This window comes from Sorangium sp. So ce385 (assembly GCF_051474135.1).
Lineage (GTDB): Bacteria > Myxococcota_A > Polyangia > Polyangiales > Polyangiaceae > Sorangium > Sorangium cellulosum_D.
On record NZ_CP150337.1, the window covers coordinates 9517109 to 9632451 of the forward strand.

General features: G+C 72.7%; 88 protein-coding genes (1 of these 88 cut by a window edge). 49 read left to right on the forward strand and 39 right to left on the reverse strand.

What is annotated here, in order from left to right:
* Window positions 1-608: 608 nt before the first annotated feature.
* Entirely contained in the window at window positions 609-1586 is a 978-nt protein-coding gene (locus WME83_RS34640; protein WP_437313976.1) for an ATPase, read from the forward strand.
* 79 nt (window positions 1587-1665) lie between these two features.
* Here the strand turns inward: WME83_RS34640 and WME83_RS34645 are convergent, their stop codons facing one another.
* Complete coding sequence (locus WME83_RS34645; RefSeq protein WP_437313977.1) at window positions 1666-2382, reverse strand: FmdE family protein; 717 nt, start codon at window positions 2380-2382, stop codon at window positions 1666-1668.
* 435 nt (window positions 2383-2817) lie between these two features.
* Between WME83_RS34645 and WME83_RS34650 the strand changes: the two genes are divergently transcribed.
* From WME83_RS34650 to WME83_RS34690, 9 genes are all read left to right on the forward strand, one after another.
* Window positions 2818-4413: a serine/threonine-protein kinase gene (locus tag WME83_RS34650; RefSeq protein WP_437313978.1), complete on the forward strand. Its 1596-nt coding sequence runs from the start codon at window positions 2818-2820 to the stop codon at window positions 4411-4413.
* Between the two features lie 10 nt (window positions 4414-4423).
* Window positions 4424-5422 carry a tetratricopeptide repeat protein gene (locus WME83_RS34655; protein ID WP_437313979.1) on the forward strand — a complete coding sequence of 333 codons (999 nt, stop codon included), beginning with the start codon at window positions 4424-4426 and terminating at the stop codon, window positions 5420-5422.
* A gap of 143 nt (window positions 5423-5565) precedes the next feature.
* Entirely contained in the window at window positions 5566-7176 is a 1611-nt protein-coding gene (locus WME83_RS34660) for a hypothetical protein (protein ID WP_437313980.1), read from the forward strand.
* A gap of 140 nt (window positions 7177-7316) precedes the next feature.
* Window positions 7317-8051, forward strand: a complete 735-nt coding sequence (locus tag WME83_RS34665; protein ID WP_437313981.1) for a hypothetical protein — start codon at window positions 7317-7319, stop codon at window positions 8049-8051.
* 56 nt (window positions 8052-8107) lie between these two features.
* Window positions 8108-9781, forward strand: coding sequence for a hypothetical protein (locus WME83_RS34670; protein ID WP_437313982.1), 1674 nt, complete (start codon window positions 8108-8110; stop codon window positions 9779-9781).
* Between the two features lie 301 nt (window positions 9782-10082).
* The gene (locus WME83_RS34675; protein WP_437313983.1) at window positions 10083-11636 is read left to right on the forward strand and encodes a hypothetical protein; all 1554 of its coding nucleotides are present in this window, start codon (window positions 10083-10085) and stop codon (window positions 11634-11636) included.
* A gap of 116 nt (window positions 11637-11752) precedes the next feature.
* On the forward strand, window positions 11753-13138 hold the full coding sequence (locus WME83_RS34680) for a S41 family peptidase (RefSeq protein ID WP_437313984.1): 1386 nt from the start codon (window positions 11753-11755) through the stop codon (window positions 13136-13138).
* 120 nt (window positions 13139-13258) lie between these two features.
* Window positions 13259-14065 (forward strand): hypothetical protein, encoded by an 807-nt coding sequence (locus tag WME83_RS34685; RefSeq protein ID WP_437313985.1) that lies wholly within the window; start codon window positions 13259-13261, stop codon window positions 14063-14065.
* A gap of 46 nt (window positions 14066-14111) precedes the next feature.
* Window positions 14112-14867 carry a hypothetical protein gene (locus WME83_RS34690; RefSeq protein ID WP_437313986.1) on the forward strand — a complete coding sequence of 252 codons (756 nt, stop codon included), beginning with the start codon at window positions 14112-14114 and terminating at the stop codon, window positions 14865-14867.
* A gap of 52 nt (window positions 14868-14919) precedes the next feature.
* On the opposite strand, the gene WME83_RS34695 is transcribed toward WME83_RS34690, so the two are convergent.
* Window positions 14920-16557, reverse strand: coding sequence for a glucose-6-phosphate isomerase (locus WME83_RS34695; protein WP_437313987.1), 1638 nt, complete (start codon window positions 16555-16557; stop codon window positions 14920-14922).
* A gap of 145 nt (window positions 16558-16702) precedes the next feature.
* Between WME83_RS34695 and WME83_RS34700 the strand changes: the two genes are divergently transcribed.
* From WME83_RS34700 to speD, 7 genes are all read left to right on the forward strand, one after another.
* On the forward strand, window positions 16703-19630 hold the full coding sequence (locus WME83_RS34700; RefSeq protein ID WP_437313988.1) for a 2-oxoglutarate dehydrogenase E1 component: 2928 nt from the start codon (window positions 16703-16705) through the stop codon (window positions 19628-19630).
* A 13-nt stretch (window positions 19631-19643) separates the two neighbouring features.
* Window positions 19644-20108 carry a PaaI family thioesterase gene (locus tag WME83_RS34705; RefSeq protein ID WP_437313989.1) on the forward strand — a complete coding sequence of 155 codons (465 nt, stop codon included), beginning with the start codon at window positions 19644-19646 and terminating at the stop codon, window positions 20106-20108.
* A 245-nt stretch (window positions 20109-20353) separates the two neighbouring features.
* Window positions 20354-21070 (forward strand): hypothetical protein, encoded by a 717-nt coding sequence (locus WME83_RS34710; protein ID WP_437313990.1) that lies wholly within the window; start codon window positions 20354-20356, stop codon window positions 21068-21070.
* 572 nt (window positions 21071-21642) lie between these two features.
* A complete protein-coding gene (locus WME83_RS34715) occupies window positions 21643-22017 on the forward strand; it encodes a response regulator (RefSeq protein WP_437313991.1) in 375 nt (124 codons plus the stop codon).
* The gene (locus WME83_RS34720; protein ID WP_437313992.1) at window positions 22014-23069 is read left to right on the forward strand and encodes a response regulator transcription factor; all 1056 of its coding nucleotides are present in this window, start codon (window positions 22014-22016) and stop codon (window positions 23067-23069) included. Before WME83_RS34715 ends, WME83_RS34720 begins: the two co-directional genes overlap by 4 nt.
* 112 nt (window positions 23070-23181) lie before the next feature.
* Entirely contained in the window at window positions 23182-26832 is a 3651-nt protein-coding gene (locus WME83_RS34725) for a hybrid sensor histidine kinase/response regulator (protein WP_437313993.1), read from the forward strand.
* Between the two features lie 137 nt (window positions 26833-26969).
* Window positions 26970-27329, forward strand: coding sequence for an S-adenosylmethionine decarboxylase (speD, locus tag WME83_RS34730; protein ID WP_437313994.1), 360 nt, complete (start codon window positions 26970-26972; stop codon window positions 27327-27329).
* A gap of 54 nt (window positions 27330-27383) precedes the next feature.
* On the opposite strand, the gene WME83_RS34735 is transcribed toward speD, so the two are convergent.
* Entirely contained in the window at window positions 27384-28808 is a 1425-nt protein-coding gene (locus tag WME83_RS34735; protein ID WP_437313995.1) for a peptide MFS transporter, read from the reverse strand.
* Window positions 28809-29264: 456 nt separating this feature from the next.
* Here WME83_RS34735 and WME83_RS34740 point away from each other — a divergent pair, with 456 nt between their 5' ends.
* Entirely contained in the window at window positions 29265-30398 is a 1134-nt protein-coding gene (locus tag WME83_RS34740) for a hypothetical protein (RefSeq protein WP_437313996.1), read from the forward strand.
* A 362-nt stretch (window positions 30399-30760) separates the two neighbouring features.
* Window positions 30761-32176 (forward strand): proteinase inhibitor, encoded by a 1416-nt coding sequence (locus WME83_RS34745; RefSeq protein ID WP_437313997.1) that lies wholly within the window; start codon window positions 30761-30763, stop codon window positions 32174-32176.
* A 66-nt stretch (window positions 32177-32242) separates the two neighbouring features.
* Here the strand turns inward: WME83_RS34745 and WME83_RS34750 are convergent, their stop codons facing one another.
* Window positions 32243-34051: a hypothetical protein gene (locus WME83_RS34750; protein ID WP_437313998.1), complete on the reverse strand. Its 1809-nt coding sequence runs from the start codon at window positions 34049-34051 to the stop codon at window positions 32243-32245.
* Window positions 34052-34470: 419 nt separating this feature from the next.
* On the opposite strand from WME83_RS34750, the gene WME83_RS34755 reads away from it, so the two are divergent.
* The 6 genes from WME83_RS34755 to tpx all read left to right on the forward strand — a co-directional run bounded on the left by WME83_RS34755 (window position 34471) and on the right by tpx (window position 41424).
* Window positions 34471-35019: a hypothetical protein gene (locus WME83_RS34755; protein WP_437313999.1), complete on the forward strand. Its 549-nt coding sequence runs from the start codon at window positions 34471-34473 to the stop codon at window positions 35017-35019.
* Window positions 35020-35178: 159 nt separating this feature from the next.
* Window positions 35179-36498 carry an endo-1,4-beta-glucanase gene (locus tag WME83_RS34760; protein ID WP_437314000.1) on the forward strand — a complete coding sequence of 440 codons (1320 nt, stop codon included), beginning with the start codon at window positions 35179-35181 and terminating at the stop codon, window positions 36496-36498.
* Window positions 36499-36835: 337 nt separating this feature from the next.
* The gene (locus tag WME83_RS34765; RefSeq protein WP_437314001.1) at window positions 36836-38404 is read left to right on the forward strand and encodes a hypothetical protein; all 1569 of its coding nucleotides are present in this window, start codon (window positions 36836-36838) and stop codon (window positions 38402-38404) included.
* 284 nt (window positions 38405-38688) lie between these two features.
* Window positions 38689-39978: an SGNH/GDSL hydrolase family protein gene (locus WME83_RS34770; RefSeq protein ID WP_437314002.1), complete on the forward strand. Its 1290-nt coding sequence runs from the start codon at window positions 38689-38691 to the stop codon at window positions 39976-39978.
* A 404-nt stretch (window positions 39979-40382) separates the two neighbouring features.
* Window positions 40383-40757, forward strand: coding sequence for a hypothetical protein (locus WME83_RS34775; protein WP_437314003.1), 375 nt, complete (start codon window positions 40383-40385; stop codon window positions 40755-40757).
* Window positions 40758-40929: 172 nt separating this feature from the next.
* The gene (gene tpx / locus WME83_RS34780; protein ID WP_437314004.1) at window positions 40930-41424 is read left to right on the forward strand and encodes a thiol peroxidase; all 495 of its coding nucleotides are present in this window, start codon (window positions 40930-40932) and stop codon (window positions 41422-41424) included.
* A 65-nt stretch (window positions 41425-41489) separates the two neighbouring features.
* Here tpx and WME83_RS34785 read toward each other — a convergent pair whose 3' ends face one another.
* Window positions 41490-42959: a cytochrome P450 gene (locus WME83_RS34785; RefSeq protein WP_437314005.1), complete on the reverse strand. Its 1470-nt coding sequence runs from the start codon at window positions 42957-42959 to the stop codon at window positions 41490-41492.
* A gap of 217 nt (window positions 42960-43176) precedes the next feature.
* On the opposite strand from WME83_RS34785, the gene WME83_RS34790 reads away from it, so the two are divergent.
* From WME83_RS34790 to WME83_RS34810, 5 genes are all read left to right on the forward strand, one after another.
* Window positions 43177-44079 carry a 1-acyl-sn-glycerol-3-phosphate acyltransferase gene (locus WME83_RS34790; protein ID WP_437314006.1) on the forward strand — a complete coding sequence of 301 codons (903 nt, stop codon included), beginning with the start codon at window positions 43177-43179 and terminating at the stop codon, window positions 44077-44079.
* Between the two features lie 481 nt (window positions 44080-44560).
* Entirely contained in the window at window positions 44561-45781 is a 1221-nt protein-coding gene (locus tag WME83_RS34795) for a sugar ABC transporter substrate-binding protein (RefSeq protein ID WP_437314007.1), read from the forward strand.
* Window positions 45782-45803: 22 nt separating this feature from the next.
* A complete protein-coding gene (locus WME83_RS34800) occupies window positions 45804-47372 on the forward strand; it encodes a sugar ABC transporter ATP-binding protein (RefSeq protein WP_437314008.1) in 1569 nt (522 codons plus the stop codon).
* Window positions 47369-48424, forward strand: a complete 1056-nt coding sequence (locus WME83_RS34805; protein WP_437314009.1) for an ABC transporter permease — start codon at window positions 47369-47371, stop codon at window positions 48422-48424. Before WME83_RS34800 ends, WME83_RS34805 begins: the two co-directional genes overlap by 4 nt.
* A 5-nt stretch (window positions 48425-48429) precedes the next feature.
* Window positions 48430-49404: an ABC transporter permease gene (locus WME83_RS34810; protein ID WP_437314010.1), complete on the forward strand. Its 975-nt coding sequence runs from the start codon at window positions 48430-48432 to the stop codon at window positions 49402-49404.
* A gap of 134 nt (window positions 49405-49538) precedes the next feature.
* Here WME83_RS34810 and WME83_RS34815 read toward each other — a convergent pair whose 3' ends face one another.
* Both WME83_RS34815 and WME83_RS34820 read right to left on the reverse strand, forming a co-directional pair.
* On the reverse strand, window positions 49539-50918 hold the full coding sequence (locus WME83_RS34815) for a DUF1552 domain-containing protein (protein ID WP_437314011.1): 1380 nt from the start codon (window positions 50916-50918) through the stop codon (window positions 49539-49541).
* A 53-nt stretch (window positions 50919-50971) separates the two neighbouring features.
* Window positions 50972-52624: a DUF1592 domain-containing protein gene (locus WME83_RS34820; protein ID WP_437322082.1), complete on the reverse strand. Its 1653-nt coding sequence runs from the start codon at window positions 52622-52624 to the stop codon at window positions 50972-50974.
* A gap of 899 nt (window positions 52625-53523) precedes the next feature.
* On the opposite strand from WME83_RS34820, the gene WME83_RS34825 reads away from it, so the two are divergent.
* Complete coding sequence (locus WME83_RS34825; protein WP_437314012.1) at window positions 53524-54051, forward strand: hypothetical protein; 528 nt, start codon at window positions 53524-53526, stop codon at window positions 54049-54051.
* 4 nt (window positions 54052-54055) lie between these two features.
* Here WME83_RS34825 and WME83_RS34830 read toward each other — a convergent pair whose 3' ends face one another.
* From WME83_RS34830 to WME83_RS34885, 12 genes are all read right to left on the reverse strand, one after another.
* Window positions 54056-55102, reverse strand: coding sequence for a glycosyltransferase family 4 protein (locus WME83_RS34830; RefSeq protein WP_437314013.1), 1047 nt, complete (start codon window positions 55100-55102; stop codon window positions 54056-54058).
* A gap of 65 nt (window positions 55103-55167) precedes the next feature.
* On the reverse strand, window positions 55168-55431 hold the full coding sequence (locus tag WME83_RS34835) for a DUF6755 family protein (RefSeq protein WP_437314014.1): 264 nt from the start codon (window positions 55429-55431) through the stop codon (window positions 55168-55170).
* A gap of 8 nt (window positions 55432-55439) precedes the next feature.
* Window positions 55440-55955 carry a ubiquinol-cytochrome c reductase iron-sulfur subunit gene (locus WME83_RS34840; RefSeq protein WP_437314015.1) on the reverse strand — a complete coding sequence of 172 codons (516 nt, stop codon included), beginning with the start codon at window positions 55953-55955 and terminating at the stop codon, window positions 55440-55442.
* Window positions 55955-56623 (reverse strand): 4Fe-4S dicluster domain-containing protein, encoded by a 669-nt coding sequence (locus WME83_RS34845; RefSeq protein WP_437314016.1) that lies wholly within the window; start codon window positions 56621-56623, stop codon window positions 55955-55957. Before WME83_RS34845 ends, WME83_RS34840 begins: the two co-directional genes overlap by 1 nt.
* On the reverse strand, window positions 56620-58845 hold the full coding sequence (locus WME83_RS34850; RefSeq protein WP_437314017.1) for a molybdopterin oxidoreductase family protein: 2226 nt from the start codon (window positions 58843-58845) through the stop codon (window positions 56620-56622). The genes WME83_RS34845 and WME83_RS34850 overlap by 4 nt, the downstream gene beginning before the upstream one ends.
* A gap of 24 nt (window positions 58846-58869) precedes the next feature.
* Window positions 58870-59979 carry an MFS transporter gene (locus tag WME83_RS34855; RefSeq protein WP_437314018.1) on the reverse strand — a complete coding sequence of 370 codons (1110 nt, stop codon included), beginning with the start codon at window positions 59977-59979 and terminating at the stop codon, window positions 58870-58872.
* Window positions 59976-60731: an HPP family protein gene (locus WME83_RS34860; RefSeq protein WP_437314019.1), complete on the reverse strand. Its 756-nt coding sequence runs from the start codon at window positions 60729-60731 to the stop codon at window positions 59976-59978. Before WME83_RS34860 ends, WME83_RS34855 begins: the two co-directional genes overlap by 4 nt.
* Window positions 60728-61150 carry a Rieske (2Fe-2S) protein gene (locus WME83_RS34865; RefSeq protein WP_437314020.1) on the reverse strand — a complete coding sequence of 141 codons (423 nt, stop codon included), beginning with the start codon at window positions 61148-61150 and terminating at the stop codon, window positions 60728-60730. The genes WME83_RS34860 and WME83_RS34865 overlap by 4 nt, the downstream gene beginning before the upstream one ends.
* Window positions 61151-61254: 104 nt before the next feature.
* The gene (gene nirB / locus WME83_RS34870) at window positions 61255-63792 is read right to left on the reverse strand and encodes a nitrite reductase large subunit NirB (RefSeq protein ID WP_437314021.1); all 2538 of its coding nucleotides are present in this window, start codon (window positions 63790-63792) and stop codon (window positions 61255-61257) included.
* Between the two features lie 646 nt (window positions 63793-64438).
* Complete coding sequence (locus WME83_RS34875; protein ID WP_437314022.1) at window positions 64439-64837, reverse strand: 6-pyruvoyl trahydropterin synthase family protein; 399 nt, start codon at window positions 64835-64837, stop codon at window positions 64439-64441.
* 14 nt (window positions 64838-64851) lie between these two features.
* A complete protein-coding gene (locus tag WME83_RS34880) occupies window positions 64852-65937 on the reverse strand; it encodes a zinc-dependent alcohol dehydrogenase (protein ID WP_437314023.1) in 1086 nt (361 codons plus the stop codon).
* Window positions 65921-66673, reverse strand: a complete 753-nt coding sequence (locus WME83_RS34885) for a RibD family protein (RefSeq protein ID WP_437314024.1) — start codon at window positions 66671-66673, stop codon at window positions 65921-65923. Before WME83_RS34885 ends, WME83_RS34880 begins: the two co-directional genes overlap by 17 nt.
* A 206-nt stretch (window positions 66674-66879) precedes the next feature.
* On the opposite strand from WME83_RS34885, the gene WME83_RS34890 reads away from it, so the two are divergent.
* The 4 genes from WME83_RS34890 to WME83_RS34905 all read left to right on the forward strand — a co-directional run bounded on the left by WME83_RS34890 (window position 66880) and on the right by WME83_RS34905 (window position 72542).
* Complete coding sequence (locus WME83_RS34890) at window positions 66880-67569, forward strand: hypothetical protein (protein ID WP_437314025.1); 690 nt, start codon at window positions 66880-66882, stop codon at window positions 67567-67569.
* Window positions 67570-67633: 64 nt separating this feature from the next.
* Window positions 67634-69160, forward strand: coding sequence for a signal peptidase I (lepB, locus tag WME83_RS34895; RefSeq protein WP_437314026.1), 1527 nt, complete (start codon window positions 67634-67636; stop codon window positions 69158-69160).
* Between the two features lie 232 nt (window positions 69161-69392).
* Entirely contained in the window at window positions 69393-70907 is a 1515-nt protein-coding gene (locus tag WME83_RS34900; RefSeq protein WP_437314027.1) for a flavin-containing monooxygenase, read from the forward strand.
* Between the two features lie 174 nt (window positions 70908-71081).
* Entirely contained in the window at window positions 71082-72542 is a 1461-nt protein-coding gene (locus WME83_RS34905; RefSeq protein ID WP_437314028.1) for a peptidoglycan-binding domain-containing protein, read from the forward strand.
* A gap of 184 nt (window positions 72543-72726) precedes the next feature.
* On the opposite strand, the gene WME83_RS34910 is transcribed toward WME83_RS34905, so the two are convergent.
* From WME83_RS34910 to WME83_RS34920, 3 genes are all read right to left on the reverse strand, one after another.
* Window positions 72727-76293, reverse strand: a complete 3567-nt coding sequence (locus WME83_RS34910) for a LamG-like jellyroll fold domain-containing protein (RefSeq protein ID WP_437314029.1) — start codon at window positions 76291-76293, stop codon at window positions 72727-72729.
* A 464-nt stretch (window positions 76294-76757) separates the two neighbouring features.
* Window positions 76758-77492 (reverse strand): hypothetical protein, encoded by a 735-nt coding sequence (locus tag WME83_RS34915; protein WP_437314030.1) that lies wholly within the window; start codon window positions 77490-77492, stop codon window positions 76758-76760.
* 166 nt (window positions 77493-77658) lie between these two features.
* The gene (locus WME83_RS34920) at window positions 77659-79548 is read right to left on the reverse strand and encodes a DUF4215 domain-containing protein (RefSeq protein ID WP_437314031.1); all 1890 of its coding nucleotides are present in this window, start codon (window positions 79546-79548) and stop codon (window positions 77659-77661) included.
* Between the two features lie 315 nt (window positions 79549-79863).
* Between WME83_RS34920 and WME83_RS34925 the strand changes: the two genes are divergently transcribed.
* A complete protein-coding gene (locus WME83_RS34925; RefSeq protein ID WP_437314032.1) occupies window positions 79864-81366 on the forward strand; it encodes a phosphatidylglycerol lysyltransferase domain-containing protein in 1503 nt (500 codons plus the stop codon).
* On the opposite strand, the gene WME83_RS34930 is transcribed toward WME83_RS34925, so the two are convergent.
* From WME83_RS34930 to WME83_RS34940, 3 genes are all read right to left on the reverse strand, one after another.
* Window positions 81284-82195 (reverse strand): glutathione S-transferase family protein, encoded by a 912-nt coding sequence (locus tag WME83_RS34930; protein ID WP_437314033.1) that lies wholly within the window; start codon window positions 82193-82195, stop codon window positions 81284-81286. The two genes, WME83_RS34925 and WME83_RS34930, sit on opposite strands and share 83 nt — an antisense overlap.
* Window positions 82196-82358: 163 nt before the next feature.
* Window positions 82359-82676, reverse strand: coding sequence for a DUF1330 domain-containing protein (locus WME83_RS34935; protein ID WP_437314034.1), 318 nt, complete (start codon window positions 82674-82676; stop codon window positions 82359-82361).
* The gene (locus WME83_RS34940) at window positions 82666-83397 is read right to left on the reverse strand and encodes an SDR family NAD(P)-dependent oxidoreductase (RefSeq protein WP_437314035.1); all 732 of its coding nucleotides are present in this window, start codon (window positions 83395-83397) and stop codon (window positions 82666-82668) included. Before WME83_RS34940 ends, WME83_RS34935 begins: the two co-directional genes overlap by 11 nt.
* Window positions 83398-83508: 111 nt before the next feature.
* Here WME83_RS34940 and WME83_RS34945 point away from each other — a divergent pair, with 111 nt between their 5' ends.
* From WME83_RS34945 to WME83_RS34965, 5 genes are all read left to right on the forward strand, one after another.
* Window positions 83509-84444, forward strand: coding sequence for a LysR family transcriptional regulator (locus WME83_RS34945; protein ID WP_437314036.1), 936 nt, complete (start codon window positions 83509-83511; stop codon window positions 84442-84444).
* A 98-nt stretch (window positions 84445-84542) separates the two neighbouring features.
* Window positions 84543-86087, forward strand: coding sequence for an alpha/beta hydrolase (locus tag WME83_RS34950; RefSeq protein ID WP_437314037.1), 1545 nt, complete (start codon window positions 84543-84545; stop codon window positions 86085-86087).
* A gap of 126 nt (window positions 86088-86213) precedes the next feature.
* Complete coding sequence (locus WME83_RS34955; RefSeq protein WP_437314038.1) at window positions 86214-86675, forward strand: PaaI family thioesterase; 462 nt, start codon at window positions 86214-86216, stop codon at window positions 86673-86675.
* A 37-nt stretch (window positions 86676-86712) separates the two neighbouring features.
* Window positions 86713-87777 (forward strand): 1-aminocyclopropane-1-carboxylate deaminase/D-cysteine desulfhydrase, encoded by a 1065-nt coding sequence (locus WME83_RS34960; protein WP_437314039.1) that lies wholly within the window; start codon window positions 86713-86715, stop codon window positions 87775-87777.
* Between the two features lie 224 nt (window positions 87778-88001).
* Window positions 88002-88820 carry a fibro-slime domain-containing protein gene (locus tag WME83_RS34965; RefSeq protein WP_437314040.1) on the forward strand — a complete coding sequence of 273 codons (819 nt, stop codon included), beginning with the start codon at window positions 88002-88004 and terminating at the stop codon, window positions 88818-88820.
* Between the two features lie 114 nt (window positions 88821-88934).
* Here WME83_RS34965 and WME83_RS34970 read toward each other — a convergent pair whose 3' ends face one another.
* The 3 genes from WME83_RS34970 to WME83_RS34980 all read right to left on the reverse strand — a co-directional run bounded on the left by WME83_RS34970 (window position 88935) and on the right by WME83_RS34980 (window position 94416).
* Window positions 88935-91217, reverse strand: a complete 2283-nt coding sequence (locus tag WME83_RS34970; protein ID WP_437314041.1) for a M20/M25/M40 family metallo-hydrolase — start codon at window positions 91215-91217, stop codon at window positions 88935-88937.
* 82 nt (window positions 91218-91299) lie between these two features.
* Window positions 91300-92004, reverse strand: a complete 705-nt coding sequence (locus WME83_RS34975) for a helix-turn-helix transcriptional regulator (protein WP_437314042.1) — start codon at window positions 92002-92004, stop codon at window positions 91300-91302.
* A gap of 126 nt (window positions 92005-92130) precedes the next feature.
* Entirely contained in the window at window positions 92131-94416 is a 2286-nt protein-coding gene (locus WME83_RS34980; protein WP_437314043.1) for a hypothetical protein, read from the reverse strand.
* 344 nt (window positions 94417-94760) lie between these two features.
* On the opposite strand from WME83_RS34980, the gene WME83_RS34985 reads away from it, so the two are divergent.
* Window positions 94761-95048, forward strand: a complete 288-nt coding sequence (locus tag WME83_RS34985; RefSeq protein ID WP_437314044.1) for a hypothetical protein — start codon at window positions 94761-94763, stop codon at window positions 95046-95048.
* Between the two features lie 37 nt (window positions 95049-95085).
* Here the strand turns inward: WME83_RS34985 and WME83_RS34990 are convergent, their stop codons facing one another.
* Both WME83_RS34990 and yedA read right to left on the reverse strand, forming a co-directional pair.
* A complete protein-coding gene (locus tag WME83_RS34990) occupies window positions 95086-96150 on the reverse strand; it encodes an SMP-30/gluconolactonase/LRE family protein (RefSeq protein ID WP_437314045.1) in 1065 nt (354 codons plus the stop codon).
* Window positions 96151-96339: 189 nt separating this feature from the next.
* Window positions 96340-97548: a drug/metabolite exporter YedA gene (gene yedA / locus WME83_RS34995; protein ID WP_437314046.1), complete on the reverse strand. Its 1209-nt coding sequence runs from the start codon at window positions 97546-97548 to the stop codon at window positions 96340-96342.
* Window positions 97549-97702: 154 nt separating this feature from the next.
* Here yedA and WME83_RS35000 point away from each other — a divergent pair, with 154 nt between their 5' ends.
* The 5 genes from WME83_RS35000 to WME83_RS35020 all read left to right on the forward strand — a co-directional run bounded on the left by WME83_RS35000 (window position 97703) and on the right by WME83_RS35020 (window position 104501).
* Window positions 97703-99157 (forward strand): PLP-dependent aminotransferase family protein, encoded by a 1455-nt coding sequence (locus WME83_RS35000; RefSeq protein ID WP_437314047.1) that lies wholly within the window; start codon window positions 97703-97705, stop codon window positions 99155-99157.
* 322 nt (window positions 99158-99479) lie between these two features.
* Window positions 99480-101114, forward strand: a complete 1635-nt coding sequence (locus WME83_RS35005) for a hypothetical protein (protein ID WP_437314048.1) — start codon at window positions 99480-99482, stop codon at window positions 101112-101114.
* A 91-nt stretch (window positions 101115-101205) separates the two neighbouring features.
* Window positions 101206-101652, forward strand: a complete 447-nt coding sequence (locus WME83_RS35010; protein ID WP_437314049.1) for an Rrf2 family transcriptional regulator — start codon at window positions 101206-101208, stop codon at window positions 101650-101652.
* 164 nt (window positions 101653-101816) lie between these two features.
* Complete coding sequence (gene trxA / locus WME83_RS35015; protein WP_437314050.1) at window positions 101817-102140, forward strand: thioredoxin; 324 nt, start codon at window positions 101817-101819, stop codon at window positions 102138-102140.
* Between the two features lie 390 nt (window positions 102141-102530).
* Window positions 102531-104501, forward strand: coding sequence for a serine/threonine protein kinase (locus WME83_RS35020; protein WP_437314051.1), 1971 nt, complete (start codon window positions 102531-102533; stop codon window positions 104499-104501).
* A gap of 8 nt (window positions 104502-104509) precedes the next feature.
* Here WME83_RS35020 and WME83_RS35025 read toward each other — a convergent pair whose 3' ends face one another.
* The 9 genes from WME83_RS35025 to WME83_RS35065 form a co-directional block, all read right to left on the reverse strand.
* Window positions 104510-105988, reverse strand: a complete 1479-nt coding sequence (locus tag WME83_RS35025) for a hypothetical protein (protein ID WP_437314052.1) — start codon at window positions 105986-105988, stop codon at window positions 104510-104512.
* Between the two features lie 13 nt (window positions 105989-106001).
* A complete protein-coding gene (gene sat, locus WME83_RS35030; protein ID WP_437314053.1) occupies window positions 106002-107747 on the reverse strand; it encodes a sulfate adenylyltransferase in 1746 nt (581 codons plus the stop codon).
* A gap of 124 nt (window positions 107748-107871) precedes the next feature.
* Window positions 107872-108432 (reverse strand): Mov34/MPN/PAD-1 family protein, encoded by a 561-nt coding sequence (locus WME83_RS35035; protein WP_437314054.1) that lies wholly within the window; start codon window positions 108430-108432, stop codon window positions 107872-107874.
* Window positions 108426-109376 carry a PLP-dependent cysteine synthase family protein gene (locus tag WME83_RS35040; protein WP_437314055.1) on the reverse strand — a complete coding sequence of 317 codons (951 nt, stop codon included), beginning with the start codon at window positions 109374-109376 and terminating at the stop codon, window positions 108426-108428. The genes WME83_RS35035 and WME83_RS35040 overlap by 7 nt, the downstream gene beginning before the upstream one ends.
* Window positions 109373-109717: a hypothetical protein gene (locus WME83_RS35045; protein ID WP_437314056.1), complete on the reverse strand. Its 345-nt coding sequence runs from the start codon at window positions 109715-109717 to the stop codon at window positions 109373-109375. The genes WME83_RS35040 and WME83_RS35045 overlap by 4 nt, the downstream gene beginning before the upstream one ends.
* Window position 109718: 1 nt before the next feature.
* A complete protein-coding gene (locus WME83_RS35050; protein WP_012238383.1) occupies window positions 109719-109997 on the reverse strand; it encodes a MoaD/ThiS family protein in 279 nt (92 codons plus the stop codon).
* Window positions 109990-110823 carry a HesA/MoeB/ThiF family protein gene (locus tag WME83_RS35055; RefSeq protein ID WP_437314057.1) on the reverse strand — a complete coding sequence of 278 codons (834 nt, stop codon included), beginning with the start codon at window positions 110821-110823 and terminating at the stop codon, window positions 109990-109992. Before WME83_RS35055 ends, WME83_RS35050 begins: the two co-directional genes overlap by 8 nt.
* Window positions 110820-111875 (reverse strand): cysteine synthase A, encoded by a 1056-nt coding sequence (gene cysK / locus WME83_RS35060; protein WP_437314058.1) that lies wholly within the window; start codon window positions 111873-111875, stop codon window positions 110820-110822. Before cysK ends, WME83_RS35055 begins: the two co-directional genes overlap by 4 nt.
* Window positions 111876-111886: 11 nt before the next feature.
* Window positions 111887-112342 carry an RrF2 family transcriptional regulator gene (locus tag WME83_RS35065; protein ID WP_437314059.1) on the reverse strand — a complete coding sequence of 152 codons (456 nt, stop codon included), beginning with the start codon at window positions 112340-112342 and terminating at the stop codon, window positions 111887-111889.
* 320 nt (window positions 112343-112662) lie between these two features.
* Between WME83_RS35065 and WME83_RS35070 the strand changes: the two genes are divergently transcribed.
* Both WME83_RS35070 and WME83_RS35075 read left to right on the forward strand, forming a co-directional pair.
* Window positions 112663-114354: an acyl-CoA dehydrogenase family protein gene (locus WME83_RS35070; RefSeq protein ID WP_437314060.1), complete on the forward strand. Its 1692-nt coding sequence runs from the start codon at window positions 112663-112665 to the stop codon at window positions 114352-114354.
* Between the two features lie 490 nt (window positions 114355-114844).
* Window positions 114845-115343: the 5' portion of a helix-turn-helix domain-containing protein gene (locus WME83_RS35075; protein ID WP_437314061.1), read on the forward strand. 308 nt of this gene lie beyond the right edge of the window; only the first 499 of its 807 coding nucleotides appear in the window; the start codon lies at window positions 114845-114847; the stop codon falls past the right edge of the window.

Below are 115343 nucleotides of genomic sequence, written 5' to 3' on the forward strand. Positions count from 1 at the left end.
GCGCCCTCCTGCGCAGCCCCGTCGGCCCTTCTGCGCAACCCGTCGGCCCTCCTGTACAAGCCCCGGCGCCCTCCTGCGCGGCCCCGTCGACCCTCCTGTGCAGCCCCGCCGGCCCTCCTGCGCGGCCCCGGCGCCCTCCTGCGCACCCCCGTCTGTGTCCTACGTCACACTCGCCCCCGTCCTGCGCGTCCCCCGTGCCCCTCCTGCGCACCCCCGTTGGTGTCCTTCGTTACCATCGCCCGGCTCCTGCGCAGCCCCCGGTGGTCTCCTGCGCAGCCCCCGGTGGTCTCCTGCGCAGCCCCGGCGTCGTCTCGCGCGCCCTTTGTCGTTGCTGCGCAACCCTTTCTCCCTCCTCTCTCCTCGCTCCTCCCTCCTGCGCCCGCACCCCCTTCGCCAGCTCCGTGCCCGCTGCCCGCGGCGCCAGCCACGCCGCATCCTTCCGATGCCGCGGCACACCGCCTCTCCCAACCCTCGCCCCAGCGCCTCTCTCGCGACGCGACCGACTCGTGCTCTCCTCTGGCCGATACCTTGTTCGCCGATACCCTCGCCGATCTTCCAGCCCCTCATTCCGAGGGGCGCTGGCCCCGACAAGGAGGCGTATTTTTACCATGGCAAAGGCATCCACCACCACGTCGCCCAGGACCAACGAGGCCTCGAAGAAGCCCGCTCCGCGCGAGACACAGGGCGCGCCTCGCGCCTCGACGAGAGCAGCAGCGTACACGCTGAGCGCCGCCCGCGAGGCCGAGCTCCTCCGAGAGGCCGAGTCGCTCGGCGACGACACCGTGGTGTTTCCAGGCAAGCTCGCCCGGCGCGTCGTCTGGTCGAGCCGCATCCAGCTCGCCGCCGAGCGCGACGCGGCGGATCTCGTCCGCACCCCCTTCGCCGAGGACGAGCCCCCGCTCACGCGCGAGCAGATCGGCGCGCTGCGCGACAAGATCGAGCTCCTGCGCGCCACGCAATCGCGCTGGCAAGCCGCGCAGCAGCGTCAGGAGCAGGCCGCAGCGACGTTCGCGAAGCCGGCCGTCGAGGCCGCCCTGCACCGGCAAACGCTCCTCCGCTTCTTCGATCTCCGCTTCAAGAAGAGCCCCGAGGGTCAAAAGCGGCTCATGGCGATCCGCGCGGGCAGCGGCGACGCGGACCTGGTCCAGGACGTCTCCGACCTCCTCTTGCTCTGCTCCGAGCACGCGGAGGCCCTTCACAAGGCGCCTCGCGGCGAGGCCGACGCGGCGGCCCGCCTCCGCGAGCTCTCGCCGCTGCTCGCGCGCATGCTCGCCGACAAGACGCTCTCCCCCGAGGCGCAGCGCTCGCGCAAGCTCCGCGACGCCGCCTACACGCTCGTCGTGCACGCCGAGCGGAGGCTGCGCGCCGCCGCGGAGTACTGGTACGCCGGCACCGACAAGATGAAGGACTATGCGCCCTTCCCCGTCTCCCGCGGCGCCGCGTCCACCGGAGATGAAGAGGAAGACGAGGCCTTCGCGGAGGACGGCGCGCCGGAAAGCGACGCGTCGGCGGAGGGAGCAGCGGACGGCGGCGCGTCGGATGGGGGCGCAACGGAAGACGGCGAGTCGGCCGAGGACGAGCGGTAATCGCCCCAGGCCGCGGTGAGCGCGTCCAGACGGGGTGGTCGGCTCGTCCTTGGCTCCCCCACCCCCCCGGGCCGCCTCGTCAGCGCGGCGCGCCGGCGGGAGGCGGCGGCACCTCCTCGAACACCTCGGCGTCCGGCAAGGACAAGACCTCTTTGCCGGCCGCCTCCAGCCCCTCTCTCGGCACATCGCGGAAGCGCGCGCGGAAGGCCGCGGACGGGCGGAGGGTCACGGCCTGTCCGGTCGACCTGCGCCGGTACGTGGTCTCCACGCCGGCCTCGGTCGCCTCGACAAGGCTGAGGTTGAGCTTCCCGAGGCTGGCCCCCGTGGCCGCGGCGGCGCCGTCCGCGATGCAAGAGAACTGCACGTTCCGCGGGCTGTGGTGGATCACCTCGAGGTCGAAGCTCCGCGCCGGCAGCCCGAGCTTCGCGAGGGCATACCGCCCCATGCGGTAGCCGGCGACGGCCCACGGCCCCGCGCCGCCGTGGATCGCGGCGACCGCGCGGAGCTCGTCCTCCGGCGCCGCCGGGGCCGAGCCCGCCGCGGGGCGGTGGCCGTGGTCGTGCTGCGCGGGCAGGTGGCCGCGGTGATGGGCCGCATGCCCTGGACCGCGGTCGTGGTGATGGGCCGCGTGCCCTGGACCGCGATCAGGGCCGGCAGGCGCCTGCGCAGGGCCTGCGGGCTCGTGCGCAATGGCGGTCGGGGCCTCGGCGCCCCCGCCGGCGCTCGCGCCGCCGCACCGAATCGAGGAAACGGCGGCGAGGAGGATCAACGCCGCGTGGCTCACCGTCTTGCGCATGCTCGCTCGACCCTCCGGGAAGCAGGCGAAGTGTCCCCGTTCGCGCGCGACGTCAAGGCCGTCGGCCCCCGCGGCGCACGCGCGCCCGCTCCCCCGCGCCGCACGCGCGCCCGCTCCCCCGCGCCGCACGCGCGCCCGCTCCCCCGCGCCGCACGCGCGCCCGCTCCCCCGCGCCGCACGCGCGCCCGCTCCATCCGCGCCTTCCAGTCCGCCCGCGCCGACGCGGGGATGGAAAGGTGCGCGCGCGTTGGACGGTTTCGCGCCCCGCCGCCCGAGACCGGGGTAACATGCGGCCGTCATGCGTCGCGCGCCCGTCAGCCACCCCTGCCGCTCGAGCCGCGCTGGCCTCGCCGGCTCCGCTGGCCTCGCCGGCTCCGCCGGCCTCGCCGGCGAGGCGACGCCCCCCGAGGCCAGGACAAGAGGTGGTCTCCGCCGATGACCCGAGTCGACCCTGAGGGCTTCCGGCCGGAGGCGCTCGTAGGCCAGGTCCTGCGCGGCAAGTGGCGCCTGGAGCGCCTCCTCGGCTTCGGCGGCATGGCCATGGTCTACGCCGGCACGCACCGCAACGGGATGCGCGGCGCGGTGAAGATCCTCCGCCGCGAGCTGTCCGAGGACCAGGAAGCGCGCTCGCGCTTCCTGCGCGAGGGCTACGTCGCGAACCGCGTGGACCACCCGGGCATCGTCCGGGTGCTCGACGACGACGTCACCGAGGACGGCTCGGTGTTCCTGGTCATGGAGCTGCTCGAGGGCGAGACCGTCGAGGCGCGCCGCGCCCGCGAGCCGAGCGGCGTGCTCGGCGTGAACGAGGTGCTCGGCATCGCCGACGAGCTGCTCGACGTGCTCGCCGTCGCGCACGAGCGCGGGATCGTCCACCGCGACCTCAAGCCCGACAACCTGTTCCTCACGCGCCAGGGGCAGCTCAAGGTGCTCGACTTCGGCATCGCGCGGCTGCGCGAGCTCTCGTCCCCCGCGAACGCGACCACGCGCGCCGGCAGCCTGATGGGGACGCCGCAGTTCATGCCGCCCGAGCAGGCGCGAGGGCAATGGGACAAGGTCGACCCGCGCACCGACCTCTGGGCCGTCGCGAGCACGATGTTCCAGCTCCTCTCGGGGCGGTACGTGCACGAGGCCGAGACCCTCCCGCTGCTGCTGCTCGCGGCCATGACCCAGCCGGCGCCGCCCGTCGGCAGCGTCCTGCCGACCCTCCCCCCGCCGATCGCCGCCGTCATGGACGTGGCCCTCGCGTTCGATCCCGACCGGCGCTGGCCGAACGCCCGCGCGATGCAGCGCGCCCTGCGCCAGGCGCGCGGCGGCGCGGCGTTCGACCCCGCGCCGGGCTCGCACCCGGATCCCTCGCGCATGTCCGCGCACCCGGATCCGGGGCGCGCGTACATGTTCTCGGATCCGGGGCGCCAGGGGGCGCACGCGCGCGCCCCGGGGAGCGGGCCGCGCGGCACGGAGCTCGCCGCGGCGGGCTCGCCCAGCACGGGCAGCGGCGGCGCGGTCAGCGCCGGCTCGGCCGGCGGGGGCGCGGGCACGGTCTCGCCGGTCGTGGAGCGCTCGGCCGGCACGGAGCGCCCGGCGCCGCGCGCGGCGGCCCTGGGCGCGCTCCTGGCCGGCGCCGGCGCGCTGGCCGTGGGCGCCCTGGTCGGGCTCGTGTGGTGGCAGCGCGGGAGCGCCGGGGACGCGGAGCACGCGTCGAACGGCTCCGCGGTGGCCGCAGAGCCGCGCCCCGGGGCGAGCGCCGGGGCGGCGCAGGAGCCGCACGGCGGCGCGGGCGCGCCCGGGGCCGGCGCAGAGCCCGCGGCGTCCGGCGACGCGGTCCCGGCGATCGCGCCCTCGGCGCCCGTGCCCGCGCCGCCGCCGGAGCCCACGCCGAGCGCGTCCGCGACGCCGCCCGCGCCCACGCCGGCCGCCGCGCGGCCCGCCGCGGGGAAGGCGCGACCGCCCACGACCGCTCCGGCGAAGACGCCGCCCGCGCCGGCCCCGGCGCCCACGCCGGCGGAGGACCCGTTCAACCGGAGACGCTGAGGTCGCACGGATGGGTAGATTGAGCTCGCGTAAACGCTCGCGGAAACGATTCCCGGCCGAGGCGCTCGCCCTGGGCGGGGCCGCGCTCCTCGCCTGCCCCGGCGCCTCGGCGCAGGTGCGCGATCCCGCGGCGGCGGAGGCGCTGTTCGACGCCGGCAGGGCCGCGCTCCAGGCGAAGGACTACGACGCGGCGTGCCCCAAGTTCCGGGAGAGCTACGAGCTCGATCCGGCGCCCGGCGCGCTGCTCAACCTCGCCGATTGCGAGGAGAAGCGCGGCAAGGTCGCGACCGCCTGGTCGATCTTCCGGCAGCTCGCGCGCGATCTGCCGGCGAACGACGACCGGCGCCCCATCGCGCAGGCGCGCGCCGCGGCGCTGGAGGGCCGCGTGCCGAGGCTCACCATCCGGCTCGCGCCCGGCGCGCCGCGGGACACGGCCGTGCAGCGCTCGGGGATCCCGGTCGGCGCGGGCTCGCTGGGCGCGCCGCTGCCGGTGGATCCGGGCGAGGTCCAGGTGACGGCGACGGCGCCGGGCCGGAAGCAGAAGACGTTCACGGTGCAGCTCGCCGAGGGCGCGCAGGCCGAGCTGCTCGTCGCGCCGGAGGAGCCCGCGGCCGGCGGCGGGAGCGCCGGGCCCGCGCTCCCGCCGAAGGACGGCCCGCCGGCGGCGGGGGGCTCGATGCAGCGGACGGCCGGGTGGATCAGCGCCGGCGCCGGCGTGGTCGGGCTCGGCGTCGGCGCCGCGTTCGGCCTGCGCGCGCTCGGGAAGAAGGGCGACGCCGAGCCCTATTGCAACGAGGCCAACGTCTGCGCGGAGCGGGGGATCGAGCTGCAAGAGCAGGGCGCGACCGCCGGGACGATCTCGACGGTCGCGTTCCTGGTCGGGGCGGCGGCGCTGGGCGCCGGGGCGGTGCTCATCTTCACTGCGCCGTCGTCGGCGCAGGCGCCGTCGGCCCCGAGGGCGACGGTCGGCGTGGTGCCGGGAGGCGCCGTGGCCAGGGTGATCTTCTGACGGCAGCCGCGGCCGGCGGTGCGCTGGTAATCTCTCGATCCCTGGAGCCACGCCCGGCATGCAGCCGGCCGTGGCGAGGGTGATCTTTCGCCGGCCGCCGGAGGCGCCGCGCCACGGGAGACGGAGAGATGACGCGCGATCTCATGAACACTCGACCCATGTTCCGCGCCGCGCTGCTCGCGGCCGCGGCCGGAGCGGGCTGCAACGCGATCATCGGGCTCGAGGTCGGCGAGCTGGACTCGTCGTCCGGCAGCGCGGGCGCGACGTCGGCGGACGTGTCCGCGGTCGGCACGGGCGGCGCCGGCGGTGATGGCGCCGGCGGCGACGGCACCGGCGGGGACGGCGCCGGCGGGGACGGCACCGGCGGCGCCGGCGGGGAGGCGGCGTACTGCAGCCCGACCCGCGAGGGGGCGGTCCGCGGCGCGTCGGGCGCGTGGGGACAGCTGTCGGGCCTGTCGGTCGCCGGCATCGCGGCGCGGGACGGCGCGGTGACGGCGGTCATCAAGGAGTCGCGGGAGCTCGCCAGCACGCCCAACAAGGTCGGGTTCTCGGTCGCGCGGTGGAGCACGTCCGGGACCCTCGACAGCACGTACGGGATGAGGACCGGCGAGCTGTCCGGCAACATCTGGCCCGAGCACCTGGCCGTCCTGTCGGACGCCGCCTACGTGACCGGCTGGTCGGATGCGCCGTTCATCTCGCTCACGCCGGACGGCGAGTGCTTGATCGGTGTGCCCGACGAGAACGGGCACAGGCCGAGCTTCCTGGCAGCGCTCGATCCGCTGGGCAAATGCAAGTGGATCTGGAGCGTCGATGCCGAGTTCAACACCGCTCCGCTCGCCCTCGCGGCGACGCCCAAGCGGGTCGTGTTCGCGGTCTCGCTCTCGGGACAGGCGACGGCGAGCACCGGCGATTGCGCCCTCGGGGCCGGCGACGAGCGCGGCTCCACGGCGCTCGTGGGGCTCGACCCCGACGGCGCGTGCCTCTGGCATCGCACGTTCGAGACCGCCGCGACCGTGCGCATCGAAGAGCTCGTCGCGGTCCCGGAGACCGGGGAGGTGCTCGTCTTCGGCGAATACGATGCGCCGGATGCGGCGATCAAGATCCAGACGAAGGAGCTCCCCCGCACGCCGGATCGCGACCTGTTCGTGGCGCGCGTCCGGATGGAGGACGGCGAGCTGACGGACCTCCTCCCGCTCAGGGCCCCTGGGAGCCAGTCGGCGGCGCGGCACGGGGCCGCGCTGCTCCCGGGCGGAGACCTCGTGATCTCCGGGACGTACTCCGGGCCGTCCTTCAACTTCCAGGATGGCTGCCCGCTCCTGCCGGACGCGGGGAGCTCGGAGAACACCTTCGTCGCGCGCGTCTCGCGAGAGGGCGTGGTCTGGAGCCGTGGATTCGGCGACGCGGTGAAAGATCAGATGGTCGTCCACCTGGAGGTGGACGAGAGCGGCGCGATCTACGTGACGGGGACGCTCGAGGGCGAGATCCCGCTGGAGAGCGGCGAGAAGATCGCCGCCGGGACGGAGGAGCTGTCCAGCTATCTGATCGTGCTCAATCCGAGCGGCAACGTCCTCTGGGGCACCGCGATCGCGGGGAAAGGCACCGCGGCCGTCTGGTCGGTCGCGCCGGGCGAGAGGCCCGGCGATCCGCTCCACATCGGCGGCGAGCTGACGGACACGTTCCCTCTCATGGACTTCGGCCGTCCCATCCGGGCGCCGGGAGAAGGGTTCATCGTTCAGCTGCAGGGCATGCGGTGACCGCCGCGCTCGGCATCCGCAGAACAGCCCACGACATTTCCACACGGCGCCGCTGAGCCTGCCACGCAAGCGGCGCGGCGCGGCGCGTGATCCGGCCGCCGCAGGTTGACGCCGGTGGGAACGGGGGCTTCCATTCGAGGATGCGCTCGCTTCACCGATGTTTCCGCCTGGCTCTGCCCGCCGCGGCCGCCGCCCTGGGCGCCGTCGCGGGGTGCTACCCCGACGTCACCTTCACCGGGGGCCCCGGCGGCGCAGGCGCTGGCGGGGACTTCGCAGGCACCACCGCATCGTCCGCGAGCACCGCCGCCTCGTCCGCGGACGTGGCCGGCTCCGGCGGCGGCGCGGCGACCTCCGGCGCCGGCGGGGACGGCGGCGGCACGGCGGCCTCCGGCGGCGGCGGCGGCGCGGGCGGCGATGGCTCCGGCGGGGGCGCGGCGACCTCCGGCGCGAGCTCCACCTCGGCCACCTCCGGCTCCGGCGGGGGCGCGGCGACCTCCAGCGCGAGCTCCACCTCGGCCACCTCCGGCTCCGGCGGCGGCACCGTCGACTGCGACGCGGACGACGACGGCTATCGCTCGAAGGCGTGCGAGGGCGGCAACGATTGCAACGACGACAACCCCCTGGTCCACCCCGGCCAGCCCAGCACGTTCTACGACACGCCGATCACCCCGGGGGGCGGCTTCGATTACGACTGCAGCGGCGCCGAGGAGAAGGAGTTCCGCTCGATCAACTGCAGCGGCCTCCTGACGTGCGCCGTGGCATCCAGCGTGTTTCTGGCGGACATCCCGTGCGGGCACGAAGGCCCGTTCGGGTCGTGCAGCCTCACCTGCCAGTCCACCATCGTCTTCCCCAATTACGTCAGAGCCTGCCATTGAGCCCGCCCTGGCGCGATAGCCCCCTCGAGGATGCCGCCCCGCGAAGAGCCGATCCGATGAAGCGCGACCCCCGTACGATCCGAGCCGCCGTGTCCTGCGCCGGCCTGTTCGCCGTCGTGGCGGGCGGCTGCAACGCGATCATCGGGCTCGAGGTCGGCGAGCTCGACCGGTCGCACTCCGGCGCTGGCGCGGCCCCGGGCGCGACCTCCTCCGCGGCGAGCTCGGGCGCGGGCGGCTCGGGCGCGGGGGGAGCGGGCGCGGGCGGCGCAGGCGACGGCGGCATGGGCGCGGGCGGCTCCGGAGCGGCGGACGCGGGCGGCGGGGGCTCGGGCGCGGGAGGAGAGGGCGGCGGGGGCAGCGGCGGCGGGGTTCCGATGTGCAGCGAGGCCCCGGGCGCCATCCTCCAGCCGTCGGCGGCGTGGGGCGAGACGATCGGCTTCGACGTGGGCGACCTCGCCGCCTCGGGCAACGCGCTGACGGCCGTCGTCACGGATGTCCTCGAGGATTCGCGCTATCAATTCACGGTCGGGAAGTGGAGCGCCGCCGGGGCGCGCGACGGCCGGTACGGGCTCTCGGTGAATGACATCTGGGGCTTGCACCTGGCCGCCGGCAAAGACTTCACCTATGTCGCCGGGGAGTCCGAGGGGGCCGCCAACCTGCCCACGGGGTCGCTCAGCGCCTGCCGCATCGGCCCCGGCCTGCTCGACACCACCTTCACGACGAGCTTCGTGGCGGCGCTCGGCCCAGAGGGCAAATGCGCGTGGGTGTGGAGCGTCGACGCCGAGCACGGCACCACCGCGCGCGGCCTCGCGGCGACCCCCGAGGCGCTCGTCGCCGCCGTCGACGTGACGGACGCCGGCAGGAGCTTCGGGCCGTGCGCGCTCCGGGAAATCCCGCAGGAGTCGGCGCTGCTCGCCGCGCTCCACCCGCAGGACGGCGCGTGCCGCTGGCAGCACCGCCTCGGGCCGCGAGCGGCCGTGACGGTCAAGGCGATCGCCGCCAACTCGAGGTCAGGGTCGAGGTTCGTGACCGTCGTCGGCGACTACGACTCGCTCAGCGGAGAGGTCTCGTTCGGCGGGGAGCTCCCCTTCGCCTCGGAGCGCCGCGACGTCTTCATCGCGCGCTACGTGACCACCGACGGCGCCCTGCAGGACGTGAAGACGCTGAACGTCGAGGGAGATCAGCAGGTGGCGCAGCACGGGGCCGCGCTGCTCCCGGGCGGCGACGTCGTGATCGCCGGGACGTACCGCGGGCGCGTCCGCTTCGAAGAGCGCTGCCCGCCGCTGCCCGACGCGGGGGAGACCGAGAACCTCTTCATCGCGCGGGTCTCCGACGACGGCGTCGTGTGGAGCCGCGGGTTCGGCGACGCGGCGGAGAGCCAGATCGCGGCCGGCGTGGCGGTGGACGAGGCGGGCTCGATCTACGTCACGGGCGAGTTCTCGGGCGCGCTCCCGCTGGGGGGCGCCGGGGCGCTCACCACCTCCCGGAAGCGGGCGGGATTCCTGCTGAGGCTGGACGCCCGCGGCAACCTCGTCTCGGCGGCCCAGCTCGAGGGAGACGGCACCGTCGCCCTGCGGGTCGTCGCCGCGAACGGCGGCTCCGGCGATCCCCTCTACGTCGCGGGCGCCGTGACCGGCACCCTCGAGCTCCCCGGGCTCGACGAGCCGCTCGGCAGCGACAGCGATCCGGAGTCTCACGGGTTCATCGCGCGGCTCTCGGGCGTGCGCTGAGCTGCGATCGCGCCGGGCGCGGCCGGAGGCGGCGGAGCTGCGCTCCCGTCCCGCGCGGCGCGTGCGGCGACGAGGCGTAAGGGGATCCCTGCGGTCGGCTTCAAGGGCGGATCCGTTTGTCGCCACGCAACCAGCGTGTTTCCAGGAGACGTCGTGAGCAGCGGAGAAGACCCGTCCGGACCGCATGCTCTCTGCGGTTCCGGGCTCAGGCACGCTGGGTCTCGAGAGGATCGGCGGTTGAGGCTCCGCTCGCCTCCTGTCGTGGCGGCCGCGACTGCGCCGTGCAATAGAGGTCGACGCAATGAAGCGCTCTCTCGCGAAGCTCCGAGCTGGGCTCTGTGCTGCGCTGTTCGCCTCCGGCGCCAGCGGCTGCAACGCCCTCATCGGCCTCGAGGTCGGCGAGGCCGATCCAGCAGAGATCGATGACGCCGCGTCCTCCGCGTCGGCGGGCGGCTCCTCGGCGGTCAGCGCGGGCGCGGGCGGGGGCGGCGGCGCCGGCAGCGGCGGGGGGGAGCTCGCCTGCAACGACGCGAGGGAGGGAGCCATCGCGGCGCCGTCGGGGCTCTGGGGCGACACGATCGGCGTGGACGTGGCGGACATCGCGGCACAGGACGACGCGGTGACGGCCGTGGTCAACGAGGCAGACGCGTTCACCGTGGCGCGGTGGAGCCCCGCCGGGGTGCGCCAAGGCGAGGTGAGCCTGTCGGCGCCCGGCGTCCGGGGCACACACCTGGCCGTCGGGACGGCCGCCACGTTCGTCGCCGGGGAGTCGACGCAGAGCGTGGAGCTCGCCGATGCGCGGTGCCGCGTCGGCCCGCGCGGGGGCGCGGCGGCCGCCCGGTCCAGCTTCGTGGCAGCGCTCGACGCGGCGGGCCGGTGCGCCTGGGCGTGGAGCCTCGACGCCGATGGCGGCACCGCCGCGCGCGGCCTCGCGGCGACGTCGGACGCGGTCGTCTTCGCCGTCGAGTCGGTGGACAAGGCCAAGAGCTCCGGCCCGTGCGACCTCAAGCGCACGGTCGCCGGGGAGGCCGTGCTGCTCGCCGCCTTCGATCCGGCGCGGGGCGCGTGCAAGTGGAACCGCGCCCTCGGGGCGCGGGCGGGCGTGACCGTGAGGGCGCTCGTCGCCGGCGCCACGGCCGGGCCGGGGTCGGTGGCGGTCGTGGGCGAGTACGACACGGCGCGCGGCGCCGTCGCGTTCGGCGAGGAGACGCCCCGCGCCCCGGACGGCCGCGGGCTCTTCGTCGCGCGCTACGCGTCGAGCGACGGCGCGCCGCAGCGGGTCACGACGCTGCGCCTCGAGGGAGATCAGCGCATCGCGCCGCACGGCGCCGCGCAGCTCCCGGACGGCGACGTGGTGATCGCCGGCAGCTACACCGGCGCGCTCGATTTCGAGGATACCTGCCCGGGGATGCCCGAGGCCGGCGGCGCGGACAGCGTCTTCGTCGCGCGCGTCTCGGAGGGCGGGGCGGTGTGGAGCCGCGGGTTCGGCGACGCGGCGGCCGTCCAGGCGGCGGCCGCCGTGGCGGTCGACGCCGCCGGCTCGATCTACGTCGCGGGGCTGTTCGCCGGCGAGATCGACCTCGGGGCCGCCGGGGTGCTCGCGGCCTCGCCGGGGACGCAGGCAGGGTTTCTGATCCAGCTCGACGGCGCGGGCGACGTGATCTCGGCGTCGACGCTCGACGGGGCCGGCTCCGCCGACGTGCGCGCCGTCGCGGCGGGCGGGGCGCCCGGCGGTCCCCTCTACGTCGGGGGAAACGTGGCCGGGATCCTCGGCCTCGGGCTCGACGAGCCCCTCGGCAGCCAGGCCGACGCGCGGCCGCGCGGGTTCGTCGCGCGGCTCGCCGGCGCGCGGTGACGGGCGCCGCGCCGCCGCGCCGGGCCCTGGATCTCGCTGCGATGCCGTGATCTCCTTCACGAGCCCGAGCGGCTCCGGTTGCGCCGGCGACGCGCGCCGTCGCACCCTCGCGCGCCGTGCCCCCCAAGAGCTCGCTCCGCCGGCCTCGCCGCGCCGCGACCGCGGCGCGCTCCTGCGCCGCGCTCGCGTGCGCCGCGCTCGCGTGCGCCGCGCTCGCGTGCGCCCCGGCGCCCGCGGTCGCCCCCTCGCAGGCGCCGGCGCCGCTCCGGAGCCTGCGCATCGCGGACGGCGACCTCGACGGCGAGCCGCGGACCGTGTCCTCGGCCGAGGCGATCCTCGACCTCGACGACGCGCGCTACGCCTTCGAGCACGCCTACGCGGGCCTCGACGGGCGCTCGCCCGCGCCCTCGCCGCTCGCGCTCGCTCGGGCCGAAGCCGCGCTCCGCGGCCGCGCGGCGTGGCGCCCCGGCGAGCTCGCGCGGCTCCTGCGCGATGTGTTCGCGGCGCCGGACGGCCACCTCGCGTTCGGCCACGGCGGCCGCGCGCCGCTCCGGCTCACCGCCGCGCCGGCGCCCGCGCCCGCCGCCCCGGCGCCCGCGCCCGCCGCCCCGGCGACCTGCGCCGACCGCGGCGCCGGCGCCCGTATCGAGGCCCCGCCGCGGCGGCTCGATGCGCCGCGACGCCCCGGCCCGCCCGTCGCGCTCACGCGGAGCCGCGACGGCGTCCCGGTGCTCGCCATCCGAACCTTCAGCACCGCCGCCGCCCCGGCGCTCGCGGCGCTCCCCGCGCTCGCCGCCGAGCTGCGGCGAGCGCCCGCCTTCGTCGTGGACCTGCGCGGCAACGCCGGCGGCAACTACCTCTTCGCCGAGCGCTTCGCGCTCGCGCTCACCGACGCGCCGCTCTGCGCGCTCGACGAGCGCGAGGTCCTCTCCGTCGCCGCGGCCGAGGGGCGCGCCAACAGCGCCCGCCGCCGGCTCGCCCGCGGCGACGTCCCGCCCGAGGCGCGGCCGCGCTTCGTCGAGCACCTCGCCGCGCTCGAGCGCCTCGCCGGGGCGCTGCGGGGTCGCGCCGCGGACGGCCGCGGCGCGGCGCCGCGCGTCGATCTCACGACCCGCGGCGCGCGGATCCGCGGGCGGGCGGCGGGGCCGCTCGAGGGGCGCGCCGTCTTCCTCGTCGACCGCGGCTGCGCGTCGGCGTGCGAGATGCTGCTCGCGCTGGTGCGGCAGATCCCGGGCGTCCTCGTGGTCGGGCAGAACACCCGCGGCGGCATGAGCGTCGGCGAGATCGCGCTCTTCCGGCTCCCGCGCTCGGGCGTCACCCTCTCGCTCGGCACCCGCGCGTACCGCGACCCGCTCGGCGACTTCGTCGAGCTGCGCGGGTTCGAGCCCGACGTCCGGCTCGACGGCGTCGAGCTCGTCGAAGGCGCGGCCGCGCTCGCGCTGCGCGGGGCGCCGTCCGGCGCGCCTCGCCGCGGCGCGCGGACATCGTGCGCGCCTCGTTGAGTTCGCGAGCCGTCCGCGTATGCTGGCCTCGCTGCGCCGAAGCCACCCGCAGTTCCTCGGAGTCGCCGCGCGAGCGCGACGGGAGCCAGCATGCCGATCGGGCCAACGGAAGGGAGTATCGTGCCGCGTCGCCGCCTCGCCGCGCCGCGCGCCCGCGGCGCGCAGGCCGCCGCGGTGCTCGCCGCGCTGCTCGGGCTCGCCGCGCCCGCGACCGCGCAGGTGCCTGGCGCGCCGCAGAGGCCGGCGCTCGGCGGCACGACGGCGGCTCCCGCCGCGCCGAGCGCTCCTCCCGCGACCGCGAGCGCTCCGCCCGCGCCCGCCAGCGCTCCTCCCGCGACCGCGAGCGCTCCTCCCGCGCCCGCCAGCGCTCCTCCAGTGAGCGCTCCTCCCGCGCCCGTCAGCGCTCCTCCCGCGCCTCCGGACGGCGCGCCGATGCCCGTCCCGCCGGGCTATTACCTGCTGCCGCCGCCGCCGCTCCCGCCGTGGGCGAACCCGCGGACCATCCAGTACGAGGAGGGCGACCCGATCCCGCGCGGCTACGCGCTCAAGACCCGATCGGATCGCGCGCTCGCCGGCGCGGGGCTCCTGACGTTCGGCATCCCGTACGCGCTCTCGATCACGGTCGCGGGCGTCGCGACCCTCGCGGAGGAGGATTTCGACGAGTTCGGGCCGCTGTTCATCCCGTTCGTCGGCCCGATGATCAGCACGGTGACCATGGACGCCGAGGGCGCGGGCGTCTTCTGGCTCACGGTGGACGCCGTGGCCCAGGTGAGCGGGCTGCTCCTGTATGTCGCCGGCTTGGCGAACGAGGAGGTCTACCTGGAGCGGCAGTTCAAGGTGAGCCCGCGCGATCCCGAGCACGCTGCGTCCCCGTGGCCTGCGATCTCGATCGGCGCGTCGTCCGCGGAGCTTCGATGGCGATTCTGATCCGGCGAGCCTGCGCCAGCGGCTCTCACCCCGAAGGGAGACCCACGTGAGCGCGATCCGCGCTGTCCTCTCGATGCCCGCGCTGCTCGGCGTGCTCGCGCTCGCGACCCCGGCCGCAGCGGAGAGCGACGCTCCGTCAGCGCAGAGCGCGCCGCCGCCCGGCTACGCACCGCCGCCGGGCTACGCACCGCCGCCGGGCTACCCGCCGCCGCCCGGCTACGCGCCGCCGCCCGGCTACGCGCCGCCGCCCGGCTACGCGCCGCCGCCCGGCTACGCGCCGCCGCCGGGCTACCCGCCGCTCGGCTACCCGCCTCCGGCGGACTACGCGTCGTATGCGTCGAGCTTCATCTTCGGCATGCCGCGGACGCTGCCCTTCAAGGAAGGCGAGCCCGCGCCGCAGGGCTACCGCCTCGAGACGCAGAAGAGCCGCCGGCTGCTGGTCGCGGGGTCCATCGTCCTCGGCACCGCGTGGGCGCTCGCCGCGCTCACGGCCGGGAGCATCCTCAGCGAGGGAGAGAGCGAGGCCGGCAGCTACGCGCCGCTGTTCGTGCCCGTGGGCGGCCCGTTCATCACGCTCGCCACGGGCGAGGACATCGACTTCTCCGACGACGGCGGCCGGGTCGCCGGCTCCCTCGTGCTCCTCAACGGTCTCACGCAGGTGACGGGCTTCGCGCTGCTCGTCGCGGGCCTCGCCTCCAACCAGAAGGTCTGGGTGCGCCACGACATCCCGCGCGACACGTCGCTCCACGCCCCCGAGCTCCTCGTCGGCCCGACCGGCGGGACCCTGCGCGTCCGCTTCTGAGCAGCGCGCGCCGGGAGCCCATCCCGGCTCCCGGCGCCCCTGCGCCCTCCGCTCACCGCGCCAGCCGGTACGTCGCGTCGAACGGCGAGCCCCCCTGCGGCAGCTCCCGGACCACGCCGCGCTCCGGGTTCGCCGCGAGGTGGCGCAGGATCCAGAAGACCGTCTCGACGTCGCCGGTGCCCGCCGCGCCCGCGATCTCCTCGAGCTTCAGCGCGCGCCCCGCGCCCGCGGCCAGCGCCGCGAGCACCTTGGCCTGCAGATCCAGCACCTCCTGCGCGGCCTTCTTGCCGGCCTCGACGCCCGGCTGGTGGTACGCGTTGATGCCCACGAGCGACGCGTACAGCCCGACCGCGCGCTCGTAGAGCGCGATCAGCATGCCGACGGCGCGCGCGTCGACCGTCTCGATCGTGATCGTGATCGACTCGCGCCCGCTCTCGCTCAGCGCCTTGCGCGTCCCCTGCAGGAAGCCGGAGAGGTAGTCGCCCGTCGTGACGCCGGGGTCGACCTCGATCGCGCCGCGCGACGGCGCGCGATCGCGCAGCACCTCGATGAACGTGACGAAGAAGTTGTCGAGCCCGTCGCGGAGCTGCTGCACGTACGCGTGCTGATCGGTCGAGCCCTTGTTGCCGTAGACGGCGATCCCCTGGCACACCTCCTTGCCCTGGCGATCGAGCCGCTTGCCGAGCGACTCCATCACGAGCTGCTGGAGGTAGCGGGAGAAGAGCTCGAGCCGGTCCTTGTACGGGAGCAGCACCATGTCCTTCCGGCCCACGCCGCCCGTCGCCGAATACCAGGCGAGCGCGAGCAGCGCCGCCGGGTTCCGGAGCACCTCCTTCGCGCGCGTGACCTCGTCCATCTCGCGCGCCCCCTGCAGCATCTCCAGGATCGACAGCCCCTGCAGCGCCGCCGGCAAGAGGCCGACCGCCGAGAGCTCGCTCGTCCGCCCGCCGACCCAGTCCCACATCGGGAAGCGGGCGAGGAAGCCGTGCTTCGCCGCGTACTTGTCGAGCTCGCTCCCCTCCCCCGTCACCGCGACCGCGTGCGCCCCGAGCGAGAGGCCGAGCCGCCGGTACGCCGCCTCGAGCTCGAGCATTCCGTTGCGCGTCTCCTTCGTCCCGCCCGATTTCGAGATGATCACCGCGAGCGTCGCACCGAGGTCGTCCCCGATGGCGTCCAGCGTGCGATCGATCCCGTCCGGATCCGTGTTGTCGAAGAAATACGGCTGCATCCGGTCGGCCGGCGTCCCCAGCGCCGACGCGACGAACTGCGGCCCGAGCGCCGAGCCGCCGATCCCGACGACCAGCACCTTGCGGAAGCGGGCCGCCCGCTCCGGCCGCACCCGCGCCGCGTGCACGTCCGCGGCGAAGCTCAGGATCCGCGCGTTCGTCGCCTCGATCGCGGCGCGCAGCGCGGCCTCGGGCGCGAGCTCCGGCGCGCGCAGCCAGTAATGGCCGACCCGGCGGTCCTCGTCGGGGTTGGCGATGCTCCCGCCCTCGAGCGCCGCCATCTCGGCGAGCGCCGCCTGGATGCGCGGATCCATCGTGGCGAAAAAGTCTTTCTCGAAGCGGATCCGGCTCACGTCCAGCCAGAGCCCGAGGCTCCCGTCGTGGAAGAGGTGGTCCCGGAAACGGTCGATGGGGAGGACGGCGGGCGCCGGTCCTCGACCCGGGGTAGCGCGGTCTTGATCCATGGCCCCCCTTCTACCGCTTCTCCCTACCGTTTCTCCAGGCGCTCGGACCCCTTGCCCGGACGATGTTCCGCCCTATGCACCGGAGCCATCGGAAAACGACTCTAGCGTGCCGCCCCGACACGCGTTATTTGCACGCCGAACCACGATGCAGCTTGATTTCGGAATCAATGCAGGGCTCGTCGAGGAGCTCTATGCGCAGTACCTCGAGAACCCGGAGTCGGTAGACCCCGGCTGGCGCTCGTTCTTCGAGAGCAAGAACGGCGGCGCTGCGCCGATCAGGTTGCCCGCTCCGGCCGCGCTGCCGTCCGTCCAGCCGCAGGCGTCGCGGCCCTCGGCGGCGCCGGGGAACGGGCACGGCAAGACGAACGGCGAGGCCGCGAAGACGCTGGAGGCCGCGTTCGCGCAGACGCTGAGCGAGCACCCGACCTCGCTCGAGACGTCGCGCGATCTGAAGGTGCTCGCGGAGGCGGCGCTCAAGGCCCGCGTCTACGCCCTCGTGAACGCCTACCGCGTGCGCGGCCACCTCTTCGCGCACGTCGACCCGCTCGGCCTGCCGCCCGCGACGCCGCCCGAGCTCGACCTCACGAACTTCGGGCTGCGCGTCGAGGACCTCGACCTCGCCTTCCCGACGACCGACCTCGCCGGCGTGCCGCCCGTCCTCACGCTGCGCGAGATCATCCGCCGGCTCGAGGAGACGTACTGCCGCTCGATCGGCGTCGAGTTCACGTTCATCGAGGAGCCCGAGGCGCGCCAGTGGCTCCAGCAGCAGATGGAGTCGACGCGCAACCGCCTGACGCTCGACCGCCAGAAGCAGCTCCGGATCCTGACGAAGCTCTCCGACGCCGAGATCTTCGAGCAGTTCATCCACAAGTCCTACGAGGCGGGGACGAAGCGCTTCTCGCTGGAGGGCGCCGAGAGCCTCATCCCGCTGCTCGACCTCATCATCGAGCGCGCGGGGTCGCACGAGGTCGACGAGATCGTGGTCGGCATGGCGCACCGCGGCCGGCTCAACGTCCTCGCGAACATCATGGACAAGAGCCTGCGCGAGATCTTCGCGGCCTTCGAGGACAAGGACGCGGAGCGCCACCTCGGCAGCGGCGACGTCAAGTACCACCTCGGCTACTCGACCGACCGCACGCTCGAGAACGGGCGCAACGTCCACCTCACGCTCACGTTCAACCCGAGCCACCTCGAGTTCGTGAACCCCGTCGTGCAGGGCCGCGTCCGCGCGAAGCAGGACCGGCGGCTCGCCGACGGCGCGGCCGACGCGCGCCGCCGCGTGATGCCGCTGCTCATCCACGGCGACGCGGCGTTCATCGGGCAGGGCGTCGTCGCCGAGACGCTCAACATGATGAACCTGAAGGGCTACTCGACCGGCGGCACGGTCCACGTCATCGTGAACAACCAGGTCGGCTTCACGACCGACCCGATGGAGGGCCGCTCGACCCGCTACGCGTCCGACATCACGCGGATGCTCAAGGTCCCGGTGTTCCACGTGAACGGCGAGGACCCGGAGGCGGTCGCCCACGTCGCGCAGCTCGCGATCGACTACCGCTCGCGCTTCGGCTCGGACGTGGTCATCGACATGTACTGCTACCGCAAGTACGGCCACAACGAGGGCGACGAGCCGCGCTACACGCAGCCGCGGATGTACGCCGCGATCGACAAGAAGCCGACCGTGCGGCAGGTCTACGTCCGGCGCCTCATGGAGCTCGGCCAGGTCACCGCGGAGAAGGCCGAGGAGATCGTGGTGCGGCGCCGCGAGGCGCTCGCCGCCGCGCTCGACGAGGTGAAGCAGAAGGGCTTCGCGCCGGTGCTCTACTCGATGGGCGGCGTGTGGACGCACTACCGCGGCGGCGCCGATCACGCGACGCCGGACGTGCCGACGAGCGTGCCGGCCGAGCGGCTCATCGCGCTGTCCGAGCGGCTCCTCGAGCTGCCCGAGGGCTTCAAGGCGCACCCGAAGGTGCTGCCGACGCTCAAGCAGCGGCACGAGAAGCTCGTCGCCGGCGAGCCGTTCGACTGGGGCACGGGCGAGATGCTCGCCTACGCGTCGCTGCTCGCCGAGGGGACGCCGGTGCGGCTCTCCGGGCAGGACGTGCAGCGCGGCACCTTCAGCCACCGGCACGCGGTGCTGCGCGACGTCGAGACGAGCGCGCGCTTCGCGCCGCTGTCGAGCGTGGCCAAGGCGCCGGCGCGGTTCGAGGCGTACAACAGCCCGCTCAGCGAGGCGGGCGTGCTCGGCTTCGACTTCGGCTACAGCCTCGACTACCCGGACGGGCTCGTCATCTGGGAGGCGCAGTTCGGCGACTTCCTCAACGGCGCGCAGGTCATCGTCGACCAGTTCATCACGTCGAGCGAGGACAAGTGGCACCGCCTGAGCGGCATCGTGCTCTTCCTGCCGCACGGCTACGAGGGCCAGGGGCCGGAGCACTCGAGCGCGCGCATCGAGCGCTGCCTGCAGAACAGCGCCGAGGACAACATCCAGGTGTGCAACCTGACGACGCCGGCGCAGCTGTTCCACGTGCTGCGGCGGCAGGTGCACCGCCCGTGGCGCAAGCCGCTCATCATCGCCACGCCGAAGAGCCTGCTGCGCGTCCCGGCGACGTCGAAGGGCCCGCACCGGCCCGTGTCGACGATCCAGGACCTCGCCGAGGGCCAGTTCCAGCGCGTGCTGCCCGACACGAGCGGCGTCGATCCGGCCGACGTGAAGCGGATCCTGCTCTGCTCGGGCAAGGTGTACTACGACCTCGCGCTGGCGCGGGAGACGCGCGGGCTCAAGGACGTGGCGATCCTGCGGCTGGAGCAGCTCTTCCCGCTGAACGACGAGATCGTGAAGGCGCTCGCGCCCTACAAGGACGGCACGCCGCTCGTGTGGGTGCAGGAGGAGCCGCGCAACTACGGATCCTGGTACTACGTCCTCGCGGTGCTCCGGAACAAGCTCGGCGACCGGCTGCCGCTCTCGTGCGTGAGCCGCGCGCCGAGCGCGAGCCCGGCGACCGGGTCGCGGGCGAGCCACCTCCTCGAGCAGAAGATGCTGATGGACGAGGCGTTCGTGGGGGGCAGCCGGTGATGGGGGGCAGCCGGTGAGCGGAGCGGCGAGCCTGCAGGACCTGTACGCGCCAGAGAGCCGGTGCTTCGGGTGCGGGCCCGCCAACGACAAGGGGCTCCGGCTGAAGAGCCGCGTCGAGGGCGACGCGGTGGTCTGTGACTTCACGCCGGAGCCGCACCACGAGGCGTTCCCCGGGATGGTCAACGGCGGCATCCTCGGGGCGTTGCTCGACTGCCACTCGAACTGGACCGCGGCCCACCACCTCATGCAGGCGCGGGGGGCCGACGCGCCGCCGTGCACGGTGACGGCGGACTTCCACGTGAAGCTGAAGAAGCCGACGCCGCTCGGCCCGGTGCGCCTGCGGGCGCAGGTCGCGGAGGCCGAGGGCGACCGCGTGGTGGTCGAGGCGACCCTGGAGGCGGGGGGCCGGGTCACGGCGACGTGCCGCGGGACGTTCGTGGCCGTCAAGGAAGGGCACCCGGCCTTCCACCGCTGGTAGGCCGGCGGCCCCGCGGCGCGGCGCCGTGAGCGGCCGGCGGCCTCGCGCGCCGCCCTCCGCCCGTCCGCGACCGAGAAGGCGGTGCTCGCCGCCCCCGTGGCACACGCGATGCTCCGCGCCCCGCGAGTGGCGTCCCCGGGCGGCACGCGCGGCGCGGGGCCGCGCAGCGCGGATCGTGGCGCGCGGATCGTGGCGCGCGGATCGGCTCCGCCGCCTCGCGGCGCCGCGAACGAGGAGGATCCGCAATGAAGGCAAACACGGGGTTCGCGGTCGCCGCGGCCGCGCTCGGCGCGCTGTGCGCGCGCGTCGCCTCGGCGCAGGACTACGAGGGCGAGGTCCCGCCGAGCTACCTGAGCTCGCCCCTCAGGGCGCCGGGCAACGCGCTCGAGCTCGGGGTCGGCGCCGGGTACACGCAGGGGTTCGGCGACATCGGGAGCGAGCGGCGCATCCGCGACGTGTCGGGCCCCGGCGCCGGCGTGGCCGTGAAGCTCGGTTACCGCGCGACGCCGAAGCTCGGCCTCGGCCTGACGTCGAGCTACGAGCAGTACATGGCCGTGGGCCCGGATCGGCGCGACACCGACGTCCGCGGCCTGACGGCGGGCGCCGAGGCGAGGTTCCACCTGGCGCCGTTCCAGCGCGTCGATCCGGTGATCGCGCTCGGCAGCGGCTACCGCGCCCTCTGGACGGCGGCGCCCGGCCAGGAGCGCGACACGCTCACCCACGGCGTCGAGATCGCGCGCCTCACCGCGACGCTCGATGTCCGCATGTCGGACAGCGTGGCGCTCGGCCCGTCGATCGGCGGCGGGCTCAACGTCTTCTTCCTGGAGCGCGCGGGCGGCGCGAGCGCCGCCCACGAGGTCCGGGGCACCCGCCTGAACAGCTTCGTGTTCGCGGGGCTCGAGGGGCGTTTCGACCTCGGCGGCCAGCGCGTGCGGCAGATCGTCGAGATCGCGCGGCGCTGAGCGGCCGAGGCGCGGCGCGCTCCGGCAGCGTACGTCCCGAATCCACTCATCCATCTGCGACAGGCCATCTCGTGGCCTCGCCGCGCTTTTCATCACCGCTCGACACGTGCTGGACACAACACAGCTCCCCTTCCAGGAGGGGCTCGGGCCGCGGACATTCGCTCTCCGAGCAGCACGCCTTTGGCGGTGGCAAACACCGATTTCTATGGATCCCCAAAAACCGATACCGTAACGTACGAGACATCGAATCGACGAAGGCGGCGCGGACGGGGGGGGGGGACACGACCGCTCAGGAGCTCTTCTAGAGCACCGGTCGGCTTGAAACGCCCGAGAACGAAGAGGTTGGAACCACAGAGGCACAGAGGGCACAGAGTTTTGTTGTGTTTCCTCTGTGTCCTCTGTGCCTCTGTGGTTCACTTTCTCGGGGTCTCAACCCGTTTGGTGTCCTAGGCAGACCAGCTGCCTGCCGGCGCGACGCTCGCGGGCAGCGCGGGGCGCCGGCTCGGTCGCGCGCCCGCGCTCGTCGTCGGGCGGGGCGCCGCGGGGATCTTGCTTTCAAGGGGAGCGAACTCATGACCACCATTCTCCTCGTCGAAGACAACGAGATGAACCGTGACATGTTATCGCGACGCCTGCTCCGCCGTGGATACGCCGTGGTGACCGCCGTGGACGGCGAGTCGGGGGTGGAGCTGGCGCGGACCGCGCGGCCGCAGCTGATCCTCATGGACGTCGGCCTGCCCAACATCGACGGCCTCGAGGCGACGCGCCGCCTCAAGGGGGACACGCGCACCAGGGACATCCCCATCATCGTCCTCACCGCCCACGCGATGAGCAGCGATCGAGAGCAGGCCATCGAGGCGGGAGGCGACGACTACGACATCAAGCCCGTCGAGATCGAGCGCCTCGACGCCAAGATCCAGACGCTGCTCGCCCGGGAGTCGCCGTGAAGCGCCCGGCCGATCCCCCCGCCGGGCGCGGCGCCGCGAGCGACAGGCCCGGGAGGCAGGAGCTCTGGAGATCGCTCGTCGCGCACCTCCGCCACGAGCTCCGCACCTCGCTCACCGCGATCGTCGGCTACGGCGATCACCTCCTCGAGTGCCTGCCCCTCGACGCGCCGACGAGCACGTTCGACGCGCTCAACGGGCTCCGGGGCATCGGGGCCTCCGTGCTCGCCCAGGTGAACGAGCGCATCTCCGAGGAGGCGCTCGGCGGCCGCGACTCGCAGGCGCTGCTCCGCAGCCTGCGCGAGCTCAACGACGCCACCGAGCCGCACACGAGCAAGATCGAGCCGCTCTGCGCCGAGCTGCTCTCCCGGTTCGAGCGCGAGGAGCGGTTCGCGCTGATTCCCATCCTCTGCCGGATCCAGGCGGCGGGGGTGATGCTGCGCAACCTCATCGCGGGCTACTCGCAGAGCGGCCTCCCGAAGGCCCCGTGGCTCGGGCTGCCGCCCGTCCAGGACGAGGCCACCCCTCCCGCGCTCATCGCCCCGGCCAGGGCCGGGAGCCTCGGCGGGCGCCTGCTCGTCGTCGACGACAACTCCGTGAACCGCGACATGCTGACCGCGTGCCTCGAGCGGCGGGGGTACGAGGTGGACCAGGCGCCCGGCGGGCGCACGGCGCTGCAGCTCATCCGCGAGAACGACTACGACCTGATCTTGCTCGATCTCGTCATGCCGGACCTGAGCGGCCTCGACGTCCTGGAGAAGCTGCGGGACGAGGGGCGCCTCGGCATAGCCCCGGTGGTCCTGCTCTCCGCGTCCGACAAGCTCGGCGACGTGGCGCGCGGCATCGAGTGCGGCGCCGAGGACTACGTGACCAAGCCGTTCAACATGGTCCTGCTCCAGGCGCGCATCCGCGCCTGCCTCGAGCTCAAGCGGCTCAGGCAATGCGAGGAGGCCTATGTCACCCTGCTCCGGGAGCACCAGGCGCGCGCCGAGGAGGCGCAGCGCGCATCGGCCGGGCGCGCGCGGGGCGACGCGGGCGAGCAGGGCGCGGGCTGAGCGAGGGGCCGCGCCGGCCGGGGCGCGCGCGGGGCGCTCCACAGGGCGAAGTACCGTGAACACGAGGGCGCCTGTCCGGGGCGTGCCGCGGACAGGCGCGGAGCGGCGAGCCATGCAGGTCATCCACACCATCGTCAGGGAGCGGCGCGCGTACAACAGCTGGGTCGCCAACGAGACCATGGAGGACTACTCCCTCCGCTACGCGCCGAGGTCGTTCAGGAAATGGTCCCCGGCGCTCCTCGCCAACACGGCGCTCGGCGGGATCTCGTTCCTCGCGCTGGAGGCCATCGGCGGCTCGCTGATCGTCAGTTACGGGTTCACGAACTCGGTCTGGGCGATCCTCGTCTCCAGCGTCATCATCTTCCTCACGGGACTGCCGATCTCGTACTACTCGGCGACGTACAACCTCGACATGGACCTCCTGACGCGGGGCGCGGGGTTCGGCTACATCGGCTCGACGATCACGTCGGTCATCTACGCGTCGTTCACGTTCATCTTCTTCGCCCTCGAGGCCGCCATCATGGCGCAGGCCCTCGAGCTCTACTTCGGCCTGCCGCTCGTGCCCGGGTACCTCCTGTGCTCGGCGGTGATCATCCCGCTCGTGCTCTTCGGCGTGACCCTGATCAACAAGTTCCAGCTCTGGACCCAGCCGCTGTGGCTCGTGCTCATGGCGCTGCCGTTCGTCTTCGTGCTCCAGAAGGACCCGGAGGCGCTGTCCGGCTGGACCAGCTTCGCCGGCAGGTCGGAGGGCGGCGACCGGTTCGACCCGGTCCTCTTCGGGCTCGCGGCCAGCGTGAGCTTCTCCCTCATCGTGCAGATCGGCGAGCAGGTGGATTACCTGCGGTTCATGCCGGACAGGACGCGATCGAACCGCCGCCTCTGGTGGACCGCGCTGATCCTGGCGGGCCCCGGGTGGATCCTGCTCGGCGGCGCCAAGCAGCTGGCCGGCGGCTTCCTCGCGTCGCTCGCGGTGCGGCAGGGATCGAGCGTGGACGCGGCGCTCCGGCCGGTGGTGATGTACCTGGCCGGCTACGAGCACGTCTTCTCGAACCGCGGCGTCGTCCTCCTCGCGGCGATGGCGTTCGTCGTCGTCTCGCAGCTCAAGATCAACGTGACCAACGCCTACGCCGGGTCGCTCGCGTGGTCCAACTTCTTCTCGCGGCTCACGCACCGCCACCCCGGCCGCGTCGTGTGGCTCGTGTTCAACGTCGCGATCGCGCTCCTCCTCATGATGTTCGGGGTCTTCCATACCCTCGAGAAGGTGCTCGCGATCTACTCCAGCGTCGCCATCGCGTGGGTCGGCGCGATCGTGGCCGACCTCGTCGTCAACAAGCCCCTCGGGCTGAGCCCGCGGTATATCGAGTTCAAGCGGGCGCACCTCTACGACGTGAACCCGGTGGGGGTCGGCGCGATGGGCGCGGGCGCCGCGGCGTCCATCCTCTGCTTCGCCGGGCTGTTCGGCCCCTCCGCCGCGGCGTACTCCTCGTTCATCGCCCTCGGCCTCGCGTTCGCGCTGTCCCCCGCGATCGCCTGGCTCACCCGGGGCAAGTACTACATCGCCCGCGAGAACACCCACTTCCCGAGCGACAAGGCCCCTGGGGTCGCGCAGTGCTGCGTCTGCGAGCACGGCTACGAGCCGCAGGACATGGCGTACTGCCCCGTGTACGAGGGGGCGATCTGCTCGCTCTGCTGCACGCTGGACGCGCGCTGCCACGACGTCTGCAAGACGCCCCGGGCCGGGGTGTCCGCGCGCCGGGCGACGGCGCTCCGCGCCTTCGTGGCGGAGCGGCTGTCGGCGCGGCTCTCGTCGCGGCTCCTGCGCTTCGCGCTCGTGTTCGCCGCCATGGCCGGCGTCGTCGGGGCGCTCTTCGGGCTCTTCTACTGGAGCGCCGCCCTGACCGCCGAGGCGCGGCCCGAGGTCCTCGCCGCGTTCATCAAGCTCTACGCCGCGGTCGTGGTCCTCATCGGCGTCGGCGCGTGGTGGCTCGTCCTCTCGTGGGAGAGCCGGGAGCTCGTCGAGGAGGAGCTGGATCGGCAGAACGAGCAGCTGCAGCAGGAGATCGCCCTGCACAAGGAGACCGAGCAGGCGCTGTCCCAGGCGATGGAGCGGGCCGAGGTCGTGAACCGGCAGCTCTCGGAGGCCAAGACGCACGCCGAGGCCATGGCGCGGGCGGCCGAGCGCGCGAACCTGGCGAAGAGCCAGTTCGTCGCCAACATGAGCCACGAGCTGCGCACGCCGCTCAACGCGATCCTGGGCTACAGCGAGATGCTCCAGGAGGACGCGATCGAGCTCGGCAACCAGGCGTTCGTGGCGGACCTGAAGAAGATCCACCAGGCCGGCGCCCACCTCCTCGGCCTCATCAACGACGTCCTCGACCTGTCGAAGATCGAGGCGAGCAGGATGGAGCTCCACCCCGAGTCGTTCGACGTCCAGGTCCTGCTCGACGAGGTGACCTCGACCGTGCGCCCGCTGGTCGCGCAGCGCCGGAACACGCTCTCGATCCACCGCCCCGACGGCGCGATCACCCTGCACGCCGACCCGCGGAGGACGCGGCAGATCCTCTACAACCTGCTCAGCAACGCGGCGAAGTTCACCGCCGACGGCGCCGTGCGGGTGCGGGTCTCGGTCGAGCGCGGTCCCGGCCGGCCGGCGCTGCACCTCGAGGTCGAGGACGAGGGCATCGGGATGACGGAGGAGCAGCTGAAGCGGCTGTTCCAGCCGTTCGTCCAGGCCGACGCGTCGACGTCGCGCAGGTACGGCGGCACCGGGCTGGGCCTCATGATCACGAAGCGGCTCGTCGAGCTCATGGGGGGCGCCATCGAGGTGAAGAGCGAGGTCGGCAAGGGCTCCACGTTCCGGGTGCGGCTGCCGCTCGCGGCGTCGACCGACGACGCCGCGGCGCGGGGCGGCGCGGCGGACGGCCACGGTCGCGCGGGCGCCGAGGCGTGGGCGCCGGGCCACGCGGACGCCCAGCGGCTCGTCCTCGTGGTGGACGACGACGCCACGGTGCGCGACCTGCTCAAGCGGCACATCGAGGCGCTCGGGCACCACGTGGCGCTGGCGCCGGGCGGGCGGGAGGGGCTGCGCCTCGCCGGCACGCTGTTCCCCGACGTGATCACGCTCGATCTCCTGATGCCCGAGATGGACGGCTGGCGGGTGCTCTCGGCGCTCAAGTCGACCCCGGCGCTCGCGTCGATCCCGGTGATCGTCATCTCGATCGTCGAGGAGCGGGGCATCGGCTATTCGCTCGGCGCCGCGGACTACATCACGAAGCCGGTGGAGCGCGAGGCGCTGGAGCGCGCGCTCGCGCGCTGCGCGCTCCGGAGCGGGCGCAGCCCGCGCGTCCTCGTGGTCGAGGACGACGCGCCGAGCCGGGAGGTGCTCGAGGGGATGCTGCGCAGGTCGGGCTGCGACGCGGTGTCGGCGGCGAACGGCCGGGTCGCGCTCGATCTCCTGGCGACCGACGCGGCGGCGCCCGACGCGGCCATCGTCGATCTGATGATGCCCGAGATGGACGGGTTCGAGCTGATCGAGCGGCTGCGCCTCCACGAGCACTGGCGCCGGATGCCGCTCATCGTGCTCACGGCCAAGGAGCTCACGGACGAGGATCGCGCGCGGCTCCAGATGGGCACCGAGCGGGTGTTCCAGAAGGGCGAGCTCGGCCTCCAGGAGCTCCTGGAGGAGGTCCGCGTCTGCGTCGAGGCCGCGGCGCAGGCCGGCGCCCCCCGGGCGCCCGCCCCCATCGGCGCGCCCGCGGCGTGAGCTCGCCGGCGCGCCCGCGGCGTGAGCTCGCCGGCGCGCCCCCTCGGCCCGGCCCGCGCCGATTCCGGTCCCGCGCCGCCCGGCCTCGGCTATCCTCCGCAACCAGCGCGGCGCCGCCGCTGCGCGCCTCGCCCACGATGCGGTTGTACGTCGCCCTCGCCCACTTCGAAGGCTGCCCCTTCGATTTCCTGAACAGCAAGGCCGCGCTCCGCGGGGCGCTGGAGGCGGCGGTGGCCGCCGGGCCGTTCACCCTGCTCGAGATGGTGGTCGTCCCGTTCTCGCCGCAGGGCATCACCGCGTGCGCGGTCGTCAGCGAGTCGCACGTGGCGCTGCACTCCTGGCCCGAGTCGGGGCGGCTCTTCGTCGACGTGGCCTCGTGCAGCACGCTGGAGAGCGTCCGCCGCGCCGTCGCGGCCATCGGGGGCGCGCTGCCCGCGGGGCGGCTCGCGGTGCTCGACGAGCGGATCGTCGACCCCGGCGGCGCCCAGGCGCCCTGACGCGGCGGCGCGCCCCCTCCCCGGGGGCGCCGCCGCGCCTCGCGGCGGTCCGTGTCAGTGGCTGCCGATGACCCGGCGGAGCGGCTTGTTGAACGCGAACATCGCGGCGCCGGCGCCGACGCCGAGGACGGTGAGGAGGAGGAAGAACATCTCCTTCGGCCAGCGCGTGTAGAAGATGCCGATGTAGCCGCTCAGCGTGTTGCCGAAGAAGCTCGAGACGAACCACATGCCCATCATCATCGACACGATCCGCACCGGCGAGACCTTGGTCACGAGCGACAGGCCGATGGGCGACAGGTAGAGCTCGCCGATGGTGAGGAGCAGCGTGCAGAAGAGCGGCCAGAACAGGCTGCCCTTGCCGTCGCCGACCGCCTGCGCGCCGAGGATCATCACGATGAACGACAGCCCGAGGAGGGTGCAGCCGATCGCCATCTTCGACACGCTCGTCGGCTCGGTGCCGCGCTTCGCCTGCCAGCGCCAGAAGATGTCGAGGAGCGGGGCGAACAGGATGATGCAGAGCGGGTTCCACGACTGGAACCACGTCGAGGGGATCTGGAAGCCGAGGACGACGGGCCACGTGGTCTTCTCGTCGGCCCAGGTCTGCATCGTGTTGCCCTGCTGCTCGTAGACCGCCCAGAAGACGATATTGAGGGCGCAGAGCGCCACGAGCGCGCCGACGCGCTTCCACTCGTCGCTGGAGAGCGGCTGCTTCTCCTCGCCGGTCCCTTCAGCCGCCTTGGTGAGGTTGTCCTTGGCGAGGTACTTCTGCCCCATCAGGTAGACGACGAGCCCAAGGCACATCCCGACGCCCGCGGCGGCGAAGCCGTAGTGCCAGCCGTAGACGGCGGCCAGCGTGCCGCACACGAAGTTGCAGATGAAGGCGCCGAGGTTGATGCCCATGTAGAAGATGGTGAAGGCGCCGTCGCGGCGCGGATCCCCCTTCGGGTACAGGCTGCCGACCTGGGTCGAGATGTTGGGCTTGAAGGCGCCGTTGCCGAGGATGAGCAGGAGCAGCGCGAGGAAGAACGAGTTCTCGAAGGCCATGACGAAGTGTCCGATGGCCATCAGGGCGCCGCCGATCACCACCGTCTTGCGCTGGCCCCACACCCGGTCGGCGAGGATGCCGCCGAAGAACGGGGTGAGGTAGACGAGGCCCGTGTACAGCCCGTAGAGCACGGACGCCTGCTCGGCGGGCGCGCTCGGGAGCAGGCCCCGGATGAACTCCCACGCGAACACCGTGGCCGGATCGCCAGGGACGAGCTCGCACGGCGGCGCGTGCTGGCGGCACCCCTGGTACGCCTCGCGCGCCGTGACGAACAGGTAGTTCGCCATATACAGCTTGAGGAGGCCGCGCATGCCGTAATACGAAAAGCGCTCCCACATCTCCGCGAAGAAGAGGATCACGAGCCCCGGCGGGTGCTTGAAGCGCCTCTCGAAAGCGGTGACGGGGAGGGCGGGCTCGGTTGCTTGCTCGCTCAATGCTGTCTCTCCACGAGCTGGGACCACGCTGCGTGGTCGTCGGGCGATGCAGGGGATGGTGGGGCCTGATGCCCCTCGGCATGCGGATGCTAGACGATCCGCGACGCCCACGTCACGCCCTTGTTGCGCACAGCGTCGACCCGGGTGAACCGGGTATCCACGTGGGCGGCCCCGCGGCGCGGCGGCGCCTCCCAGGCGTTCCAGGCCGTCGGGGCGCGCCGGATGGCCCTGCGCCTGAGGAGCGGCCGTGGCGCCGGTGCCGCCGAGCGGCGGCGGTCGAGGCCGCTGGCGGCGCCGGCCGGCGCTGGGGTCAGCCGCGCCGCGAGCGCCGCGCGGCCGCGGGCTCCGCCCTGGCCGCGCGAGGCCGCGCTCGTCGACGACGGGAGCTCCGATCGCGCGGTGGAGATCGGCAGTCGAGGCTTCCGGTGAGGCGCCGCCGGTCGCAGGTGACGCGTGATGCGAACTTCAATGCTCCGCTCCGTCCCGAGAGATAGGGCTCGTTGGTCGAGCCTCCTCTGGATTCCTCTCCTCCCTGCCTGCGCCGGACTCGAGCCCTCGCCGCCCGCGGCGTGCGCGCCCGGCGAGGAGCTCTTCCGGGGCCGGTGCGTCCACCCCGCCGCCCGCTACGAGCCTGAAGAGCGCATCGACCGGGACAACGTCGTCGCGTTCGGCGCGCCGCTCACCCGGCTCCGGCTGCCGGAGCCGCCGCGCAGCGGCTTCCGGATCATCGCGCCGCCGCGGACCCTCTCGCCCGGCGAGGAGGCGCTCTTCTGCCTCTCATGGCCCTTCCCTGCCCTCGTGAACGAGACCGTCCACGCGGCGCGCCTCTACACGACGGCCGGGCTGCACCACAGCAACGTCATCGCCAAGCCGGTGAATCCCTTGTACGGGCCGAACCCGTACCCGGACTGCCATCCTGGCGCCGACGATGCTTTTGGCGCGCTGCCGGCGGTCATCCCGGACGTCCTCTTCGCGAGCTCCACCCAGGTCGTCGGCGACGAGACGCTCGTCTTCCCCGAGGGGATGGGCTTCACCCTGGACACGACCCGCGAGATCGCGACGAGCGTCCACCTGCTCAACACGTCGGCCGAGCCCGCGGTCGTCGAGCTCGCCTACGACTTCTTCACCATGCCCGTATCGGAGCGCACGGAAGAGCTCGTGCCGTTCGTCATGAACGTGAACGACTTCCTCGTCCCGCCGCGCGCCACCCGGACCGTCGGCGCCACGTGCACGACGTTCGGCGGGAACATCGTGTCTCTCATGCCCCACACGCACCGTTACGCCGAGGCCTTCGACGTGGATGTCGTCCGCGAGGGCGGCGGCGAGGCGAGCGTCTACGAGGGCGGGGCGTTCGACCTGGAGGGCGACATCGAGGTGTACCGGCCGGCGATCGCGCTCGAAGAGGGCGACTCGCTCCGGTACGCGTGCAGGTTCCGGAACACGTCGGACCACGATCTCACCTTCGGCTTCGGCGACAACGAGATGTGCACGCTGTTCGGGTACATGTACCCGCCGGAGAAGCAGCTCGCGGCGGTGTCGCTGCGCGACGGGGAGCCGTGCCTCTCGTTCGGCATCGGCGCGCTCCGGTGAAGGGCCGGCGCCGTCCGGCCGCTGCTCCTCGCCGCCAGACGCGCCCTTCCGCCCCGCAGCATCGCGCCTCATCGGGGCGAGCTGCGCAGGCGACGCCCGCCTCCCGTCGCTGAAGCGCCTCGGACCGCCCCTGCGTGGCTCCTGGACAGGGCGGCGCCGCCCCCCCGGCACGCGTCCGGCATGCCTCGGAGTATAGCGTCGACGGACAAGAATTGTTTTCCAGAACACACAAGCATCACAAAACAATGTACCAAGATTGCACAATCATGAACAAACGATACACATCACCACGCTCGCTGGCCAATTCGGTGAGCTAAACCACATTCACCTTCGCTCGAAGGTCCACGTTCAGGAGATTCACCGTGAAGCGAGAGCTCCTCCGTTCACCGCACGCGATGCTTGTCGCAGCGCTCCTCGTCTCGGCCTTCGGAGGGCTGGGCGCCTGCCAGAACAGCGAAGACGACGCCGCCTCGGGGGCTCCAGAGGCCTCCGGGTCGACCGGGCGTTGCGTCTACACGAGCGCCTTCAGCCAGGCCGAGGAGTGCCGCGAGTACACCGGCGGCGGCTGGACCGCGGAGGCCGCCGAGGCCGACTGCAAGGCGCTCCAGGGCTCCACCTTCACCGGCGGCGAGCGCTGCGCCTACCCAGAGACGCTCGGCCGATGCGTGCTCGGCGGCGGCACCGACGACGCGTACGCCATCGTCTTCCCCGGCGGCGACGCGAGCCAGTGCGCCGCCACCCAGCGCGGCTGCGAGATGTTCGGCGGCGGCCAGTTCGAGCCCGACGCCTGCGAGGCCGCGACCGAGGACCCCGGCATCGGCACGGGCGGCGCCGTCTTCCAGTGGCCCGAGCTGGTCTGCGTCGAGCCGAAGGCCGGCGAGCCGGCCGGGCAGAGCGACGGCAAGGTCTGCACGTTCGGCGCGATCTCGGGCTGCACCGAGCCGGGCCGCCGGTTCACCGATTACGCGTCGTGCGAGCCGGTCTTCACGCAGCGCCCGTACTGGCCCGCGCCCCCCTCCGAGTACAAGACCCCGAGCGACGATCCGCGCCTGTCCGATCCGGAATGGCTCGCCGAGCTCGCCTGGGTCACGGAGCAGACCGAGGCGTGCGGGTGCGTGTGCTGTCACTCGGAGAACACCGCGCCCGCGGGGCCGTCGAACTGGTACATCGAGGCCGGCCCGATCTGGACCGACAGCTTCAATCCGTCGGGCCTCGCGCTGGCCGCCGGCTGGGTGTCCTCGGCGGCGCTCGGCGCGTATCCGCCGGACCAGAACAACGGCTTCTCCCGCGACACCGCCGGACTGCCCACCACCGACCCGGCGCGCATGATCGCGTTCTTCGAGGGCGAGCTCGAGCGCCGCGGGTTCACGAGGGAGGACTTCGCGGACATGGCCCCGTTCGGGGGGCCCCTCCACGAACAGAGCCTCTACGAGCCGAGCGACTGCGCGGCGGGCGAAGGCGTGGACGCCGCGGGCAAGATCACCTGGGCCGACGGCGGCGCCCGCTACGTCTACGTCCTGTCGGCGGACGCCGAGAACCCGGGCGCTCCGCCCAACCTCGACCTGCCCGAGGGGACGATCTGGCGGCTCGACGTGCCCTCGAGCGCCGAGCCCATGAAGAGCGGTATCGCCTACGGCGAGGTCCCAGCGAGCGCGAAGCAGGGCTATCCCGCCGACGGGACCCCCGAGGCGCTCGTCCCGGGCACGAAATACTATCTGTACGTGCTGGCAGACGTCGGCATCCCGATCACGCGGTGCCTGTTCGAGATCTCGCCCTGAGCGGGAGCGCCGGAGCGCGGCGCCCCTCCCTCGCCGCGCATCGAGGCCGTTGACGCTGACTCGGCGTCAGCCCGCGGATTCGCCGCCGGCGCCGCCGCTCCCCGCAGCGCCGCCGCCCAGGCCTCCGCTTCCCGCGTCTCCACCGCCCGCGCCGAGCCCGCCCTCGCCTGAACCGCCTGCACCGCCCGCGCCGAGCCCGCCCTCGCCTGCGCCGCCCTCGCCTGCGCCGCCCGCGCCGAGCCCGCCCTCACCTCTACCGCCCTCACCTCCACCGCCCTCGCCGAATCCGCCTTCGCCCCCGCCGCCCACGCCTCCACCACCCGCGCCGACGCCCCAGCCGCAGTCCTGGGGATAGCCGCAATAGCCGCCGCAATCGACCTGGGGAGGAACGCAGAGCTGCGGCTGCTCGCGGTTCCGCTCCAGCTCCTCCGGCAGGAACTTGAGGTGGTCGGTGATCCAGGCGTCCAGCGCCTCGTAGCGCTCCTCGTCGCCCGGACGGAGCATCCCCTCGTCCGACAGCTGCTCGTAGATGCCCTTCAGCACCGCGTTGGGATCGAGCGCCGCGAAATCCTCGATCACGTCCTCGCACATCGCGATCGTGTCGGCCCAGCAGGCCTTATCGCTCTGGCACCCGCGCGCCAGCGAGTTCGAGCCGGCCAGGGCGACCTGCGCATACCAGCTCTGCCCCAGGCTGATGTCGACCGAGTACGGCAGGTACTGGAACAGGCCATCGGCCCGCTCGACGAGCACGACGTTGTTGCTGTTGTGGATCGCGTCGTCCCCGGTGGCGAGCACCCACGACAGGCACTGGAACCGGTGGAACGCCGGCCAGTCGATCCATTCCTCGAGCGCGGCCTTGTAGCCCTCGCCCGGCGGCGTTTCGGCGATCGCCTGCTCGAGCTCCTTCGCGCGGGTGTTGTCGCACGTCTTCAGCTGGCAGCTCTCCGGGTCGTCGAAGACGCTGCCGCCGGGGATCACCACGTCGATCGGCTTCGGGATCCAGCCGCCCCCCGGGATGTTGCCGGCGAAGTCCCCGACGAACTCCCACATGTTGGCGCAGCCGCCGCCGAACTTGTCCCCGATGCGCTCGCAGAACGCCTTCTTGTAGCGCTCGACCACGATGTAAGGAATCGACACCGCCGGCCCCCAGACATTGCTCGACACCCAGGCGTAGTTGGTCAGGGGGGCCGGGTAATCGAGGCGCGCATAGAGCTCGAGCGTGAGGCGCTCGCGGAAGATGGTGCCGACCTGGCCGTTGTTGAAGCGCACGTGCTCGAAGCCGCCGAGCCGCTGCTTCTCGATGAACTCGTCCGCGTCGACGTTGAGGTTGGGGATGGTCCGCTTCGTCCACGGCCGCATCGTCGACTGGCCGGCGACCCCCACCTGGACCTTGCCGTAATCGGCCGTCTTGCCCTCGGCGCCGGCCGTCGTCACCCACAGGTGATCCACGAACGTCGCGTCTTCCCCGGTCGGTGAGTAGATATCCCCGACCCCCGGCCTCAGGATGGGGCCCGGGCCGCCCTCGAGCCCGTCGTTCATGATCTCGAGCTGCTCTTCCGAGACAGCGAACCAGTAGCGATTGCCGATGGCGCCAAAGACGTCGAGCGCAAGGTCGGCCACCTCGGTGTCCGCGACGGGCGCCCCCGGGAACTCCTCTGCGGGCGCGCCGCCGTCGCCGCCATCGCCGCCGTCGCCGCCGCCGCCGCCGGCCCCGCCCTCCCCGTTCGTGTAATAGTAGTTGTTGATGGTGTCCGGCGGATCGGCGCAGCCCGCGAGGAGGATGGCAGACGGGATGACCGAGAGGGCGAACAGCGAAATCGCTCGCGTGCGGAACGACCGTGACCGAGCCGAAAGAGACGATAGCTGAGAGGGCATGAGCGCAACCTTTCCGCTACATGGTTACTGCAAAAATCATACCGTCCGTGGCAAAATTGTGACAGCGACGGTGGCGATGCTCCGGGGGCATGCCGGCCCCGCAGATCCGGTGAGATCTTCGAGGAGCTCATCCCTCTCGCCCGCGTGCCGCGCGGCGCGCGGCCTTCGCCCCCTCATGACACGGGGATCAGATCTTGGCACACTCCGCCGGAGTCGCGGCCGTCTGTGCCAGCTCGCGATCCGACAGCGCCAATCCCTCAAACTGCTTCCGGCGCGCGGCGCACAGCCCTCCTCGATGGCCTGTTCCGAGGATGGCCCGCTCCACGACCCGCGAGACCTCCTGTCCTGATCGAGCGCGCCCGCCCCGCCGTTCGGGCGACCGCTACCGCCGGCCGCGCCTCCGCGCTACCTTCGCCGCCGTGGACGCACCTCGACCGTCCGGCACCCGCCGCGCGCTGCTCATCGGCCTCCCCCTCGCCGCGCTCGCCGTGGCGGGCTTCCTCGTGCTCGGCCGCGACGAGCGCCCCGCCACGAAGGCGCGGCCGTCGAGCGCGGAGCCCGGCGAGGGCGCGAGGCCGCAGCGACGCGACGAGTCATCCGCCGTCCCCCCGGCGCCGCCGCCGGCCGCTGCCCCCGCGAGCGCCGCAGCACGGCAGGCCGACGCGGCGCCGGCGGCGCTGGACGCGGACCCCGAGGCCCGCGTCCTCGAGCGCATGCGCGCCGCGCTGACGAGCGACCCGGAGGAGGTGCTCCGGCTCGACGACGCGGCGTCGCGCGATCTCGGCGACAGCCCGGGCGCCGCCGAGCGCGGCCTGCTCCGCGTGAGGGCGCTCGTGCGCCTCGACCGGGCCGGCGAGGCCCGCAGCCTCGCGGAGGACCTCGTCGAGCGTTATCCGGACGACCCCTCCGCCAGGAGCGCCGCCGCCTATATGGGGGTTCACCCCAGGCCGCGCGGCCCCTCGCGGTAAGGCGAAATACCGCAATTGCCGCAGCGGAGAGGCGATGATCTCGCCAGGGCCGCTGCGACAAGCATCTTGTAGCCACGGCAGAACGTTGCGCGGTGAGTCACTGAACCGATTAAGATTTCGGGCTGGCTCCAACGTGCGTTTTTGGCGATAATCGCCCCCATGCGCAATTGGCTTCTTCTTGTTGGGGTTCTCCAGCTCACCGCGGGGGGCCTCGGGTGCGGCGACGGGACGGGCGACGGCGGCGAGGGCGGCGCCGGCGGGGAATCGGCGGACAACGGCCCGACCGGCAGCGGCTCCTCGGGCACCGCCGGGCCCACGGGCACGGGCGGCGGAGGGTCCGCGGGCACGGGCGCCGGCGCGCCCACGGGCGGGCCCGCGAGCACGGGCACCGGCGAGCCCGTGGGCAGCAGCACGAGCAGCGGCGGAGAGCCCAGCACCTGCACGGCGGCGGACGAATGTCCGTTCGAGGCGGGGGTGGAGATCGCCTGCCGCCTCCGCTTCATGTACGGCGTGAACTACGCGTGGCGCGACTTCGGCGCCGACTTCGGCGGTCAGTCCCGGTGGAGCCAGGCGGGCGTCTCGGGCAAGAAGAACCAGGTGCTCTCCGACCTCCAGGACATGCGCGCCAACGGCGTCGACGTGGTCCGCTGGTGGATCTACCCCCGCTTCTACGGGGACCAGATCAACTTCGATGGGCAGGGCAACCCGACCGGGCTCGGCGGCACCTCGGCGCAGGACATCCTGGCGGCGCTCGAGCTCGCGGACCAGGCGCAGGTCAACGTGATGTTCACCCTGTTCTCCTTCGACGGCTTCTACAAGACGTCGCACGACCCGCCGAACGGCCTCACGGTCTGGAGCATGGGGCCGATCGTCGCGGACGCGGGCCGGCGGGCCAAGCTCATCGAGAACGTCGTCCGGCCGATCGCCAAGACGGTCGCGTCGAGCCCGCACCGCGGCCGCATGCTGGCCTGGGACGTCATCAACGAGCCCGAGTGGGCGATGACCGGGCCGAGCCTCTACGGCGGCGACCCGGCGTTCGAGGGGGACTCGAGCAAGTTCGATCTCGTCACGCACCAGCAGATGGAGGCGCTCGCCAAGGAGTCGGCCGCGGTGCTGCGGGAGGAGACCGGCGCGCCCGTGAGCGTCGGCAGCGCCGCGATCAAGTGGGGTCAGGCGTGGACCCACGCGGACGTCGACTTCTACCAGGTCCACATGTACGGCTGGGTCAACGACTACTTCCCGTACGACAAGCCCCTGTCCGAGTACAACCTCACGGACAAGCCGGTCGTCATGGGCGAGTTCCCCATCAACATGGCCGAGATGGACGTGGGCTACGACAAGTTCGTGGGCGACCTCTACAACATGGGGTATGCGGGCGCGATGTCCTGGTCGGTCACCGATACGAACTTCCCCTGGTCGTCCAACAAGACCCGCGTGAAGGCGTTCGCCGCTCAGCACCCCTGCGAGACGCGGTACTGAGCGCCGGGCGAGCGCCGCTGTCCGCGGCGCGGCGCTCCCGGCCATCCAGCCCGAACCTGATTGTCACGCCGGCGCGGCGAGCCCGTCCTGGACGAGCTCGGCCGCGCTCGCGTGACAGCTTGCCCCAGCGTGTGGCGCGTTGGCGCATCGCCGCGCGCGCGATGCGCGAGGCGCAGCGCGCGATCGGGCCGCCGGGGCCGTCGCTCGGCGCGCCGGCGCTCGTCCTCCGTCGCCTCCGGGCACGTCGGTTGCTGGGCAAGTAGGCCCGCTGCTCACGGAGGTGTTCGCCTGTGTGAGCCACGAGCGTTGTTAACCAGCACCCAACAAGGAGAGCGACATGGCACGAGATCGCTACGACAACCGAGGCTTCCGTGACCAGGGGGCGCGCGAGGACTGGCGTCACCGGGAAGAGCAGGGGCGCTTTCCAGGGAGCTACGATCAGCGCGGCTTCCGCGGCCACGAGGAGGAGCGGGACGCGTTCGAACGAGGCTCGTACAGCCGCGGCAACTACGCGAACCAGAGCGCCGGCAGCCGGCAGGGCGAGCTGGGCCAGGAGCCGCAGTACGGGCAGCCGCAGTACGGCCAGCAGGGGCGCGAAGGCAGGGGCCCGTGGCAGGCGGGCGGCCAGCGCGGGCAGGAGCACCGCGGCGGGTACGGCGGATACGGCGGTCGCGGGCAGGAGCAAGGCGGCTTCGGCGGGCGCGGCTCCCGGGAGCACGAGGAGGGCCGCGCGTACGGACAGGACAGCCCCTCCTGGGAGCGGAGCGGCGGGCGCGGCGATCACTTCGGCGGTCGGGGCGCGGAGGACGAGCGCAGAGGGTTCGGCTCGGCGCAGCGAGGGCGCGACGAGAACCGCGGCTATCACGGCCGCGACGTGAACCGCGGGACCACCGGACACGACGAGGGCCAGGGCCGCGGCTCTTACGGGCGCGACGTTCATGGCCGCGACGATTACGGGCGCGAGGAGAACCAGCACCGCGGCTACGGGCGCGAGGAGGAGTACGAGGGCCACGGCTACCAGGGCCAGAGCCAAGGCCGCGGCTACCAGGACCAGAGTCAGGGCCGCGGCTATCAGGGTCGCGACGATTATCAGGGCCGCGGCCATCAGGGTCGCGATGATTACCAGGGCCGCGGCTATCAGGGCCGCGATGATTACCAGGGCCGCGGCCATCAGGGCCGCGACGACTACCAGGGCCGCGGTTATCAGGGCCGCGATGATTATCAGGGCCGCGGCTATCAGGGTCGCGACGATTACCAGGGCCGCGGCTATCAGGGTCGCGACGATTACCAGGGCCGCGGCTATCAGGGTCGCGATGACGACCAGGGCCGCGGTCATCAAGGTCGCGATGACGACCAGGGCCGCGGCACCTACCAGGGCCGCGGTCATCAAGGTCGCGACGACGACCAGGGCCGCGAGAGCTACGGCCGCGGCTACGGGCGACAGGACGAGCACCAGGGCCGCGGCTACGGGCGCGGCGAGGGCCAGCACCACGGGTATCGAGGCGGCGACGAGCGCCAGAACCCCGGCCATTACGGCTGGGGCGACGAGCGCGGCGGGTTCAGCGGCCAGCGCGGTCGCGACGAGCACCAGCGCGCCGGCGGCCGGGGCTGGGAGGCAGAGCGCGGCGGTCGCCGCGACCGCGACGAGGACCGCGGCTACCAGGGCCGCAGCGACGAGCGCGAGGGCCACGGTCGCGGCCAGGACCGCGGCGGTCAGGGCGACATCTACAACCGCCCGGAGCGCCGGCCCGGGTTCGGCCGCTTCATGGGCGACGAGCTCCCGCAGGGGTACTCGACCCGGGTCCACGAGCGCGACGACGCGCGCGCCTCGCAGGGCCGAGACCGCTCCTCCGGCGAGGAGAGCGGCCGCTCCGAGCATCAGAACCACAACCGGACCTGGAACTGAGCGCCTCCGCGGCGATCCGTCGCGCTAGACGCATCGCCCTCCCCTGACCCCCGCGCGGCCGCAGCGGCGCGCAAACCACCCAGCGCTCCCGCCCCGCCTCCCCGCCCTCCTGTTCGAGTCCCCTCTTCCGGCGGCAGCGCCGCCCCTGGCTCACCCGACATCATCGGAGCGCCCGCGCGCCAACCGATCTCCGCCTCTCCACGGCCGCATCGCGGAGTCTGCGCCGGTTTCCAGGGACAGATTGGTGTTGTGTGCGCCACGGACCTGCAGCATCCTCCGCCGCCATGAAGACAGCAGCTTATTCAACGTTCCCGAAGCTCGTCTCCGCCGTCTGCATCGCCTGGTCGGCGCTCGCCGGGTGCGGGGACGACGATCCGAACGGGGCGACGGGCAGCGGCGCCGGCTCATCGACCTCGACGACCAGCGCCTCGGGCGCGGGCGGCGACGGCGGCGCGGGCGAGGGCGGCGCCGGCGAGGGCGGCGCCGGCGAGGGCGCGGCGACGGCGTCGAGCACGAGCGGCACCGGCGGGGCCAACCCCTCCGGGGACACCGTCCGCTTCATCGGGCGCTTCGACACCACGAAGCCCGAAGGCCCCCGCTTCTCCTGGGCCGGCAGCGCGATCGCCACGCGGTTCTCGGGGACGTCGATCAGCGTCCGCTTCAACGACGCGTCGACCGCGACGCAGTCCAACTTCTTCCAGGTGGTGATCGACGGCGAGTCGAAGGGCGTCCTCAAGGTCAACGCCGACGAGGAGCTCTACACGGTCGCCGAAGGGCTGCCCGACGGCGAGCACGATCTCCTGCTCCACCGCCGGACCGAGCCGCTGGTCGGCGTGACGCAGTTCCTCGAGTTCGTCCCGGAGCAAGGCGGGGAGCTCCTGCCGGTCGCGCCCGCGCCCGAGCGCCGGATCGAGGTGATCGGCGACTCGATCTCCGCCGGTTACGGGATCGACGGGGCGGATGAGACGTGCCCGTTCACGAGCGACACGGAGAACAACTACCTCGCCTACAGCTCCATGATCGGCCGGCTGCTCGAGGCCGACACAACGATCGTCGCCTGGTCCGGCAGGGGCGTGGTCCGCAACTACGACGATGAGGTGGCGCCCACCATGCCGGAGATCTACGGCCGGACGATCGCCGACGAGGAGCAGCCCGCATGGGACTTCTCGTCCTGGGTGCCGCAGGTCGTCGTGATCAACCTCGGCACGAACGACTTCAGCATCAACGTCCCGGGCGACGCCCAGTTCCGTGCGCCGTTCACGAACGCCTATGAGGGCCTGGTCGATACGGTCCGGGAGAACTACCCGGAGGCGTACATCTTCTGCACCATCGGGCCCATGCTCAGCGACGCGTACCCGGAGGGCGCCGAGGCGCTCAGCAGGGCGCGCGACTACATCGGACAGGTGGTGGAGGACCGGACCGCCGGCGGCGACGATCGGGTGCGCTTCCTCGAGTTCCCGCCGCACGACAAGGCGACGGACGGGCTCGGCTGCGACTGGCACCCGAGCGCGAAGAAGAACCGGGACATGGCCGAGCAGCTCGCCGACGCGATCAGCGAAGAGCTCGGCTGGTAAACGCACGGCGCGGGGCGCAGCGACATCGCTGCTCCGCTGCGCCTCGACACGCGCCTCGTCGCGCGGTGCGCTCGACGAGGCGCCGGCCATGAGATTGGCCTCTTCTCCAGCAGCCCACACGAGCCGGACACGCCGGGCAGCGCCGTGCACCGGCGGCGCAGCGCCGGGGCATCGTGTCACCGGCGCCTCTCCTCGGCTGTGGCACGCCGCTACACCCGCCGCACGTTCGGGCTTTCGCCCGCGCCGCGGCGCACGAGCGCCGATCCGATCAGCGCGCCAAAACGCGCGCAGCGCGGAGTTTCAGCCTTGGTACACGCGGTGCATCTCTCGATGTCAGGACACCGGACGGGCGGCGCCGCTGAAAACGCGTGGGAGCGTGCCGCCGAGCGAGGAGATCACCCATCATGCAGACCAAGCAAGACGGCTCCCAGCGGGCCACCAGCAGAAGCCACGGAAAGGATTTCGTGGAGGCAGCGCGCAAGAGCGCGACTCGCATGGACGACCGCGACGCGTTCATCCCCGATCCGGGCGACGGCCCGCCGCGGGTGATGGACGAGTTCGCCGAGCAGATCGCCGAGCAGTACCTCGCCTCCGCGACGTCGGGCAAGGGCGACATGACCGAGGATTACGAGGACGCGGTGGATCCCGAGGAGATCGGGGGGCCCTTCATCATCACCACGGCCGAGCAGGAGATCGGGTACAGCAGGGATTCGATGAACCCCGAGGACGCCGAGGTCGAGCCGTTCCCCCTGGTCAACCGCTCGCCCCTCGGCGGCTGACCCGGGCGCGAGCGACGGCTCGCGCCGGGGAGCCCGCGAGGCAGCGCACCGCCCACGCGGCAGGCCGGCCGGCGCCTCGGACGCCGGCCGCCTGGCTGGATCTGCTTGGCATCCGCCCTCCGCGCGCCTACGACGGGCGCCGACGCACCGCTGCACAGAGGAGGATGCGACCATGGCTCAGACCAAGTTCAAGGGAAGCCCCGTCCACACCGCCGGCGAGCTGCCGTCCGTCGGCGCGACCGCACCCGATTTCACGCTCGTGAAGAGCGATCTGTCGGAAGGCAAGCTCTCGTCGTATTCGGGCAAGAAGATCCTCAACATCTTTCCGAGCGTCGACACCGGCGTCTGCGCGAAGTCCGTTCGGACGTTCCACGAGCGCGCCGCGCAGCTCCCGGGCGTGACGGTGCTCAACATCTCGGCCGATCTGCCGTTCGCGCACGGCCGCTTCTGCGGGGCCGAGGGCATCAAGAACGCGGAGAGCCTCTCGACCTTCCGGGGCGATTTCGGCGACAAATACGGGGTCAAGCTGGTGGACGGGCCGCTCGCCGGCCTGCTCGCGCGCGCGGTCCTCGTGCTCGACGAGCAGAACAAGGTCGTCCACGCCGAGCTCGTCCCGGAGATCGCGCAGGAGCCCGACTACGACGCGGCCCTCGCGCAGGTGCGGTGAGCCGGAGCGCCGGCGCCTTCGCCGTCACGCGCCCGCGCGCCCCGTGAGCTCACGCGCTCGCGCGCTCACGCATTCGCGCGCCGCGTGAACCGGATGCGCAGCCCCTCCGGCTGCATCGCGAACGCCATCCGTTCCCGCACCGGCGCCGCGGGATCCGCGAGCTCCACCGTGAAGCTCCGCAGCACCATGCCGACCGTCACGGCGCACTCCAGCAGCGCCATCGAGCGCCCCGGGCAGATGCGCGGCCCGCCGCCGAACGCGAGCGCCATCCGCGGCTCGTGCGGCAGCGTCGCGGGCGCGCCCCCGACCCAGCGCTCGGGGCGAAACGACTCCGGATCGCCGAAATACTCGGGCTTCCGCCCCGCGGCGCGCGTGAGCGCCACGACGCCGGCGCCGGCCGGCACCGCCACGTCGCCCACGGCGGTGTCGTGGTTCGCCTCCAGGTAGAGCAGCGGCGCCGCGGACCGCAGGCGCAGCGTCTCGTGCGCGACCGCGCCCGCGTACTCCAGGCGCTTGCTCTGCTCGAGCGTCGGGATCGGGGCGCCGCCGACGACGCGATCCGCCTCCTCGCGGGCGCGCGCCTGCACGTCGGGGCGCGCGCCGAGGTAATAGAGGATCCACGCGAGGGTGTTCGCCGTCGTGTCCTCGCCCGCGAGCAACATCGTGAGGACGTTCGCGTAGACCTCGGCGTCCGAGAGGCGCGCCTTCGGGTCCTCGCCGTCGCGCGCCGCGATCATCAGCTCCAGGAGCGTCCTCGGGCGCGCGGGCCGGTCCGCGCCCCCCTCGATCTCGCGCCGCGCGGCGGTCACGAGATCGAGGATGAACCGCTTCACCGAGGCCATGGCGCGATCGTAGGCGCGGTCGGCGGGGAGGCCCAGGTAGCGCCAGTAGGGCAGCGGCGCGAGCATCCGCCGGTTCAGGCCGAGGAAGACGCGCTGGAGGTGCTCCTGGAGCGCGTCCGGGCCGCGCGCGAGCGTGTCGAGGTCGCGGCCGAAGGCCACGGACGAGGTGACGTCGACCGAGTAGCGCATGAGATCGCCGAGCACGTCGCGCGCGGCGCGCTCGTCGGCCGCCCGCGCCCAGAGCGCGCGCAGCCGGCCCGTGATCGCGGAGATGCTCGGGAAGAACCCCTCGACGTGCCGCGCGTGGAACGTCGGGCTGATGAGCTGCCGCTGCTTCCGCCACGCGTCCCCGTCCGCCGAGAAGAGGCCGACCATGTCCGCCTCGCGCGACACGTCCTCGATGGTGCGCATCCGCCGGAACACCGCCGGACGGCGCTGGAGCACGTCGCGCACGAGCTCGCCGTCGGCCACGACGAGGATCGGCTTGCGGCCCAGCCGGACGGCGAACAGGTCCCCGTGGGCGCGCCACCATCGCTCGAAGTCGAGGTGCCAGCGGTCGGGGTGGAGCGCGAGCAGGTGGCCGACCACGGGCAGCCCCCGCGGCCCCGGGAGATCCGCGAGCGTCCGCCGCGGGCGCGCAGGCGCGGCGCCGCGTCGGATGGAGTCGTCCAGGGTCAGGGACGTGGCCTTCATGCTCTCTTCATACAGAACCAGGGCCGGCGCGTCCCGGCGCAAACACGACAGGGCCTTGATGGGCGATGGGCGATGGGCGCGCGCAGGTCGCGCGGGAGAGCGCGAGGCCGCGCCCTGGGTCGTCGCCCGACACCCGCGCCGAGGGGTGGGCCGCAGCGTCGGTGGGCACGGAGCGCGGCGCTGGCGTGGCGGCATCGGCGCGGGTAGAGACGCGGACATGGCGGAGCCGCTGGAGAGAGAGCTCGCGATGCTGTCCGGCGAGGAGATGGTGGCGGCGCTCGGGCTCGGCGGGGCGCCGGCGTGGGTGCGCCGCGCGGGGCGCGCGGCGTTCGCGGTGCCGTCGTGGCCGCTCGGGCGCGCGCTCGCGCGGTTCGATCGGCGCGTCGGCGAGGCGGGGATCCACGTGGCGGCGCGGGAGGCGCTCGCGGGCTTCGGGGCGCGCTGGACGGCCGACGCGGCGCCGCCGTCGCGCGGGGCGCTGCTCGTGGTGTCGAATCACCCCGGCGCCTACGACGCGCTCGCGCTGATGGCGGCGATCGGCCGGGGAGATCTCATGATCGTGGCGGCCGAGCGGCGGTTTTTGCGGGCGCTGCCGCACGTGAGCGAGCGGCTGCTCTTCGTGCCGATCGACGGGGGCGGCGGCGGGCGGGAGCTCGCGGCGCGCACGACCGGGGTGCGCCGCGCGCTGCGGCACCTGCGCGGCGGCGGGGCGCTGCTGCACTTCCCGGCGGGCCGCATCGAGGCGGATCCGGCGTTCGCGGGCGAGGGCGACGCGCTGCTCGGCGCGTGGCATCCGAGCGCCGGGGCGCTGCTGCGCGCGGTGGCGGCGGCGGGGGGGCGCGTCGCGGTGGCGGTCGTCTCGGGGGTGCACTCGCGGCGGGCGAAGCGGCTGGCCGTCACGCGCTGGGCCGAGCGGCGCGGGATCAGCACGCTGGCGCCGCTCCTCCAGGTGGCGCTGCCGGGCTTCGACGACGTCGACGTGCGGGTGCGGCTCGGCGAGGCGCGGGAGGCGGCGGCGGCGGTCGGCGGCACGGGGGACGATGACGCGGGGCTCACGCGGCGGCTCCAGGAGGAGGCGGCGAGGCTGCTCGCGGGCGGGGCGCGCCGGTCTCCTCGGTGAGGGTGAGGGCGGCGATCCGCGCAGGCCCCCGGTGAGCACGACATTGGCAGGTTCTTTTGCCGTACGCGCCGTTTCTCGACACAACACCGTTCCATGTGCCGACCATTGCGTGCAGCGTGGCTGTACGATGGGGCGATCACGACGAGGATCTTGACTTTCGGATCGCGTTTGGATTTCCTAGCGCCCTGAAACCAGAAGCTCTCTAGTGGCAAACGCCACGAGCCTCGTCGATCATGCCCTTGAATTCCGAGGCCGCTCGCGAATCCGCGTGGTGCCCCGGTGATGACGCGCGACACCGTCGCTCACCCAGCGCTGGCAGCTCGCGCTCCAGCGCTCTCGCCGTGAGCAACGCGGCGGCACGCGGACATCGGCCTCGCAGCCCGTGAGGGCGAGGACGTGACGACGTGTGATGGGCCGTAGAGGTCTCTCTCTGACCACGTCTCTTTGCTCGAAAGGTAGCGGCACGATGTCGATTGGCCAGTTGAAGTCTCGTGGACCGGCGCGGCGCGCAGCGGCGGTGTTGGCTTGCACGCTCGGGCTCTGGGGCCTCTCTGCCTGCAAAGGCAAGCCCGACAGCGCTCCGGCTGCCGAGGGCTCCGCCACCCCCACGCCCACCGCCGCGGCCGAGCAGGCGCCGAGCGGGCACGGGCCCAAGGTCGTGTCAGGGCCCGGCTATAACCCCGAGTGCTTCGCGCCGTGGAAGAAGGACATCAAGTATTTTCAGTGGACGGCGCGCAAGCCGCCGTTCCGCGTCGCGCTCGTCAACGGCTACGTCGGCAACGCCTGGCGCATCCAGATGGTCAAGACGGCCAAGGCCTTCGCCAAGGACCCGGCCATCGCGCCGCTGCTCAAGGAGTTCAAGGTGGTGTCGACCGGCACCGACGTCGCGGCCCAGCTCGGTGCGATCGAGGACTTCATCAACCAGGGCTTCGACGCCGTCGTCACGCTCGCCGTCAGCCCCGAGGGCTTCGATCGCGTGATCCGCCTCGCCGACAAGAAGGACGTCATCCTCGTCCCGTTCGACAACGTGCTCGACACGGACAAGGTGATGCAGGTCAACGAGGACCAGCTGGCGATGGGGCGCCAGTGGGGCGAGTTCCTCGACAAGCAGCTCGGCGGGAAGGGCAAGGTGCTCGAGGTCCGCGGCCTGCCGGGCAACTCCGTCGATCGCGACCGCCACCTCGGCTTCCGCGAGGTCATGGAAGCGCCGGGGAAGAGCTACACCATCGTGGAGGTGGTCGGCAGCTGGGACGACGGCAAGGCTCAGAAGGCGGTGGCCGACGCGCTCGCCGTGCACCGCCAGTTCGACGCGCTCTTCGCGCAGGGCGGCTCGACGGGCGCCATCCGCGCGCTGCTCGACGCCGGCCACAAGCCGATCCCGGTCGCCACGGAGGCCGAGAACGGCGCGCGCAAGCTGATCGCGAAGCACCACGAACAGGGCATGAAGGGCCTGTCGCTCGGCCAGTCGCCGGGGCTCGCGGCCATCGCGATGAAGGCGGCGCTCGAGGGCCTGCAAGGCAAGGTGCTGCCGCAGATGATCTCCGTGCCGATCCCCGCCGCGGATCACACCACGCTGAAGGACGGCGAGAGCTTCTTCTCCCAGCTCTCCGACAACTTCTTCACGCCCAACGAGTTCCCGCCCTGCGGGGTCAACATCTCGGGCGTGAAGATCATGAACGAGTCCGAATCGGACGTGAAGTAGCGCCCGCGGGCGCCCCAGCGTCATGACCGAACCGGTGAGCCCTCCGCTTCTCGAGCTCCGGGCCGTCTCCAAGCGCTACGGCGGGGTGAGCGCCCTGAGCGGCGTCGACTTCGCCTGCGAGGCGGGGAAGGTGCACGCGATCCTCGGCGAGAACGGCGCGGGCAAGAGCACCCTGATCAAGATCATCGGCGGCGTGGTCAAGCCGAGCGCCGGGGAGCTCTTGCTCCACGGCAGGCCGGTCCGGTTCGACCACCCGCTCGAGGCGAACGCCGCCGGCATCGTCTGCGTCTTTCAGGAGCTGTCCCTGATGCCGACGCTGACGGTGGCCGAGAACATCGGCATCACCATGCCGACGAACCGCCTCGGGCTCTTCGATCGCAAGGCGCAGGTCCGCAGGGCCGAGGAGCTCTTGGCGCGCGTCGGCTGCGAGGGCGTGAACCCGAACGCCTGGGTGAGCGACCTGCCGCTCTCGCGCCGCCAGATGGTCGAGATCGCGAAGGCGCTCGGCAAGGACCCGCGGCTCTTGATCCTGGACGAGGCCACCTCCGCGCTGTCGAGCAGCGACGTCAAGAAGGTCTACGAGCTCCTGGCCGAGCTCAAGGCTCAGGGCGTCGGTATGCTCTACATCTCGCACCGCATGCAAGAGATCAAGGAGCTCGCGGACGTGATGTCGGTCTTCCGCAACGGCCGGCACATCGAGACGTTCGCCAAGGGCCAGCGCAGCGACGACGGGATCGTGGAGCTCATGATCGGCCGCGACGTGGGTCACGCCTTCCCGCCGAAGCCGGCGGCGCGCAGCTTCCCGACGACGCTGCTCGAGGTGAGCGGCCTGAGCTGGGAGCAGCAGCTCAAGGACGTGTCATTCAAGCTCGGTAAGGGCGAGATCCTCGGCATCGGCGGGCTCGACGGCCAGGGCCAGCGCGAGCTGTTGCTCAGCCTGTTCGGCGTGCTCAAGGACCTGCGCGGCGAGATCAAGATCGACGGTAAGCCGGTCAAGCTGACGAGCCCGCGAAAGGCCAAGGACCGTGCGCACGGGATCGCCCTCGTGCCCGAAGACAGGAAGACCGAGGGCCTGATGCTGCCGATGGCCATCACCGCGAACATGTCGCTGGCGTCGCTCGACAGGTTCACGCGCGGCGTGGTGCTCGACCGCCGGCGCGAGGCCGCGCGCGTCGACGAGATGGTGCGCCGTATCCAGATCAAGATCGGCTCGCCCGACGACCCGGTGTCGTCGCTGTCCGGGGGCAACCAGCAGAAGGTCGTGCTGGCCAAGTGGCTGATGACGGAGCCGCGGCTGCTGATGCTCAACGACCCCACCCGCGGCATCGACGTCGGCACCAAGCAGGAGATCTACCAGCTGCTCCGCGAGCTGGCGGACGGCGGCACGTCCATCCTCTTCTACACCACGGACTACGACGAGCTGATCGGCTGCTGTGACCGCGTGCTCGTCCTCTACCAGAACCGCGTGCAGGGCGAGCTCGTGGGGCCCGACATCACCGAAAAGAACATCCTGGACCTGGCCTTCGGTCTGCGCGGCGGACCTGAGCGCGGGGAGCCCGAAGCCGAGCGCGCGCGAGGAGAGGCACGATGAAGGACTGGAGGCTCCGCCTGCGCCAGAACCAGGGCCTGCTCGTGGCCGTCGGTCTGTGCAGCTTCTTCTACGGGCTCTACTCGCTGTCTCACCCCAAGGGCTTCAGCGCGTCGCTGCTCGGGCAGAACGCCAACGAGTCGTTCGTGCTGGTGGCGGCGGCCATGGCCCAGACGATCCCCGTGCTGACCGGCGGCCTGGATCTGTCCGTGGGCGCGGTGATCACGCTCGTCAACTGCCTGGCCTCGCACGTCCTCGCCGGCAGCGCGCTCGAGAGCTTCCTGGGCATCCTGCTCTGCCTGGCCCTGGGCCTCGCGGCGGGCCTGATCAACGGCTGCCTCGTCGTGTACGGCCGCCTGCAACCGATCATCGCCACCCTGGCCTCGGGCACGATCTTCATCGGCGTCGCGCTGTTCCTGCGACCGACGCCCGGCGGCCAGGTCGACGGCGATCTGGCGTTCGCGGCCACCTTCGATCTCAACGAGCTGCTGCAGGCCACGGGCGCCGCCCCCCTCGACGGCGCGCTCGGCTTCATCGGCAAGGTCCCGTCACCCGCGATCTGGATGGCGCTGCTCGCGCTGCTCTGGTCCTACTACCGCCGTACCCGCTACGGCCTCGGCGCTTACGCCGTCGGCGCGTCGCAGGAGGCGGCGTACATGTCAGGCGTCCGGGTCGAGCGCGTCAAGCTGGCCGCGTACACGCTGTCGGGGTTCTTCGCCAGCGTCGGCGGCCTCTACCTCGCCCTGCAGACGGCGTCGGGCAACGCCGATATCCCACAAGCCGGCTCCTACACGCTGAACTCCATCGCCAGCGTCGTGATCGGGGGCACCTCGTTGTACGGAGGGATGGGCGGAGCCATCGGGTCGCTCTTCGGCGCGCTGGTGCTCCGCTCCGTCGCCTTCAACTTCCGGGTCTTCGACGAGGGCTCGGCGCTCGGCTTCCTCGCCAACCCGCTCTACCAGCCGCTGTTTGAGGGCCTCATCCTGCTCGCGGCCGTCTGCCTCGGCGCGCTCTGGGTCTTCCGCCTCAAGAACCGGCTGCACATCTTCAGGTGAGCTCGATGCAACAGCTCTCCTCCCTCAAGAGCCGCTTCGGCGAGATCGACAGGCCGACCTGGTACGCGCTGCTGTCGATCGGCGTCATCCTCGTGATCGGCTCGATCGGCACGCTGATCACCCAGGGCACGCTGAGCTTCCTGAGCCCGTATTACCTCCTGCAACAGCTGCAGATCGCCGCCTTCCTGGGCGTGGCCGCCACGGGCATGATGATCGTCATCCTGCTCGGCCACATCGATCTCTCGCTGCCATGGGTGCTCACCTCGAGCGCCATGCTGGCCGCGGGGCTCGGCGGCTGGGCCGCGTTGCCCTACGGCCTGGCCATCGGCGCCGCCGCGGGGCTCGTGAACGGGCTCGGCGTCGCCTACCTGCGCGTGCCCTCGATGATCTTCACGCTGGGCACGAACACCGTGCTTCAGGGGCTGATGGTGCTCTACACCGGCGGCTTCGCGCCGCGCAGCGAGGCGCCGGAGTGGATGGAAGTCCTGGCCGTCGGCAAGACGCTCTCCATCCCGAACTCGCTGTTCGTCTGGATGTTGGTCGGCGGCGTCGGCGCCTTCGTGCTGAAGAGGACCGCGCTCGGCCGCTACATCTACGCCGTGGGCAACCAGGAGCAGGCCGTCTACCTATCGGGCATCAGGACGCACTGGGTGCTGATCGGCGCCTTCGTGATGTGCGGCGTGTGCTCCGCCATCACCGGCATGCTGCTGGCGGGCTTTTCGCACAAGGCCTACCAGGCCATGGGCAACGATTACCTCATGCCGGCCATCGCCGCGGTGGTGATCGGCGGAACCAACATCATGGGCGGGCGCGGGACGTACCTCGGCACCGTCCTCGGCACGATCCTGATCGTGCTGCTCCAGAGCATGCTCAGCGTGCTTCAGATGCCCGAGGCCGGCCGCCAGATCATCTACGGCGCCGTGATCATCGCCATGCTGCTGGTCTACGGCCGACAGCAGCAGGGTGGTGGCCGGGTCTGAACATGAAAGCGGGAAGGCGGGAAGACAAGATCAATGATCTTCTTGCCTTCCCGCCTTCATAAGAATCACTCCGGGGCAAACTGGGCCACCACCAGCAGGAGGGGCGATGACCCGAAGCCGTGGGCCGAGGACGCTCAGGCGAGCATGCCGTCGATGGGCCCGGAGCCGTCACCCTCTCCGAAGTTCTCCGTCCACTCGGTCTTGTCCCGAACGGCGGCGGCGATGAGGCCGTTGAAGAGGCGGTTGTTCGTGACGTTTCCGGCGTCGATGTACTGCCCCTGCTTCAGGTAGCCGCCGCCGCTTCCGGCGATGATCGTCGGCACGTTGCGGAAGCTGTGTGACGGGCCGTCCGCGACGTGGTTCGTCCACATGACAATGGACTTGTCGAACAGGTCGCGCGCCTTGAACTGATCGAGGCCGTGGAGCAGCGTCTGCATGCGGAGCACGTCGATCTCGGCGTGGGCTTGCTCGGCCGTCGGGTTGTTGCCCGAAGACGCGTCCGATTGCACGCGGTGGCTGAGGTGGTGGAAGGGCCAGCCGAGGCTCGCGTTCGACGGCACCGCGTACTTCGTCTGATCCGTGCCGTCGCCGTGCTGCAGCGTCGCCACGCGGTTGAAGTTGCAGGCGAACGCCAGCGCCACGAGCTCGAGGTGGAGCTTCGCGACGTCCTCGATCATGCCGTCCATCTTGAACGCGAGGCCGCCCTTGAGCGCCTCGAGCTCCGACGTCGCGAGCCCCGCCTGGCTGCAGGCCCCGCCCATCTCCCCCATCGTGACCTCGGTGTCACGGATGGAGTCGAAATGCTGCTGGAGGCGGTGCTTGTCGGCGGAGCTCAGCGCCGACATGCGCATCAGGCTGTTCAGCTCCTCCTTCACGAAGTCGTTCGCGCTCTTGCGGCTGCGGAGGAGCTCCTCCGCGAGCTGCGCGCCGTTGTCGCTGCCACCGCCGCTTTCTGCCAGGCCGACGAGCTTGGCGTAGAGCGCGTACGGGTTGTCGTCCGCCGGGCGCACCTGGCCGGCACCACCGGCCTTGAAGGAGATGCGCTCGGCGATGTACCCGTTCTTGCGGTTGCCGGCGTAGAGCGTGAGCGGCTCGGCGCCGCCCTCGTTCACCAGCTCGGCGATGACCACGTCCGCGGACACGCCGGTCGCGGTTGCGGTCCTGCCGCCGCCCTGCGCCGGGCGCGCGGTGAGCGCCTGACACAGGCCCTGCGCGTGGCCGCAGTTGGTGGGCCCCCCCATCGGGAAGTTGATCCCGCGGATGAACAGCAGGTTCGAGGCGTGAGGCGCGAGCACGTGCGTCGCCTTGTCCGTCATGGCGGCGAGCCCCGTGGTCGTGAGCGGGCCAGTCTGGTCCGGGAAGAACTTCTTACCCACCACGCCGCACGCCGCCACGATGTAGAGGCTGAACACGGGCGGGTTGTCCGCGGCCCAGGCGGAGCGCGACGGCAACCCCTCCAGGAACGGAAGGGCGATGGCGACGCCGCCGGCGCGCAGGAACGCGCGCCGATTCATCCCGCGCCGGCGCGCCACGTGAGGTTGAGTGAGGTTCGTTATGATCTTGGAGTTCACAGCGGGCCTCCCACGCGAGTCCGGAATGCTTCGTCCTTCACGAGCTCGAGCATCATCTCTTTCACCGAGCCGCTGGCGCCGCGGCTCACCTCGGCGAGCGTCTCGACGAGCGGCAAGTCCGCCGGGATGACGTCGCGCTGGAGCGCGAAGCTCGCGAGCTTCTTGGCGTAGCAGAGGTGAGCCTGCTCGCCCGCCGCCATGTGGTGCATCAGCTCGCCGGCGTCCGCGAACGACTTGGGTCCTTCGGTGAAGGAGTAGACGCCGCTGCTGTCGACCGGCAGGCCCCCGTTCTCCTCGTCCCGATATTGCCCCATGCCGTCGAAGTGCTCGAAGGCGAAGCCGACGGGGTTGATGAGCTCGTTGTGGCACTTGCCGCCGCAAGCGGCGGTGAGCCGCGTGATGCGTTCGCGGTTCGTCTGCCCGGGCTCGAGGGGCGGGACCGGCGGGATGTTGGGGGCCGGCGCGCCGAGCGGCGTGCACAGCACGTCGAGGTTGATGCTGACGCCGCGGTGGATCGAGTCCGACTCATCGTTCAGGGCGTTGAGCGTCAGGTAAGGGAGCTGCGAGAAGAAGCCGACGCGATCGGGGCCGAGGTCGCGCTCCACGAGGTCGCGGCCGCTCGGCGAGAGGCCGTAGAGCTCCGCCATCCCCGGCCCCACGAAGCCCTTCGTGGACGTGAGGATGTCCTTGACGCCGAGGCCCTCGGTGAAGACTTTCTCGAAGAACAGGTACGCGCTCTCCTCGTACTCCGCGTTCAACGATTCGTTGTAGCTCGGCACGCCGAGCTTGCTGATCGTGGCGTACCGATCGAAATGGAGCAGCTCGCGATGGAAGTACCGCATGCCCTTGGCCGCGGTGGGCTCCTCCAGCATGGACTCGGCGAGGGCGGCGATCGCTTCCGGCGTCGTGAGCGTGGGCGCCTTGTCGAGCAGCGCGTCATCGGGCGAGGCGTTGCGCAGCCAGAGCGAGAGCTTCGCCGCGATCTCGTAACCGCTGAGCGGCTTGCGCTCCTCGCCGAGCTCCGTGCGGTAGAGGAAGTGCGGCGACTGGAGCATCGTCCGAATCACGAGCTGCGCGCCCTTGGCGAACGTGCTCTTCGTGCCGGACATCGCCGCGCCGGCCTCGAAGAGCGTCGTGTACTTGTTGACCTCGTCGTCCGTCAGCGGACGGCGGTACGCACGGCGCCCCACGGTCTTGATGAAGCCGGCCGCGTCCGTACCCGGGTACACCTTGGCGAGCGCCGCGTCCGAAGCCGTCACGTCCTCGGCGAGCGCCTCCGCCGCCGATTGGTAGTCGCTCCACGAGCGCTGGTTCACGCTCAGCAGGAGCTCGTTGTTCGTGAAGTCCGTCGTGCCCGCGACGGGCTTCTCGAACGCCTCGGACAGCGACGACGGCGCGTCGAGGTTCAGGACCACCTGCACGCTGCTCGCCCACTGCGCGTTCGTGAGGCGCACGAACCGGTGGTACCGCGGCGCCCCAGGCATGTCGATGCCGCGCGCCTCGCCGCCGGTGGCTTGGTCGCTGCCGCCCGGCACAGGGCGGTCGCTCTCCTCTGGATCGCCCAACGCGCCCGTGCACCCCGCGAGCAGGAGCGCCGTGACGCAGAGCCCCGCGCCGAGCACCCGCCTGCGGCGCGGCAAGCCGGTCATCGAAAAAGACGGTGGGGTCATCATTGCCTCCTGACGGACCTCTCGTGGCTAGCGGTTCCCTTCGCATGACCAGCGATGCAACGACCATCGTGCTCGCTGAAGCGGGGCGCGTCGTCCCGGTCGATGGCGCGCTCGAGGAGCTCGCCCTGACGGACGACCGGCATCAGGCCCCAGGCGCGGCTATGGAAAAGGAAGTCCAGCCGGCCTGGCGACGTCAGTCCCCAGCGGCGGACCTGCCTTCGTTGGACAGCATCGAACAGCGAACGCTTCCGCGACGACGGAGCGGACGCGATTGTCGCGAAAGTCGTTCAGACGATGACGGAGGCCTCGCTGCGCGCCGCGAGACTGCCCGACCAGGGCCAAGCAAAAGGATACCCTTCGAGCCAAATGTTAACGGTAACATGTTCAATGTCAATTCCAATCGACCGGATCGCGGGGCATCCTCGAGTCTGGGGGAGACCCGGGCTGGCGGTGCGCCGCGTCAAGAAAGGCAGGCACCGGACCGTGGTCACCGCTGGACCGCTCGACGAGCTCGGCCGCCTGAGCTGAGATTGTACAGTATCGGCAGTCGAACGCGTGCGCGGAAGGGCCGGACGGCGGGGAAGCCGCGCAATGCGCGTGTACCGCAATCGACGGAGGCCAAAGCGACATCGATGCAACGAAGCGCACAATCCAACCATTGCCTCGGCACCGGCAAAATTGCCACAAACCGATGAGATTCCCGCTCCAAGGCTCCGCAAAGTCGGACGATGTGGCGACACGCTGACCGATCTCCACACTCTCAGCCCATCTCATTCCCGCGCACGCATCCAAATTACCATGCTCGAGCGCGCAACATGGTCGATTTGCCGATTGACTTGTGGATCGGCCGGGCATGATCCTCATCACTGAGGATACCCATGCTCAGGACACTGCTCGCTACCGCATTGTCGCTCGCGCCGCTCGGGTGCGGCAGCGACTTCGAGCCGCCGCTGGTCGCGGGGAGGGCCGTGCTCACCCTCGGCGCGAAGCAGCTCTTCCTCGATACGGGCAACAACGGGGAGACCGCGGTCGCGTTCGACGAGGACAACCAGCGCAGCTGGTACACGGATTGTGGGGTGAAAGGCGATGAGCTCGAGGTGATGATCCTCAACGATCCCATCCGGGAAAAGAAGGGGTTCTGGGGGATCACCCTCCGCGCGTCTCGCGCGCTGGACGAGGACGCCTGGAACGTGTCCGCCAACCTCGGCGACGACGTGCTCAGCGGTGTTTGCCAGCTGAACCACAAGACCACACGCGAGAAGGACCTTTACGAAGGGGAGCTCTCCGTGGCGGCGTGCATCGTGAAGGACCCGACCCCGGACCCGGACGGCCTGCAAGAGGCCCGCTTCGACGCCTTCGTCCGCGCCAAGAGGTGCGTCCTGCGCGACCCCGGCAGCGGAGGATGACGGCTCAGCGCCCCGGCGCCGCGTGGGCGAGCGCCGCGCCGACCGCGGCCGCGGCGCCGTCCCACGTGGGCAGCGCCGGAGCGCGGAGCATCGCCGCGCGGCTCATGCTCGCCCGGAGCGCCCCGTCCTCGATGAAGCGCGAGAGCGCCCGCACGAGCCCCTCGCCGTCGTCCCAGAGCAGCGCCTCGGCGCCGTCGTGCACGACCTCGGCGATCGCGCCGGCGCGGGCGGCGAGCACCGGCACGCCGGCGCGGACCGCCTCGGTGAGCACCATGCCGTACCCCTCCAGCCGCGAGGGCAGGACCAGCGCGTCCGTCTCCGCGAGCGCGGCCGCGAGCGCCTCGTCGTCGAGCACGCCGCGCGCCTCGACGCGCGCCCGCAGGTGCGCGGAGCCGTCGATCGCCCGGCGCACGCGCTCGGCATAGGCCGGGTCGCGCGCCGCGTCGCCCACGAGGACGAGCGTGGCGCGCGCGCTCCCGACCCGCTCGAACGCCGCGAGCAGCTCCAGGAGCCCCTTGCGCGGGATGAAGCTCCCCACGAACGTGAGCCGCAGCGGGCCGCCGTCCCGCGCGGCGCGGGGGCGCAAGGGGAGCCGGTCCGCGCCCGGCGGCGCCACGTCCACCCGGCCGAGCCCGTGCTCGCGCCGGAGCCGCGCCGCGGTCGTCGCGCTCGTCGCGAGGTGCGCGTCGCAGAGCCGGATCACGGCCCCCTCGGCGAGCGCGAGCGCCGCGCGCCGCGGGCCGGGCGGGAGCTCCCACGCGCTCAGGTGGTGCACGAGGAGCACGCGCGCGATCCGCCGCGGCAGCGCCGCGAACGCCGGGCCGAGCTCCGGGAAGCAGAGCTCGTCGCCGACCACGACTTCAGGGTCGAGCCGGGCGAGGCGCCCCGCGAGCGCGAGCCCGGCCAGCGCGCGCGACCGCGGCGCGGGATCGAGGGACACCACCTCGACGACATCGCCCCTCCGCCGCAGCCGCTCGACGACGAGCCGATCGTAGATGTACCCGCCCGTGATCTGGTCGAGGGCGCCGTAGACGACCCAGGCGATGCGCATGCGTCGACCCAGTACCACGGAACCCGGCCCGCCCCGCGCGGGCGGCCGGGCGCCGCGCCCGGGTGTCACGCGCCGGGCGGGGGCCTCCGGCGCGCCCTCCACCCCGACAGCTCCCCCGCCGCGACGAGGCCGGCGCCCAGCGCGAAGCACACCAGCGAGGTCGCCAGCGCGGGCAGCGGGATGTCGCGGTCGCCGCCGCTGTACGCCTCGACCGTGGACGTCAGGAGCCAGTACTGGAACGCGCAGAGCATCGCCACGGCGAGCACCCTCGCGCTCATCGCGCCCTTCGCCCCGGGGCGCAGATCGTGCTTCGGTCCAGGGATCGGCATCGCTCACCTCACGTCGCGCGCCGCCGCGCGAGCCCGACCGCGAACACCTTGCCGTCCTCGACCGCCAGCGCGATGCGCCCGAGCGGCCGCAGATCGCGCGGCGGACCGGACGTGCCCTCGCCGGAGGCCACGTCGAAGCGGCCGTTGTGGCAGTAGCACCGGAGGTGCTCTTCCCCGCCCTCCCGCGCATAGGAGACCGGACATCCGAGGTGGGAGCACTTCTGCTCGAACGCCAGGAGCTCGCCGTTCTCCCGGCGGATCAGCAGCGCCGGCGTCGTCTCGTCCGGGTAGCGAAAGGCCACGGCGCTGCCCGGCGGGAGGTCGTCGACCCGCGCGATCTCCACGCGGCCGGGCGGCTCCGCGGGCGGGCGGCGCGAGCGGAGGTACACGACGGCGTTGCCGGTCGCGAGCCCGCCGCTCAGCAGCACGAGGAAGCGGGCGAAATCGCGGCGGGTCACGTGGTCGTCCCCCTCGGACTCGTACGGGAAGTCCTCTCGCCACTTGGGCAGGTCCTCCGCGCCCATCACAGAAACTCCGCCTCCGGCCGCGCCTCGTCCGGCGCTCGCCCGTCGCCCGCGCCCGCCGCCAGCGCGGTCGCGAGCGCCGCGGGGCCGCCGCCCTCGTCGAAAGCGGGCAGCTCGACCGCCATCTCGTCCACGTCGTGCGGCACCATCACGTGCACGCGCGTCGCGATCCGCTGCTCGCCGAAGCGCCAGCGGTTGATCGGCTTGCTCGCCGGCCGCTGCCGCGCGATCTCCTCGCGCGTCCCGTAGAACAGCGCGCCCGTGGGGCAGACCGTCGCGCACATCGGCTTCTTCCCGGCGCTCGTCCTGTCGAAGCACATGTCGCACTTCTGCATTTGCTGGATCTCCATTTTGATGATCGGGACCCCGAACGGACACGCGAGCTCGCAATTGCCGCACGAGATGCACCGGGGCTTGAGGCTCGAGTGCACGATCCCGTGCTCGTCGACCTTGATGGCGTCCGCGGGGCAGACCGACGCGCAGGTCGGATCGGCGCAATGCATGCAGACCATCGGCGCGGTCTGGAGCGACACGCCCGGCGCGACGAGGTCCACGTGCACCATCGGCAGCCCGCGGTGCGTGTGGCACTCCGAGCACGCCGCGGCGCACGCCTGGCAGCCGATGCACCGCTCGAAATCGATGAAGAAATCTCGCACCACAGCGCTCATGAGGCCTCCAGCTTGAGCTCGGCGAACAGCGATCGCGCCCGATCGGCTTCGGCGCGCGTGGCGGCGCGCACCCTGCACGCCGCGACCTTGAACTCCGGCATCTTGCTCACGGGATCCAGCGCGCGGACCGTGAGCTGGTTGGCGGCGAGCTCCTCGGGCCAGTGGTACGGGACGAACACCGTGTCCGGGCGGATCGTCGGGGCGATCCGGAGCGGGACGGTGATCCCGCCGCGCCGCGTCTCGATCGTGACCAGCTGCCGATCGGCGAGGCCGAGCCGCGCCGCGAGCGCGGGGTGCATCTCGCAGATCGGCCCGGGGCTCTTCTCGACGAGGAACTTGATCCGCCGCGTCTGCGTCCCGCTGAGATAATGAAACACGCTCCGGCCCGAGGTCATGTACAGCGGAAACTCCGCGTCGGGCACCTCCGCGCTCGGGCGATAAGGCGTGGGGATCAGCTTGAACTTGCCGTCGGGGTGGTAGCTCCTCCCGTCCTCGAAGAGCCTCGGCGTGCCCGGGTGCCCTTCCGACGGGCAGGGCCAGAACACCCCCATCTCCCGCTCCACGCGCCCGTACGTGACGCCCGCGTAATCGGCGGTCCCTCCCGCGCTCGCGCGGCGCAGCTCGTTGAAGATGTCCTCGCTGCTCGAGAAGCGGAAGTGCTCCTCCTTTCCGAGCCGCCTCGCGAGCTCGAGGAGGATCCACGTGTCCCGCCGCGCGTTGCCGGGCGGATCGACGGCGGCGCGGAGGCGCACCACGCGGGCCTCCGCCGTCGTCGAGGTGCCCTCTTCCTCCTCGTGCAGCGAGCCGGGCAGCACGACGTCGGCGTAGCGGGCGGTCTCGCTCATGAAGAAGTCGATGACGCAGAAGAACTCGAGCCTCTCGAGCGCCTCGCGGGCGAAGCGCGTGTCGGGGTGGCTGACCACGGGGTTGAAGCAGAGGTTGAGGAGCCCGCGGATCTCGCCCGCGTGGATCGCCTCGACGATCTCCACGGTGGTCTTGCCCTTGCGCGGCAGCTCGGCGTCGGAGATGCGCCAGACATCGCAGATGTGCTTGCGGTGCTCCGGGTTCTCGATGTCGCGGTTGCCGGGGAGCTGATCGCACTTGTGCCCGTGCTCGCGCCCGCCCTGCCCGTTGCCCTGCCCCGTGATGGTCGCGTAGCCGCAGCCCTTGCGGCCGATCCTGCCGGTGGCGAGCACGAGGTTGATCAGGCTGAGGACGTTCTCGACGCCCTTCGTGTGCTGCTCCACGCCGCGCGCGTGCAGCAGGAAGCTCGTCTTCGCCTGCCCCCACGCCGCGGCGACCTCGCGGATGAGCGCCGCCGGGACGCCGCAGATCTCCGCGGCCCACTCGGGCGTGCAGCGCTCCACCGAGGCGCGGAGCTCGGCCCAGCCGGTGCAGCGCTGCTCGACGAACGCCCGGTCGAACCAGCCGTTCGCGACGAGCTCATGGAGCAGCGCCTGGTTGAGCGCGCTGTCGGTCCCCGGGCGGAGCGCGACGTGGTGGTCGGCGGTGCGGGCGATGGGCGTCTCACGCGGATCGACCACGATGAGCTTCGCGCCCCGGTCGCGCGCCTTCCAGATGTAGTGCGTCAGCGTCGGGAAGCACTCGCTCACGTTGGTGCCCGCGAGCAGCACGACGCCGGCGTCGGGGATGTCTTCCCAGGGGTTCGCGGCGCGGTCGATGCCGAACGCCTTCTTGTTGCCCGCGCCCGCGGAGACCATGCAGAACCGGCCGTTATAGTCCAGGTTGGCGGTGCCGAGCGCGAGGCGCGCGAACTTGCCCACGAGGTAGCTCTTCTCGTTGCTCAGCGAGACCCCGCTCAGCATCGCGAAGGCGTCCTTGCCCCGCTTCGCCTGGATGGCGCGCGCCTTCGACGCCACGAGATCGAGCGCCTCGTCCCAGCCCGCCTTCCTGAACCCGGCCCCGTCGCGGATCAGCGGGTCGGTCAGGCGGTCGGGGTGGTGCGTCTGCATGTACCGCTTGACCCCCTTCGGACAGAGCCGCCCCTCGTTGAACGGGAACTCCTCCCACGGCTCGATCCCGATGACCCGGCTGTCCTTGACCTGCAGCTTCACGCCGCACTGCATCCCGCAGAAGCAGCAGTGGGTCTCGACGAGCCTGTCGGGCTCGGGCTTCGGTCCCCACCCGGTCACGGGCGAGTCCGAGACGTGCGGCCCGTAATCGCGGATATAGTCGGAAATAGGCAATCTCAGGTGAGCCATGTGTCGTCTCCTCCGCTCCGTCGCTCACGAGAAGCGGCCGCCGCGCGCGCGGTGGTGCGCGCGGCCGATGAGCATCCGCCGCCCCCGCGGGGAGATCTCGCTCCACGCAGGCCCGGTCCCCGCCCGCGCCGCGTAGTCGAACCCCACCTCCGCGAGCACCTCTTTGAGATCGTCGGTCTGGAGCTTGGCCGCGAACGCCTCGCCCGTGACCGGACAGACCGCCTTCTCGCCCCGGTCTCCCGCCTCCTTGTAGAACGTGACACCCACCGACGCGGGGCGCTGGAACACGTGAAAGAGCTTGCCGAACGGCAGGTAAACGAGCGTCACGATCACCGTCAGCGCGTGGATCTGGGCGAGCGCGCCGTAGAAATACCCGTGCAGCCACTCGTAGCTCACCCAGAGCAAGAGCCCGCTCGCGCTCACGGCGAAGAGCAGGAGGAGCGGCAGGAGATCGCGCTCGAAGCGCTGGACCGCCACCGCGCCGCCCTCCCGCGTGCGGCGGAGCATGGCGAGCATCACCCCCGGGACGACCATGAAGCCGCTGACGACGAGCGCGTGAAAGATCGCCCACCCCACGACGCCGTGGACCGGGATCTCCGACACGCGGACCCCGAAGAGCACCACGCGATAGACCGCGCCGGCCGCGCCGGACTCGAAGTGGAGCCAGCCGAACACGAGCGGGAACGTCACGGCCGCGGCGAGCGCGCAGCCCCACGCGATGAGCATGTGGGCGATCCACCGGGTCAGGCCGCGACGCAGGATGAAATCCTGCGCGATGATCTTCGACCACAGCGCCTCGACGATGAGCGTCGGGCGGCGGAGGCGCGGCCAGCGGCGCGGCGAGAAGAGCACCTCCACGCCGCGGACCCAGTACTTGCGGGTCGGCGGCTTGCTGAGCCAGACGGAGTACCGGTACACGACCCCGAAGGTCATGAAGAGGCACGCGAAGGTGTAGCCCACGAGCGCGGAGTCGAAGTCGGCGAGGTCGCGGCTGCCGAGGACGATGAGCGCCGCGAGCGCCGCGGCGGCGACGGTCCCGTTGCGGACCGCGCCCCAGTGCGCGAGCGGGGCGCGCCGCGGCGCGCTCGCGGCGGCGCCGGGGCGCGCGGGGCGCTCGGTGAGCTCCGTGCTCATCGCTCCGCTCCCGTGATCGTCGCCTCGCCTCGCCCCGCCGCCGCAGGCAGGTGCGACGGCGCGTCCTGCGCCTCTCGCGCCTGCCGCGGCGCCCAGAGCGGGTAATCGATGCCTGCGAGACGATTGATGACGATCGCCTGCAGGGTGAGGAGGGTGACGCCTCCGAGGAGCACGAGGAACATGTGCGGCCGATCCAAGATGCCCAGCGACACGATGAGCGTCGTGGCGCCCGCGGGCGGGTGAGGAGCCCGGGCGAGCACCATCAGGCCCGCCGTGAGCCCCAGCGAGAGCGCCACGGCGAGGATGCGCGGCAAGGTCAGGCTGGCCGCGGTCGCCGGGCCCGCGTGCGTCAGCCCCGTGACGATCAGGCTGAGGTACGCGACCGCGACGCCGATGCCGTGCCCGATGAGGGTGTTGCGCGGCGCGGCGGAGGCCGCCCTGGGCGTATAAAAGAACAGGAATGCTGTCGGCCCGAGCGACGGAAACACGAACGGCTCCTCCGTCGCCGCGGCGAGGGCCGCCATCAGGCCGATGCTGATGAACCCGTTGATGCAGCTGAAGGCGGCGAGCACCGGGATCTGGGAATAGCGCTGCAGCAGGCGCGGTAGCCGCAGGCGCGAGAAGATCCCGCGCGCGACGTCCGCCATCTCGCCGCCGAGCGGGTGTCGCGGCGATATCGGACCGTAGCCGCGCCCGCCACCCCACAGATCCCCGGAGCGCGGGGGATGCCGGTTGTCTCCGTCGTCGTTCATGCGCCGCAAATGCCACGATCGGTCCGCAGCTGCACCAGCTCCGTTGGACTCTCTTGCAACCACCGCGAGGTGGCGCTCCCGGAGCCCGGCAGGTGGAGGAGGATCTCGTCCAGCGCGCTCAGCTCGACCCGGAAGCGCTGGAGCGCGCTGCACTCGGCGCCGATCGGGTGACCGGTCGCGAGGTCGAAGGCGAGCCCGTGGAGAGGGCACTGGACGACGTTGCCCCCGAGGAGCCCGTCCGCGAGCGGGCCGTCCCGGTGAGGGCAGCGCGCCTGCACGGCGAACAGCCCCCCTGCTCGCGTCCGGAACACGGCCACCTCGTAGCCGCCGACGTGGAACGCCCTCCCTTCTCCTTCGGGTATCTGGCCCAGCGGGCCAAGGTTGAAGACGGTCATCTCCTTCAGCGCGACATCGCTCATCACCCGAGCTCCTCCCTGGCCGGCGCGCGGGCCGGCCGGATGACACCCCTCGTCTCCGCGGGCGCCGGGCGCTGGCCCGGCGCGCCGCTCCGCCGATCCACCGCCTACTCCGCCTGCGCGGGCGCGCCGCTCGGCGGCGGGAGCAGCGTCGTGAACTGGGACGGATGGATCGGGCTGTCGGCCTCGCTCCAGGGGTCCGCGTACGCGTCGACCGAAGCCTGGACCTCCGCGTCGAGGCGCGCCGCGATCCCTTCGGCGTCGTCCACGATCACCCTCCGCACCTTCTCGATGCCGACACGCTCGACGAAATCGTACGAGCGCTCCATGTACCTGGCCTGCTCTCGGTAATACTGCATGAAGCGGCCCGCGTAGCGGATGACCTCCTCCTGCGTGTCGACCACGCAGAGCAGGTCTCCCTTCCTGACGCGCGAGCCGGCCCCGCCTCCCACGTAGATCTCCCACCGGCCTCCCTCGATGGCGACGGCGCCCACGTCCTTGGTCGTCGCCTCCGAGCAGTTGCGAGGGCAGCCGGCGGTGGCGAGCTTCAGCTTGTGGGGCGCCTCGAACCCCTGGAATCGGCGCTCGATCGCGATGCCGAGCGCCGTGCTGTCCCCGACCCCGTAACGGCAGAACTCGCTGCCGACGCACGTCTTGCAGGTGCGGAATCCCTTCGTGTACGCGTGACCGGACGGCATGCCCAGGTCGCGCCACACGTCCGGCAGCCGCTCCTTCGCGATGCCGAGGATGTCGATCCGCTGGCCCCCCGTGATCTTCACCATCCTCGCCTCGTAGCGCTCGGCCACGTCGGCGATCTTGCGGAGCTGGGCCGGCGTCGTGACGCCTCCATAGATGCGCGGGATGACGCTGAACGTCCCGTCGCGCTGGATGTTCGCGTGCACCCGATCGTTGATGAAGCGCGCGTCGCGCTCGTCCTCGTACTCTCTCCCCCAGATGCTCTTGAGCAGCGAGGCGAGCCCCGGCTTGCTCGCCACGTCCTCCTGTCCGCCCGCGAGCTCCCGGAACACGGACGAGACGCTGCGCAGCCCGCGCTCCTGGATGAGCCGGACGAGCTCCGGCTTCGCGTAGGGCACGCCGGGCACGTAGTAATGGGCCGAGGGGTCCTCCGCCGCGCCGCCACCGAGCACCAGCTCGAGGACGGCCTGCACCTGCGGCTTGCACGCCCCGCAGCCCGACCCGGCGCGCGTCGCGGCGCACGCCTGCCGGAGCGTGCGGCACCCGCCCCGCGCCGCCGCGGCGATCTTACCTTTCGAGACGCCGTTGCAGTTGCAGACCTGCGCCTCGTCGGGCAGGTCCGCCACGCTGGGCTCGCCCGCGCCGGCGTGGGCCCCGGGGAAGAGGAGCGCCGCGCGATCCTCGGGGATCTCGAGGCCTCGCTCGAACGCCTGGAGCAGCCTCCCGCCGGGCCCCCCGCCGCCGAGCAGGATGGCGCCCGCCAGGATCCCGTCCCGGATCACGAGCTTCCGGTAGATCCCGCGCGACGGCTCGGCGTAGGCGACCTCTTCCTCCGCGTCGGTCGCGGCGCGCTGCTCCCCCATCACCAGGAGATCGACGCCCATCACCTTGAGCTTGGTGGAGACCTTCGAGCCCGCGTACGCCGCGTCGGGCCTGCGCTCCGTGAGCCGATCGGCCAGGATCTGCGCCTGTTCCCACAGGGGAGCCACGAGCCCGTAGGTGCGCCCGCGGTGCTGGGCGCACTCGCCGAGCGCATGGACGTCCGGATCGTCGGGCGAGCAGAGGTCGTCCCCCACGACGATCCCCCGCTCGACCGTGAGCCCCGCGTCGCGCGCGAGCTCTGCGTTCGGGCGGATGCCGGCGGAGATCACCACGAGATCGCACGCGAGCTCGCTCCCGTCCTCGAAGCGGAGCCCCTCGACCCGCTCGTCTCCGAAGATCTCCCGGGTCGATTTCTCGAGGTGGATGACGAGCCCCATGTCCTCCAGCGCGCGCCGGAGCACGGCTCCGCCGGCAGCGTCGAGCTGGACCTCCATGAGGTGCTTCATCAGGTGCACCACGTGCACCTCCAGGCCGAGCCCGAGCAGGCCCCGCGCGGCCTCGAGGCCGAGGAGCCCGCCGCCGATCACGGCGGCCCGCCGCGACCGCCTCGCGTGCTCGATGATGCCGCTGCAGTCATCGAGCGTCCTGAACACGAAGACGCCGCTCTTGTACCCTCCGCCCTCCCGCTCCAGCCCCTCGAGCTTCGGCACGAAGGCGCGGCTCCCCGTGGCGATGACGAGCTTGTCGTAGGCCTCGACGACGCCCGAGGCGCCGCGGACGGTCTTGCTCCGGCGGTCGATCGAGGCGACCCGGACCCCGGCGTGGAGGCGGACGCCGTTGTCCTCGTACCACGACAGAGGGTTGATGAAGATGTCCTTCGGATCCTGGATTCCCGCAAGAACGTTCGATAACAGGATGCGGTTGTAGTTGCCGTACGGCTCATCGCCGAACATCACGATCTCGAAGCGGTCCCTGCCCCCCCGCGCGACGAGATCCTCCACGAACCGCGCGCCGGCCATCCCGTTGCCGATCACCACGAGGCGCTTCCTCTCCCTCTCTGGGACCGCCTGCCCGTTCCTGTCGATCGTGCCCCCGTCGTCGACGGCAGATCCAGGTTCATCGCTCATGAGATCCAGTCCTCCTTGTCCTTCAGGCAGCCGCTCGGCGCGGGCTGCGCGCGTCCCCGAGCGCCGTCGTCCGCGGTCCTGCGCGAGCGCTCGTCGGGCCATCCGGTACAGCGGCCCTTCGACGTCACGAGGACGCGGCGGAGCGGGCTCGGTCGCGTTCTCACATCGAGTTGCTGATGCAACATGAATACAAAAATCGATCCAACCCCGCGCGGGTCGCCCTGATGTGCCGCGCCTTTGTGGCCCACAAGACGGAACAGGGGGGTGCCGGGTTCCGGGCGTGGTGACGAATTGTGGGATCGCGATCGCGCGTCGCGAGACACCGCGGGTGTCCACCGGGCGCGCCCCGCCAGGCTACATGGCGCCTTGATGAAGATCGCTCGTCAGAGGAATAAGCGGGTCTCCGCCTTGTTATGGAGGCGAAGGCGACTGCCCTGCTCCCGCGCGAGCGCCGGAGCAGGCGCCGAGCAGCTGGCCGCTCGGCCTCGGCCGGACAGGCGCGCGCGTCTCGCCGGGCTCACGCTCGGCGCTGCCGGCCGGGCGTCGCGAACGGCCTGAGGTCGGGGAGCCCAAGCGAGGGGAGCTGCAGGTCCGCGAGCGGGCTCGGCCGACCGTCCGGACGGCGCAGCAGCTCGTCCGACGGAGCCTAGAGGTCGCGCTCGAAGCCCGCGTACGCGGTCGGAGACTCGCGGACGAGCACCCGCAGCGTCGCGCCCGGGCAAGGCGCCTCGTCCGCGGCGAGCTTCGCGATGTCCGCGGCGAGCAGGCCGGCCACGTGCTCGGCCACGCGCTCGGTCGTGGAGGTGCGCCCGGGGAAGGCCGGGTGCTCGTCGAGGTTCTGGTAGTCGATCGTGTCCAGCGCCCGGCGCAGCGACGCGTGCAGCGCGCCGATGTCCATCACCACGTGGTGCGGGCCGAGCGCCTTCGCGCGGATCTCGACCTCGACGGCGTACGTCGCGCCGTGGAGCCGGGTCGCCGGGCCGAAGAACGGATCGGAGAAGCTGTGCGCGATCATCACGTGATCGCTGACGCCGAGGAGGAACATGGGAGGCCCCTTCGTTAGGTTGCCCCTCGCGTAGCCGATCGCGATCCGTACTGGAAGACCGTCTGCAGCCTCGCCCCGGGCGCGGCGGCGAGCTCGACGTACACCGACGGGGCGGCGTCGAACGGGACGGGCGGGTCGAGCAGCGCGTCGAGCGCGGCGTCCTCCAGCAGGGCGCGCACCAGCGCGAAGCGCCGCGCGTGGTCCCAGCGGGGCGCGCGCTCGGGCGGGATGGTCGAGACCTGGCTCGCGCGCAGGCGCAGCCGGCGGCGGTGGAACTCCGCGCCGAGCGCGACCGGGCTCGTCCGCGCCCCGTAGAACGACGCGACCGTCACCGTCGCCTCGCGCGCCGCGTGCGCGATCGCGCGGTCGAGCTCGCCCGGGTCGCCCGTCGCGGCGATCACGACGTCGGCGTCGCCGCGCGGGCGGTCGTCTTCCGGCCGGATCGCCGCGGCGGCGCCGAGCGCGAGGCCGGCGCGGCGGCGCCGCTCGCTCGGCTCGACCAGGCGGACCTCGGCCCCGGCGCGCCGCGCGAGCGCCACGACGAGCAGCCCGACGACGCCGCCGCCGAGCACCACCACGGCGTCCCCGAGCCCCACCGCCGCGTCCCACACGCACGTGATCGCCGTCTCGAGGTTCGCGGCCAGCACCGCGCGCTCGCCCGGGATCGAGCGGGGCAGCGCGCGCGCCGCGCCCGGCCCGAACAGGTGCAGATCGCCGTGCGGCGCGAGCGCGAAGACGCGATCGCCCAGCCCGAGCGCCGCGCCCTCGCCGCGGGCGACGACCTCGCCCACCCACGCGTAGCCGTAGCGGCGCGGGTAGGTCGGCGCGCCCGGCGCGTCGAGCGACGGATCGAACGGCGTCGGCCCCTCGCCGCGGAAGAGGAGGAGCTCCGTCCCCTGGCTCACGCCCGAGGCGACCGCGCGCGCCACGACCTCGCCGGCCCGCGGCGCGCGCGGCGGGTCGCCGGCGCGCACCTCGACGACGCCGGGGCGGACGAACCAGAGCTCCCGGGCGGGCCCCGCGAGCGGCGCGGGCGCTTCCGGCGGCGCGGAGCCTGCGGGCGGCGCGGCCGCCGACGGAGGATCAGTCGGGATAGGCAACGTCGCCTCGCAAGAGCAGGTTGCCCCCCAGGAGCTCGACCGCCGGCTCGCGCAGGTCGATCGCCGACGCGAGCGGCGCCTCTCCGAGGGCGCCGACCGCGGGGATCGCCGTATCGCCGAGCAGGCGCGGCGCGATCTCGACCTCGGCGCGATCCGCGAGCCGCGCGCGCAGGAAGGACGTGAGCACGGCGGCGCCCCCCTCGACGAGCAGCCGCCGCACGCCGCGCGCGTGGAGCTCGGCGAGCGCGTGCGGCAGCGAGACGCGGCCGTTCTCGTCCGCGGGCACGACGATCACCGCTGCGCCGCGCTCCTCGAGGCGCGCGCGCGCGCCGTCCAGCGCGCGGCCCGCCGCGCCGACGACGACCACGCGCCCGCCGGCCGGCTGCGCTCTCGCGGTGCCGGTGCCGTTGGTGGTGGTGGACGTGGTCGACGTCGTCGACGTGGTCGACGTCGTCGACGACAATCGCAAGAGGCGCGCCCCCTCCGGCACGCCGAGGGCGCTCGCCAGCACGACGCGCATCGGCTGCGGCCCCTCGCACGCGCGCACCGTCAGCAGGGGATCGTCGATGACAACGGTGCGGATCCCGACGAGCACCGCGTCGTGATCCGCGCGCGCCCGGTGGGCGTGCTCGATCCCGGCGGGCGTGCTGAGCTCGACGCGCTCGTTGGGGGCCGCGATGCGGCCGTCGAGCGTCTGGGCGAAGTGGAGCGTGACCAGCGGGCGCGGGAGGCTCATGGCGCGCTCGCGGGCGGACACCCGGCGCGGCCGAACGCGCTCGCCGCGAGGGCGTTGGGGGACGACGCCCTCGTCCCGAGCCGGCCATCGAGCCTCCGGACCACGGCGCCACTGTAGAACAGAACGCCTGATCAGGCGAGGAGGGCGCCCGCGCCGTCGCCGTCGCTCGCTTGCCGCGCCGGTCCTGGCGCCCTAAGCGAGCCCCGATGCCCATCGGCTGGCCAGATCTCTCGGCGCGCTGCGACCGCGCGGGCATCCCGCTGCGCGGCGGATTCCACCCCTGCGAGGGCGACGGCGTCCCCGCGGCCGGAGATCTCCCCGCCGGGACGCTCGTCCTGCTCGGCAATGCAGGCCCCTCCATGTGGCGCGCGTTCTCGGGCGCCCGCGAGCAAGCGCCCGATCTCGCGCTCGACGACTGGACCTCCGCGGTGGTCTCCGCGCTCGCCGCGGAGCTCGGCGCGGCCCCGCTGTTCCCGTTCACCGGCCCTCCGTACTGGCCTTTCCAGCGCTGGGCGCAGCGGGCCGAGCCGGTGTACCCGTCGCCCCTCGGCATCCTCATCCACCCGCGGTTCGGCCTCTGGCACGGGTATCGCGCCGCGCTCGTCTTCGCCGAGCGGCTGTCGCTCCCGCCGCGCGAGGACCTGCCGAGCCCCTGCGCGTCCTGCGCCGACAAGCCCTGTCTGCGCGCCTGCCCGGTCTCCGCCTTCTCGCCCGGCAGCTATGACGTCGCCGCCTGCGTCGGCCACCTCGACGCCCAGCCAGCCGGGGCGTGCATGGCCGCAGGGTGCCTGTCGCGCCGCGCGTGCCCGGTCGGGCAGGAGCACATCTACCCCGACGATCAACGCCGCTTCCACATGCGCGCCTTCCTTCGCGCTGCCCCGCCCGCGGGGCGCTAGCGCCCAGCGCTCCCAGGCGATCTTCCCTGACAGAACAGGATCCCAAGCAGGTTATCCTGGACCCATGCGGACATTCGATGCCGAGGAGCGCTGGAGTCGCGAGGCGAGCCCCACGCCCATCGAGGCGCCCTGCGCTCGCCGCCTTTGCGGCTCGTCCATGCTCGCGTCCGTCCTCGCGGCGGTCCATCTCCTCGCAGGCTGCGCCGGCAGCGCGCCCGGATCGAGCGCGGCGCTCGGACCGGCGCCGACCACGCCGGCGGAGCCCCATCCGGTGGAAGACCGGCGAACGTTCGCCGAGCGGGCGCCTGCCCGGACGCGTTTGCTCGCGCAGATCGACCCGAAGGCGCTGCCCGCCGGCAACATCGGCGCCGTGGTCGGATGGGACGCCGAGCGGTGCGGCGTGGACGTCGAGAAGAGCATCTCGCGCGTCCAGATCGCCGTCGCCGAGCCAGCGGAGATCCGCGCCGACATCCTGGGCTCGCTCACGATCGAGGACGTGGGCTGCCTCCTCGAAGCCGAGCCGGACGGAGGCAGGCTTCGCGCCGGTCCGCTCGAGATCGTCGCGCTGCCCCGCGGCGGCGTGCGCGTCGCGACGCCGCGCGCCCTCGCTGACGGGCCAGGCGCAAACGTGGCGCTCGCGCGGCGGCTCGACCAGGCGCTCTCCCGCAGCGGCGCCGCGGCGGTCGCCGACCTCGGGCCCGCCGACGCCGCGATCGAGCTCGTCGCGACCGTGACCGATCACCTGGAGGCGAGGCTATCGTCCCCCGGTCGCTCCGACGCGTCGCTCGCGGGGGCGCGGCTCGCCGAGGCGCTGGCCACGGCCCGGCAGGACGGGGCGGCGGGCCTGGAGCCGCTCGAGATCGTGGCCGCTCCTCCCGACGGCCTCGTCATGAGGGTCAAGATCGCGACGGACGCCGCGCTCGCCGTGGCCACGCCGCTCGCCGTGCGGCGGCATGTGATCGAGTCCTTCAAGGTGCCTTCCGGGAGCATGAGCCCGACCGTGATGCCGGGCGACCACCTCTTCGTGCTGAAAGACAGGCCTGGCGAGCGGGCCGGCCGGGGCGACGTCATCGTGTTCCGCTCCCCGGCAGACCCGCGCCAGCGCTTCATCAAACGGATCATCGCGACCGGCGGAGATCGCGTTCAGATCGACGCTGGGGGTCTACGGATCAACGGGCGCCAGGTGCCTTCGGAGCTCGTCGGCGCAGAGCACGTCATCCCGGGAGACGGCGGGCATCCTTATGAGCTGTGGCAAGAGACCCTCGGCGAGCGGCGCTATCCGGTCTTGCGCCCCCCCGGCGGCCCCGCGCCGAGCGCTCCGGGCCCCGCGCCGAGCGCTCCGGGCCCCGCGCCGAGCGCTTCGGGCCCCGCGCCGAGCGCTTCGGGCCCCGCGCCGAGCGCTTCAATCGACGCGAAGGTGCCTCGCGGGAGCGTCTACGTCCTCGGCGACAACCGGGACAACTCCTACGACTCGCGGCATTTCGGCCCCGTGCCCGTCGAGGCCATCGAAGGGATCGCCGCCGTGATCTACTTCTCCATCGACACGAACGGCCTGAGCCGCTGGGACCGCATCGGCCTCCCGGTGCGATAGAGATGTCGCCGGGCGCACACGCCGGGGCGCCTCGCCCGCGTCGAGCGCGCTGAGCTCGCGGCAACGGCGCCGCGGCAGCCCCTCCGGATCGGCCGCCCGACGGCGGCCAGCGGCGCGCCTCGTCGCCGTCGCGCCGCGCCGAAATCCGCGCGTGGCGCCGAGCACAGCCATGGTTCGCCAGGCTATGCTCGGGTCCTGGAGCGCCACGGCGCTCGACCCTAGAGAACGCAGCATGTCCATCGAGCACTTCGACGTCCTGATCGTAGGCGCCGGCCTCTCCGGCATCGGGGCCGGCTATCACCTCCAGACGCGCTGCCCCGGCAAGCGGTACGCGATCCTCGAGGGGCGCAGCGCCATCGGCGGCACCTGGGACCTGTTCCGCTATCCCGGGATCCGCTCGGACTCCGACATGTTCACGCTCGGCTATTCCTTCCACCCCTGGAGGGAGGCCAAGACGATCGCGGACGGGCCGTCGATCCGCGAGTACGTGCGCGATACGGCGCGGGAGTTCGGCATCGACCGGCACATCCGGTTCGATCATCGGGTTCGATCCGCGTCGTGGTCCTCGGAGCACACGCGCTGGACCGTCGAGGTGGACGTCGGCCCAGGCGAGGAGCGCGTCCGCTACTCCTGCGACTTCCTGTACGTCTGCAGCGGCTACTATCGTTACGAGCGCGGCTATACGCCCACCTTCCCCGGCTCCGACGACTTTCAGGGACGGCTGGTGCACCCTCAACACTGGCCGCAAGATCTCGATTACCGGGGTAAGCGCGTCGTGGTCATCGGCAGCGGCGCCACGGCCGTGACGCTGGTGCCCGCGATGGCCGCAGATGCAGCGCACGTGACGATGCTCCAGCGCTCACCGAGCTACATCGCCTCGTTGCCCTCGGAGGACCCGATCGCGAACGCGATCCGCGAGCACCTGCCGGAGCGGATCGCCCACTGCGTCGCCCGCTGGAAGAACGTCGCGCTCAGCCTGCTCGTCTACCAGGTCTGTCAACGCGCGCCGCGGCTCGCCAGGCGGATGCTCCGCAGCGGCGTCGCCCGGCACCTGCCGCCCGACTTCGACATCGATACGCACTTCAACCCTCGCTACGACCCGTGGGATCAGCGCCTCTGCCTCGTGCCCGACGGCGACCTCTTCCGCGCGGTGAAGGAGGGGCGCGCCTCGGTGGTCACCGACCGCGTCCGGACCTTCACGAACGACGGCGTCCTGCTCGAGTCGGGCGAGGAGCTCAAGGCGGACATCATCGTGACCGCGACGGGCCTGGAGCTCCTGTTCTGCGGCGGCATCCGCATCGACGTCGACGGCGACGTCCTCGAGCCCGGGCGGGCGTTCATCTACAAGGGGTTGATGCTGGGCGGCGTCCCGAACTTCGCGTTCTGCGTCGGCTACACCAACGCCTCGTGGACGCTCCGCGCGGAGCTGGCCTCGATGTACGTCTGTCGGCTGCTAAACCACATGGATCGCCACGGCTACCGGCAGTGCTTGCCCCGCCCTGACGAATCCGACCTCGATCCCCGGCCGCTGCTCGGCCTGAGGTCGGGCTACGTGCAGCGCTCGGCGGACCACCTGCCCAAGCAGGGCTCGAAGGCGCCGTGGTACTTCCGCCAGAACTACGTGCTCGATCGGCTCGCGATGACGCTCGGCCCGGTGGAGGACGGCGCCATGACCTTCTCCAGGGAGGGTCGGCCGCCGCGCCGCGATGTCGCGAGCGCGGCGCGCCCTCCGCACGCGGAGGCTTGAGCCGAGGCGCGCGCCGCTCGAGCCTCGCTGGCCCCGCGACGCCCGCTCCCCGCGTCGGTCATGACACGATGAGCGACGATGTCGGCTACGCCTCCGCCTGGCGCGTGCCATCGACGGGCGCGGCGTAGTATCCTGGGACGGAACCAGCGCGTCGGGCGATTGCCGGAGGGGACCATGGGCGACAACGGGAACACGGGGCTCGGCGCCCCCGAGCTCGCGGCGAACGAGGTGTTGAGATCGATCGCGGCGGGCGCGGCGACGCTCGCGGAGGGGGCGCGCGGCGACGGCGTGCGCGCCTTGCAGGAGGCGCTCGCCGCGAGCGGCGAACGGATGACGGCCGACGGCTCCTTCGGGCTGAAGACGCGCGAGGCCATCGTCGCGCTGCAAGCCGCGGAGGGCCTGCCGCAGACGGGCATCGTCGACGCCGCGACGATCGCCGCCCTCGATCGACGCCTTGCGCGCCTCGCGCCCCGGCGTGCGCTGGCGCTCGAAGAGGCCATGGCCAAGGCCGCGGGGCTCAGCCCCGATCAGGTGGCGGCGCTCGGCCGCGAGTCGCCCGCGGTCCAGGCGACCGCCGGGCCCTCGCGCAACGATCAGGGCTATTTCACCGATGCGGACAAGCTCCCAAAGGTGGTGCCCGGGGCCGAGCCGGATCCGGACTCGCCGCCGCCCGCCGTGGACTCCGTCGGCGACCGGCCCGCGGCCGCCGCCGCCGGCGCGCTCGCCGCCGATCGGAGCGCGCGCCTCGACGAGGTCCGGCGCGGGCTCCGGGGCGACGCGCCCGCGCTGGCCGCGCTCGACAGGCTCCTCGCGGCGGGCCGGCTGCACACGGGGGCGCTCCTGCCGAACCTGGCGACGATGGCGGGCGTCCAGCGCGATCCGAAGCTCGTGCTCGAGGGCGGCATCGATCCGCACCTCGTGCTCGCGCAGGCGATCCGGCACGTGGACAACCCGCTGCGCGTCAAGCAGGGCGCGTGTCACGGCACCTGCGGCGCGGGGACGATGGAGTACGTCCTGCTGCGCGTCGATCCGGCCGAGTTCGTGCGGATCCTCGACGGGATCACGCGGGAGGCGCGCGAGGTGACGCTCCGCTCGGGCCGCGCGCTCAGGATGCCGCGCAACGCGATCCTGCGCGACGCCTCGGGCCGGGTCGACATCGACCGGCTGCTGCAATCCGCGCTCATGAACCACGCGACCGCGATGAGCTGGATCTTCGATTACGACAACCCCGAAGACAACGACTCGTTCTGGGCCGCCCTGGGGGGCGACTCGCGCGTCCCGCTCGGCAATTTCACGAGCCTGTTCCAGGACATCATGGGCGGCAGCTACACGAGCGTCTCGTCTCTCCTGCGCAGCGGCGCGTCCGTCGCCGCCGACGTCGCCGCGGCGATGGAGCGCGGCGAGAAGGTGCCCGTCCTCCTGAAATGGGACGGCGGCTATCACTGGGTCGTGGCCGAGAAGATCGAGCGCGGGGCCGACGGCGCGCCCGCCTCGGTCATCCTGCGCAACCCCGTGGGGTCGGACAGCTGCCAGGGCCCCCCGCCCCGCGCGCCGGTCCCCGAGCTCGGCGGCCGGTTTCGCATGAAGTACGCCGATCTCGCCGCGCACATCAACGGCGCGACCCTCAAAGGCTAGTCTCTGGCGGGGCTGGGTGTGGCGACTTCTCCTTCGCCGGAGCGCGACCGTGCAAGAAGTCTTTGCTGGCGTGCAATCCGCTGATTTTGCAAGAGAAATTGCCGCCTCACGCGACGTCCTCACGCGATGAAGCCCCCGGGCGCCGGGGCGCCGGGGGCTTCATCGTTCCCTCATGCGGTCTGTCTCAGAGCGCGCAGACCTCCGCGGCGCGCACCGCGCTCGCGTCGAGCGCAGCGCTGAACACCTTCAGGTCGTCGATCTGCCCGAGGATGTGCGGCCGGTTCGGCGCCGGGAAGTAGTACTGCGTCCCGACGGTCCACTGCGCGGAGCCGTTGAGCGCAAGCGTGTGCGCCGTGGGATCGGCCGTGGCCTGGAGCACGCCGTCCACGTACAGCTTGGCTCCCTGCGGGTTGTCCCGATCCACGCTGACGACGAGGTGATGCCACTGGCCGTTCGACACGGCGGACGTGCCCCGAAGCTGCAGGGTGCTCGAGCTGCCGCCGTTCATGATGAACAGCGGGACGCCGCTGTCCACCGAGAGCCGCATGCCGTAGCTGTAGAAGTTGTCGATGATCGCCGCAGAGCTCGTGGTCGTCTTCACCCAGACGGAGAGCGTGAAGTCGTTCGTTCCGGGCGCGATGCTCGCGCCGTTCGTGAGGTTCATGTAGTCGTTGTCGCCGTCGAGCGTGTACGCGTTGCCGCAGCGCCCGGTGGCGAGGGCGGTATTGCCCTGCGGAGCCGCCTGGCCCGCGGCGATCTGATCGTTGTACGATTCGCCGTTGTACCAGGACGTCAGGTAATCGCTCGCGTAGAGGACGGGATCGACGAGGGTGATCTGGCTCGGCGCGTACGACGGATTGCAGCTCCCCATGTCGATCTGCCCCGGGGTCACGCCGCCGAACGACAGGCAGGAGGCGCCCTGCTGCAGCTGGATGAAGCCGGCCTGCGGGATGGCCGTGAACTTCTGTCGCGGCGTCTCGGCGCAGGCGGCCAGGCGCACGGTGCCGAGCGTGCTCGTCTCGAAGCAGAGCCCCGCGCTGGACTTGATCTGAGCCGTGCCGTCCGGCATGTCCATGATCACGAGCCCGGTGTACCGCTCCGAGCACGAGGCCGGCACGGGCACGGAGCCGACCGTGGACTGCGCCGTCTGGATGCACGACGAGCTCGGCACGTTCTTGAGCGCCTTGGTCTGCGCCGGGCGGCAATCGCGCCCGCTCCAGCTCGTCCCGACGGGGCAGCCTTCGATCACGAGCGTCTTCCGCGTGGTGGTCGAGCTGCCCACGCCGCTCGTGATCTCGATGCCGTACTGCGTTCCCGGCAGGACATTGGGGATCGCCTGGTGCAGGTCGAACGAGCGGTCCTCCGTGCGAGAGAGCGTGCGCCTGTACAGCTGCTGTCCGGAAGCGCTGAGCACCGTGATGGTGTAGTTCTTGTCGTCGCTGCATACCGCCCCCGCGTCGAGCGTGAGCGGCGAGGTGGCCGGCAGCGAGATCACGGTGACGCCGCCCTGCGTCACGCCGGGGGTCTCGTCGACGGTGAAGTTCGTTCCGACCGGCAGCGCGCGGGCGAAGTACTCACCCACCGCCTTGTCGGACGTGAGCTTGTAGACGCGCCCGGCCTTCATCGACGCTCCGAACGAGCTCAGCCAGTTTCGCACGCTGAACGCGCCCACCGCGGCGAACGACGGCTCCTGCCGCATCACGAACGACTGCGAGCGCGAGAGCTGGCCGGTGGGCTGCAAGGTGGCGCCGTCGAGCTCGGTGACGCTCATCGAGTACGTGTCCCTGTACGCCTGCAGCTTGTCGGCGACGTAGTAGAGGGCGTTGTTGTTGATCACGAGATCGTCGGCCACGCAGGCGTCGACCGTCTTGCTGCCGAGCCCGCCGCCAGGCAGCTTGAAGAGCGGCGGCGTCTCGTTCAGCCACAGCGCCGGCTGCGTGCAGCCGATGCCGCTCCACTTGTAGCCGGCCGGACAACGACCCTGGTCGTTGCGGATCACGGAGTAGTAGAGCTCCACGTTGAGGTTCGTGTTGCTCCCGGCGCCGGTCTCGATCATGAGCGCCTCGCCCGGGTTCGCCGCCTGGTTCTGGGCGTTGCTCCACATGCCGCCGAGGGCGGTGAACGCGGCGCTGCCCGGCGTGTTGTTGCTGACGAGGTCGCTCACCCCGTTCCAGCGCCACTGCGTCGAGCCCTCCGCCACCTGCTTCCAGGTGAACGTGTCCTGCTCCTCGGCGTCGACGATGATCCTGTACGCCGGGTTCTCCGACAGGGGCTGGTCGTTGAGGTAGAGGTTGTAGTTGTACCCGAACGTGTGGTCGTCGCCGACGCGAGACTGCGTGATCCCGCCGTCCATCAGCTTGACGCCGGTCTTCGCGTCGAACACCCGGGCCCACGCGCGCACGTCGCTCTTTGTGTCGCCGTCGCCGTTCTCGTCCACGAACAGGTGATGGAAGCGGATCACGATGTTGTGCCGCCCCACCGGCTCGCAGCGCTGGTCGTGGAAGTCGGCGGGCGTGGAGTACCGCAGGTTCTGGTTGCTCAGGAAATGCTCCATCGAGTAGACGATGGGCTGCGGGTTCACGTTGGCGGTCGTGATCGCGGTCCCGTTCAGCACCGCCTCGAGGAAGGTCGTCGCGTTGATCGGGGTCGACGTGCCGCCGCCGACCTCCCAGAGCGTGAGCGACGTCTCGTCGAGCGTCTTCTTCTGCTCGTAGGTGAGGCCCAGCCCCGCGTCGAGCTTCACCTGCGAGCCGCTCGCCAGCGATGTCGAGGTGTTGCTCCCCACGCTGTTCGCGTTGAACTGCGACGGCTGCTGCTGCTGCTGCTGCTTGGCGTAGGTGAGCGCGGCGGTCAGCGCCGCCTTGACGTAGCGCTCCTGGTGGGCGCTGTGCAGGCGGGCGTAGATCAGCCGGCCGTAGGTCACCCGCGAGAGGTACGTCAACGGGTTGTTGATGCTGATCTGGGCGTTGTTCAGGTCGCTGGCCGTGAGGCCGTTGAAGAACGTGTTCCGGTTCGGCTGAGGCACGGAGACGTGGAAGAAGTCCTGGGAGACACGCAGCAGGAGGTCCGTCGTGTTCTGCTTGACCACGGTCTTGCCGTCCGTACCGACGGTGAGCCCGAGCGCCTTCGTGATCCAGTCGAACGAGAGCTTCCAGGTCAGCGACTTCTCCGACGTCTTCTGCACGTCGCTCCACTCGATCAGCGTGTTCGGAGCGAACTGCGCCTGTCCGTCGGCCAGCACCTTCCGGATCGCGGCCTCGACCTCGGGCTTGGTGTAGTGCAGCGCGGTCGTCGAGCCGACGCTGCCGTCGGCCAGCTTGATGCCGCTCACCTCGACCGAACCGCCGTTGTTCTGCGAGGACCACAGCGGACCGTCGAGCCGCCCGGTCGCCATGCGGCGTCCGGGGTGCATCGCGCCCGGGAACAGGCCGCCGGCGCCGAAGTTCGCCTTGACGAGCTCACCGTACGTGTTGGTGAAGCTCGTGTCGCCGGCTGTCCAGCCGCTGGCCGGCTGGTAGGTGCACAGCTGGCCGAAGTTCTCGACCGGCGCGCTCCACGGGTTGAACGGCTGGCCGACGTTGGTCTGCTCCAGCGCGCACACGAACGGGCTGCTGCAGACTTCCGCCTCGAGCTGGGCCTCGTCCGTCTCCTCGTCGAGCTCGCCCCCTTCAAAGGCGCACCCGGAAAACGCCGTCGCCGCGAGCAGAAGGATAGAGGCGCGGGTCGCTCCGCCCGACGCGAGTGAGCGCACGCGTGCCGCGCGCCGTTCACGGCCCTGATTCGATGATCGCTGTGTCATTGCTTCTCCCGAGCGCGTTTGGCGAGCGAGCCTGTCTGGCTCAAGCCCGCATAAGCGCGAACGCACGAAGGAGTAACACGCGTATATCGGTACCGAACAGCGACAAGATGCGACAGCGCGAAGGGCCGTGTCGCGATCTGGTAACCGAACGCGAGCGCTCCTCGCTGGCGAGCTGCGAGCCCGGTGCTATTCTCGCCGGTTTGGCCAGAAACACCGCCGCGCTCGCCTGCGCACCGGGCGCATCCTCGTCGGGATCGTCGACCGCCGCGGCGATCGAGACCGCCGCGTCCGTGTCGACGGGAGCGTCGACGTCGATTTCCGGGGCAAGTTGCTCGCCAGGAGGGCGCCGAGCGAGCTCGGCATACGCTCCGCCGCCTACACCTCTCCAGGCGATGTGTACGAGCTCGGGCCCCGCGTCAGCGAGGGCTGCACTGCACGACGCAGATGGCCGAGGCGCCCTTCGCGCGCGCGCTCGACTCGCACGAGCGCTTGGCTTGCTGCGACGCCATGAAGCGGTCGTTCCCCATGCCGTTGCCGAACACCATCTGATAGTTGCAGGCGCCCGCGAAGCCGCAGACGCGCACGGACGCGCTCGCCGTGCACCACCAGGACGTCCCGCCCGCCGCGCTCCCGCTGTTCGACCCTTCCTTCGCGGCCCCCGCGTTCGGGGCGGTGGGCGTCCGCGCTCCGGCCGGCGAGGGCGCGTCGCCCGCCCCATCGTCACCCGCGGGCGACGGCACCTCGGGGGCGCCGTCGCCGCCGCTTGCCGGGTCAGCGCCCGCCGCCTCGTCGGCCTCCACGTCCGGGCGCAGCGGGGTGTTCGTCGACGCGGGCGGCACGGGCCGCACGGGCGAGGCGCCGCCCGCGGTCGTCGCGCCGGCGAGCGCGGGCTCGCCGACGGCGCTCTCGGGCTCCGCGCTCTCGGGCTCCGCGCTCGCCACCACGTACAGCACGCCGCCGATCACGGCGAGGGCGCCGACGCCGAGCGCGAACAACCCGCCCAGGACCGCGAGCACGATCACGATCGGCGACACGCCCGGCTTCGGGCGCTGCGGCGGGGGCGGCGGAGGCGGGTAATAAGGCGGCTGCTGCTGGGGAGGGTAATAAGGCGGCTGCTGGGGACGAACCTGAGGATGCCCGGGACCGAACATCCCGCAGTCGTAGCGCAAAGGCGCCCTCCGCGCTGCGTGGGAGATGTGCGCACGCTGTCGGCGATCGGCCGCCCTCGGAGCGGTCGCTCCCGACCGCACGCGCGACCGCCCGCGCGCGCTCGCGGGGGACGCGCTCCCCGGGCGACGCGCGCGGGCGCGCGCCGGCTCAGCGGGGGATGAGGTTGCGGCAGCCGCTGCCGCAGTCGTCGCCGTCGCGGTTGTTGCCGTCGTCGCACTCCTCGGGGCCCTGGACGGTGCCGTCGCCGCAGTACTCGCCGAGCTGGCAGTCCGGCCCGCACTCGCCGTAGCCGCCGTCGTTCACGCCGTCGTCGCACTGCTCGCCCAGGCCGACGACGCCGTCGCCGCAGATCGGCCTGCACTCGCTGCGCGCCGTCGCGAAGCCCTGCAGCGTGAGCTTGAACGTCGACGCCGCCGTCTGGCGCTCGGCGTGGAACACGGCGATCTGGTAGACGCCGCCGTCCGCGAGGCCGAGGTCGACGTTCCGCGCCGGGATGACGTCGTCCTCGCCCCCGGCGTAGGTCACCCTCCCTGTCCCGTCGGCGCCGATGACGAGGTGCCCGGTGACCGCGCTGTGGATGCCCCCGACGTCGACCGCGAGACGATCGTTGATGAACACCCACACGTCGTCGTCGCCGGTGAAGTCGAGCACGTATGGCTCGCCCGCCGTGTACTGGAACCAGTAGCGAATCTCGCTCGTGAAGTGGAAGTTATGGTCCGGGGTGCCTTCCTCTTTCAGCCAGCTCCCGTCCCCGTAGCTCGGGAAGATATCGGCGGGGACGCGCTCGGCCGCCGGGGTGAACCGATCTTCGTCGACGGGGAAGAACAGCGGATTCCCGTCGTACGTGGCGTCCACGTACCTCGCCCAGTAGACCCCGCCCCGCTCCTCGCAGCTGTGGAAGTCGGGGCCGTGGATGTCGCCGCAGGCCGCCGTGTTCTCGGTCGACGAGGTGCAGCGCTCCCCGTCCACCTCGTTGCCCACGTTGCCGCAATAGTGCGCGCTCTCCGGCGACAGCAGCGTCCACGGCGCGCCGTCCTCGCCCCAGCGGTTCACGAAGCGGCCATCTCCGATGTCCCACAGCGTGAGGGTGGTGACCGTGGTGCTGTTGGTGCCAGGCACGTCGTGGTACCAGTCGGCGAAGCTCTGCGCGCTCGTCACCTGGCTGTTCGCCGCGGCCGCGTACGCAGGCTTCTTCTCCGCGTCGAGCCGGTTCGCGACCATGCCGAAGACCGGCGCGCTCCGGCCTGGACCGTTCGGCTCGAAGTCAGGGTGGGCCGCCCGGAAGTCGCGGAACACCACCGGCACGGCCATGGATCCGGAAGGCTGGGGCACGGCGCACTCATAACCCGGCTCCATCGTGCACGCCGCGGAGCACCCGTCGCCGTCGATGTTGTTGCCGTCGTCGCAGTCCTCCGCGAGCACGAGGCCGTCTCCGCAGCGGGAAACGCAGCTGCCCGCGGAGCAGTCGGGCTCGGCCTGGCACGTCGAGGAGCAGCCGTCGAACGGCGTCGTGTTGCCGTCCTCGCAGCTCTCGGCACCCTCCTGGGCGCGATCGCCGCAGGTCGTCGCCGCGCAGGCGCTCGGGCTGCCGTCGCATTTGTAGCCCACTTCCACCTTGCAGGTCGGCGAGCAGCCGTCGCCCGCAGCCGTATTGGCGTCGTCGCAGAGCTCCGGAAACACCACGGCGCCGTCCCCGCAGCGGGCGATGCGGGAGCAGGCAGCGCCGGCGATCGGGCACGACCAGCCCAGCTCGACCGAGAGGCAATCCTCGGTACAGCCGTCCCCGCTCTGGAGATTGCGGTCGTCGCAGGCTTCGTCCGAGGTCAGGACACCGTCACCGCAACGGAACGTCGCGCCGATGTCGCCGTCGCCGATGTCGCCGTCGCCGAGATCGCCGCCGGCGCCGGGGCCATCCCCGGGGCCGCCGCCGCCGGGCGTGCCCGTCTTGCCCTCGCCGGCTGCAGAGCAGCTCGCCGCGACGGCGAGGCAGCCCGCGATGAAGATCGTCGAACCAAAGCACGAAGCACGAGGACGCATGACCTGCTCCTTTCGGTCGCCCGCGATCGCTCGAGATGCGCGAAGCGCGCGGCAGTCTTTCACGCGGTTGCCCTGAACTCGAGCCCCTCGTGCGCCGAGCCGCCGCCCGCGCGATCGTGGGCGTGAGGATACGCCTTCGGCGCGTGGACAAATACCGAGACAGCGTCGCTTTTCTACAAGGGCGGATCGCGAAGCGCGCTGTCGATCAGGCCCTTTGCCGCTGGACTCCTGCGTGGCTTAGCGACGCGGCTGCCTCGAACCGCGCTGCGCGCACCGGAGCGCCCCTGCGCTATGCTCGGCCGGACCGTGCCGCCGATGAACCATGGCCCCGACCGCGAGCGCGTCCTCGCGTTGCTCAAACGCCACGGGTGGAACGCGACCTCGTTCCAGACCCTGGAGTCCGACTTTCGGTATTGGTTCCATGGCGATGACGCCTGCGTGGCCTATGTCGACACCGGCGGCGCGTGGGTCGCGGCCGGCGCCCCGATCGCGGCGGCCGAGCGGCTGGTCGAGGTCGCGCGGGCGTTCGTGGAGGCGGCCGCGACGGCGGGGCGGCGCGCGTGCCTCTTCGGCGCGGAGGCGCGGTTCTCCGAGAGGGTCCCGTGGAGCGCGATGCTCATCGGGGAGCAGCCGGTGTGGGATCCGGCGCGCTGGGGCGACGTCCTCCGGTCGAGCCGGAGGCTGCGCGAGCAGCTCCGGCGCGCGCGCGCGAAGGGCGTGGTCGCGCGCGCGGTGAGCCCCGGCGAGATCGAGGACGCCGAGAGCCCGCTGCGGCGCGACGTGGAGCGGCTCATGGCGCGCTGGGCCTCCTCGCGGCCGATGGCGCCCATGGGATTCCTCGTGCAGCTGGAGCCGTTCTCGTTCGCCGGCGAGCGGCGCTACGTCGTGGCGGAGGCCGGAGGCGCGGTGGTCGGCTTCCTCGCGGCGGTGCCGGTGTACGCGCGGCGCGGCCTCTTTCTGGAGGACCTGCTGCGCGACCCGTCGGCGCCGAACGGCACCACCGAGATGCTCGTGGATCACGCGATGCGCACCGCCGCGGCGGAGGAGTGCCTGTATGTCACGCTCGGCCTCGCGCCGCTCGCCGGGCCTGTGCGGCGCGGGTTGCGCGCGGCGCAGCGGCTCGGGGCTCGTCTCTACGACTTCGAGGGCCTTTACGCGTTCAAGGCGAAGCTGCGGCCCGACAGCTGGGCCCCGATCTACCTGGTGTACCCGCCCGGCGGCCGCGGGCTCGTGGCCATCTATGACGCGCTCGCGGCGTTCGCGCGCGGAGGTCTCTTGCGCTTCGGGCTCGCGACGCTGCTGCGCGGGCCGGCCGTGGTCTTCGAGGTGCTCGGCTGGCTGCTCGTTCCGTGGACCGCGCTGCTCGCGCTCGCTCCCGCGGAGCGATGGTTCCCGTCACCCTCCGTGAAGTGGGCGTGGGTGGCGTTCGACGTGTGCCTCGCGCCGGCCATGCTGCGGCTGAGCCAGCGGCACGGGCAGACGCTCTCTCTGGTGCTGGCTGGGCTGGTGACCTGCGACGCGGCGCTGACGCTGGCGCAAGCGTTGCTGTTCAACCTGCCGCGGGCGCGGGGGGCGTTCGAGCTCGCGGTCGTGGGCGTGGCGGTCGCGGCGCCGGCGGTCGCGGCGGTGCTGCTGTGGAGCGCGCGGATGCACAGGCCGAAGCGGCTCGTCCGGCCGGAGATGGAATCGGGGCGCGCGGTGTTCGACGCGGCCCGCGACGGCGGCTCGGCGCGGCTCACCGCTGCCGGATGCGATATCCGGCGCGCGGGAAGTGCAACGCGATCTCCCCCACCTCCGGGTCGTGACGCAGAATCGTGATCTCGGCGGCCGAGATCCGCGCCACGACGCCCCGGCTCTCCTCTGGACCGTAATCATCGGCCGCGATCGCCACCGCGTCTCCCGGCCGGAGGCCCTCTCCTGCCGCCGTCTCGCCGCCGGCGACGTCGGCCGGCTCGGACGCGCGGGCGATCGCGAGCGCCTCGGCGGCGCTCATCGGCCGCGCGTCGCCCGGCCCGAAGGCCTCGATGCGCGCGAGCCACGCCGCGAGCGCCGGCCGCGCCTCGACGGCCGCGAACAGCCTCGCGCTCTGCTTCATGAACCAGACCGGGTGGAAGCACGCCGCGTCCGCGATCGAGAACGCGTCGCCCAGCAGGAAAGGCCGGCCGCGGAGCTGGCCGTCCAGGCGGTCGAGCGACAGGAGCGCCTGGCTCAGCGCGTGCGGCGCCGCCGCGAAGATCGCCTCCTTGCTGAGCGCCGGCGACATCGCCGCGCGATCCACGAGGATGCCGGGCGGCAGGGCAGGAAACAGGTCGACGACCACCGGCGGCACGATCTGCGGCGTGAGCCGGTGGTCCGCCCAGTCCTCGATCAGCCCGGCGAGCCCGGCCTGGCCGGGCGGTAAACAGGCAGGCTCCGGCCTGAGCTGCTCCAGGCGCCGCGCGATGCACGCCGTGTCGCAGTAGATGTCCGCGCCGATCTGCAAGACGGGGATCCGCCGGTAACCCCCGGTGAGCGGCGTCAGCTCCGGCTTCGGCGCCATCATCGGCTGTTCGACCGAGCGCCACGCGATCTTCTTGTACGCCAGGATCCGGCGGATCTTCTCGGCGAAGAGCGAGAGGGAATAGTGATGAAGGATGATCTCGGCCATGAAACACCTCGCTGACGGGCGACCTCCTCGGGTCGGCGCTCATCGTAGGGAGCGCGCCGCGCGCCGTTCTTGGAGGATCTTGCGATCACCGCGAGGTAGCCGGAGGTCCTCTGCCTGAGCCGCTGCCATCCTCACCATCACTCATCGCGGCGGACGGGACGGCTCACGCCACCGCGGCTTCGAGCTCGCCGAGGACGAGCGCCGCCGCGACCGCTTTCTCGAAGAGCTCGGCGCGCACCGCGCGGTATTGCGCGTCGGCGAAGAACCGCTCCCGCGTCGCGCGGTCGGGGAACACGAGCGTGAAGACGCGGTTGATGCGCGCATCCCCCTTCAGCACGCGCGCCACGACGAAATCGTGACCGAAGGCGCCGCCGTAGGACGAAAGGATCGGCGTCATGCGGGCGCGGTAGCTGGCGTAGGCCGCCTCGTCCGTCACCTCCAGCCCCATCAGGAGCACGTGCTCTCGGCCCTCAGCGCCCATGGGAATAGCCTCCATCCACGTCGAGCGTCGTGCCGGTCACGAAGCCGGCTCTGGCCAGGAACAGCGCTGCCTCCGTCGTGTCCCGCACCTCGCCGATCCGCCCGAGCGGGTGGATCGAGGCCATCGAGGCCCCCTCGTCGCCGATGAGCGGCGTACGGATGATGCCGGGCGCCAGCGTGTTCACGCGGATGTTGTGGCGCGCGAGCTCGGCCGCGAGCGAGACGGTGAGCGCGTGGACGCCGCCCTTGCTGGCCATGGCGGCCGAGGCCGGCATCGCCGCCATGGCCTGCTGGACGAGCACCGTGCCCACATTGATGATCGAGCCTCCGCCGCCCTCGATCATCAGCGGCACCGCGGCGTGCGTCATCAGGAACGTCCCTTTGACGTTGGTGGCGAAGAACCGGTCGAGGTCCTCCTCCGTGGTCTCGAGGAACGGCTTCACGCCGAAGATCCCGGCGTTGTTGATCAGCACGTCCACGCCGCCGAAGTGCTCCCGCGCGGCGGCGACGACCGCCAGCGCCGTGGCCCGCTCGCCCACGTGACCCGGCACGGCGACGACGCGCGCGCCGCCGTCCAGGCTGCGCCGCGCCTGGTCGAGCTTCTCCGGATCGCGCCCGTTCACGACGAGGCTCGAGCCCTCGGCCAGAAAGCGCCTCGCGAGATCGAGGCCGATACCGCTGCTGGCGCCTGTGATGATGACGCGATCGATTCGGGTTCCCATTGGAGTTTCGCTCCCTTCTGGTCGAGAACCTACGACCGACCCTCCGACCAAGAAAGTGGTATGTTTCTATGGACTTCATAACCTCTGGTTCTGGACTCTGCGCGCCCCGCCATGACCTACGATCAGCTCGCCGCCTTCCTCGCCGTCGCGGTCGAGGGCTCGTTCAGCGCCGCCTCCGCGCGGCTGCACAAGTCCCAGCCGGCGGTGAGCAAGCTGGTGCGCAACCTGGAGAGCGAGCTGGGGGTCGAGCTGTTCGATCGCCGGGCGTACCGCGCCACGCTCACCGACGCCGGCCGCTTGTTCCGCGAGCGCGCGGCGGCGGTCGTCGAGAGCACCGAGGCGCTGCGGAGCTTCGGCGCGCGGCTCTCGGGCAAGGTGGAGCCGATCGTGCGGCTCGCCGTCGACGCGGTGACGCCGCTCGGGCCGATCATGGGAGTCTTCCGCGGGGTGCAGGCGCGTTATCCGCTGGTGCGCATCGAGCTCGGCACCGAGCGGCTCTCGGGCGCCGCCGACGCGCTGCGCGAGCACCGCGCCGATCTCGCCGTCGCCACGAGGCTCGCGATCGACGCGTCCGAGGTGGAGCTCGCGCGCTTCTGCGACGTGCGGGTGCTCCCCGTGGCGCGCTTCGATCACCCGGTGGCCACCTGCGGCGCGCCGATCCCGCCGGCGCTGCTGCGGGCGCACGCGCAGATCATCCTGCGCGACAGCGCGCAAGGGAGCGCCTCGCCGTCCGTGAACGTGCTGGAGGGCGGCCTGCGCTGGACCGTGACCGACGTCGCGGCGAAGAAGGAGGTCATCCTCGCGGGCATGGGCTGGGGCGGGCTCCCCGAGCACGTGGCCGCCGACGCGCTCGCGAGGGGCGAGCTGGTGAGGCTGGAGGTGCCCGAGTTCGAGGTCGACGTCATGGAGCTGTTCGTGATGCGTCGCCGTGACCGCCCGCACGGCGTCGTCGCGCAGGCGCTCTGGGAAGAGCTGCTGCGCGGCGGCCGCGGCGCCGGGGCGACGGCGTCGGCCGGGGAGGCGCGGCGCCGGCGGAGGAAGGGCTGAAACCTTCGAACACTCCGGCCCGATGAGGGCACAGACCCGTGGGCTCGGGACCGGCGGGGCGCCGGCTTCCCTCGAGAGAGCCCGCGAGGTGACTGCCTATGAAAAAATCTCCCTCACCAAGCCGTCGGGGGCTGCTCTTCGAGAGGTCCGTCGGCCTCGGCAGCTCGCCCTGGGTCGCGCTCGCCGTCGCGGGGTGCGCCAGCCAGCCGCAGGACTCGTCCGCGGGCGCCGCGTTGAGCTGGCAGCCGTGCGGCCAGGACGGCGCCCAGCAGTGCGCGACGCTCGACGTGCCCGTGGACTGGGCCGAGCCGCAGGGCGACACGATCGCGCTGGCGATCGCGCGCCATCCCGCCGCGGACCCGGCGTCCCGGGTCGGCACGCTCTTCTTCACGCCGGGTCCAGGCGTCGCCGCGGCCGCCATGGTGGCGTCACCGGGCGTCGGTTTCCTCGGCGCAGCGGCGCCTGACCTCCTCAGGTCCTTCGATATCGTGGGCGTCACCCCGCGCGGCGGGGGCCTGGTGCTGGGCGAGGAGCAGCCAGGCGTCCCGCGCGGGACGATCCTGCGATGCGATGCCCCCGCCCACGACACCGCGGTGAGCCTGTTTCCACAGAACGAGGCCGAGTACGAAGCGCTCGTGGCGAGCAATCGCGCGTACGCCGAGGGGTGCCTGGCGCACGGCGATCTGGTGGCTCACATGGACGTCGCGAGCCACGCCCGTGACATGGAAGCCGTCCGCGACGCGCTCGGCGAAGAGACCATCAGCTGGATCGCGTGGACGTCCTTCGACCGCGTGGCCCTGACCTATGCCGCGCTGTATCCCCAGCGCATCCGGGCCATGGTGGTCGATAGCCCGCTCGACGCGAGCCAGCCCATGGGCGAGATGGTCTCCACGCAGGCGGCCGCGGTGGAGCAGGAGCTGCACCGCTTCGCCGCCTGGTGCGACGATCCAGAGACGAACGGCTGCGCGCTCCAGGGCCAGGACGCCGCCGCGGCGTACGCCGCCGTCCTCGAGCGGCTCGACGGGCGGCCGGCGCCGCTCCCGGATGCCCACGGATCGGCCCGCGGTGAGGACGCGGCGTTCATGCTGATGAACGGCCTGGAGGTCGGCCCCATCGAGTTCTTCGGCTGGGGCGTCTACGCGAGCGCCATCCAGGAGGCGCTGCAGGGAAATACAGAGGCGCTCGCCTCGCTCTATGCGTACACCTGGGGCGACAGCTTCTATGGTCCCTACCGGGCAGCCACCTGCCTGGACCTCTCGCCGCAGGTCTCTGGCCACGAGGAGCTGAAGGCCAGGATCGACGCCGTGACCGCGATCGCCCCGCTCACGCGCGGCGCCACCGAGGCGTGGGAGGCCATGAGCGCCTGCATCGGCTGGCCCATCGCTCCGGTCGACGCTCACGCCCGCTCGAGCGTGCGGGGCACGCCGCCGATCCTGGTCGTCGGCAGCCGCTACAATCCGTATGCGCCCTACGAAGGGGTCGTCGCCGTCGCGAGCCAGATCGAGCACAGCGCGCTCCTCACCTACGAGGGAGACGGGCATATCGCGTTCACCGCATCGCCGTGCGTGGTCGATCGCGTGCAGCGCTACCTGCTCAGCGCGAAGCCGCCGCCTGGCGCCGCGTGCCCGGACGAGCTCGACTGAAGCCGTTCGCCGCTCGCGGCAGCGACGTCGGCGGAGCACCGGAGTCGGGCCCGAGCGCCATCGGCGCGTCGAGCGTCTGAACGGATCCGGTGTCGTCTTCGGCCGACGATCGACTAGGCTGTCTCCATGGCCGGAGGGAACCCCGAGGATTTCGCCGCGGCGTTCAACGCCGCGAACATCGACGGCTGGGTCAGCGCCATGGGGCTCAGGCTCGTCCGCGCGACGGGCGACGGGGTCGAGGCCGAGCTCGACGTCGGACCGCAGCACCGGCAGGCCTACGGCATCGTGCACGGCGGCGTCCACGCGGGGATCATCGAGACGCTCGCGTCGGTCGGCGCCGCGCTCCACGCCCTGCCGGACGGCCGCTCGGTCGTCGGGCTGGAGAACCACACGAGCTTTTTGCGCGCGGTCCGGTCGGGGCGGCTCCGCGCCGAGGCGCGGCCGCTCGACCGCGGGCGGCGCACCCAGGTCTGGGAGGGCTCGGTCCACGACGAGCAGGGCCGGCTCTGCGCCACGGGGCGCGTGCGCCTGCTCGTGCTGGAGCCGGACGCGGTGCTCGCCGGGCAGCGCGCCGGCACGCCCGGCTGACGCGGTATCGTCGACGCCCCTTCGCGAGGTGCCCTCGATGCGCGACGCAGCCGCCCTCCGGACGATCGATCGCATTCCCCGGCTCGGCTGGATCGACGCCCCCTCGCCGGTCGAGGCGCTGCCGCGGCTCGCCGCCGCGCTGGGCCTCGATTACCTCGGCGTCAAGCGCGACGATCTCTGCGAGCCCGCCCACGGCGGGATGAAGATGCGGAAGCTCGACTACGTGCTCGCCGCCTCCCCGCTCTCGACCGCGGCGGCGTGGTCCGCGGCGGGCGGCATCGGCTCGGGCAACCTCGCGGCGCTCGCCGCCGCGGCGGAGCGGCTCGGCCGGCGGGTGCACGCGCACCTGTTCTGGACCGACCTGTCGAGGAGCGTGATCGACAACCTCGCGTTCATCGCCTCGGGGCCGACCTCGATCCGCTTCTATCCCTCGCGCCTCGAGCTCGCGCTCGCGCGCCCGTCGCTGTTCCTGCCGCTCCGCGCGTGGGACGGCGACGGCGCGGCCATCGTGCCGCTCGGCGCCACCTCGGCGCTCGGCATGGTGGGCGTCGCGCGCGCCGCGCTCGAGCTCTGCGCGCAGGTGCGCGCGGGCGAGCTCCCCGAGCCCGAGCGCGTCTACGTCCCGCTCGGCTCCGGCGGCACCGCCGCCGGGCTCGCCGTCGGGCTCGCGCTCGGCGGCCTGCGGTCCCGGGTCGTCGCCGTCGCCGTGGTCGAGCGCCTCCTCGCCTCGCGCCTCCGCCTCCGCGCCCTCACGGCCGAGCTCCGCGCCCTGCTCGCGCGGAAGGGCGCCTGGCCGGTGCCCGCCGCGGCGCCGATCGACCTCGTTCACGGCTACCTCGGCCGCGGGTACGGCTCCCCGACGCCCGAATCGCTCGCGGCCTGCGAGGCGCTCGCGGCCGAGGGCCTCTCGCTGGAGCCGGTGTACACCGGCAAGGCCATGGCCGCGCTCATGGCCGACGCGCGACGTCGCCGGCTCGGCCCCGCGCTCTTCTGGCTGACCGCGCGGCGCGAGCCCCTGCCCCGCGCTCCCGGCTTTTGCGACCGCCTCCCGGCCGCGCTGTCGCGGCGGCTCGGCGCCCACTGTGGCGGCGACGCTCGGTGAATGCCCCACAGCTCAGCGCATCTCCGGCGGACGTACCGCGCTGTCGCATCGTCACGATTTTATGATTCGATCAGCGATGGCGGCGGGATAAGATCGCTCGCTCCCTTGCGCCCTCGGCCTGTGTTTGGTTTGGCTGCCCGGGCGCCCCTCGCGCGCAACTCACGATCAGAAGGAGTCTTCGCATGCTTCAGCCGCGGCAATCGAATTGGTGTGCTCCGCTCGCAATGATGCTGGTCCTGGCCGGGGTCGCCTGTGGCGGCAGCGACGGCGGGTCGAGCGGCTCCGGGGACAGCTCCGGCAACGGGGCAGGCGCGGGCGCGCCCACGGGCGGCGACGACATCGGGAGCGGTGTGACGGGGGGGCCGGGCGCGGGCAGCGGCGCCGGCAGCGGCAGCGGGTGCGACGCGAACCTCACGGGCATCGTGCGCGACTTCCGCGCCTACGACGGCGGCGAGGGGCACCCCGACTTCGAGACGTTCACGGGCCAAGGCCTGAAGGGCATCGTCGAGCGCGAGCTGGGCCCGGACCAGAAGCCCGTCTATGCGCACCGGGGCGGCACCGAGCACACGACCGGGCCGGCCGAGTTCGATCAGTGGTACCGCGACGTCGACGGCGTGAACATGCCGATCCAGTTCACCATCACGCCCACGGTCGACGGGAACGGCCTTGCCACCTACGACAACCGGGCCTTCTTCCCCATCGACGGGGAGGGCTTCGGGAACGAGCGGAGGGAGCACAACTTCCACTTCACGTTCGAGCTCCACATGAAGTTCGTCTACAGAGGTGGCGAGGAATTCTCGTTCTCCGGCGACGACGATCTCTGGGTCTTCATCAACAACCGGCTCGCCATCGATCTCGGCGGCCTCCACAGCCCGCAGTCCGACGAGCTCGACCTCGACGCGATGGCGAGCGAGCTCGGGATCACGCCCGGCCAGGAGTATCCGCTCGACTTCTTCCACGCCGAGCGGCACACGAACGAGTCGAACTTCAAGATCCAGTCGACGCTCGCGTTCACCAACTGCGAGCCCATCTTCGTCGACTGAGCGCGCCCGTGGAAGGATTTGAACCGTGGAGGCACAGAGATCATTGATCTCCCTCTGCGCTCTCTGTGCCTCTGTGGTTCCTTCTCTCTCTCGTGACGGCGCGGCGGCGCGGGGCTAAAGCCAGAACGACCCGCGCACGAACGTCGAATCCGCGAGCCGGTACGGCACCCCCATGGTCTCCTTCGGCCGCGACCCGGGCGCGAGCTCGCGCGGGAGCTCGTACGTCTGGTCCAACAACCGGATCTCGATCGGCCCCGCGTCCTCGATCTCCAGCGACCACTCGATGCCTTCCGGCGGCAGGCCCATGTAGGTGAAGCCCCAGCGCTCGTCCCGCCCCGCCCCGCGGGCCGGCTCCTCCACGCGCCGCCCGTCCACCACCGCGCGGATCACCGCCGTGGGGGACGCCACCTCGGCGAGCAGCCAGGGGGCTCCCCGGGGCGAGGCGATGCGCAGCCGGAGCGACCGCACGCCGCCGCCCGTCGCGTCGCCGAGCACCGCGAGCGAGGGCGGCGGCAGGGCGAGGGCCGGCGCCTCGCTCTGGCGGGCCACGCGCACGTACGGCACCGCGAACGAGGGCGCCTGCGCGCGCCCGGCCGGGAAGTACTCGGCGGTCCACGGGTCGAGGTCCCGGTCGGCCGAGAGCCAGTGGGCCTTCCCGCCGGCGTCGAGCGCGTACGCGAGGCTCGCCGGCCGGGGCTCGGCCTCGGTGAAGCCGAGGGTCGCGCAGGCCGCGGCGAGCGCGGCGAGGCCCGGCAGGGCGAAGGCGAGCGCGAGCCGCCGCGAGGCGCCGCCGCCGAGCAGCTCGGCGTGCGGCAGGAAGAGCCCGAACACGAGCGCGACGGCCAGGGCCGGCGCCGCCGCCATCGGCAGGCCCAGCGCGACGAAGAGCAGGTACGGGCCCGGCACGGCCAGCGCGACCGCCGGCGCCGCGGTCGCGACGAGGAGCGCCGCGTCGCCGAGCGTGGGCGGGGCGTCGCCGCGCCGGATCGCCACCGCCACGACGCCGACCAGCGCGGACGCGAGCGGCCAGGCGAAGTAGAAGCTCGCGCCCGGCATGAAGAGGCTCGCCCCGGCGAGGAGCGAGAGCCACACGAGCAGCGCGCCGAGGGCGAGCTCGCAGGCCCCGAGCCGCCGCCGGAAGAGCCGGTAGCCCGCCGCCGAGACCGCGAGCGCGGCGAGGGCGAGCGCGATCCGGAACGCGGGCGCGTTGTACGGCTCGAACGGCATGGCCCGCAGCGCCGTGTGGACGCGCCGGAGGAGCCACCCGAGCCCGCCCACCGCCCCGGCGGCGCCGGCGAGCAGCGCCAGAAAGGCGAGCGAGCCCGCGAGGATACCGCCGAGCGATGCGCGCCGCCGGCGCCGCGCGAGCGCCGCGGCGCCGGCGAACAGGCCGACGACGAGCGCGGCGATCGGGATCACCCAGCCGATCGGGTGGGAGACGACGTGGGCGCCCCAGGTGTTGAAGTACACCGCGTCCTCGCGGTCGGGGCGCCGCAGGTCGAGCCCGCCGAAGCGGCGCGCGAGCGACAGCGCGTAGTCTCCGGCGTGCTGCACGCTCCGGAGATCGAGGTTGTCCACCGTATCGGACGGCGTGTGGTAGTGCGCGGCGTCGTCGCTGAAGGCGAAGTTCAGCCCGGGGATGCCGGCCCGCTTGAAGACGCTGAAATCGGTGCTGTGGCCCAGGCGCCGCGCGACCTCGGGGAAGAGCGACGACGCGATCGGCAGCGGCGCGGCGCGGGCGAGCTCGCGGACGGGGAACGCGTCCCCGGGCCCGGTCTCGAACATCGCGACCACGCCGCCGGCCCCGCGGGCGTCGAAGTTGAGCGCGATCCCGATCTCGCCGCGCAACGGGTGCTCGTCCATGAACGCCTTGCCGCCGAGGACGCCCCCCTCCTCCGCGTCCGTGAACAGGAGCAGCACGTCGTTGCGCAGCGGGGGGCCGCTCTTCAGCGCGCGCAGCGTCTCGAGCAGCGCCGCCACGCCGCTGCCGTCGTCGGCGGCCCCCGGGCTGCCGGGCACCGAGTCGTAGTGCGCGACGAGCGCGACCGACCGGGTGCTGTCCGCGCCCGGCAGCCGCGCCAGGACGTTCTCGACGTGCGCGGCGTCGTACGGCAGGCCCCACTGCCGGCTGAGCACGGAGGTGCGCTGGACCTCCGCCTGCACGCCGAGCGCCGCGAGCTGCGCGAGCAGGTACTCGCGCGCCCGCCGGTGCCCCGCCGAGCCCGTGGGGCGCGGCTCGGCGGCGATCTCGAGGAGGTGCGCCCTGGCCCGCTCGGCCGAGAACACGTCGGGCGGGGCGCTTCGCGGGACGACGCTCGGAGGGCTCAGCTGCGCGATGCGGAGCGCGACCAGCGCGAGGAGCGCGAGGGCCACGGCGAGACGGGGCGACCACGCCATGCGGCGGTCGTACCACCGATCCGCGGCGGCGCGGAGCGCGCGGCCGCGCCGCTCCCACGGCGCGACGGGCGCGCCTCGCCGGTCACCGATGGCCTCGATCGTTCCTCGCCTCGGCCTGCCGGAACCGGAAGAAGTCGTCCAGCGTCCGGCCCTCCGCCTCCTCGAAGCGCTCGTCGAGCGCCTCGAGGCCGTGCATGCGATCGAGGCGGAAGCTGCGGAACTCGGCGCGCAGCTCGCACCAGGCGGCGAGCGACCAGCAGGTGCCCATGAAGAAGAGCCCCAGCGGGAGCGCCGTCCTCGTCGAGCGGGCGCCGTCCTCGCGCGCGTAGCCGAAGCGGATCTTGCGGCGCTCGCCGACCGCGGCGCGCAGCTCGGCGAGGTGCGCCGTGGCGCCCTCCGGGATGTGGTAGCTCGGCGCGAACAGCGCGCTCGCCGCGACCCTGGGCCGGAGGCGCTCGGGCAGCGCCGCCTCGATCTTCTCGAGGGCGCGCCTCGCGGCGCGTACGAGCGCCGGATCGGACCAGCTCTCCACCATCCGCGCGCCGAGAACGAGCGCCTCGATCTCGTCGTCCTGGAACATGAGCGGCGGCAGATCGAAGCCGCGGGGCAGGGCGTAACCGACGCCGGCCTCGCCCTCGATCGGCACGCCCGACGCGATGAGATCGCGGATGTCGCGGTAGATGGTCCGCTCCGAGACCTCGAGCTCCTCGGAGAGGCGCGCGGCCGTCGTGATGCGGCGGCGGCGCAGCTGCTGGACGATCTGGAACAGTCGGTCGGCTCTCCGCATGGTGGCGCTCCTCTCCCGGGCGCGGCCGCGAGGAGCGTGGAGGGAGCCTAGCCCGGGGCTCCTGACAGCGCGCTGTCAGGAGCGTCGATCCGCGCCGGCGGGCCGGCGCGGCGCCCGGGCTCCGCCTCAGCCGAGCGGCGACGCGGGCCTCGGGCCGCCCTGCGGCCTGCCGCCCCCGGGCCGGTCGACGTCCTCGTCCTCGGGCCGGCGCGACAGGCGCGCGGCCGCGCGCTGGTAGAGCTCCGTGAGCGGCGCGCGGTGCGCGGCGAGGAGGACCGTCGCCCCGGCCAGCCACAGCAGCGCGAGCGGCACGAGCGCCGAGGTCGTCGTGTAAATGAGCACGGGGCGGAAGGCGCGATCGCGCGTGACGAGCTCGCGGCTCGCCTGGACGGACCGCTCGTAGTCCGGGAGCGACAGCGCCACCGGCGTCACGCCCTCCAGCACGGCGCCGCCGGGCGCGAGCGCGCCGCCGCCCTTGGACGGCTCCTCGCCCTTGACGGCGCGCGGGGCCGCGGCCGGCGCCATCGCCGATTCGTACGAGTTCCACCGCTCCGACCGGTAGCGCCCCGCCGAGACCGCGAAGAGCCCGATGAGGAGCGCGAGGCCGCCCGCGCCGAGCAGCACCACCATCGCGACCGCGCGGCTCGTGCCCCGGAAGAGCCGGCCCACGAGCCACGCCGCCCCGGCCGTGGCGATCCCGACCAGGATCGCCACGAACGTGGCGGGCGCCACGAACCACAGGCCCGCCATGATCAGCCCGCCCAGCGCGCGCAGCGCGCGCAGGCGCGCGCGGCTCCGCGCCCCGCCGGGGCGGACGGCGATCCACGCCGCCACGAAGCCGATCGCCACGGCGACGGCGTCGCCCGCGTCCGCGAACCACACCGGCCGGTCGCCGCCGAGCAGCGCGAGCGGCACCACGCGCTCGGGCAGCCCGACCGTGAGCGCCACCTCGCTCGCGGTGAGCGAGTAGCGCGGCATCGGCAGCTCCAGCGATCCGCCGAGCGGGCGCACCGCGGCCTGCCCCAGCGACTGCACCTGGATCCTGTGGCTCCCCGTCTGCAGGGGCACGAGGACCTCCTCCGCGGCCGCGCCCTGGTGCATGATCCGCTGCGCCTTGCCGTCCGTGGCGAGGAAGATCGGCCGCCCGCCGGGCGCGTAGGGCAGGTAGTCGATCCCGTTGTTCTCGTAGGTCAGCTCGTCGTCGGCCACGAGGTCGCCGCGCTCGGTCAGGATCAGGGCGCGGCGGTGCTCGCGCACCACCGCGGCGAGCACCTCGACGCCCGCGAGCGGCTCGACCGCGACCTCGACGCGCTGCCCGCGCTGGACCAGCAGCAGGCGCGACGTCGCCTGGGTCCGCGGGATCGGCGACTCGGCGGCGTCGACCTGGCGAGCGTCGCCCTTCACGGTGAGCCGGTGCTCGGCGTCCGACTCGAACAGCCACCACTCGTAGGCCGAGCGCGGGTCGGGCGAGAAGACGCCGACCTTCGGGAGCGTGCCCGAGATCGTCACCTCGGCGGTGCGGCCCGAGGTGGGCAGCACGAGCTCCTCGCCCTCGACCCGGAAGCCGCTCGCGCCGGAGACGTCGAGCACCTTCTCCCCGAAGGCGAGCGGCAGGCGCACCACGCCGAGATCGGTGCCCGACCGCAGCACGAGCCGGTACTCGAAGCCGATCTCCCGGCCGACGCGCACCGCGCGCGAGAGCTGGAAGACCGTGGGGCCCGCGCTCTGCGCCGCCGCGCCCCCGTCGCGGGTGAAGTGGAGCGTCGCCCCCGAGAGGCCCGAGAGCAGCGCGCCCTCCGCGACCGAGCCGCCGGTGACGTCGGCCTCGAACGTGTTGAGCGGGCCGGCCACGAGCAGCGTGAGATCGCCCTCGAGCGACAGCGTGCCCCGGAGCACGAAGCGGCGCGCGGCGGTCCAGAGGTAGTAATGGTCGTTCTCGAAGCTGATCGGCGCGGCCTCGCGGCGCGACGCGGGCCGTCCGTCGTCGAGGATGGCCTCGATGCGGACGTGCGCCGGCGGCCCGAAGAGCGGCACCGCCACCGGGCCGTCCGCGAGCACGCCGCCCGAGAGCTCGAACTGGAGCGGCCCCTCGCCCACCGCGCCGGTGATGCGCAGCCGGTCGAGCGCGTAACAGCGCTCCTCGCATCGCCCCGGGCCGCGGCGCAGGTCGACCCAGCGCGAGAGCGTCTCCAGCTGACCTGCCCATGAGTCCGGCGGCGGCGCAGACGCGTGCGCCGGCGTCGCGGCGGCCTTCGACGCGGGCGCCGCGGGCGCCGCGCCCGCAGCAGGCGCCGCCGTCGCCTCGGCCGGCGCCTGCGCGAGCGCGAGCGAGGGGACGGCGAGCAGCAACAGCACCACGAGGAACCAGAAGAGCCTTGGAGGCGCGGCCTTGTTCCAGCGCGCTAGCGACATAGGGAGACTCCCTTCGTTGACCTGCCGAGCGAACGCGATGGCCGCCGCAGCGTCCTCATCAAACAGCCTAGCGAAAAACGACTGCAACAAAATCGACATGAGGCCTTGACAGTTAACGCGTCGCGTCGCAGTGTCGTTGCGTCGCGTTTGTGCTTCCGACGAGGCCACAGCGTGGGTCTGTTGGCTGGCATGGCCGCGCGGCGGGGCCCTCGTTCCAGTGCACATCGCATCTTGCGTTCTCGCGAGAGCGGGCGATGCGCGAGGACGGTCGGCCTGTGCTCGATGGATCGTTTCTGTACGCCCGCGTCCGTCGCGGGGGGACCAACCGAGGTGGGAGGCAGATCATGAGTGAGACCCAGAGCATCACGGAGCCGAAGGTCGAGAACAGCGTGAACGGGAGCGCCGCGCATGCGCCTCAGGCCGACGCGAGCGCCACGGCGCCGGCGACCAAGGCGCCTTTCATCGAGACGCTGCGCGAGCGGGGCACGTCCTGGGCAGGGGTGGCGATCGGGTATGGGCGGACCGCGCTCGAGCAGGCCGCGCGCGTCCTGGACCGGACGGCGGGGAGGCTCGGCGAGCTTCAAGAGAAGCTCAAGAAGGGTGACGTGGCCGCGGTCGAGGGCGCCCGCTGAACCGCCGCCGAGCCGGCGCGCCGCCGAGGAGCGCTCATCAGGGCGCTTCCGGCGGCGCGGGGACCGGCGCGCCGCCGATGCCGACCGCGACGGCGTAGATCGAGCCGGCCGCGCCCCCGACATAAAGGGTCCTCGCCGCGAAGCCGGGGCCCGATCCGAACTGCGCATTGGCGACCCCGGTCGGAAAGCTCGCCAGGAGCTCCGGCTCTCCCACGGCCGCCCCGCCCGCGTCGAGCCGCACGCGGTAGAGCTCTCTGTCCTTGTTATCGATCGTGTAGAGGTGACCGCACGTGTCGAGGGCGAGCCCGTCGAGCGTGGCCGACGCGATCGTCGCCACGAGCGAGGGCCGCGCGCCGAGGTCGGCGAGGTCGATCCTGCGGATCTCGCCGGCGGCGGCGTTGGTGTAGAACACGGCCTTTCGCGCCGGATCGAAGGCGATTCCGTTCGGCTGGCTCACCTCGGGGGCGCCGCTCGCGATCTCGTCGACCGTGGCGTCCGGGTTGAGGCGGAGCACGCGGCCGGCGGCGAGGTCGGTCGCCCAGACGTTGCCGTCGGCGTCCGGAGCGAGGCCGTTCGGCTCCTGGAGGCCCTTCACGTAATCGATGACGATGCCGGTCGCCGAGATCTGGACGACGTCGCCCATGCCGGGCCGCGCGGCCACGAGGGTCCCGTCGGGTCGGTACCGCAGCCCGAGCACGTTGCCCGGCAGGGACGCGAAGTTCGAGGTATGGCCCGAGGCCTCGTAGCGAACGAGGTTCGGCCCCTGCTTGGCGACGAGGTAGCCCTGGCCATCGAACGCGAAGTCCTCGCTGCCGCTGAACACGTCCGTGATCCGCGTCGGCTCGAACGGCCCCGGCGCGACCGCCGCGCACTCCCCCGTCGGCCCCGCGCCGACGCCCGCGCCCCCATCGCCGCCGCCTTCGCCGCCGCGCCCGCCCTCGCCGCCCCCGCCGCCCCCGCTGCCCGAGCTCGCGCTGCTCGACGTCGTGCCCGCCCCGCTGCCCGACGTCGCGCTGGTCGCCCCGCCGATGTCGCCGCCGCACGCCGGAGGCGCACTGGAAAGGAGCAGCGCCCATCCGAGCAGCCGGTAACCTCGCTTCATCTACCTCTCCTCCTCGCGCCGCACACTACACGTCGCCTCCCGCATTGCCTACGGTCGACGGCGCTCGCGCCGCGCGGCGCCCGAAAGCAGCCCCTCGATCGCCGCAGCTCGCGGCACGCTGCTCGGTTGAGGAGGCACTTCCGCCCCCCGCGCTGCCCCAAAGGAAGACAGAGCGGGGGGGCACCCGCTCTAGTGACGGGAGCGGGAGACGATGATGACGCCGGCGCCGACGATCGCGGCCGCCGCCCACGTCGTCGCGGACGCGCGCTCGCCGCCGAGCAGGATGCCGAGCGCGATGGCGACGATCGGGTTCACGTAGGCGTAGCTCGTCGCGATCGCCGGGCGCGTGCTCCGGAGCAGGAACGTGTACGCGCTGAGCGCCACGATCGACCCGAACACCGTCAGGTAGCCGAGGGCGAGGAGCGACCGCGCCGACGGCGGCGCCGCGAGGCGCTCGCCCGCGAGCGCGCTGATCCCGAGCATCACCGCGCCGCCCGCCAGCATCTCCGCCGCGACCGCCATCGACCCGGCCGGCAGCGGCAGCGTGCGGCTGTACAGCGAGCCGAGCGCCCACGCCACGGGGGCCAGCACGACGAGCAGCGCCCCGACGTGCGCGGCGTGGAGGTCGCCGCCGAGGTGGAGCAGCGCCGCGCCCGCGAACCCGACGAGGAGCCCGAGCCACTCGCCCCGGGAGACCTCCGGGGCCCCGGCGGACGCGCCCTCGCCGCGCCCGACCCGCACCGTGGTGAACAGCGCCAGCCAGAGCGGCATCGTGGACACCACGACCGCGGCGACGCCGGAGCTCACCCACTGCTGCGAGACGACCACCAGCCCGTTGCCGAAGACGAGCAGCAGCACCCCGACCCGCGCCGCCGCGCCCCACTGCCGCAGGGTCGGGCGCGGGACCCCGCGCAGCCGGAGCACGCCGTAGAGCAGCGCGCCCGCCGTCACGAAGCGCACCCCGGCCAGCAGGAACGGCGGCAGCGTCTCCAGCGCGATCGAGACCGCCAGGTACGTCGAGCCCCAGATCAGGTACAGCGCGGCGAGCGAGAGGAGCACGAGCCAGCTCCCCCGCGCCCCCGCGAGCGCCGCGCGCGCGCGCTCGAGCGCCGCGCGCGCCGTCCGCCTCGCCTCGCCCGCGGCCACCGCGATCTGCGCGGGCTCGAGCGCCTCCACCACGAGGAGCCCGCGCCCCTCGCCGCCATAGCTGGCCCCCGCCTCCAGCACCACGTCGTTCGGCTCACCCTCCCGGGTGATCCAGACAGAGCCGGCGGTGCAGCTCAGGAGCAGCGGACCGCCCCGCAAGCGGTGCGTCCACAGCCCCCCCTTCCCAAGCTCGATCCGCGACGACTCTCGGAGGCGCGACCGCGCCTCCGGAACAAGTGAGGTCAATTTCATGCCGCAGAGCTTGGGCTCAAGCGGGCGACCGGCACAGAGGCAGTCCGCCCGGCATTGAGGCCGGTACAGTTCGCCGAACGGGCAACTGTGCTGGTCCTCACGCCGGCCGGCTGTACCGGTACCGCAGCGCCCGCCCGGTTGTACAATCGTCTCCGTGCAGGCGCAGGCGCCCATCGAAGCCGAGGACGAGGCCCACCTCTACGATCGCGTCGCCGCCCACATCGCCGATCTGATCGCGCGCGGCACGCTGCGGCCCGGCGACCGGATCCCGTCGGTGCGGCGGCTCAGCCGGCAGCAGGGGGTCAGCGTCGCGACCGTGCTCCAGGCGTACCTGCAGCTCGAGAACCGGGGGCTCATCGAGGCGCGCCCGCAGTCGGGTCACTACGTCCGCGCCCGCCGGGTCTCGGCGCTCCCCGAGCCGCGGGCCGCGCGCGCCTGCACCACCGCCACGCGCGTCAGCGTGAAGAGCCTCGTCTCCAAGGTCTACCGGGCCTGCCGGGACCCGCACATCGTCCCGTTCGGCGCGGCGTGCCCGAGCCCCGATCTCCTGCCGACCGACAAGCTGAACCGGATCCTCAGCGCGATCGCGCGGAGCGCGGGCGGCGCCGGCGTCTCGTACGATCCGCCGCCCGGCCTGCCGGCGCTGCGGCGGCAGATCGCCCGGCGCTCGGTCGAGTGGGGCGTCGCGCTCTCGGCCGACGACATCGTGACCACGGTCGGCGCCATGGAGGCGCTCCACCTCTGCCTGCGCGCGGTCGCGCGCCGCGGCGACACGGTCGCGCTGGAGTCGCCGGCGTACTACGGGCTCCTCCAGCTCATCGAGAGCCTCGGCATCAAGGCGCTCGAGGTCCCGTCGCACCCCCGCACGGGCATGGACCTCGACGTCCTCGAGGAGATGCTGGGCCGCCACCGCATCAAGGCGTGCCTCGCGATCCCGAACTTCAACAACCCGCTCGGCAGCGCCATGCCCGACGAGGCGAAGGAGCGGCTCGTCGCGATGCTCGCGCGCCGCGAGGTGCCGCTCATCGAGGACGACATCTACGGCGACCTGCATTTCGGCGACGTGCGCCCCCGCCCGGCCAAGGCGTTCGATCGCAAGGGGCTCGTGATGCTCTGCTCGTCGTTCTCGAAGACGATGGCGCCGGGCTACCGGGTCGGCTGGACGGCCCCCGGCCGCTTCCTCGACGAGGTCGAGCAGCTCAAGTTCGGGCAGAGCGTGGCGTGCGCGACCTTGCCGCAGATGGCGATCGCCGAGTTCCTCGAGATCGGCGGGTACGAGCACCACCTGCGCACGCTCCGGCGCCGCCTCGCCGCCCAGGTCGCGCGCATGAGCGAGGCGATCGCCGAGCATTTCCCCCCCGGCACCCGCGTCTCGCGCCCCGCCGGCGGCTTCGTGCTCTGGGTCGAGCTGCCGCCCGGCGCGAGCGCGCTCGACGTGCACGAGCGCGCGCTCGAGCACGGCATCAGCGTCGCGCCGGGGCCGATCTTCTCGGCCAAGCACCGGTTCTCGAACTACATCCGGGTGAACTGCGGCTACCCGTTCACCGATCTCATCGAGCACGCGGTCCGGACGCTCGGTCGGCTCTGCGCGGAGGCGGCCGAGGGGTGATCCGCGGCGGCGCCCGGGGCGCGGGCCCGCTCGCGGCGGCGGCGGCGCGGCCGACGGCGCTGACGGGCGCGCCCTGGCTGCCGTACCCGCCCTGGCTGCCGTACCCGCCCTGAAGTAGAACCTCGTCGCTCGCCACGAGCGCCCCGACGAGCCCACGACCTTGCGTCCCCGACACCCCGCGCCCCTTCGTTCGCCCGCGCCCCCGTCCTCCGCGCGCCGTGCCTCCGAGCCCGCGTGCGCGGGCCGCGCCTCGACCACCCCGCGCGCGCCCCGCCCGTCGCGCGCCCGTGCGGCCTGGACGCTCGCCGCCCTGCTCTCGGCCGTGCCCGCCTGCCGCGCCGGCGCGCCCGGCGAGGCGGCCGCGCCGGCGCCCGAGGCGCTGCGCCCGCTCCCGGATCGCATCGACGGCAGCACCCTGCTCGGCAGGGACGCGCGGCGCGCCGCCGAGGCCGGCGCGGGCCCGCTCCGGGTGATCGGCGCGGACATGGCGTCCGACGGCGATCGGCTCGGCGCCTTCGTCGAGGTGCCCGCCGGCGAGTGCATGCTCGCGATGGCGCGCGTCTCGCCGACGATCGGCGACGTCGACCTGTTCGCCTTCGAGGACGACGGCAGCGCCTTCTCCACGGACGAGGCGGCCGACGCGCGCGCCTCCATCCTCGTCTGCCCCCCGCACCCGCGGCGGCTCTACGTCATGGCGCGCGTCATGTCGGGCGCCGGGGCGGTCAGCGTCGGCGTGCAGGGCGTCCCGGTCAAGGCGGCCGACGCGGTCGCCCGCGCCGTCGGCGCGCGCGGCCGGACCGGCGACGAGAGCGGGCGGCTCGAGTCGTGGCCTGGCCTCGAGGCGAAGGTCCGCGCGCACCGCGGCGCCGTCGGCGCGCGCTGGGAGGACGTGCGGCGCGTCGCGCTGCCCGTCGGCTCGAGGACCGCGAGCCGCATCGGGGCCACCCTCGACGGCGGCCGCTGCATCGACGTGCTCGTCTCGCCGAGCGACGAGGTCGCCTCGCTCGAGGTCGTCGCCGAGGACGAGACCGGCAGGATCGTCGCGCGCGCCCGCGAGCGGGGCCAGGATCGCGTGCTGCTCCTCTGCGCGACGGTCTCGATCGAGCTCTCGATCGCGGTCCGCTCGCGCGGCACCCAGGGCCTCGTGGCCGTGGTCGTCGGCCGCTCCCAGCCGGGCGCCGAGGCGGAGATCTCCGGGGCCGTGCCGATCGAGCGGGTGACCGAGAGCCGCGATCTCGCCGAGGTGCGGGCGGACCACGGCCGCGCGCTCGCCGGCCGGGGCTACGGCGCGCCGCGCGTGTCGACCGGGGCCGCGCGGCTCGGCAGCCGGACGACGCTCCCGATCGAGCTGCCGGCCGGCTGCGCCCGGATCGACGTGCTCGCCGGCAGGCCGCTCGCCGACGTGCTCGCCGAGCTGTGGAGCGACGCGCACGCCCTCCTCGGCCGCGCCCGGGGCGGCGCGCGGGCGACGCTCTTCGCCTGCGGGAGCGGCGGCCCCGCCCGGATCGACGTCGAGTCGATGGCGCAGCCCGGCCCGTTCGCGGTGGAGGTCCGCAAGGAGCCCAAGGCCCCGCCGGCGCTCGTCGCGCACCCGCTCGCCGCCGCGAGGCTGCTCGGGCGCATGAGCGCCGGCGGCCTCGCCGACGCCGCGGCGGCCGCCGGGGCGCAGGCGGTGGCGCTCGACGCCTCGCGCCTCAAGATCCTCCCGCTGCAGATCCCGGCGAACACGTGCGCCGAGGTGATCGCGGCGCTCGACGCCGGGGGCGCCGGCGTGGATCTGCGCCTGGTCGACACCTCGACCGGGGAGAGCTCGCTCGCCCGTGCGCGCCACGTCGTGTCCGACAGCCGCTGCGCCGGCGCGTCGCCCGTCCCCGCGTCGATCGAGCTCAGGCTCGCCGACGGCAAGGGGGAGGCGCTCGTGCTGACCCGCACCTCGGCCCGATCGCCGTCGCCCTGAGGACGGCGGACGGCGGCGCGGCGCGCCGCTCCCCCGGAGGCTTGACAGCCGAGACGCTGGAACCCTCAGATACCTCCGAGAGGCCCTTTCGATGTCGTCGGGTCGCTTCGCCATCGCCACGCACGCGCTCGCGCTGCTCGCGCAGACCGAGGAGAGCTGCGCGAGCGACGCGCTGTCCGCGAGCATCAACACGAACCCGGCGTTCCTGCGGCGCATCCTCGCGCGGCTGTCGCAGGCCGGGCTCATCGAGGCGCGGGAAGGCCGCGCCGGCGGCTACCGGCTGGCGCGGCCGGCGAAGAAGATCCGGCTGAGCGAGGTGTACGCCGCCGTGGAGCCGGAGGGCGCCATCGCGCCGAGCCCGTGCGAGCCGAACGCGAGGTGCCCGATCGGGGCGGGCATCCAGCGCGCGTTCGACGAGGTCGCCGAGGCGGCCAACGAAGGGCTGCTGCGCGGCCTCGCGCAGAAGACCGTCGCCGACATCGCGCTGCGGGCGCAGCACCTCGGCCGCCCGGCCCCGGCGCCGGTCAAGGCCGGCTGATCGCGCCCGGCCCGGTCCCGCGCGGCGGCCTCCCCTCCCCTGGCGGAAACTGAAACCGTGCCTATAACAGTTCATGCGAGCGTGGCCGTCGAGACCGGGCCGGCGTCGAGCCGGCGATCGCGGCCAGGGGCGCTCGCCTCCGAGTGAACTGAAAGGACAGCGCCATGGGCAGCAGCAACGTCATCGAAGTCAACGACCTGAATTTCGCTCAAGAGGTCCTGGAGACCGATACACCGGTGCTCGTGGACTTCTCCGCGTCCTGGTGCGGCCCCTGCAAGCGTCTCGCGCCGATCGTCGATGAGATCGCGGCCGAGACGGCGGGTCAGGTGAAGGTGGTCAAGCTCGACATCGACGAGTCGCCCGCGGCCACGAAGCGCTTCGGGATCCGCGGCGTCCCCACCGTCGTCGCCTTCCAGAACGGCGAGGCCCTCGGGCGGCACGTCGGCCTCGCGAACAAGAAGACGCTGCTCGGGCTCGTCGGGCGCTGACGCCATCCGCTCGCCGAGCGCGCCGCGCCGGCGCCGCACCGCAGGTCGACCGCGCATCGTCCGCGTCGTGATGCTCCCCACACACGACGCGGACGCCGCCGCGGCGCCGTGCGCGGGCGCCCGACATCGACCTTCATCTCGCGCGGGCTGCGCGCTTTCACCCGATCCGCGCGCGTGGTGCGCGGCGCAGCACGGCTCGTCCGTTGTCTTCCACGGACGCAGCACCCCGTTGACATCACCACCCGATACGAGATCCTTTCGCCAAGGAAGCCCAGCATTCCGCGGCGGTGCTCGCGGCCGTCCGTCGAGGCCGTCCGGGGTCGCCACGCGGGGCCCTGCCGGTGTGGGGTGTTGCTGGCACGGCGCGACTGGCCTGGCTTCCCGAAGGCCATGGCTCTGTTCGACGACGACTTCGAGACGCTCGAGCAGCTCCCCGAGATGCGAAAATCTCGCGGAAAGGGCGGGGATTCGCTCGGCCAGACGCCGACGCCGGTGAACCCCGGCCGCGCCCGGGCGGAGCTCACGGACCTCACGAGCGACGGCCCGCGCTACGAGGTGCGCTCGCTGCTCGGCGTCGGCGGGATGGGGGAGGTCCACTTCTGCAGGGACCGCCGCATCGGCCGCGACGTGGCCATGAAGGTCATCCGCGCGGAGCACCAGGGCGACACGACGCTCCGCCACCGGTTCCTGCGCGAGGCCCGGGTGCAGGGCCAGCTCGAGCACCCCTCGATCGTGCCGGTCTACGACCTCGGCGTGGACGCCAAGGGCTCGGCGTACTTCACGATGAAGCGCCTCCGGGGCCTCACGCTGGCGAGGATCCTGAACGAGCTCCGCGAGGGCGACGCGACGGCGCTGCAGAGCTTCTCGCGCCGCAAGCTGCTGACGGCGTTCTCGTCCGTCTGCATCGCCGTGGACTTCGCGCACTCGCGCGGCGTGCTCCACCGCGACCTCAAGCCCGCCAACATCATGCTCGGCGACTTCGGCGAGGTGTACCTGCTCGACTGGGGCGTCGCGAAGCTCATCGACACGCCGTACCAGACCATCGACATGGGGGAGGACCCCATGAGCACGAGGACCATCCCGGGCGACGTGCTCGGGACCCTCGGGTACATGTCGCCGGAGCAGGCGCAGGGGTGCGTCGACACGCTCGACGCGCGCAGCGACGTGTACTCGCTCGGGGCCATCCTCTTCGAGCTCCTCACGCTCAAGCCGCTGCACCCGAAGAAGGATCGCAACGAGATGCTCGACTCGCTCCTGCACGGCGCGGACGCGCGGGCGTCGGTGCGCGCGCCCGAGCGGGAGGTGCCGCCGGAGCTCGACGCCATCTGCGTGCGGGCGACCCGGCGCGAGCCGTCCGAGCGCTACCCGACCGCGCGCGCGCTCTACGAGGCGGTCGAGCGCTTCCTCGACGGCGACAAGGACGTGGAGCTCCGCCGCGACCTGGCGGCGCGGCACGCGGGCCTGGCCGAGGAGAAGGTGGAGAAGGCGCTCGCCGGCGGCAAGGAGGCGGAGAGCGCCCGCAAGACGCTGCTCAGCGAGGTCGGCCAGGCGCTCGCGCTCGATCCGTCGAACGAGCGCGCCCTGGAGACGCTCCGGCGCATCCTGACCGAGCCGCCGCGCGAGATGCCGCAGGAGGTGCTCGCCGAGCTCGACGCGGCCGCGGCGGCGCGGCATCGGCTGCAGCTGCACGCGGGCATCCGCGCCGAGCTGCTCGCGACGGCGATCGCGACGCTGGTGGCCGCGGTGTGGCTGGGCATCCGCGAGTGGCAGGTCTTCGGCTTCATCCTGGGCTTCACGGCCCTGGCGGCGCTGATGAAGTTCATCGCGGCGCGCCTTGTCCACCGCCGGTCCGCGGAGTGGTACGCCTACGCCGGGTTCGTCTTCAACGTGCTCAGCTTCCTGTGCATCGGTCGCGGCTTCGGCCCGCTGCTCTTCATGCCGATGCTCCTCGTGATCTTCACGTACGGCAACTCGTTCACGTACCGGACGGCCTACCGCGTGGCCGTCGTCGTGACCGGCTGCGTCGCCGTGCTGGCCGCCGCGTGGATCGAGTACTCGGGCCTCCTGCCGCGCTCGTACGAGTTCACCGGCGGCGCGATGGTCATCCTGCCCCAGGCCGTCGAGCACTCGAAGGTCCCGACGATCACGGCGCTGACGCTGACCACCCTGTTCATGCTGGTCGTGCCGGCGTTCATGATGGGCCAGCACCAGCACGCGCTCCGGGACGCGGAGCGGCGCGCGTTCCTGCAGGCGTGGCAGCTCCGCCAGCTCCTGCCGGAGCGGGCCCAGCCGGGCGCCGTGGCCAGCCCCGCGTCCGCGCACACCACGCAGCGCCGGAGGCGCCCGCGCCCGGCCGAGTGACCGCCGCGTCAGTCCATGGGCCAGACCGAGAGGACCCAGACGGGCGAGCCGCCGCGCGCGGACACGCGGAGGGCGGCGCTCTCCTCGATGTCGGAGCAGAAGGCCACGCCGGCGCCCTCGCCGCCCTCGCCGGCGTCGTCGCGCGCGGCGCGGTCGCCCACCTCGACGGAGATCCGGAGCGCGCGCATCTCGCCCCGGACCAGCGCCGCCGCCGCGAAATAGCAGCGGCCCGGCTCGACCTGGACGGGGACGAGCGTGTCGCCCTGCGCGCCGACGGCCTCGGCGATCGCCTGCGCGCGCGGCGCGGGCGCGTGGCGGCGCTTCAGCGCGGCGGCCAGGTTGCCCCGGGCGCGCGCGCCGAAGTACCCCGGCACGTGCGGGGGCGTCGGCCACTGCGCGTCGGACAGCACCACCTTGACCGGGCCCGCGGCGCCGAGGAACGGCACCTCGACGACCCCGGTCTCCCCGAGGCAGAAGTCGAGCCGCGCGTCGGGCGCGTCGGACCGGTCGCGATCGAGCAGCCGCCCCGTGCCCGCCTCGCGCGCCTCGGCGTCCAGATCGGTCGCGCGGCGCACCGTGGCGCTCGGGACCTCGGCCATCAGGTCGAGCCGGTGACAGCCCTCGGGGAGCTTGACCGAGAACTGCCCGGTCCCGACCGTCGAGGCGCGCATGTCGAGCGGCGCGACGCGCGGCGCCCCCTCGGCGCGCGCCCGGCGCGCGGCGCGCGCGACGCGGGCGTCGAGCGGCCCCGGCTCGGCCGGCCGCCCCGGGTCGCCGCGCGGCGCGACGGGCCCTGACACGCGCTCCGGCAGGATCGACTCGAGCCGCTCCGGCGGCCCGCTCGACGCCGCGACCACGACCTCGAAGGCGCCGCGCGGCGACAGCACCTCGAGCGCCACGCGGCGCAGCGTCTCGCGCGCCTCCCCGCACCGGACGATGGCCGCGGCCCCGGCGACGCTGTGGATGCGGCGCTCGTCCTCGGGATCCTGGCCGCGCAGCCGGTGCACGAGGCCCTCGAGGGCCGACAGCTCGCCCGAGGACGACTCCGGCTCCAGCGTGAAGTCCACGATGCGCGGCGCGAGGAACGCGACGGTGAGGCACTCCTCCGCCTTCGGTCCGGCCGCGCCGCTCGCGCCGGCCGCGCCGCTCGCGCCGGCCGCGCCGGCCGCGCCGGCCGCGCCGCTCGCGCCAGCTGAGCCGGCCGCGCCGGCCGCGCCGGCCACGGCGGCCGCGCCGGCCGGCGGCGGGTCGATCGCCAGCACCCGGAGACGACCGTGCTCGAGGAAGATGGGGGGGAGCCGCGCGACGCGCGCGCCCGAGAGCGACCACATCCGCGCGACGCGCGCGGCGTCGTCGCTGAGGTCCGCGCGCGCCGGCGCTCCCACGGTGAGGCCGGCGAGCGCGGTCAGGGCCGCGAGGGCCGCGCCGCGCGCGGCGCCGGCGGCAGCGCGGCGGCCCCGCTCGACGAGACCGCGCGCCGCCGCCATCAGGCCGGAACGGCTACGACGACTTGCGCATCGCCTCGATGAGGATGCGCGCGACCTCCGGACGGGAGAACTCCGGCGGCGGCAGCTCGCCGCGCTGGAGCAGCTCGCGCACCTTCGTGCCCGACAGGTTGACCTGCGTCGACGCGTCGCCCGGCGCCGTCTTCGCGGTGGCCATCGCTCCGACCACCGTCGAGTAGAACGCGTTCTCGAAGTTGAGCGTCGTGATGCCGAGCTCTCCGGGGCTGAAGGCATTGAAGATCTCCTGCGCGTCGTAGGTACCGTAGTAGCTTCCGACGCCGGCGTGGTCGCGCCCCACGATGAAGTGCGAGCAGCCGTAGTTCTTGCGCGCGAGCGCGTGGAAGATCGCCTCGCGCGGGCCCGCGTAGCGCATCGCCGCCGGGTAGATCGAGAGCAGCACGCGGTCCTTCACATAGTACTTCGCGATGAGCTCCTCGTAGCAGCGCATCCGCACGTCCGCCGGGATGTCGTCCGACTTCGTCGCGCCGACGAGCGGGTGGATCATCAGCCCGTCGCAGATCTCCAGCGCCGTCTTGGTGATGTACTCGTGCGCCCGGTGGATCGGGTTGCGCGTCTGGAAGCCGACGATGCGGCGCCACCCCTTCTCGGCGAAATACGCCCGCGTCACCGCCGGGCCCCGGTCGTACGCCGGGAACGGCGACTCGATCGGCCGCTCCAGCACGCGGATCTCGCCGCCGACGTACACGGGGCCCGTGCCCATCAGGTAGGCGACGCCCGGGTGCTTCGTCTCGGTCGTCCGGAACACCTCCTGCGCCTCGAGCTCCTTGTTCGGCCGCCACTTGTCGCTCAGCTCGATGACCGCCACGATGCGGCCGTCGCGCGCGCGGAGCGCGGCCTCGGACCCGACGCGGAGCCCCTCGGCCGCCTGCTCCGAGACGGCGAGCGTGATCGGCATCGACCAGGGCAGGCCGTTCTCGAGGCGCATCTCGCGCACCACCCGCAGGTAGTCCTTCGAGTTCATGAAGCCGCGGAGCGGCGAGAACGCGCCGATCGCGATCATCTCGACGTCGCTCTCGGTCCGCTCGTCGAGCTCGATGACCGGCAGCCCCTTCGCCCGCTCGGCGAGCGACGCCTTCTCCGCGCCCTCGGCCCACCGGTTCACGAGCTCGCCGCCGTGCGGCGCGATGAGCCCGCGGGCGCCGGCCGCCGCCGCCCCCGCGGCGGCAGCGCCGGACACCGCGACCGCGGCGCCGCGGCGCGGGATGTACCCGAGCTCCTCGAGCTTGGCGAGGATCTTGGCGAGGCCCTCCTCCTTGGTCTCCTTGTCGGTGTAGACGACCACCTCGGGGTTCTCGGGCGCCTCGTACGGGTCGTCGATGCCCGTGAAGTTCTTGATCTCGCCCGCGAGCGCCTTCTTGTAGAGCCCCTTCGCGTCGCGCTCGGCCAGCACCGGGATCGGACAGGAGCAGTACACCTCGACGAAGCGCAGGTTCTGCGCCCGCTGCTCGTCGCGGATCGCCTTGTAGGGGCTGATGGCGGCGGTCATCGCGCACGCGCCCGACCGGGCGATGAGCTTCGCCACGTATCCGATCCGCCGGATGTTCGTATCGCGGTCCTCCTTCGAGAACCCGAGGCCCTTCGAGAGGTTCGTGCGCACCTCGTCGCCGTCGAGCACCTCGACGTGGACGGAGCGGGCGCGGAGCTCGGCCGAAAGCATCGCCGCGAGCGTGCTCTTGCCGGCGCCGCTCAACCCGGTGAACCAGACAACAAAACCTGACATTTAGGCAACTCCTTCGATGATCAAGTGACAACTGCGGAATCGGCCTCTCTGGGCCTCGGGAGCGGACCCCTGCAAGGGGGTGCGGGCAGCGCGAGGACGGCGGACGCGCCCCGGCGCGATGAGCTCAGTCGATGACGGAGAACGTCGACGCGACGAACGCGGCGCCGTCCCAGACGAAGAGGCGGTGCTCGGCGATGCGGGGCTCGCCCCCGTCGCCGGCCCCGCCGCGCACGCTGGTGACGAGGAACGCGAGCGGGAACGCCGGCCCGGGCCCCATCACGATCGCTCCCCCCTCCTCGGCCGGCGGCTCGCCGCCGCTCATCATGGCGGCGTCGGTCGGGCTGAAGTAGGCGCCGGCGTCGAGGTGCGAGTGATAGAGCACCTTCACGGGGCGACCCGCCGCGGCCCCCTTCTCGACGGCGTCGGAGAAGCGCTTGCCGTTGAAGTCGAAGAACGTCCGCGCCGTCCGGAAGTACCGCTCCGGATCGACGGCGTGGAGCTTGTTCGCGATGTTCTCCATCCGGACGTGCTCGTCGCAGAGCAGCGGCTCGCCCGCGGGCCCCTTCAGGTACCCGCAGGCCTCCTCGTCGCGCGCATACCCGGCGAGCGCCTCGGCCTCGACCGCCTTGAGGACGTCCGCCTTGAGGACGACCCCGCCGGCCGTCCACGGGTGAGACATCACCATACGTAACGCTTCTCCCATTTCATGGGCGCAAAATAGCGGTCGCCCCGGTCCGGGACAATCGCCACCACGCACCCTCCCTGCTGTTCGCGGTGCAGGCGCTTCGCCACCTCGAAGGCCGCGAAGACGGCCGCGCCGCCCGAGTGCCCGACGTGCAGCGCCTCCTCGCGCGCGAGCCGATCGGACATGTCCCAGCCCTCCTCCGTCGTGATCCGCATCGTCTCGTGGTACGCGCCCGCGTCGTGGATGGCGGGCACGAGCGAGCTCGGGAGGTGCTTGAGCCCCTCGAGCCCGTGGAGCGCGTCCGCGGGCTCCACCGCGATGCAGCGGATCGGCCGGTGGTGCTCCCGGAGCCGCCGGCTCGTGCCGACGATGGTGCCGCTCGTGCCGACCCCGGCCACGAAGTGCGTGATCCGGTCGCCGACCGCCTCGAGGATCTCCCGCGCGGTGCCGTGGTAGTGGGCGAGCGGGTTGTCCTCGTTCGAGTACTGGTCCGGGTAGAAGTACCGCTCCGGGTCCTTCTCGACCAGGGCGCGCACGTGGCGGATCGCGCCGTCGGAGCCCTCCATCGGGTCGCTGAAGATGAGCTCCGTGCCGAACGCGCGCGCGATGTCCTTGCGCGCCTTGGACACGTTCGACGGCATGACGAGCGCCACCTTGAAGCCCATCGCCGCGCCGAAGATCGAGTAGGCGACGCCGGTGTTGCCGCTCGTCGAGTCGATGAGCGTCTTCTGGCTGGTGAGGCGCCCGTCGGCCGCCGCGCGGCTCATCATCCGCAGCGCGGCGCGGTCCTTCACCGAGCCGCCCGGGTTCGTGAACTCGAGCTTCGCGTACACCTCGACCGACGGCGCGTCGCGGCCGATGCGCGACAGGCGCACGAGCGGCGTGTCGCCCACGGCGTCGACGACCGACGCGATCCGGCGGGAGCGGGCGAGGGAGAGCCTCATGACGGCTCGCCCTCCGCCGCGCCGCCCTGCCCCGCCCCAGCGCCCCGGCCGAGCGCGGCCCGCATCTCGGCGAGGGCCGCCCGCGCCCCGGCGAGCACCGCCCGCGCGGCGGGCGACGCGACGAGGTCCGCGGGCGCGAGCGCGTCGACGTCGAGCGCGCCCTCCGCGAGCGCGCCGAAGCCGGCCCCGCGCGCGTAGCGCTCCGCCACCTCGCGCGCGAGCGGCGGCGCGCCATCGCCGCTGCCGCCGAGCACGCGCGCCGTCGCCGCCCCGAGCCTCGCCTGTCCCTCTGGACCGATCTCCGCGAGCAGCACCTGGCGGAGATAGCGCGGGTCGTCCACCTCAGCCCCCGGCGATCGCGGGGACGATCGCGACCTGATCGCCGCCCTTCACGGGCGTCTTCAGCCCGTCGAGGAAGCGGATGTCCTCGTCGCCCACGAAGATGTTCACGAAGCGCCGCACGCCCTTCTCGTCGAGGAGCCGGTCGCGGATGCCCGGGTAGCTCTTCTCGAGGTTCTCGATCAGCTCGCCGACGGTGCCGCCGGCGGCTTTGACCTCGTCCTGCCCGCCGGTGAGGGTGCGAAGGGGGGTCGGGATGCGGACGGTCGCGGTGTCAGCCATGGTCATGCTCTCCAGTGTTGAGGTGGGCCGGGGATCCGCTCTCGCGGTCCCCTTCAACGTAGGTCGGGGCCCCGTTTTCACGGTCCCCTTCTGCAGCACACGAGATCACGTAACGGGACGCGTCGATGGTCGCGATGTCGGCGCGCTCGCCGCACAGGGCGCAGGCGGGGCGCGCAGCGACGGGGACGCTCCGCAAGGTGTCCGACAGGCCGTCGTACGTCGCGATCCGGCCGTAGACCGACGCGTCGCCCGCCAGGATCGCGAGCGCCCGGTCCGCCGCGATCGCGCCGGCCACGCCGCACACCGGGCCCGCCACCCCCGCCGTCGCGCAGTCCGGCGCGTTCCCGGTCGGCAGGTCCTCGAACAGGCAGCGGTAACAAGGCCGCCCCTCCGCCGCGACCGCCATCACCGTCGCGCGCCAGCGGATCGCCGCCGCATGCACCACCGGCGTCCTGGTGAGGCGGCACACGTCGGCGATGAGGAACCGCGACGCGAAGTTGTCGGTCGCGTCGACCACGACCGAGACGCCCGGCATCAGGGCGGCCGCCGCGCTCGGCGTGAAGCGGCCGTACCGCCGATCGACCCGGAGCGTCGGGTGGCGGCGGCGCAGCGCCTCGGCGAAGGCGTCGAGCTTCGGGCGGCCGACGTCGTCGGCGTCGAACAGGATCTGCCGGTGCAGGTTCGTGACCTCGACCTCGTCGTCGTCGGCCACCCGGATCTCCCGCACGCCCCCCGCGGCGAGCGCCAGCGCCGCCGGCGCCGCGATGCCCCCCGCCCCGACGAGGAGCACGCACCCGCGGACCGTCGCGCCATCGCCGCCGCTCATCGGAAGTACTCGTCCAGGCTGAAGTACCGCTCGCCGGTGTCGCACAGGACCGTCACGACGTTGGCGTCGGGGCCGAGCTCGCGCGCCACGTCGAGCGCCACCCGCACCGCGGCGCCGGCGCTGATGCCGACGAGCAGCCCCTCCTGCCGGGCGAGCGCCGCCTTCGTCTCGTACGCGGCGCGATCGCTGACCGTGCGCACCTCGTCCACCACGCCCGGATCGTAGTTCGCCGGGACGAACCCCGCCGCGAGCCCCTGGATCTTCGTGGGCCCGCGCTCGCCGCGCGAGATCGTCGCGCACGACTCGGGCTCGACCGCGATGACGCGCGTCGCGGGGCGCAGCCGCTTGAGCACGCGCCCGACGCCGCTCACCGACCCGCCCGTCCCCACGCCCGCCACGAACGCGTCGATCGTCAGCGACTGCCGCGGGCCAGGCCGCCCGGGCGCGTCGAGCCCCGCCATCGCGTGCAGGATCTCCCGCGCCGTGGTCTCCGCGTGGACGCGGGGGTTGTCGGGGTTGTCGAACTGGCCGAGGAGGATCGCGCCCGGGATCTCGGCCGCGAGCTGCTGCGCCTTCTCGATGGCGCCCTCCATCTGCTGCTCGGGCTCGGTCAGCACGACCTCCGCCCCGTAGGCCTCGAGCAGCTGGCGGCGCTCGAGGCTCATGCTCGCCGGCATCGTCAGGATGCACCGGTACCCCTTGGCCGCGCACGCGATCGCGAGCCCGATCCCGGTGTTGCCCGACGTCGGCTCGATGACCACGCCGCCCGCGCCCGGGCCGAGCAGCCCGCGCGCCTCGGCGCCCTCGATCATCGCGAGGCAGATCCGGTCCTTCAGCGAGCCGCCCGGGTTCTGCTGCTCGGCCTTCCCGAAGACGCGCCCCCGGGGCGTCGCCGCGTCGACGCGGCGGATCTCGAAGAGCGGCGTGTCGCCCACGAGGTCCAGCACGCTGTCGACGACGCGCGGGTGCGAGGGCAGCGGGGGCAGCTCGGCCGCCCCCGCGGGTGCGCGGGGGACGCCGGGGGACGGGTCGTCTCGGTCAGGGCTTCTCATGGGAGGTCGGCTCAGATCACGTAGGTCGACCGCTCCGGCCGCCCCTTGCGGCGCACGCCGAGCTCGACCCCGCGCTCGCAGACGTCGGCGATCGACACCGCGTCGAAGCAGCGCTCGATCGCGAGCGCCAGGTCGTGGAACACGGCCGTGGGCGGGTCGAGCGTCGCGCTCTCCGGGTTGCCCTCGTCGTCCGGCGCGATCACCGCGACCGGCCCCTCCAGGGCGCGGACGACGTCGCCCAGGCTGATCTCGCTCGCGGGCCGCGCCAGGTGGTAGCCCCCGCGCGGGCCGCGCTTCGAGCTGATGAGCCCGGCCCTCTTCAGGTCCTGGAAGATCTGCTCCAGGAACCGGGCCGGGATGAGCTCTCGCTCCGAGATCTCGCGGATCTGCGTCGGCCGCCCGTCGTTGTGGAACGCGATATCGAACAATGCGCGCACACCGTAGCGACCCTTGTTCGAGAGCTTCACCGCCAGTCCTATGCATTGGTGCATCGGGGAAGTCAAGAACCGCACATTCAGCGACTTGCGCTTCTTTCCGTGCGACACGGCACCCGAACAGCGCACAGAAACTGGCCGTCGCGGCGAAATTGACAGCCGAGGTTCACCGTTCGCCGCGTCACGGCGAGCAGGCTCTCGGCTTCCTGTTGAACCGGATGGGACGGGTTCAGTAGCTTCGAGAGGTTCGAGGCTGCGAGTCGCCGCGCGCGCCCCTCCGGGCGCGCGGGACCCGATCGACGCGTCCGCGTCGCACGGTTCGGGCTGCGGCGCACCAACCCAGGAGTCGTCCGGTGGCTTTCTATCAAGACCCCCCATCACTCGGGAACCAGTACGACGACGACCGCGTGCTGCGGTCCTACCTCGCGCGGGTGCTGCCGCGCGAGGTGGCCGCGTCGATCACGCCCTCGCTGCGGGAGATGGGCGAGCTCGCGGGCGGCCGCCTCTACCACCTGCAGCTCGCCGATCGCGAGAACGAGCCGGAGCTCACGTCGTGGGACGCCTGGGGCAAGCGCGTCGACCGGGTCGAGGTGACGCAGCTCTGGAAGGAGGCGGCGCGCATCGCCTGCGAGCACGGGGTCGTCGCGACGGCGTACGAGCGGGCGCACGGCGCGTTCTCGCGCGTCCACCAGTTCGCGCTCGCGTACCTCTTCGACGCGTCGAGCGACGTCTACACGTGCCCGCTCGCGATGACCGACGGCGCCGCGCGGGCGCTGCTCGCGAGCGACAACCGCGCCCTCATCGACCGCGCCGTGCCCCGCCTGACGAGCCGCGACCCGGCGCGCGCCTGGACGTCGGGGCAGTGGATGACCGAGCGCACCGGCGGCTCGGACGTGGGGCGGAGCGAGACCGCGGCGCGGCCGGGGCCGGACGGGGCGTACCGCCTGTACGGGACGAAGTGGTTCGCCTCGGCGGCCACGTCCGAGATGGCGCTCGCGCTCGCGCGCCCCGAGGGCAACCCGGAGGGCAGCCGCGGGCTGGCGCTGTTCTACGTCGAGCTCGCGGGCGAGGAGGGGCGCCGCGAGGGGGTGCTGCTCAACCGGCTGAAGGACAAGCTCGGCACCCGCAAGGTCCCCACCGCCGAGATCACCCTCGACGGCGTCCTCGCGACGCCGGTCGCGGGCCTCACGAACGGCGTCCGGGCGATCGCGCCGATGCTGAACGTGACCCGGACCTGGAACGCGATCGCCGCCGTCGCCGGGATGCGCCGGGGGCTCGCGCTGGCGCGCTCCTACGCCCAGCGCCGCGCCCTGTTCGGCGCGACGCTGGCGGAGAAGCCGCTGCACATGGACACGCTCGCCGAGCTCCAGGCCGAGTTCGAGGGCGCCTTCCACCTGACCTTCCGCGCGATCGAGCTGCTCGGGCGCGAGGAGACCGGGTCGCTCACCGAGTCGGAGGCGAAGCTGCTGCGCCTGATGATCCCGATCGCGAAGCTCACGACCGCGAAGCAGGCGGTGTCGGTGCTGAGCGAGGTGCTCGAGGCGTTCGGGGGGGCGGGCTACATCGAGGACACGGGGCTGCCGCGCCTCCTGCGCGACGCGCAGGTCCTGCCGATCTGGGAGGGCACGACGAACGTGCTCGCCCTCGACGCGCTGCGGGTGATCCTGAAGGACGGCTCGCTCGACATCCTCGCGGCCGAGGTGGCGCGCCTCCTCACGGGCGTGGTCGAGCCGAAGCTCGCCGAGGCCGAGACGGCGGCGTCGCGCGCGGTGTCCCACGCCCGCGCGTGGATCAAGGAGATGGCCGCCACCGACCGCCCCGGCCTCGAGGCCGGCGCCCGTCGCGTCGCGATCACCCTCGGCCGGGCGCTCTCGCTCGCGCTGCTCGTGCGGCACGCGGCGTGGGCCATGGACCGCGAGCGCAGCCGGGCCGCGCTGGCCGCCGCCATCCAGTTCGAGCGCAACGGGGTCGACTGCATCCGCGACCACGACCCCGACACCGTCGAGGCCCTCGCCGAGACGGCGCGGCAAAAGCCCGCCACCTGAACAGACGGCTCCGCACACGGACCTGAACAGCGCGCGCCCACCCCGGGCGCCGTGTGCCGGCTTCGGCCGCCGTTCCGCCCCGCCTCGCGAGCCTACGACGATTTTTCCGTCGGCTCCCTGCGTTCTGAGCGCGCAGAATAAATGTGCATTTTCAGAGAGTTGCGGACGGTGCGGCGTCGCCGGAGGCGGACGACTTTTGTCCTACCGGCGTTCAAAGGCACTAGACGGAACTACCTGAACGGGCATACAGTAATCCGTAGCTGCGGCGCTGAACGCGTGCCCGACGGGGGCGGCGTGCGGGCGGTCCTGCCCTTCGGGGCGGGGGCCGCGCGCGCGGCGTCCCCGGTGGGGTGAGATCCGCCTGCGCGCGCCGGCACTGGCGCGCGAGGGACTTCGTCCGCCTCACGGACGGATCGGGCTCGCGTAGCCCCGGGCACGCGCGCGGCGCGCGGTGCTGGAGAGCGCACACGACGAGCTGCGAAGAGGCGAGATGAAGACGCAATACACGCTGCTGTCCGGCGAGACGGTCGAGTTCGCGACGCCGACCGGCGAGCTCGGCACCTTTCTGTGCCGGGTGCTGGCGGCGGCCCGGGATCCCGCGGTGTCCGAGGCCGACCTGACCGATCTCGTCCTCGGCCCGGAGAACCCGCTGCTCGACAAGACGGCCGTCGCGGGGCGGAGCGTCGCGACGGCCGACGTGTACCGCGATCCGGCGTTCCATGTGATGCTCGACTGCCTGGCGCGCAAGCGGCTGCCGCCCGAGTCGGCGGTGGCGACGCCGCGGACGCGCTACACGATGACGGTGCCGGAGGCCGCGCAGCAGCTCGGCATCTCCGAGAGCGCGGTGCGCCAGGCGATCTACGCGGGGCGGCTGCGCGCGAACAAGGAGGGCGGCACCTACTACCTCGACCCGCACTCGGTGGCGAGCTACCGGGTGAGCAAGCGCGGGCCGCGCCGGCAGGACCAGGAGGCGAAGGGGCCGCCGGGGG

What these genes read in the sequence shown, in the direction of transcription:
- WME83_RS34850 (WP_437314017.1), bottom strand. Translation starts at nt 58,845, where the DNA reads ATGGCTCACCTGAGATTGCCTATTTCCGACTATATCCGCGATTACGGG.
- WME83_RS34815 (WP_437314011.1), bottom strand. Translation starts at nt 50,918, where the DNA reads ATGAATCGGCGCGCGTTCCTGCGCGCCGGCGGCGTCGCCATCGCCCTT.
- yedA (WP_437314046.1), bottom strand. Translation starts at nt 97,548, where the DNA reads ATGAAATTGACCTCACTTGTTCCGGAGGCGCGGTCGCGCCTCCGAGAG.
- WME83_RS35010 (WP_437314049.1), top strand. Translation starts at nt 101,206, where the DNA reads ATGTCGTCGGGTCGCTTCGCCATCGCCACGCACGCGCTCGCGCTGCTC.
- WME83_RS34675 (WP_437313983.1), top strand. Translation starts at nt 10,083, where the DNA reads ATGAAGCGCTCTCTCGCGAAGCTCCGAGCTGGGCTCTGTGCTGCGCTG.
- WME83_RS34710 (WP_437313990.1), top strand. Translation starts at nt 20,354, where the DNA reads ATGAAGGCAAACACGGGGTTCGCGGTCGCCGCGGCCGCGCTCGGCGCG.
- WME83_RS34800 (WP_437314008.1), top strand. Translation starts at nt 45,804, where the DNA reads ATGACCGAACCGGTGAGCCCTCCGCTTCTCGAGCTCCGGGCCGTCTCC.
- WME83_RS34925 (WP_437314032.1), top strand. Translation starts at nt 79,864, where the DNA reads ATGAACCATGGCCCCGACCGCGAGCGCGTCCTCGCGTTGCTCAAACGC.
- WME83_RS34875 (WP_437314022.1), bottom strand. Translation starts at nt 64,837, where the DNA reads ATGTTCCTCCTCGGCGTCAGCGATCACGTGATGATCGCGCACAGCTTC.
- WME83_RS35025 (WP_437314052.1), bottom strand. Translation starts at nt 105,988, where the DNA reads ATGGCGGCGGCGCGCGGTCTCGTCGAGCGGGGCCGCCGCGCTGCCGCC.
- WME83_RS34905 (WP_437314028.1), top strand. Translation starts at nt 71,082, where the DNA reads ATGGGCGACAACGGGAACACGGGGCTCGGCGCCCCCGAGCTCGCGGCG.
- WME83_RS34935 (WP_437314034.1), bottom strand. Translation starts at nt 82,676, where the DNA reads ATGGGCGCTGAGGGCCGAGAGCACGTGCTCCTGATGGGGCTGGAGGTG.
- WME83_RS34645 (WP_437313977.1), bottom strand. Translation starts at nt 2,382, where the DNA reads ATGCGCAAGACGGTGAGCCACGCGGCGTTGATCCTCCTCGCCGCCGTT.
- WME83_RS34990 (WP_437314045.1), bottom strand. Translation starts at nt 96,150, where the DNA reads ATGAAGCGAGGTTACCGGCTGCTCGGATGGGCGCTGCTCCTTTCCAGT.
- WME83_RS34885 (WP_437314024.1), bottom strand. Translation starts at nt 66,673, where the DNA reads ATGAGCCTCCCGCGCCCGCTGGTCACGCTCCACTTCGCCCAGACGCTC.
- cysK (WP_437314058.1), bottom strand. Translation starts at nt 111,875, where the DNA reads ATGAGAAGCCCTGACCGAGACGACCCGTCCCCCGGCGTCCCCCGCGCA.
- sat (WP_437314053.1), bottom strand. Translation starts at nt 107,747, where the DNA reads ATGTCAGGTTTTGTTGTCTGGTTCACCGGGTTGAGCGGCGCCGGCAAG.
- WME83_RS34860 (WP_437314019.1), bottom strand. Translation starts at nt 60,731, where the DNA reads ATGAACGACGACGGAGACAACCGGCATCCCCCGCGCTCCGGGGATCTG.
- WME83_RS34650 (WP_437313978.1), top strand. Translation starts at nt 2,818, where the DNA reads ATGACCCGAGTCGACCCTGAGGGCTTCCGGCCGGAGGCGCTCGTAGGC.
- speD (WP_437313994.1), top strand. Translation starts at nt 26,970, where the DNA reads ATGCGGTTGTACGTCGCCCTCGCCCACTTCGAAGGCTGCCCCTTCGAT.
- WME83_RS34890 (WP_437314025.1), top strand. Translation starts at nt 66,880, where the DNA reads ATGCCCATCGGCTGGCCAGATCTCTCGGCGCGCTGCGACCGCGCGGGC.
- WME83_RS34715 (WP_437313991.1), top strand. Translation starts at nt 21,643, where the DNA reads ATGACCACCATTCTCCTCGTCGAAGACAACGAGATGAACCGTGACATG.
- WME83_RS34920 (WP_437314031.1), bottom strand. Translation starts at nt 79,548, where the DNA reads ATGCGTCCTCGTGCTTCGTGCTTTGGTTCGACGATCTTCATCGCGGGC.
- WME83_RS34865 (WP_437314020.1), bottom strand. Translation starts at nt 61,150, where the DNA reads ATGAGCGATGTCGCGCTGAAGGAGATGACCGTCTTCAACCTTGGCCCG.
- WME83_RS34670 (WP_437313982.1), top strand. Translation starts at nt 8,108, where the DNA reads ATGAAGCGCGACCCCCGTACGATCCGAGCCGCCGTGTCCTGCGCCGGC.
- WME83_RS34845 (WP_437314016.1), bottom strand. Translation starts at nt 56,623, where the DNA reads ATGAGCGCTGTGGTGCGAGATTTCTTCATCGATTTCGAGCGGTGCATC.
- WME83_RS34770 (WP_437314002.1), top strand. Translation starts at nt 38,689, where the DNA reads ATGAAGACAGCAGCTTATTCAACGTTCCCGAAGCTCGTCTCCGCCGTC.
- WME83_RS34750 (WP_437313998.1), bottom strand. Translation starts at nt 34,051, where the DNA reads ATGCCCTCTCAGCTATCGTCTCTTTCGGCTCGGTCACGGTCGTTCCGC.
- WME83_RS34960 (WP_437314039.1), top strand. Translation starts at nt 86,713, where the DNA reads ATGCGCGACGCAGCCGCCCTCCGGACGATCGATCGCATTCCCCGGCTC.
- tpx (WP_437314004.1), top strand. Translation starts at nt 40,930, where the DNA reads ATGGCTCAGACCAAGTTCAAGGGAAGCCCCGTCCACACCGCCGGCGAG.
- WME83_RS34765 (WP_437314001.1), top strand. Translation starts at nt 36,836, where the DNA reads ATGGCACGAGATCGCTACGACAACCGAGGCTTCCGTGACCAGGGGGCG.
- WME83_RS34840 (WP_437314015.1), bottom strand. Translation starts at nt 55,955, where the DNA reads ATGGGCGCGGAGGACCTGCCCAAGTGGCGAGAGGACTTCCCGTACGAG.
- WME83_RS35020 (WP_437314051.1), top strand. Translation starts at nt 102,531, where the DNA reads ATGGCTCTGTTCGACGACGACTTCGAGACGCTCGAGCAGCTCCCCGAG.
- WME83_RS34805 (WP_437314009.1), top strand. Translation starts at nt 47,369, where the DNA reads ATGAAGGACTGGAGGCTCCGCCTGCGCCAGAACCAGGGCCTGCTCGTG.
- WME83_RS34700 (WP_437313988.1), top strand. Translation starts at nt 16,703, where the DNA reads ATGCAGCTTGATTTCGGAATCAATGCAGGGCTCGTCGAGGAGCTCTAT.
- WME83_RS34810 (WP_437314010.1), top strand. Translation starts at nt 48,430, where the DNA reads ATGCAACAGCTCTCCTCCCTCAAGAGCCGCTTCGGCGAGATCGACAGG.
- WME83_RS34985 (WP_437314044.1), top strand. Translation starts at nt 94,761, where the DNA reads ATGAGTGAGACCCAGAGCATCACGGAGCCGAAGGTCGAGAACAGCGTG.
- WME83_RS34900 (WP_437314027.1), top strand. Translation starts at nt 69,393, where the DNA reads ATGTCCATCGAGCACTTCGACGTCCTGATCGTAGGCGCCGGCCTCTCC.
- WME83_RS34945 (WP_437314036.1), top strand. Translation starts at nt 83,509, where the DNA reads ATGACCTACGATCAGCTCGCCGCCTTCCTCGCCGTCGCGGTCGAGGGC.
- nirB (WP_437314021.1), bottom strand. Translation starts at nt 63,792, where the DNA reads ATGAGCGATGAACCTGGATCTGCCGTCGACGACGGGGGCACGATCGAC.
- WME83_RS34760 (WP_437314000.1), top strand. Translation starts at nt 35,179, where the DNA reads ATGCGCAATTGGCTTCTTCTTGTTGGGGTTCTCCAGCTCACCGCGGGG.
- WME83_RS34970 (WP_437314041.1), bottom strand. Translation starts at nt 91,217, where the DNA reads ATGGCGTGGTCGCCCCGTCTCGCCGTGGCCCTCGCGCTCCTCGCGCTG.
- WME83_RS34655 (WP_437313979.1), top strand. Translation starts at nt 4,424, where the DNA reads ATGGGTAGATTGAGCTCGCGTAAACGCTCGCGGAAACGATTCCCGGCC.
- trxA (WP_437314050.1), top strand. Translation starts at nt 101,817, where the DNA reads ATGGGCAGCAGCAACGTCATCGAAGTCAACGACCTGAATTTCGCTCAA.
- WME83_RS34975 (WP_437314042.1), bottom strand. Translation starts at nt 92,004, where the DNA reads ATGCGGAGAGCCGACCGACTGTTCCAGATCGTCCAGCAGCTGCGCCGC.
- lepB (WP_437314026.1), top strand. Translation starts at nt 67,634, where the DNA reads ATGCGGACATTCGATGCCGAGGAGCGCTGGAGTCGCGAGGCGAGCCCC.
- WME83_RS34950 (WP_437314037.1), top strand. Translation starts at nt 84,543, where the DNA reads ATGAAAAAATCTCCCTCACCAAGCCGTCGGGGGCTGCTCTTCGAGAGG.
- WME83_RS35055 (WP_437314057.1), bottom strand. Translation starts at nt 110,823, where the DNA reads ATGAGCGGCGGCGATGGCGCGACGGTCCGCGGGTGCGTGCTCCTCGTC.
- WME83_RS34820 (WP_437322082.1), bottom strand. Translation starts at nt 52,624, where the DNA reads ATGACCGGCTTGCCGCGCCGCAGGCGGGTGCTCGGCGCGGGGCTCTGC.
- WME83_RS34965 (WP_437314040.1), top strand. Translation starts at nt 88,002, where the DNA reads ATGATGCTGGTCCTGGCCGGGGTCGCCTGTGGCGGCAGCGACGGCGGG.
- WME83_RS35050 (WP_012238383.1), bottom strand. Translation starts at nt 109,997, where the DNA reads ATGGCTGACACCGCGACCGTCCGCATCCCGACCCCCCTTCGCACCCTC.
- WME83_RS34830 (WP_437314013.1), bottom strand. Translation starts at nt 55,102, where the DNA reads ATGCGCATCGCCTGGGTCGTCTACGGCGCCCTCGACCAGATCACGGGC.
- WME83_RS34835 (WP_437314014.1), bottom strand. Translation starts at nt 55,431, where the DNA reads ATGCCGATCCCTGGACCGAAGCACGATCTGCGCCCCGGGGCGAAGGGC.
- WME83_RS34980 (WP_437314043.1), bottom strand. Translation starts at nt 94,416, where the DNA reads ATGTCGCTAGCGCGCTGGAACAAGGCCGCGCCTCCAAGGCTCTTCTGG.
- WME83_RS34740 (WP_437313996.1), top strand. Translation starts at nt 29,265, where the DNA reads ATGCGAACTTCAATGCTCCGCTCCGTCCCGAGAGATAGGGCTCGTTGG.
- WME83_RS34825 (WP_437314012.1), top strand. Translation starts at nt 53,524, where the DNA reads ATGCTCAGGACACTGCTCGCTACCGCATTGTCGCTCGCGCCGCTCGGG.
- WME83_RS34775 (WP_437314003.1), top strand. Translation starts at nt 40,383, where the DNA reads ATGCAGACCAAGCAAGACGGCTCCCAGCGGGCCACCAGCAGAAGCCAC.
- WME83_RS34660 (WP_437313980.1), top strand. Translation starts at nt 5,566, where the DNA reads ATGAACACTCGACCCATGTTCCGCGCCGCGCTGCTCGCGGCCGCGGCC.
- WME83_RS34940 (WP_437314035.1), bottom strand. Translation starts at nt 83,397, where the DNA reads ATGGGAACCCGAATCGATCGCGTCATCATCACAGGCGCCAGCAGCGGT.
- WME83_RS35035 (WP_437314054.1), bottom strand. Translation starts at nt 108,432, where the DNA reads ATGGTGATGTCTCACCCGTGGACGGCCGGCGGGGTCGTCCTCAAGGCG.
- WME83_RS34725 (WP_437313993.1), top strand. Translation starts at nt 23,182, where the DNA reads ATGCAGGTCATCCACACCATCGTCAGGGAGCGGCGCGCGTACAACAGC.
- WME83_RS34790 (WP_437314006.1), top strand. Translation starts at nt 43,177, where the DNA reads ATGGCGGAGCCGCTGGAGAGAGAGCTCGCGATGCTGTCCGGCGAGGAG.
- WME83_RS34955 (WP_437314038.1), top strand. Translation starts at nt 86,214, where the DNA reads ATGGCCGGAGGGAACCCCGAGGATTTCGCCGCGGCGTTCAACGCCGCG.
- WME83_RS34665 (WP_437313981.1), top strand. Translation starts at nt 7,317, where the DNA reads ATGCGCTCGCTTCACCGATGTTTCCGCCTGGCTCTGCCCGCCGCGGCC.
- WME83_RS34855 (WP_437314018.1), bottom strand. Translation starts at nt 59,979, where the DNA reads ATGAGCACGGAGCTCACCGAGCGCCCCGCGCGCCCCGGCGCCGCCGCG.
- WME83_RS34915 (WP_437314030.1), bottom strand. Translation starts at nt 77,492, where the DNA reads ATGTTCGGTCCCGGGCATCCTCAGGTTCGTCCCCAGCAGCCGCCTTAT.
- WME83_RS34785 (WP_437314005.1), bottom strand. Translation starts at nt 42,959, where the DNA reads ATGAAGGCCACGTCCCTGACCCTGGACGACTCCATCCGACGCGGCGCC.
- WME83_RS34695 (WP_437313987.1), bottom strand. Translation starts at nt 16,557, where the DNA reads ATGGATCAAGACCGCGCTACCCCGGGTCGAGGACCGGCGCCCGCCGTC.
- WME83_RS35040 (WP_437314055.1), bottom strand. Translation starts at nt 109,376, where the DNA reads ATGAGGCTCTCCCTCGCCCGCTCCCGCCGGATCGCGTCGGTCGTCGAC.
- WME83_RS34930 (WP_437314033.1), bottom strand. Translation starts at nt 82,195, where the DNA reads ATGGCCGAGATCATCCTTCATCACTATTCCCTCTCGCTCTTCGCCGAG.
- WME83_RS34640 (WP_437313976.1), top strand. Translation starts at nt 609, where the DNA reads ATGGCAAAGGCATCCACCACCACGTCGCCCAGGACCAACGAGGCCTCG.